The following is a 99,246-nucleotide window of genomic DNA, read 5'->3' as shown; positions in this document are numbered from 1 at the left end:
GTTTGCGGTCGCGTTCGTCGGTGACGGTTCCGTCCGGATCCAGGTGCGCGAGCAGTCGGATGCCGGCGGTGCGGACACCGGCCGGACTCAACTCACGGGCGACCCACGCCAACTGCGCCTCAGCCCGTGCCCGGGTCTGCGCGTCGATCGCGGTGGGAATCTTGTCCATGACGGCGTCGATCTCGCGGACGTGGTCGGCACCGATCGCACCCTCGCCCACCGCGACCGCAGTCGCCGGCAGTATCGGTTCGCGGGTCTGTCCTTGCAGTTCGGTGAATCGTCCGATGCCGGCGGCACTGACGCGTCGGCGTCGGGCGGCACCGTCACCGAGCCGCAACCCCTGCGCCAAATACTGATGCACCGACAGGTATCCGGCTTTGCGGTAGGCGCTGCGGTCGGAGACCTCCACCAGCACTGCGGCGTCGACACCGTCGAGACGACGATGCGTGCGCTCGAGGGTCTCGACGGTTTCCAACAGGGCGTCTTCGGTCACCGCGGACAGCGGTAGGGACGCGAACTTGGTCGCCGCAGCCTCCAACAGGCGGGCGAGGGCGGCCGGGTCGTCCGGCAGCAGCACCTCCGACGTGACCATCGAACCCACCCCCTCCACCTGAACAGTGTCCGAGAACACTCCTGCTGTGCTTCTATGTTCGAATCATACCGCCGACCTCCGACAAGAACTGTGAGAGAAGCCGCAGACCTGTCGGGCAGCCCATGGACGAGCGCTATCGGGGCGAACAGTGGCGCCTGTCGCCGGGCCGCGAGACCGACCGCGAAAGTCTCGTGCGACCGTCCGTCCGCGGTCTGATAGCGGTGGCGGCCGAAACCGACCATCGACCCCCACATCACCGGCTCGGTACCGGTCACCTCCCGAAACAGTCGGACCACGAGCCGGGCGTCGTCCCGCCGCCGCTGGTCCGTGACAGCAGCGAGATACGCATCCACCGAGTCGTCACCGGGGGCCGTCTTCGTCATGGGTCGAGCCTAGATGTCCGTACGTTCGGGCATCATCGGTGGAATGACGCCGACCGTGTACGCCTCGACCGCCTCCGAACTGGACCCGATCACGTTCTACGGTCTGCTGCGACTGCGCGAGGAGGTCTTCGTCGTCGAACAGGACTGCGCCTACCACGAGTTGGACGGCCGGGATGTGGAGCCCACCACTCTCCACCTCTGGTGCGCGGACCCCGTGGACGGAAGTCCGGTCGCCACTGTGCGCGTGCTGCTGGACCCACTTCCCGACGGCGAGACCCGGCACCGGATCGGCCGGGCCTGCGTGCGGCCCGAACTCCGAGGCACCGGGTTGATGCGGGCCCTCCTGGATCGGGCCGTCGCCTACATCGCCGACCGCCCGAGTGTTCTCGACGCTCAGGCCCACCTCGCGGGCCTGTATTCACGGTGGGGATACGTCCCCGACGGACCGGAGTTCGTCGAGGACGGGATTCCGCACGTGCCGATGCGGCGCGACCCCGCGCGGCGGCCGGGCCCGACGAGAAGGTCGACCGCCGAACGGGCCTGAATCGCATGCGGAGTGTTCAGTCGCCTTCGGCTCCGAGGCCGGTGCGCAAACGGTTTGCATCGACCGCATATCCTGGACAGTGCCCTCAAGTCCTCGAAAGCGGAGCGGAGAACACATGCTCACCCGAACCGACCTGCGAGGCAGCACCCCGACGCTGAGCCAACTGCGTCGTGCGCTGCCGCGCGGCGGAACCGACGTCAACGCCGTGCTGCCCACGGTCACTCCCGTCGTCGAAGCGGTCGCTGAGCATGGTGCCACCGCGGCCCTCGACTACACCGAGAAGTTCGACAGGGTCCGCCCGGCGTCAGTCCGCGTCCCGGCGGAGGTGATCGCCAAGGCGCGGGCCGACCTCGACGGCGCGGTCGCCGATGCCCTGGAGGAGTCGATCCGTCGCGCTCGCCTGGTGCACGCAGACCAGCGACGCCAGACCTCGGTCACCCAGGTGGTGCCCGGCGGAACCGTCGCCGAGAAGTGGATCCCGGTGCGTCGCGTGGGTCTGTACGTTCCCGGAGGCAACGCCGTCTACCCGTCCAGCGTGATCATGAACGTGGTCCCGGCTCAGGAGGCGGGTGTCGGCTCACTCGTCGTCGCGTCTCCCGCCCAGGCCGACTTCGGCGGATGGCCGCACCCGACCATCCTCGCCGCGTGCGCCCTGCTCGGGGTCGACGAGGTGTGGGCCGTCGGCGGTGCGCAGGGCATCGCGCTTCTGGCCTACGGCGGTGACGACACCGACGGCCGCGTCCTGGACCCGGTCGATCTCATCACCGGTCCCGGCAACATCTACGTCACCGCGGCCAAGCGCCTCGTGCGCGGCGTGGTCGGCATCGACTCCGAGGCCGGTCCCACCGAGATCGCGATTCTGGCCGACGACTCCGCCGATCCCGCGGTCGTCGCCTCCGATCTCATCAGCCAGGCCGAGCACGACGTCCTCGCGGCGGCGGTGCTCGTCACCGACAGCGAGGCGCTCGCCGATGCGGTCGACGAGGCCGTGGAACTCGCGGCGTCGGCCACGAAGCACTCCGAGCGCGTCAAGACCGCGCTGGCCGGTCCGCAATCCGGGGTGGTCCTGGTGGACGACATCGACGCCGGGCTGGCTGTCGTCGACGCGTACGCGGCCGAGCACCTGGAGATCCAGACGCGTGACGCGCAGGCCGTGGCCGACAGAGTGACCAGCGCCGGCGCGATCTTCGTCGGTACTTATTCGCCGGTGAGCCTCGGTGATTACAGCGCGGGCTCCAACCACGTTCTGCCGACGTCCGGCTCGGCCAAGTACGCCTCCGGCCTGTCGGTGCAGACGTTCCTGCGCGGAGTGCATGTGATCGACTACGACCGCGACGCGCTCGCGGAGATCGCCGACCGCGTCGTGACGCTGGCGAACGCCGAAGACCTTCCCGCGCACGGCGAGGCGGTCCAGGCCAGGTTCGGGGGAGCACGGTGACCGGTCCGGGCCGGTCCGTGGGTCTCGCCGACCTCCCGTTGCGCGACTCGCTGCGCGGGAAGTCGCCGTACGGAGCACCGCAGCTTCAGGTTCCGGTGGTGCTGAACACCAACGAGAACCCGCACCCGCCGAGTCGTGCGCTGATCGACGACGTCGCGAAGGCGGTCGCCGCCGCGGCCGAGGATCTGCACCGATACCCGGATCGGGATGCGGTGGGCCTGCGTTCGGACCTCGCCGCGTACCTCAGCGCGGCCACGGGCGTGGAACTGTCGGTCGACAACGTGTGGGCGGCCAACGGCTCCAACGAGATCCTCCAGCAGATCCTGCAGGCCTTCGGTGGGCCCGGGCGCACGGCGATGGGCTTCGTGCCGTCGTACTCGATGCACCCGATCATCGCCGACGGCACGCAGACGCAGTGGGTCCCCGCTCATCGCGCGGACGACTTCTCTCTGGACGTGGAGCAGGCCGTCGCAGCGATCGCCGAGCACCGGCCCGACATCGTCTTCGTGACCTCGCCGAACAATCCGACCGGCGGGAGCGTCGCGATCGCCGATCTGCGGCGTCTCCTCGACGCGGCCCCCGGCATCGTGATCGTCGACGAGGCCTACGGCGAGTTCTCGTCGCAGCCGAGCGCGGTCTCGCTGATCGACGAGTTCGGCAGCAAGCTGATCGTGTCGCGGACCATGAGCAAGGCGTTCGCCTTCGCGGGCGGCCGGCTCGGCTATCTGGCCGCGGCGCCGGCCATGATCGAGGCGCTGCTTCTGGTGCGCTTGCCGTACCACCTGTCGGTGCTGACGCAGGCCGCCGCGCGGGCGGCCCTGCAGCACTCGTCGGAAACGCTCGGTGCGGTCGCCGCGATCGCCGCCGAACGCGACCGCGTGGCCGCCGCGCTCACGGGTATGGGATACGCGGTGACGCCGTCGGATGCGAACTTCATCCTCTTCGGCGAGTTCGCGGACGCTCCCGCCACCTGGCAGCGCTACCTCGACCGCGGTGTCCTGATCAGGGATGTCGGCATCCCCGGGCACCTGCGTGCGACCATTGGACTACCAGCCGAGAACGACGCCTTCCTGGCCGTCAGCGCGGAACTGGCCGATACCGACCGAAAGCAGCAGTAGCAGCAGTGACAACAGCGCAGCACGAACCCCGGATCGCCCGCGTCGAGCGCACCACGCGCGAGTCGTCGATCACCGTCGAGATCAACCTCGACGGCACCGGCAGGACCGACATCGACACCTCGGTGCCGTTCTTCGACCACATGCTCACCGCGTTCGGTGCGCATGGCAGCTTCGACCTCACCGTGCACGCGAAGGGCGACATCGAGATCGAGGCGCACCACACGGTGGAGGACACCTGCATCGTGCTGGGACAGGCCATCGGGCAGGCTCTCGGCGACAAGAGGGGCATCCGCCGGTTCGGCGACGCCTGGATCCCGATGGATGAGACGCTCGCCCAGGCCATCGTGGACGTCTCGGGCCGACCGTACTGCGTGCACACCGGCGAACCCGATCACATGCTGACCGCCGTGATCGGCGGCTATTCCGGCGGCGACAAGCCGGTCGTGTCGTACGCGACCGTCCTCAACCGTCATGCGTTCGAATCGATCGCGCTCAACGCCCGCATTGCCCTGCACGTCCGCGTGCTGTACGGCCGCGACCAGCACCACATCACCGAGGCCGAGTTCAAGGCCGTCGCGCGAGCACTGCGCGAGGCCGTCGAACCGGATCCGCGGACCTCGGGCATCCCGTCGACGAAGGGCGCCCTGTGAGTTCACCGCGCGTCGCGCTCCTCGACTACGGTTCGGGCAACCTGCGCTCGGCGCAGCGAGCGCTGGAGCGAGCCGGAGCGCAGGTCGAGATCACGTCCGACTTCGAGACCGCGATCGGTGCCGACGGACTGGTGGTGCCCGGCGTCGGTGCGTTCGCGGCCTGCATGGCCGGGTTGAAGGCGGTCCGGGGCGATCGGATCATCGGACGCCGGCTGGCGGGCGGGCGGCCGGTGCTCGGAATCTGCGTGGGGATGCAGATCCTGTTCAGTCACGGCGTCGAGTTCGGCGTCGACACGCAGGGCTGCGGCGAGTGGCCGGGTTCGGTGACCAGACTGCCGGCGGAGGTGCTCCCGCACATGGGCTGGAACACCGTCGACGCACCGGACGACTCGGTGCTCTTCGACGGTATCGACGACGACGCACGCTTCTACTTCGTTCACTCCTACGCCGCGCAGACGTGGGAGATGGATTCGGCGGGTTCGCCGATACAGACGCCGAAACTCACCTGGTCCGAGCACGGTGGACGGTTCCTGTCCGCGGTCGAGAACGGTCCGCTCTCGGCCACGCAGTTCCATCCCGAGAAGTCCGGTGACGTCGGCGCCGAGCTGCTGCGGAACTGGATCGGGGGGATCGCGTAAGTGAAAGAGACAAGCGAAGCGGCACAGCAGTTCTCGTTCGCGAGACTGGTGTTCTATTCGCTCGGTGCGGGCGTGCTGGTGCTCGCGGTGATGCTGCCGATCGTGCTGTCGCTGGCGCGACCGTACCCGACCGCCGCGCTGTGCGTCGCCCTCGCCGCCATCGTGCTGATGGTGGTCGCGATCGCCCTCGTCTCGCGCCGGATGCTGGCCGGCGTGCAGCGGGAGATCGATGCCCGCCGGGCGGAATTGGAACGCAGGCGAACACAGGAGAAGTGACCGGCTCCGGCGGCACCGGACGGTGGACGCTCGCGCCCGGACACCCGCGACACGGCGCCTCCACAGCACCCCCACAAACATGTCGACCCCGCGACACGACAACGTGCGGCCGGCACCGTACACACCGAAAGCGAAACTGAACTGATGGGCATCCTCGAACTCCTCCCGGCCGTCGACGTGGTCGACGGTCAGGCGGTTCGCCTGGTCAAGGGCGAGGCCGGATCGGAGACCTCCTACGGCTCACCGCGCGACGCTGCGCTGGCCTGGCAGCGGGACGGCGCCCAGTGGCTGCATCTCGTAGATCTCGACGCGGCGTTCGGCCGCGGCGACAACCGTGAGCTGCTCGCCCAGGTGGCCGCCGCAGTGGACGTGAAGGTGGAGCTGTCCGGCGGCATCCGCGACGACGCCTCGCTCGCCGCCGCGCTGGCGACCGGGTGCACGCGGGTCAATCTCGGCACCGCCGCCATCGAGAACCCCGCCTGGTGCGCACGCGCGATCGCCGAGTACGGAGACAAGATCGCCGTGGGACTCGACGTGACGCGCAACGGCTCCTCGTACACGGTGCGCGGCCGCGGCTGGGTCACCGAGGGCGGCGACCTGTGGGAGACCCTGGAGCGCCTGAACAACGACGGTTGTGCGCGGTACGTCGTCACCGACGTCAGCAAGGACGGCACGCTGAGCGGACCCAATCTGGAACTGCTGGAACAGGTGGCCCGCGCCACCGACTCGCCCGTCGTGGCCTCGGGCGGCATCTCGCAGATCGACGACCTGCTCGCGATCGCCGAGCTGACCGCGCTGGGCGTGGAGGGCGCCATCGTTGGCAAGGCCCTGTACGCGGGCCGCTTCACACTGCGCGAGGCGCTCGACGCCGTCGCGGGCGCCGGGAGCCGGTGAACCGGCCGTGACCGATGCCGTCGACGCACGCGACTACCCGCAGCTGCTGGCTGCCGGGGAATCGGTGCTCGACGAGGTCACCGGGCTGTTCGTCGACGGGCTGGGCTCGCCGGGCACGCACGCGAAGGGCCGTGGCGACTTCGCCACCGACGTCGATCTCGCGCTGGAGCGCAGCATCGCCGAGAAGCTCGAGCGACGGACGGGCATCGAGGTCCACGGCGAGGAGTTCGGCGGCCCGGCCCCCGACGACGGCGCGATGTGGATTCTCGATCCGATCGACGGGACCTTCAACTATTCGGTGGGGATGCCGATCGCCGCGATGCTGCTGGCGCTCGCCGTCGACGGTGTGCCGGTGCTCGGGCTCACCCGACTCCCGCTGGTCGGCCAGCGCTTCGCCGGTCATATCGGCGGTCCGCTGATCATCGACGGGGAGGCGGCCGAGCCCGTGCCCGACAGCCCGCTGGAATCGGCCGTCATCGGCTTCGGGTCGTTCAACGCGCGAGCGCGCGGCGAGGTCCCGGGCGCCGGGCGCGCTGAGTTGCAGCGCCGCCTCAGCTACCGTGCCGGCCGGCTGCGGATGACCGGCTCCACCGGCACCGACATCGCGTATGCGGCGGCCGGCGTGTTCGGCGGCGCGGTGTCGTTCAGCGCGAAGGCGTGGGACAACGCGGCCGGCGCGGCGCTGATGCGCGCCGCGGGAGGCGTCGTGACCGACCTCGCGGGCGACCCGTGGACCGTCCAGTCCACGTCGCTCGTCGCGGGCAATCGCCTGCTTCATGGACAATTGCTCGAGGTGATCGGCGAGGCGATGCCGGATCAGTTCGCCGACCGGGACCTCGGCAGTCGAGAACGAACCAACAGCAAGGAGACTCACCCGTGAGCGTGGCAGTCCGCGTCATCCCGTGTCTGGACGTCGACGACGGGCGAGTGGTGAAGGGCGTCAATTTCGAGAATCTGCGTGATGCCGGGGACCCGGTGGAACTCGCGGAGCGCTACGACGCCGAGGGCGCCGACGAGTTGACCTTCCTCGACGTCACGGCGTCCAGTGCGGGCCGCGGCACCATGCTCGACGTGGTGCGGCGCACCGCCGACGCGATCTTCATCCCGCTGACCGTCGGCGGCGGCATCCGCACCGTCGACGACGTCGACACCATGCTGCGCGCGGGCGCCGACAAGGTGAGCGTCAACACGGCCGCCATCGCACGGCCCGACGTGCTGAGCGAGATGAGCCGGAGGTTCGGTTCTCAGTGCATCGTGCTGTCGGTGGACGCGCGGACGGTGCCCGAGGGCGGCGAGGCGACGCCGTCTGGTTGGGAGGTCACCACTCACGGCGGTCGCCGGGGCACCGGCATCGACGCCGTCGAATGGGCTCGCCGCGGGCAGGAACTCGGCGTCGGTGAGATCCTGCTGAACTCGATGGACGCCGACGGCACCAAGGCCGGATTCGACATCGCGATGATCCGGGCCGTGCGCGACGCGGTCACCATCCCCATCATCGCCAGCGGCGGTGCGGGCGAGGTCGCCGACTTCGCACCGGCTGTCGAAGCCGGCGCGGACGCCGTTCTGGCCGCTTCGGTGTTCCATTTCGGCGACATGACGATCGGCGAAGTCAAGGACGCGATGCGCGCCGAGCACATCGTGGTGCGCTGAGACCGTCACCGGCCGCACACGTTCGAGAAGAGGGAGAATCATGGCGCTGCCCGCAGAGCTCGCAGCCACGTTGAAGCGAAACGACGACGGTCTGTTCGCCGCGATCGCGCAGGAACGGTCCACCGGCATCGTCTTGATGATGGCCTGGATGGACGACGAAGCCCTGGAGCGGACGCTCGCGACCCGCAAGGCCACCTACTACTCGCGGTCCCGCGGGGAGTACTGGGTCAAGGGCGAGACCAGCGGGCACACCCAGTACGTCCACGACATCCGGATCGACTGCGACGGCGACACCCTGCTGCTGACCGTCGACCAGACGGGTGCGGCCTGCCATACCGGCAATCACAGTTGCTTCGACACCGAGCCGCTGGAGTTCGGGGTGCCTGCCGAACCCGCGCGAACCGACGACCAGGAACGGTGACGCGATGCCGCTGATTCAGATATCCCAGACGCCGGGTCTCTCCGACCGCGTGAAGCGCGAGACGATCGCCGCGGTCACCGAGGCGTACGCCAAAGCGACGGGCAAGAATCCCGACTCGGTGTGGGTGACGATCACCGAAGTGCCGCGCCAGCACTGGGGCGTCGGCGGAGAGCCGCTGGGGTGACGGGCACGATGAGCACCGCAGACAACTCCGCGAGCACGACCCCGCTCGCCACCTTCCTCGATCTGGCGCGCGACCACCGAGTGGTCCCGGTGACCCGCAAGGTCCTCGCCGACTCCGAGACACCGCTGTCGGCGTTCCGGAAGCTGGCAGCCGAGCCGGGGGCCGGCGGCGGTCTCCGCGAAGGCACCTTCCTGCTCGAATCCGCGCCGAACGGCGCCTCGTGGTCGCGCTGGTCGTTCATCGGCGCGGGCACCCGTTCGGCCCTGACCGTCGCCGACGGGCAGGCGCACTGGTGGGGCGACGTCCCCGCGGGAGCTCCGGTGGGCGGCGATCCGGTTGCGGCGCTCGACGAGTCGTTGCGGCTGCTGCAGACCGATCCGCTCGACGGGATGCCGCCGCTGACCGGCGGCTTCGTCGGCTTCATGGCCTACGACTTCGTGCGCCGCCTGGAGCGGCTTCCGGAACAGACGGTCGACGACCTGCGGCTCCCCGACATGTTCTGGCTGCTGGTGGCCGATCTCGCCGCCTTCGACCACCACGAGGGCACGATCACCCTGATCGCGAACGCCGTGAACTGGGACGGCAGCGACGAGCGCGCCGAAGAGGCCTACCACGACGCCGTCGCGCGGCTGGATGCGATGACCCGGGCGCTGGCCGCCCCGGCTCCCTCCACCGTCTCGACCTTCGACAGGCCCGCGCCCGACTACCGCTCGCAGCGCACGCTGGACGACTACCGCGAGATCGTCGAGGGTCTGGTCGGACAGATCGAGGCGGGTGAGGCGTTCCAGGTGGTGCCGTCGATGCGCTTCGAGATCGACACCGACGCCGATCCGCTCGACGTGTACCGCGTCCTGCGCGCGTCGAATCCGAGCCCGTACATGTACCTGCTTCGGATGCCGGGCGTCGACCGGGAGCCGTTCACGATCGTCGGATCCTCGCCCGAGGCACTGGTCACCGTCACCGATCGGGTGGCCACCACACACCCGATCGCGGGCACGCGCTGGCGCGGTGCCACCGAGGCGGAGGACCAGTTGCTCGCGAAGGGCCTGCTCGAGGACGAGAAGGAGAACTCCGAGCATCTGATGCTGGTCGACCTGGGCCGCAACGATCTGGGCCGGGTATGCGAGCCGGGCACTGTCCGCGTCACGGACTACCGCCGAGTGGAGCGCTACAGCCACGTGATGCACCTGGTGTCCACGGTCTCCGGAACTCTTCGCGACGACAAGCAGGCGCTCGATGCGGTGACCGCCTGCTTCCCGGCGGGAACCCTCACCGGGGCACCGAAGGTCCGGGCGATGGAATTGATCGAGGCCAACGAGATCACCCGCCGCGGACTGTACGGGGGCGTCGTCGGATATCTCGATTTCGCAGGCAACGCCGACACCGCGATCGCGATCCGGACGGCACTGATGTCCGGCCGCACTGCCTACGTCCAGGCCGGCGGCGGAGTCGTCGCCGACAGCGACGCCAAGTACGAGTTCAACGAGGCGCGCAACAAGGCGTCGGCGGTGCTCGCCGCAGTAGCCGCCGCCGGCACCATGCGCCCGGTGGCGGGGGAGGAGACCCCATGAGCAATCCGCAGACCCCCGAGCAGCAGACCCCCGAGGAGCCGGCCACGGCTGCGCGGCCCGTCAACCGGCGGTGGCAGGCGATCGCCTCGGTGCTGATCCTGCTGGCCGCACTCGGCCTCTGGGCTGCGTCCCGGATGCAGTGGGCCACGATCCTCGTGGCACCGGATCTGGGACCGGCCCGCGAGTTCACGGTGCACGGCTCGGACTGGAGTCCGTGGCTCACACCGGTGGCGATCGCGATGGCCGCCGCCGTCATCGCGCAGTTCGCGTTGCGCGGCTGGGCCCTGCGCATCGTCGCGATCCTGGTGGCGATCGGCGGCGGCGTCGCCGTCATTCCGGCCATCTCCCTGCTCACCGAGGGCGAGGACAATCTCTACATCGTGCAGATGGTCGACGTCCCGGCGCGAGCCGTGGTGGACGGCATTCCCACCGAGTCCACCCCCGGGTACCTGGTGATCGCCTCGGCGATCTGTGCGGTGCTCGGCGCGGTTGCGATGGCCCGAACGGCCAACCAGGGCGGCATGTCGTCGAAGTACTCGGCGCCCGCCGCCCGCCGCGACGAACTCGAACGGCAGATCTTCACCGAGCGCGAGCGGGCCGCGGCAGCGGGCGAACCAGCCGCTCCCGCGCCCAACGAGCGATTGCTGTGGGACTCGCTCGACGAGGGGATCGACCCCACCGACGACCCGGCGGATCACTCCGCCGACGACGCCGGTCCCACCCGCTGAGGACCGGCGGTCGCGGGCCTGTTCGCGACGTGGATCACGGGTGAAGCGACCCCAGCCTCCCGGTCTCCCGCGGTGGTGCTTACTCTTGATGCACGCAGTGAAAGGGGCCGATAGTCGTGAGCAACCAGTCAGTGCTCGATTCGATCATCGAGGGAGTCAAGGCTGACGTCGCCGCGCGCGAATCGGTCCTCGATCTCGCCGCAGTCAAGAAGGCCGCGGCAGCGGCGCCGGCGCCGCGAGATGCGATGGCGGCGCTGAGTCAGACCGATATCGCGGTCATCGCCGAAGTGAAGCGGTCGAGTCCCTCCAAGGGCCGGCTCGCGAACATCCCCGACCCGGCCGATCTGGCGAAGGCGTACGAGGACGGCGGCGCTCGCATCGTCAGCGTCCTCACCGAGGAACGCCGCTTCGGCGGGTCGCTCGCCGACCTCGACGCGGTGCGTGCGGCGATCGACATCCCGATCCTCCGCAAGGACTTCATCGTCGGGCCGTATCAGATCCACGAGGCGCGCGCACACGGAGCGGACGTCATCCTGCTGATCGTCGCCGCCTTGGAGCAGCAGGTCCTCGCCTCGCTCCTCGACCGCACGGAGTCGCTGGGCATGACGGCCCTCGTCGAGGTGCACACCGAGGAGGAGGCCGACCGCGCGCTGGAGGCCGGGGCCAAGGTCGTCGGCGTCAACGCCCGCAACCTGAAGACTCTGGAAGTGGACCGCGACTGCTTCGCGCGCATCGCCCCCGGGCTCCCGTCGAGCACCATCAAGGTGGCCGAGTCCGGCGTGCGCGGGCCCGCGGACCTGCTGGCTTACGCAGGGGCCGGCGCTGACGCGATCCTGGTCGGCGAAGGCGTCGTGACCAGTGGCGATCCGCGGCTCGCGGTGGCCGACCTGGTGACGGCGGGCTCGCACCCGTCGTGCCCCAAACCGTCGCGCTGACGGCCGGCGAACAGCACTGACGACCCCGCCCCCGCTGTTCTCGGCGGGGCTCGGGGCGAGCGGTAAATCCAGTTGCCGCCGGGATCGAACGATGAGGATACTGAAGACGTGACAGACAATCCCGAAGCCGCCCAGCGCATGTCGACTGGCACGGCGTTCCCCAAGGCCAGCGACGGCGTCTCCGACGTCCACCCGATCGGCCCCGACGATCGAGGCCACTGGGGCGACTTCGGCGGACGCCACGTCCCCGAGGCGCTGATGGCGGTGATCGAGGAGGTCACCGCGACCTACGAGAAGCTGCGCGTCGACACCGACTTCCTCAACGAACTCGACCGGCTGCAACGCGACTACACCGGTCGTCCGTCACCGCTGTACGAGGCCGAGCGGCTGCGTGAGGACGCGGGCGGCGCACGTCTGTTCCTCAAGCGGGAGGATCTGAACCACACCGGCTCGCACAAGATCAACAACGTCCTCGGCCAGGCGCTCCTGGCGAAGAAGATGGGCAAGACCCGCGTCATCGCCGAGACCGGCGCCGGCCAGCACGGAGTGGCGACAGCGACGGCCTGCGCCCTGCTCGGCCTGGAATGCCTGGTCTACATGGGACGCGTCGACACCGAGCGGCAGGGACTCAACGTCGCCCGCATGCGTCTTCTCGGCGCCACCGTGGTCGCCGTCGAGACCGGTTCGGCGACGCTGAAGGACGCGATCAACGAGGCCTTGCGCGACTGGGTGACCAATGCCGACACCACGTACTACTGCTTCGGCACGGCCGCCGGCCCGCATCCGTTCCCGATGATCGTCCGCGACCTCCAGCGGATCATCGGCCTGGAGTCGCGGGTGCAGATCCTTGAGAAGATCGGGCGCCTGCCCGACGCGGTCACCGCCTGCGTCGGCGGTGGATCGAACGCGATCGGCATGTTCCATCCGTTCATCGACGACGAGGGCGTCCGCATGGTCGGATTCGAGGCCGGCGGCGACGGCGTCGAGACCGGACGGCACGCCGCGACCTTCGCGGGCGGATCTCCCGGCGCCTTCCAGGGCGCCTACTCGTACCTCCTGCAGGACGAGGACGGGCAGACCATCGAGTCCCACTCCATCTCGGCGGGACTCGACTACCCCGGCGTCGGTCCGGAGCACGCGCATCTGCAGCAGATCGGACGGGCCGAGTACCGGCCGATCAACGACGATGAGGCCATGGAGGCGCTCGCACTGCTCTCGCGCAAAGAGGGCATCATCCCGGCCATCGAGTCTGCCCACGCCGTCGCCGGTGCTCTCCGCCTCGGCCGGGAACTCGGTGAAGGCGCGGTCATCATCGTGAGCCTCTCGGGCCGCGGCGACAAGGACGTGGAGACAGCGGCCCGCTGGTTCGATCTCTTCGAGAAGCCGCCGTCGGAGACCGAGTACGCCGCCCGCCTCGCCGCAGCCGCAAAGGAGAACGCTCGATGAGCAAGCCCGCCCCCGACTCCCGGCTGGGAGCCACGTTCGCGGCGTGCAAGGCGGACAACCGTCCGGCGCTGATCGGCTACACGCCGGTCGGCTACCCGACCGTGGCCGACTCGTTGACGACGTTGCGGACCATGGTCGAGGCCGGATGCGACATCGTGGAGATCGGCATCCCGTACTCCGACCCGGTCATGGACGGCCCGACCGTCGCGCAGGCGGCACAGAAGGCACTGGAGAACGGCTGCCGTGTCCGCGACGTCTTCGCCGCCGCCGAGACCGTCGCCTCGGCCGGCGCACAGCCCGTGGTCATGACCTACTGGAACCTGGTCCTCAAGTACGGCGTCGACGCCTTCGCCCGCGATCTCGCCGCTGCGGGCGGCGTCGGACTGATCACGCCGAACCTCATCCCCGACGAGGGGGCCGAATGGCACGCGGCGTCGGACGCACACGATCTCGACCGGATCTACCTGGTGGCGCCGTCGTCCACTCCCGAGCGTCTGGCGATGACGCTCGACAACTGCCGCGGCTTCGTCTACGCGGCCTCGACCATGGGCGTCACCGGCGCACGCGACACGGTCTCCAATGCGGCGCCCGAACTGTGCGCGCGGGTCCGCGAGTACTCCGACATCCCGATCGGTGTCGGACTCGGCGTCCGCGACGGCGATCAGGCAGCGGAGATCGGGGCCTACGCCGACGGCGTGATCGTCGGCTCGGCCATCGTCGCGGCCGTGGAGAAGGGCCAGGACGCCGTCGCCGCAGTGGTGTCGGATCTGGCCGCGGGCGTCCGCCGCGCCCGAAGCTGACCGACTCGGAGCGCGTCCACGGGCGTCGAGCCCAGGCGGTCACAGACGGTGAGACGGTTGCACGATACTGTGGCACCCGTGACTGACGGAACCGTCCTCGCTTACATTCCGAGCCCGCCGCAGGGGGTGTGGTACCTCGGCCCCGTGCCGATCCGCGCTTACGCCCTGTTCATCATCGTCGGCATCGTCGTCGCGGTCTGGTGGGGCAGTCGCCGCTGGCGGGCCCGCGGCGGTCAGCCCGGTGAGGTGGTCGACGTCGCACTGTGGGCGGTGCCCTTCGGGCTGATCGGCGGCCGGCTGTATCACGTGCTCACCGACTGGAGCACGTATTTCGGCGCCGGAGGAAAAGGCCTCGGTGCGGTCTTCCGCATCTGGGACGGCGGCCTCGGCATCTGGGGCGCGGTCGCGCTCGGCGCTGTCGGTGCATGGCTCGGAGCCCGGACCATGGGTATCAGGCTTCCGCCGTTCGGGGACGCGATCGCGCCGGCGATCCTGCTCGCGCAGGCCATCGGCCGGCTCGGCAACTACTTCAACCAGGAACTGTTCGGTCGGCCCACCACCGTGCCGTGGGGCCTGGAGATCTACGACCGCTCCGACTCCAGCGGAGTGATCTCGTACAAGCTGATCGACGGCGTCTCCACCGGGAACGTGTACGCGGTGGTGCACCCGACCTTCCTGTACGAACTCCTGTGGAATGTCTTCTTCGTGGTCGTGCTGGTGCTCGTCGACCGGCGGTTCCGCATCGGGCACGGCCGGCTCTTCGCGCTGTACGTCGCGGGCTACTGCGTCGGCCGGTTCGTCGTCGAGCTGATGCGCGACGACTACGCCACGCACATCTTCGGCATCCGCGTGAACGTCTTCACCGCGGCGATCGTGTTCCTGTGCGCGGCCCTCTACTTCGTCATGGCGCCCAAGGGCCGCGAGCAGGGTCTGTCGATGTACTGGCCGCGCAAGGCGGAGGAACTCGCGGCCGAGGGCGCCGTCGGATACGTGCCGCCCGAGATGGACGACGAGGCGGCCGACGAGGATCGGGCGGTCTACGACGACGAGACGCTCCATGACGAGGCCGTCGACGACGAGACGCTCTATGACGATCAGGCGGTCTACGAGGACGAGGTGGTCGACGAGGGCCCGGCGGACTATGACGCCGAGGCCGGGACTCACGACGAGGCCGCATCGGAGGTTCCGGAGGCCGCTGAACCGGAGTTCGAGGTGGCGGCCACCTCCGACGCTCTCTTCGCTCCGGAGGCGGACTCCGCGGAGGCTGCTGTCGGCGCGGACGAGACCGATGAGACCGAGACCGATGCCGCCGAGACCGGTGCCGCCGAGACCGATGAGACCGATGCCGCCGGGTCCCAGCCGGAGGGCACGGTGGTCCCGGGCGTCGAACCGTCGATCGCCGAATCGACTGTGGAGCAGGGGTACACGATCGTTCCCGCGGACGACGAGGAGCTCTCGCGCATCACGATCATCGAGCAGAATCCGGGCGGTTCGGCGGGGTCCATCGAGATCCGCCGCAGTGACGACGCACCCGAGCCCGACGCACCCGAGGCCCGCGGGGTCACTGAGGCCCCCGAGGCGCCCGAAGAGGTCGATCAGACCGCCGATGACACAGCCGACGAGACCGTCGAGACCGACGGGGAACGACCGGCCGAAGGCGACGAACGGAGCGGTCCCGACACCTCGAAGGACAAGTGAGTCGGTCGTCACCGGTGTCCGGCTGAGACCGAGGCGACACGCTGTGGCGCGACCGCTAGCCTTAAGGGGTGACTCGTCGAACAAAAATCGTCTGTACCCTCGGCCCCGCCACCAATACCCTCGAACGCATCACCGAACTCCTCGAGTGCGGCATGGATGTCGCCCGACTGAACTTCAGCCACGGCGCGCACGCCGACCACCGCAGCGTCTACGACAACGTTCGCGGAGCGAGCCTCGCCACCGGTAAGCCCGTCGGCATCCTGGCGGATCTGCAGGGCCCCAAGATCCGGCTCGGCAAGTTCGCCGACAACGGCCGGCCCAACGGCGCCGTGGACTGGAACGACGGCGAGCAGGTGCGGATCACCGTCGACGACGTGATCGGCGACCACGATCGGGTGTCGACCACGTACTCCCAGCTCGCCCAGGACGCCGAGCCGGGAGACCGTCTGCTGGTGGACGACGGGAAGGTCGGCCTGGTGGTCGACCGGGTCGACGGGAACGACGTCGTGTGCACCGTCACCGAGGGCGGCACCGTCAGTAACAACAAGGGCCTGTCGATGCCGGGCATGAAGATCTCGGTGCCCGCCCTGTCGGAGAAGGACATCGCCGATCTGGAGTTCGCCCTGGAACTCGGCGTCGACCTGATCGCCCTGTCCTTCGTGCGCAGCCCCGCTGACATCGAGTTGGTGCGCGAGGTCATGGACCGCGTCGGCCGTCGCGTTCCAGTGGTCGCCAAGCTGGAGAAGCCCGAAGCCATCGAGAACCTCGAGGCCGTGGTGCTGGCGTTCGACGCGATCATGGTCGCCCGCGGCGACCTGGGCGTCGAGATGCCGCTGGAGGAGGTGCCTCTGGTGCAGAAGCGGGCCATCCAGATGGCGCGTGAGAACGCGAAGCCGGTGATCGTCGCGACGCAGATGCTCGACTCGATGATCGAGAACTCCCGGCCCACGCGTGCCGAGGCCTCGGATGTGGCCAATGCCGTGCTGGACGGCGCGGACGCCGTGATGCTTTCCGGCGAGACCTCGGTCGGCAAGTACCCCTTCGAGACGGTGCGCACCATGAGCCGCATCGTGTCGGCGGTCGAGGGCGGCACGCGCGACGTCCCGCCGCTCAAGCACGTCCCGCGCACCCGCCGCGGCATCGTCACCTACGCGGCTCGCGACATCGCGGAGCGACTCAACGCCACCGCCATCATCGCTTTCACCGAGTCGGGTGACACCGTTCGCCGGGTGGCGCGACTGCACTCGCGAGTTCCGCTGATCGCGTTCACCGCGACCGAGGCCACGCACAATCAGATGGCGGTCAGCTGGGGCGTCGACTCGTACCTCGTGCCGCGGATGCAGCACACCGACGACATGATCGACCAGGTCGACGACGTCCTCACCGAGAACGGGCGGCTCAAGAAGGGCGACACGGTCGTCATCATCGCCGGAGCTCCGGCTTCGGTGATCGGGTCGACCAACTTCGTCCACGTTCATCGCATCGGCGAGCAGGACCACTGATCCGCGACCAGCGGTGCGGCGCCGCCCGTCGAGTCGACGGGGCGGCGGGCGGCCCGCATCGCTGGCATAGGGTTGTGGCATGACCAACCCGAACACCGACGCTGCGGCGACGACGTCCGCCGATCTGGCCGAGCTGCTCGAACTCCTCGATCTGGAGCGCGTCGACGACGACCTGTTCATCGGGCAGCACGGCGATCAAGTGATGGCCCGCACCTTCGGCGGGCAGTTGCTCGGGCAGGGCGTGGTGGCGGCCGGCCGGACCCTGGTGAAGGGTGCGCCGCCGGTCCACGCACTGCATGCGCACTTCATCCGCGGTGGCGACGTCACCGAGCCGATCGAGTATCACGTCGACCGTTACCGCGACGGACGGGCCTTCGCGAACCGGCAGGTGACTGCCAAGCAGGGTGACGAGGTGGTCTTCACGATGCTGGTGGCCTTCCAGGACAACTCCGCGGGCCTCGCGCACGCCGTGGAGATCCCCGAAGTGCCGTATCCGGAGGAGTTGCCGCCGCTCGACGAGCATTTCAAGGGGTACGAAGAGACCATCGAGGCGTTCGTGAACGCACTGCACCCGGTGGACATCCGGTTCGCCAACGATCCGGCCTGGGTGATGAAGGGGACCGGCGAGAAGCTGACCCACAACCGCGCCTGGATGAAGGCCGACGGTGTGCTGCCGGACGATCCGCTCATGCATGTCGCGACGATGGCGTACTCGTCGGACACCACGGTCCTCGACTCGATCATCACCACCCACGGACTGTCGTGGGGACACGACCGGCTGTTCGCGGCGACCGTCAACCATTCGATGTGGTTCCATCACGACTTCCGGTTCGACGAGTGGATGCTGTACGCGACGGAGTCCCCGGTCGCGGCCGGCTCGCGCGGGCTGGGCTCGGGCCGATTCTTCAAGCGCGACGGCACGCTCGCGACCTCTGTGGTGCAGGAGGCGCTCATCAAGTACTTCCCGCCGCGCGACTGAGGCCCGAGAATGACTGAGAGCATCCCGAATCCGGAGCCCGCCCTTCCGTCCGGCGGGCAGGCTCCGTCCGAATTGCGCTTCTTCCTGCCTCCGGGCCCGCCGCTGTCGCCCAAACGGTGGCAGCGCCGATGGAAGATCGGCATCCGCGTGGGCAGCGCCGTCGCCGCAGTGGTGCTGATCGCTTTCGCCGCACTCGCCATCGGCTCGGGCGTGGTGTCGAGTTCGCGCTACACCGCCACCGGTGGCGTCGAGGTGGACTGCACCACGCGGAACATGCCGCGGCTCCCCGCCGTGGGCTTCGGCTCCCTCGTGCAGATCTTCGATGCTCAGTCGGGCGAACGCTACGGCCAGTCGACGCTTGACCGATTCCGCGCCCTCCCGAGCGGTATCTGCCTTGCCGGATTCGAGATCCGCGACGTCCGGGTCGCCTCGCTCTACACGGTCGAGATCGGGAGGCTGTACCGCACTCTCGTGTCGGAGGAGGCACTCAAGGACGGTGCGCTGCTCTCGTAGCCGCTCGCACCAGACCGGCGTCGGTCATCTCCAGATCCGACGCGGCACCTCCACCCGGGCCGGCGACGCCCCGATCCCGCACCGAGCGTTTCGCGGACAGGTGCACCGCGTGCACGCCGGTGCCCCGGATGGCAGGGATGGCCTCCGCCGTGACGCCCCCGCCCGCCATCACTTCGACACCGGTGTCGGCGGCCACGAGCGCACGCAGCACATCGAGTCCGTCGCCGGCGCGAGCAGCACCTCCCGAGGTGAGGACGCGATCGACGCCGAGACCGGCGAGCACGGTGAGGGCCGCGATCGGATCGGCGGCGGCGTCGATGGCGCGGTGGAAAGTCACGTCGATGCGCCGGCCGGCCCGCTGCTCGGCGTCACGCGCCGCCGCGAGGAGTCGTCCGGTCGCGCCGGCGTCGACCGTCCCGTCGGCGTGCAGCGCGCCGATCACGACGCCTCGCGCACCGAGCCGGACGGCTGCGGCCACGTCGGCCGCGAGGACATCGACTTCGGCGTCCGAGTAGACGAATCCTCCCGGCCGGGTGCGGATCAGGGCGTGCACGTCGATCCCGACCGCACACACCGCGTCGAGAAGTCCCGCGGACGGCGTCAGTCCGCCGGTGACTCCAAGCGCCGCGCACAGTTCGACGCGATCGGCGCCGTTCGCCCGTGCCGTCGCGGCGCCCTCGGCATCCTGCACCGCGATCTCCACTGCCGGCCGCACGGCGAGCTCAGCCGAGGGGACGCGAGAGCGGGACGTTGACCCAGCTGGGCTTCGCCGGATCGATCTCGATGTACTGCGGCCGCAGCTGCGACGACCACAGACCCGGACCGAGCGGCAGCGACTTCGGGAAGTTGAGCGAGTAGAGGTCCACCCGCAGTCGATCTCCGGGCTTCAGCGCGGCCTGCGTCGCCGACATCGGGATGTCGACGTCGAGGATCTGGCCCGGCCGGACCTTGGCGTAGTGGTCGAGCGAGAGGTACAGGACCGGGTCGGTGAGGTCTCCGTTCGGTGCGTATCCGCTTCGGCTCGGGTCCACCGCGCGCAACGACACCATCAGCTGTCCCATGGACACCACGCGTGACCGGCCGTCGGGGGAGACGACGTTGAGCGTCGCGTGCCAGTAGCCGTCGGGCGCGTTCAGCCGTTGCCGCAGATGGACGACGGGGGTGCCGCTGATCCGGGTCAGAGCGGTCGCGGGCCGGCCGGTGAAGGTCTGCGCCGCCGTCTCCGAGAGCCGGGTGTCGTTGCCGCAGAAGTCGAACAGTGCGGTCACGCCGGCGGTCGACTGAGCGGAGTCGCGGTCGCAGAGTGTCGAGAGTCCGGGCTTGACCTCGCGCGTGGCGCGCTTCGCGGGCCTGCTCGCACTGAGTGACCCGTCGCCTGCGACCGGTGTGTTCACCGAATGCGACGGTGTGCCGCGCAGGTATTGGCGCTGGTACGTGTGTCCGGGCAGCGGGAACGACGGGCCCTGCAGGAACCCGCCGTTCGGTTCCGACGCCAAGGTGGCCTGGGGGTACCGGTCGATGCCGTTGTCGATGCCCTTGAGCCACTTGTCGTACCAGGCTCGCGCGAGGACGTCGAGGCGCGGTGGGTATCCGGGCCGGCCGAAGTTCGAACTCGACGTCACGTGGTAGCCGTCGTCCATGATGAGCTTCTTCTTCGCATCCGGCAGTTGCGAGAGGCCCCGGAGCATCCGGGATTCGGAGTTGGTGAACAGGTCGTTCCACCCGCCGATCGTGAAGGAGGGCGTCGTGATCGCGCCGACATCCGTGTACAGCGAGTCGCGCCGAGCTGTACCGGCCGTCATCATGCTGCGCGTCTGGGGGCTGAAGCCGTTGACGTCACGCGTCACGAGCGCGTCGATCAGCAGGTCGAAGTACGTCAGCGGGTCCTTGACGCGGTCGGCGAGCCACTTCCAGTCGAAGGTTCCGTTCAGCATCGAGGCGATGTTGGGAATCATCTTGGTCCCGTTCACGATCGCCAGCCAGAAGCTCAGGAATCCGACGCCCAGACCGCCGCCGGGCGCGATGATGTCACGCACCAGATCCGCACCGGGGACGACGGGGAAGATCGCGCCCAGCTTGCCTGGCGCGTCGGCGGCGGCCTGCAACTGGTTGATCCCCGAGTACGAGACCCCGGCCATGCCGGTCTTCCCGTTCGACCATCGCTGCTTGGACGCCCAGTCCAGCACCTCGACGGTGTCGCGGCGCTCGCGATCGCCGAAGACCTGCCAGGTGCCCTGCGAGAAGCCGGTGCCGCGCACGTCTACGACGAGCATGTTGTAGCCGCTCTTGATGAGCTTGGGATCGTACGAGAAGGTCTGGATCAGGCCGCCGCGCAGCGCGCCGACCAGTTCGTTGTATCCCGACAGCACCGTGCCCTGGAGATTGATCCCGTTCAGCAGGTCGATCAGCTGCGGGGCCAGGACCGGATAGTTCGTCACCTCGCTCGCGAGCGCCGACACCATCTTGGTGTAGGGCGTCATGTTGACGATGGTCGGCAGCTTCTCTCGCACCGGCGCGCCGGACCGGTCCGTGGGACGGATCAGGTTGCCCCGCAGCACCGTCCCGTCCGACATGCGGATCGGCACGTCCGGGGTCACCCGGTACCCCGAGTACTTCTGGGGGCCGTCCTGCGTGCGTGTCCATCGGGCGCCGAGCGTCCCGAAGACCGCGGCGTCCGACGGGCCGGTGCCTGTCGGCAGCGCCACCAGCGGCAGGGCGATGAGCAGTGCGAGGGCAGCGGTCACGATCCGGCCGCGTAGCGATGACTTCACCTGGTGTTTCCTCCCCGAGCAAGCAGAGTCGAACCGGACACGCCTTCATCGTTCTGTGACCTGACTCTCAGGTAACAATAAGTCGGAGGTGAAGGAAAGGGAAGAGTCGTGTGGGGCGCGTCGCCCGCCACCGCGCCGCGGCATGGGGCGGATGCGCGATCCGGACCAGAGCATGAGTACACTTGCATCTCGCACCACCACCGGCCCCGGTGGCGAAATTGGCAGACGCGCCGCACTCAAAATGCGGTCTCTAACGAGGTGCCGGTTCGAGTCCGGCCCGGGGCACGTATGGATTCTGCGTTCGGCGCAGATGCGTGACCGCCGTCAGCGATCGGAGCGAAGCGATGAACGACCCCGACAAGCCGGCGAGCAGAGTCGTTGTCGCCGAGGATGATTCGCTGATCCGCATGGATCTGATCGAGATGCTGCGCGACGAGGGATACGACGTCGTCGGGGAGGCCCCGAACGGTCAGGTCGCCGTCGATCTGGCCGAGCAGCTCCGTCCCGACGTCGTCATCATGGATGTGAAGATGCCGGTCCGCGACGGCATCGACGCGGCCAGCGAGATCGCGCGCAAGAGGATCGCACCCGTCGTCATGCTGACGGCGTTCAGCCAGCGTGAGTTCGTCGAACGTGCCCGCGACGCCGGCGCGATGGCGTACCTGGTCAAGCCGTTCAACCAGGCCGACCTCGTCCCCGCGATCGAGGTGGCGCTCAGCCGGTATCGTGAGCTCAAGGTGCTCGAGGCTGAGATCGCCGACATGTCAGGCCGTTTCGAGGCCCGGAAACTCATCGAGCGGGCGAAGGGTCTGCTCATGGACAAGCAGGGAATGACCGAGCCGGAGGCCTTCCGCTGGATTCAGCGGAACGCGATGGACAAGCGCGCCACGATGAAGGCGGTCGCCGAGATCGTGGTCGACACGCTCGGCGACGGGACCGACCAGCCGCGGTCGTAGCGGGCTGCCGCGACTGTCCGACCCACGCCCTAGACTCGTCTGCGTGAGTGCAGCGCAGACAACGAACAAGTCGGGTGCGGGGACCAGAGCCGCGGGCAAGGCGGGCGGCAGGCCGACGCTGATGCTTCTGGACGGTCACTCGCTGGCCTACCGGGCGTTCTTCGCGTTGCCCGCCGAGAACTTCAAGACGAACACCGGCCAGAGCACCAACGCGGTCTACGGCTTCACGTCGATGCTGATCAATCTGCTGCGCGACGAGGAGCCGAGCCACATCGCCGCCGCGTTCGACGTCTCCCGGCAGACCTTCCGGTCGGAGATGTTCCCCGAGTACAAGGCGCAGCGGAGTTCGTCGCCCGACGAATTCCGGGGCCAGGTCGACCTCACCAAGGACGTCCTCGACGCGATGGGCATCCCGGTGATGGCGATCGAGGGGTACGAGGCCGACGACATCATCGCCACGCTCGCGACGGCCGCCGACCGCCAGGGGTACCGGGTCCTCGTCGTCACCGGCGACCGCGACTCACTGCAGCTGGTCAACGAGAACATCACCGTGCTGTATCCGAAGCGCGGGGTGTCGGAGCTCACCCGTTTCACCCCCGAAGAGGTGGAGAAGAAGTACGGCCTCACGCCGTCGCAGTATCCGGACTTCGCCGCGCTCCGAGGCGACCCCAGCGACAACCTCCCGGGCATCCCGGGGGTCGGGGAGAAGACGGCGGCCAAATGGATCCGCGAATACGGCTCGTTCGAGGAACTGGTGAACCGGGCCGATGAGGTGCGGGGCAAGGTGGGTGATTCACTGCGCGCCAATCTGGCCGGCGTCATCATGAACCGCAGGCTGACCGAACTGGTCCGCGACATGGAGTTGCCCGCCGGCCCCGACGACCTGGCCCTGCACGGTTGGGACAGGGACCGGATCCACCGGCTCTTCGACGATCTCGAGTTCAAGGTCTTGCGCGACCGGCTGTTCTCCACCCTGACCTCGGTGGAGCCCGAGGCGGAGTCGGGCTTCGACCTGCGCGGGAAGCGACTGGGCTCGGGTGAGGTGGCCGGGTGGCTGGTCGAGCACACCGCGTCGGGGCGCAGCGGACTCGCGGTGACCGGTCGGCGCGCGGTGGTCGGCAGCGACGTCGAGTCGCTCGCTATCGCCGGGTCCGACGGAGAGGCCGCGTTCATCGATCCCACCTCGCTGAGTGTGGACGACGATGCGGCGCTGGCGGATTGGCTGGCCGACGAGACCCGGCCCAAGGCCGTGCACGAGGTGAAGTGGGCCCTGCACGCGCTCCGCGGACGCGGGTGGACGCTGGCCGGAGTCACCTCCGACACCGCTCTCGCCGCGTATCTGGTGCGGCCGGGACAGCGGACCTTCAACCTCGACGACCTCGTGCTCCGGTACCTGCGACGGGAGCTCAAGGCGGACGACGCCCAGACCGACGACGGTCAGCTCTCGCTGCTCGACGACGACGCCGACGCGCAGCGCGCGGCAGATCAACTGATGCTGTCGGCCCAGGCTGTCGCCGAACTCGCCGACACGCTGGACACGGAACTGGAGCGGATCGAGGGCTCGGCGCTGCTGCGAGAGATGGAACTTCCGCTCGCGTTCGTTCTCGCCGAACTGGAGTGCGCGGGCATCGCCGTCGACGTCGAACACCTGGACGCGCTCGAGCGCGGGTTCGCGCAGCGGGTGCGCGACGCGGCCGAGGCGGCGTACGAGGTGATCGGCGAGCAGGTGAACCTCGGGTCGCCCAAACAGCTGCAGGCGATCCTCTTCGACAAGCTCGACATGCCGAAGACGAAGAAGACCAAGACCGGCTACACCACCGACGCGGACGCTCTCACGTCGTTGTACGAGAAGACCGAGCATCCGTTCCTGAAGCATCTGCTCGAGCATCGCGACGCCACCCGGCTGCGGGTGACGGTGGAGGGCCTCCAGAAGACCGTCGCGGACGATCAGCGCATCCACACCACGTTCAATCAGACCGTGGCGGCGACGGGTCGGCTGTCCTCGACGGACCCGAACCTGCAGAACATCCCGGTGCGCACCGATGCGGGCCGCCAGATCCGGCACGCCTTCGTGGTGGCGCCGGGCCCGGTGCCGATCGGGGCCGCGCCCGTGGAGTTCGAGAGCCTGATGACGGCCGATTACTCGCAGATCGAGATGCGGATCATGGCGCACCTCTCGGAGGACGAGGGACTGATCGAGGCCTTCAACACCGGTGAGGACCTGCACAACTTCGTCGGTTCGCGTGCCTTCGGGGTTCCGGTGGACCAGGTGGACCCGCAGATGCGTTCACGGGTCAAGGCGATGTCGTACGGCCTGGCCTACGGGTTGTCGGCATACGGTCTGGCCGCTCAGCTCGGGATCAGCCGCGAAGAGGCGAAGCAGCAGATGGAGCAGTACTTCGATCGCTTCGGCGGCGTCCGCGACTATCTTCACCGCGTCGTCGAGGAGGCGCGCCGGAACGAGTACACGGCCACCCTGTTCGGCCGGCGCCGGTATCTGCCCGACCTCAACTCCGACAACTTCCAGCGTCGTCAGGCCGCCGAGCGGATGGCGCTCAACGCCCCCATTCAGGGCACCGCCGCCGACATCATCAAGGTGGCGATGATCAACGTGCAGAACCGGTTGCGGGCCGAGAAGCTGTCGTCGCGGATGCTGCTGCAGGTGCACGACGAACTGGTGATCGAGGTCGCCCGCGGCGAGCGGGAGACGGTGGAGGCGGTGGTCCGCGCCGAGATGGGCGGAGCGATCGAGCTCTCGGTTCCACTGGAGGTCTCGGTCGGCTACGGCCGGAGTTGGGACGACGCCGCGCACTGACCCGAACAGGGTTGTCGAGTAAGCGCAGGAGCGAAGCGACGGAGCGCATCGAGACGAACACCAGCCGCGGTGACTCCGCGACAACGTGGCGACGGTCAGCCGAAGTATGGGACCTTCTCTTACAGAGACAGTCCCGATGAACAGGAACCCGCGAATGACAGACACGCTCCGCCTCGCAGTCCTCGAGGGCGACGGAATCGGACCCGAGGTGGTGCCGGTTGCCGTGGACGTCGCGACCCGGGCCCTCGCGGCACAGGGGCTGACGGTGGAGACCACCGCGCTGCCGTTCGGTGCCGCCGCCGTCGAGTCCGACGGCGCGCCCGTGCCCGCGAGCACGCTCGACGCGCTGGAGAAGTTCGATCTCTGGGTGGTCGGACCGCATGACAGCGCCTCGTACCCGGCCGAAGTGCGGTATCCGCCGCCGGGCGCGGTGTTGCGCAAGCAGTTCGGTCTGTACGCGAACCTGCGGCCCGCCCGGGCTGTCTCCGGTGTGACGGCGACCGCGCCCGACATCGATGTCCTGGTGGTCCGGGAGAACAGCGAGGGACTGTACGCGGACCGGAACATGACGATCGGCAGCGGCGAGTTCATGCCGACGCCGGACGTCGCGCTCGCGGTGGGCGTGGTCACCCGCGCGGCGTCCGAACGCATCGCGGTCGAGGCGTTCGAAGCGGCACGCCGGCGGCGCGGGCACGTCACCGTGGTGCACAAGGCCAACGTGCTGCGACTGACGACGGGACTGTTCCGGGACGAATGCCTCGCGGTCGCCGAGCGTTACCCGGACGTCCGGGTGGACGAGCAGCACGTCGACGCGATGGCGGCGCTGCTGGTGCGTCGCCCGGCTGACTTCGATGTGATCGTCACCGAGAACCTGTTCGGCGACATCCTGTCGGACCTGGCGGCTGAACTGTCCGGTTCCCTCGGCCTGGCCCCGTCGATCAACGCCTCGGACACGCGCGCCATGGCGCAGGCGGTGCACGGCGCCGCACCGGACATCGCCGGCCGCGGCATCGCCGATCCGGTCGCCATGATCGGTTCGGGCGCCATGCTGCTGCGCTGGCATGCTGCGCGTTCGGGCGACAGCCGAGTGTCGGCGGCGGCCGATGCGATCGACGGCGCGGTGGCCCATGTGCTCGGTGAGGGGATCGCCACGGCCGACCTGGGCGGCGGTGCGTCGACCTCGGAGTTCGGGGCGGCGGTCGCGGCGCAGGTCGGCTGAATCTCGCCCCGGTCGGCCGCGGCGGCCGGCGAACCCGTCATACTCATAGACTCCGGGGGATCACACCGATCCCCGGTCACGACGGAGAGGTGCCGATGCGAGTGCGATCGCTGCGCGTGCGGGTGCTGGCCGGTGTGGCGGCCGCGGCGCTCGCAGTTCCCGTGCTGTCGGGCTGCGTGGTCGACGAGTCGGCGCTCGACACCAAGCCGATCACGGTGAAGGTGGAGAAGCAGCCCGAGATCGCCGCGATGCTGCCCGCGAGCATTCGAGAATCCGGAGTGCTGCGTGTGGGTACCAACCCGCCGTACCAGCCGAACGAGTTCAAGGACCGAGAAGGTCACATCATCGGATTCGACGTCGACCTGATGAACGCCGTGGCCGGCGTCCTCGGGCTGCGGGCCGAGTACAGCGAGTCCGACTTCGACAAGATCATCCCCGCGATGCAGGGCGGCACTTTCGATCTGGGGATGTCGTCGTTCACCGACTCGCTGGAGAGGCAGAAGGAGGTCGACTTCGTCGACTACTTCAGCGCCGGAATCAAATGGGCGCAGAAGGTGGGCAGGGGGATCGACCCGGACAACGCCTGCGGCCTCCGCGTCGGAGTGCAGAGCACCACGGTCGAAGACACCGATGAGATCCCCGCCAAGAGCGCCGCATGCGAGAAGGCGGGCAAGGACCCGATCATCAAAGTCAAGTTCGAGACCCAGGATCAGGTGGTGAACGCCTTGCTCCTGGGCCAGATCGACGCGTTCTCGGCCGATTCTCCGGTGACCGCGTACGCGATCAAGAAGACCGACGGTCAGCTCGAGGAAGTGGGGCCGCTGTACGACGCGGCGCCGTACGGGTGGCCGATCGTCAAGGGCTCTGCGCTCGGACCCGCTCTGCAGGCAGCCCTGCAGTACCTCATCGACAACGGTCAGTACGAGAAGATCGCCACACATTGGGGAGTGGAAGCAGGAATGATTCAGCGATCCGAGATCAACGGAGCGAAGGGCTGAACCGATGACGGCAAGTGACATCCGGGCCGGCGACACGGCGGAGACCCCCGCACCGATCAAGGCCGTCCCCCTCCGGCATCCCGGACAGTGGATCGCCGCTGTGATCATTCTCGGGCTGGTCGGGCTCTTCGTGTACGGCGCGGCCACCAATCCCGCGTACCACTGGTCCACCTACGGCAAGTACCTGTTCGAAGAACGCATCCTGTCGGGTGTCGGATACACGCTGGCGCTGACCGTCCTCGCGATGATCATCGGGGTGATCCTCGGCGTGATCCTGGCGGTGATGCGGATGTCACAGAACAAGGTGCTCAGTTCCGCGGCCTGGGTGTACCTGTGGGTATTCCGTGGCACTCCGATCTTCGTTCAGCTGGTCCTGTGGGGGCTCGTCGGTTCGCTCTACAAGACCGTCCGGGTCGGCATACCCTTCGGCCCGACCGCGTTCGAAATCGACATCCAGGCCTTCAGCCTCAAGTACGTCTTCCTGATCGCCGTGATCGGGCTCGCCCTCAATGAGGCCGCGTATATGGCGGAGATCGTCCGCGCCGGCATCTCCTCCGTGGGCGAAGGACAGATGGAGGCGTCGGTGGCGCTGGGCATGTCGTGGTGGCAGACGATGCGGCGAATCGTGCTGCCACAGGCGATGCGGGTGATCATCCCGCCCACCGGCAACGAGGTCATCAGCATGCTCAAGACCACCAGCCTCGTGGCCGCGGTGCCTTTCAGCCTCGAACTGTACGGCCGCCAACGGGATATCTCGGGCGTCAACTTCCAGCCGATCCCGATGCTGCTCGTGGCGTCGACGTGGTATCTGGTCGTCACCTCGGTGCTGATGATCGGGCAGCACTTCGTCGAGAAGCACTACGAGAAGGGTGCCTCGCGCGAGCTGTCGGAGGGCCAGCTGCAGGCGCTCGCCGCCGCCAACAAGACGGTCGTGGAGGAGGGCAAGTGACGGACACCGGTGTTTCGTCCGACGGCGGCCGGCCGATGGTGCTGGCCGACCGCGTATGCAAGAACTTCGGCGCCCTTCAGGTGCTGAAGGGTGTGTCCATCGAGGTGCAACCCGGCGAGGTCGCATGTCTGATCGGCCCCTCGGGCTCGGGGAAGTCCACCTTTCTGCGGTGCGTCAATCACCTCGAGAAGGTCAACGCCGGACGTCTGGAGGTGGACGGCGAGCTGATCGGTTATCGAGAGCGCGGCGGCCGACTCTACGAGCTCAGCCCGCGCGAGGCGGCCAGGCAGCGCCGCGACATCGGGATGGTGTTTCAGCATTTCAACTTGTTTCCGCACCGGACCGCGCTGGAGAACATCATCGAGGCTCCGGTCCTGGTCGGCGGGAAGTCCAAGAGCGAGGCCACCGAGCGCGCTCTGGACCTGCTGAGCCAGGTGGGCCTGCGGGCCAAAGCCGACGCCTACCCGGCCCAGCTCTCGGGCGGACAGCAGCAGCGCGTCGCCATCGCCCGCGCGCTCGCCATGGATCCGAAGCTGATGCTCTTCGACGAGCCGACTTCGGCTCTCGACCCGGAACTCGTCGGCGACGTGCTGGCGGTCATGCGGACCCTCGCCGCGGAGGGGATGACGATGGTGGTGGTCACCCACGAAATGGGCTTCGCCCGCGAGGTGGCCGACCAGTTGGTCTTCATGGACGGTGGAGTGGTGGTCGAACGCGGGGATCCCCGTGAGCTGCTGTCGAACCCGCAGCAGGCGCGAACCCAGGAGTTCCTCTCCAAGCTGCTGTAGCGGGCCCGCTCACACGGTGGCGATCGGCGTGAGGATCCCGGGCGGATCGGTCCGGGCCGCCTCGGTGAAGCGGTGGCCCCAGAAGCTCGGCTTGCGGTAGGTGCGGGCGATCCAGCTCAGGTCGTCGACCACCAGACCCCCGTAGCCGAGCTCCAGCTGAAACCCCGACGGCGTCCCGACATAGGTCGACGTCATGAGGTCGTTCGAGTGCCGGCCGAGCGTCTGCATCACCGGGACGCGATGCTTCTCGACCAGGTCGATCGCGCGGCCGAGATCGTCCATGTGCTGGTATTCCAGCATCAGGTGGTTCACGCCGATGTGGCCGGGCGCCTCCGCGAGCGCCAGCGAGTGGTGGCGGCCGTTGACGTGGTAGAACCGCACGTCGAAGTGATCCGACACGATTCGGTCGGAGAGCCGGAATCCGAGTACCCCGGAATAGAACTCGTCGGCTTCCGCGAGGTCCGGTACCTGGTAGACGATGTGTCCCAGCCCCTGATCGCCCGTCACGAACCCGCCGCGCATGGTCCGTCCCGCGCGGAACGAGTTGGGGGTGGCGCCCTTGCCCCAGGACAGTTCGTGGCGAAGTCCCCACGGGTCGGTGAACCAGGCCAGTTCGGCGACGCCGCGGTCGCGCAGGACCGGTGCGTCGGCCCACTCCAGGCTCAATCCGCGGCGCGCGAGATGCTCGGCGAACGCGTGCAGATCGGTCTCGTTGGCCAAGCCCCAGCCGGTGTATCGGAGTTCGTCGGTAGCGCCGGGGTGGATGCAGATGCGGAAGTCGACGTCGTCGACAGCGAGCCGGACCGTACCGTCGGGCGTTCGGCTGTGAATCATCGCGCCGACGATCTCGGGTCCGTAGGTCGACCAGTCCGACGAGCGCGGTGAGCCGAAGCCGACGTACGAGAGTTCTTGAATCATTCGAGAGTCCTTCGCTTGGGGAACGTGTTCTCGCGTCTGAAGGTAGACCGCAATAATGAATGGGTCAACCAACAATTATGGTCCATAACGAAATCGGTGAGAGTTGCCGCACTCGATAGGCTGACGGGATGACAGGTAAGGCGCCGCCAGAAGACCTTCTCGGCGATTCGCTGAGCGCACGGCTCGGCTTCCAGTTGGTGAAGGCGGCGATCGGGGTGCGCCGGGCGTATGCGGCGGAGCTGAGACGGCACGGGCTCCTGCCGCATCAACACGCGATCCTCGCGGTGCTCGTCGACGGCGAGGGGCTCTATCAGCGGCAGCTCGCCGAGGCGGTGCGCGTCGATCCGCCCGATCTCGTTCCGTACATCGACGGCTTGGTGAAGGAGGGGCTGGCCGCGCGTTCCCCGGACCCGAAGGATCGGCGTCGGCAGATCGTCACGATCACCCCTGCCGGCACCGAGCGGCTCGGTGAGGCCGACAGGGGCCTGGACGTGGTCGAGTCGGCGTTGTTCCGTCGGCTCTCGTCCTCCGATCGGAGTCGATTGCGCAAGGTATTGGCGGAGATCGATCAGGAGGACTGAATCGGTCGGCGCGCCTCGCGCGCCGCGATTCGTGCTCGTACTTCGGGACGCCGCAGCGGCGGGACGGTTCGCGGAGGCTGCCTGCGGGCCGGAAGTGCGTCGAGGAGTTCAACGGTCGCCGCGGTCACGGCGTCTACCGCCGTCTCGATCGCGTCGTGGTTGGCGTCGGTGACCTTGCGGATTCCGGAGACCTTCCGCACGTACTGCAGCGCGGCTGCCCGGATCTCTTCGTCAGTCGCTGCCGGCTCAAGGCCGCGCAGTTCGGTGATGTTGCGGCACATGAGCCCAGGCTACGCCGCGCCGCCACGTCTCGTGCCCGGAGCGGAGTCGGTCGCGATCTCAGCGTGCGTGCGAGCCTGCTCGGCTCGAGCCGCCCGGCGGGCGGCCCACGCGCCGAGGGTCGCCTCGACGTCGCGCGGCATCGTGATCAGTGGCGGCCCTTCCGGGGTCTGATACCGGGCGTTGACCGCCCGGGTGTTGAAATCCTCCACCTCGCGGCGCGCGGCCCGCTCGCTGGACATCGCATCGAGTTCGGCGTCGAGTTCGGCGTCGTCCTTCCGCAATTGGAGGGACGGCGGCAGTGAGACGAGCCGCTCTCGCTTCAAGTAGCGCTTGATCCACCAATCCGGGTCGTCGTGGTCTGACAGATCGAGAGGTTCGCCGGCTCCGGGCAGATCGTCGAAGTCGCCGCGTCGAGCTTGACGCTGGGTGACCGTCAGCGGGTTGCGTGCGCGCAGTGAGTCGAAATCCATTGGTGCACGCGGGAGGGTGGTCTGGGTGGTTTCGACTCGCTCCGCTCGCTCAACCAGCGGGAGGGCCGGGTTCGCTCGTCGGCGGGAGGGTTGGGTTCGCTCGGTCGGCGGGAGACCCGAGACGGCGGACGGTCGCGCCGTCGAGACTCGACGGCTCTGCGCGCCTCATTCGGGCTTGCGGCAGACGAAGATGGCGGTGCCCGGGAAGTAGGAGCCCCGCAGCGGCGACCACTGGCCCCACTCGTCCTCGAGGTCGTCGGGCCACTCCGGCTCGACGATGTCCTCCAGCAGTAAACCCGCGGCGACGATCTCGCGAACGCGATCACCGATCGTCCGGTGGTGTTCGACGTACGTGACTTCGCCGTCGTCGCCGGTCTCCGAGTATGGGGTTCGCGAGAAGTACGACATACGAACCACGAGACCTTCGGGTCCGGGGTCGTCGAGGAACATCCAGCGAATCGGATGGTTGGTGGCGAACACCCATCGGCCGCCGGGGCGCAGCACCCGCGCGACCTCGCGCATCATGCGGGCCGAGTCGGCGACGAACGGGACGGCGCCGAACGACGAGCAGGCTTTGTCGAACGACTCGTCGGCGAAGGGGAGGTGCTCGGCGCCGGCCTGGACGAGGGGAACCGGTGCGTCGTCGCGCTGCATCGACTCCAGGCCGTGCCGCAGCATGCCGATCGACACGTCGAGACCGATCACGTTGGCGCCCTGGGTTTTCAGCCATCTCGCGCACGGCGCCGAGCCGCATCCGACCTCGAGCACGTCGCGGCCGGCGACGTCGCCGAGAAGCCGGGCCTCCGACTCCCGGTAGCGCTCGGGGCCCCAGACGAACTCGCCTCCCGGTGTGTCGCCGCCGATGAAGTGGCCGTGCTCCTCGTGGTACTCGTCGGCTTCGCCGTCCCACCATGTCCGGTTCGCTCGTTCGCTGACGGCCGAGTCGATCTCACCGAGGACGCGAGGCGGTCGGGAAGTCATGGAGATGGTCCTCTCGTGGCATGGCGTTGGCTCCGAGCCTAGTGACCGCATGCCGGTCACTGAACGCGGAGCACACGTCGACCTCAGCAGCCTCGGCCGGGAATCACCACGTCGACCTTCGCGTCGCCGTCCCACCTGCGGATGGCCGACGCCCGTCCTACGACGGTCGGCCACGACAGCAGTTGCAGCGCGGCCGCGAGCTCGTCGGCAGTCAGTCGCAGCCCGAGCGTCACGTGCGGCGTCCACTGTCCGGGCAGGCTGTGCTGCGCGAGCTCGGTGACCCGTTCGCGGGTGAGCCGGACGATCGTCGCATGGACGGTGAGCAGTTCCGACGACGGCACCACCGCGCGGGCCAGTGTGTACTTGCGGCCGGCGGCGAACACGACCGCGCCGCCGACTCGGAACTCGAAGGGCAGTCGCTGGGCCGTGGAGGCCAGGGCGGAATCGGCGGCGGGCGAGATCGCAGTGCCGGCGAGCAGGGTGCAGTGCGGCCGATTGGTCCGGGCCCGCACCCGGCCCGCGCTCGGCAATCCGGCGGCTTCGAGCGCGTCCCACTGCGCACGAACGGCGGCCTCGGTCTCGGGATCGGGCAGGATCTCGATCGAATGTGCCATCCTCGGCTCCTTCTGTGCGCGCGTCCCGGAGACAGTATTTGTGCAGGTAGGCCCGCAGTAGTACGCTTGCACACGTGTATGCGCGAAGCATGCACTCTGCGCCGACCGGAACGTCACGTCGAGGCGGTGCGCACAATCGAAGGAAACCGGGCGCAGCCTGCGAAGACTGTCCCGTTTACCGTACCTACTAGATACCTGTCCGGAGCAACTCAACATATGTCGTCCCCCACGATTTCCTCGCCGCAAGTAGCCGTCAACGACATCGGCTCGGCCGAGGACTTCCTCGCCGCTGTCGACTCGACGATCAAGTACTTCAATGACGGCGACATCGTCGAAGGCACCATTGTCAAGGTCGATCGCGACGAGGTCCTGCTCGACATCGGCTACAAGACCGAGGGCGTCATTCCCTCGCGCGAGCTGTCGATCAAGCACGACGTCGACCCCAACGAAGTCGTCACCGTCGGCGACGAGGTCGAGGCCCTCGTTCTCACCAAGGAGGACAAGGAAGGCCGCCTGATCCTGTCGAAGAAGCGTGCGCAGTACGAGCGCGCTTGGGGCACGATCGAGGAGCTCAAGGAGAAGGACGAGGCCGTCAAGGGCACCGTCATCGAGGTCGTCAAGGGCGGCCTGATCCTCGACATCGGCCTGCGCGGCTTCCTCCCGGCTTCGCTGGTGGAGATGCGTCGCGTCCGCGACCTGCAGCCGTACATCGGCAAGGAGGTCGAGGCCAAGATCATCGAGCTCGACAAGAACCGCAACAACGTCGTTCTGTCGCGCCGCGCTTGGCTGGAGCAGACCCAGTCGGAGGTCCGCAGCGAGTTCCTCAACCAGCTGCAGAAGGGCCAGGTCCGCAAGGGCGTCGTGTCCTCGATCGTCAACTTCGGTGCGTTCGTCGACCTCGGCGGCGTCGACGGTCTGGTTCACGTCTCCGAACTGTCGTGGAAGCACATCGATCACCCGTCCGAGGTCGTCACCGTCGGCGACGAGGTCACCGTCGAGGTCCTCGACGTCGACATGGACCGCGAGCGCGTGTCGCTGTCGCTGAAGGCCACCCAGGAAGACCCGTGGCGCCAGTTCGCCCGCACCCACGCGATCGGTCAGATCGTTCCGGGCAAGGTCACCAAGCTCGTGCCGTTCGGCGCCTTCGTGCGCGTCGAAGAGGGCATCGAGGGTCTGGTCCACATCTCCGAGCTGGCCGAGCGCCACGTCGAGGTTCCGGACCAGGTCGTCTCCGTCGGCGACGACGCGATGGTCAAGGTCATCGACATCGACCTGGATCGCCGCCGCATCTCGCTGTCGCTGAAGCAGGCCAACGAGGACTACACCGAGGAGTTCGACCCCTCGAAGTACGGTATGGCCGACAGCTACGACGACCAGGGGAACTACATCTTCCCCGAGGGCTTCGACGCCGAGACCAACGAGTGGCTCGAGGGCTACGACAAGCAGCGTGAGGAGTGGGAGGCCCGCTACGCGGAGGCCGAGCGCCGTCACAAGCTGCACACCGCTCAGATCGAGAAGTTCGCCGCGGCTGCCGCCGAGGCGGAGAACGCTCCGAGCGACTACTCGTCGTCGAGTTCGGCTTCGCAGTCGACCTCGTCGAGCAGCGGCCCGGCCCAGACCGGCGGATCGCTCGCCAGCGACGAGCAGCTCGCCGCACTGCGCGAGAAGCTGTCGGGCAACGCCTGATTCACGCGCGGTCGGTCGGAGTGACTGACTGAACAACACCCCGGAACCTCGGTTCCGGGGTGTTGTCGTCTGTCCGGACGAGTCGGGGCGAGCTGGGGCTCGGCCGCTCGCGTACCGTGTGGCCATGCGAGAAGAGCCGACTTCGGACACGATGTCTTTCACCTGGCGCCGGCTCGCCCTGATCGGCGCCCTGGCCGCGACGACGGCGCTGACGATCGTCGTCGGTGTGACCGATCCCCATGCGCCGCTGGTGTATCCGACCCGTTTCCTGATCTGGAATCTATTCCTCGCCTGGCTTCCGCTGCTGATCGCGTGCGCCTTCGTCATCGTGCGAAACAAGCTTGCGCTGATTCCGCTCGGACTCGCGTGGCTGGCCTTCCTGCCCAACGCGCCCTACCTGATCACCGACCTCGTGCATCTGGGCGAAGGCTACGAACTCTGGCGGCACATTCTCCAGTACGGATTCGCGGCATGGACCGGCGTGATGCTCGGCGTCGTCTCGATGCGGCTGGTGCACCGACGCATCGAAGCGGACTGGGGACGGGCCGCGGGCTGGGCCGCCGTCGCCGCATCGGTGATCCTCTGCGCCGTAGGAGTGGTCATCGGTCGGTTCCAGCGCTGGAACTCCTGGGATCTCGTGACCCGGCCGGACGCCGTCGTCGCCCAGACGATGGGATGGGTGAGGTCACCCTTCGCGCACGTGCATTCGTCCGGCGTCGCCGTCGCGGTTGCTGTCTTCCTGGCCGCCGCATACCTGACGATGTGGACCTACGAGTCGATCGGCGACGCCGACCACTGACGGCGGCGCCGCCGACCTGTCCGTCTCCTGCAGTCTCACCCGAGCCGTACTTCGGCGACCGTCCGCAGGTGCGCGACGAGAGCCTGGCCCGACGGGCTGAGCGGACGGTCGGCGGCGACGGTGAGTCCGACGCTGTGCCCGATGGATCCGAGGTCCACGTCGAGCGGGGTGAGGCGGGCGTCGCCGCGTCCGATGAGGCTGGGCAGCACAGCGAGCGTCTCCGTATGGTGCAGCAGCTCCCGTACCGTGAGGAAGCTCGTCGCTTCCACACGGTTCTCCGGCAACGCGGTTCCGCTGCGGGCGAACACCGCTTCGAGTTCCCCGCGCAGGGCGGTCTCGACGCCGGGGAGCACCCACGGGTAACCGCGGGTGTCGGCGAGAGAGAACGGTCCGGCCCCCGCGAGGGGATGGGTGGCGCCGGCGAAGACCTCCACCGACTCCTCGTACAGCGGGATACGCGTGATAGTCGATGTGCTCGGCGATGTCAGACGACCGACGATCATGTCGATCCGACCCGCCTCGAGTTCAGCGAGCAGCGCTTCCGGCGAGCCCTCTCGCACCACGACGGTGAGTCGCGGATGCTTCGCTTTCAACTGCACAATCGCCTGCGGCAGAAGCACATTCGATCCCGCGAGATGCGTCCCGACGATCACGGTGCCGCGATCGGCGTCCGCCAGCTCCACCACATGGCGACCCGCCTGGTTCAGCTGTGCGAGGATCGCCCGCGCGTGCTCGGTGAACGCCGCCCCGAAGATCGTGGGCGTGATTCCCCGCGGGCCGCGCTCATACAGTTCCACTCCCACGATCGCCTCGATGTCGCGCAGGCTTCGCGTGGCGACCGGCTGAGTGACGTGGAGTTCCGCGGCTGCGCCGATCACGCTGCCCTGCCGCGACAGCGCGTCGATCAAGACCAGGTGCCGGATCTTCAGCCGGCCGTCGAGCAGTTTCGGCAGATCGATCGACGGCCGGTCCGCCGCACTCATACCCCGGAGGTGATCGTGATCAGCAGGTCGCCGTTCTCCACCTGCGCCACCCCCGGCACCGCGATCCTGCCGACCACGCCGCCCACCGGCGTGGTGATCGCCGCCTCCATCTTCATCGCCTCGATATGGGCGATCGTGTCGCCCGCGGCCACCTCGTCGCCTTCGGACACCTCCAGGGTGACCACGCCGGCGAACGGGGCGGGCACCTGACCGGGAACCGACGGATCGGCCTTCTCGGCCCGCGGCCGTGCGTCTTCGATCGAGCGGTCGCGCACCTGGACCGGCCGCAGCTGGCCGTTGATCCAGCACATCACCGTACGCATCCCGCGTTCGTCGGCTTCGGAGATCGACTCGAGGCCGAGAAGGAGCGTGACACCGGGTCCGAGTTCCACGACGTGTTCGGTGCCGGGAACCAGACCGTAGAAGAACTCGCGGGTGCCGATCACCGAGGTGTCGCCGAAGGTCTCGCGGTGCTCGATGAATTCCCTGGACGGACCGGGGAACAGCAGCCGTGACAGTGTGGTCCGGCGCGTCTGCGAGTCGGCTGCGAGCCCGGCGCGGTCGTCGTCGGTCAGTTCGGCGAGCGGCGGTGCCACGGCCGGCGTGTCGCCGAGCGCCCGGGTGCGGAGCGGTTCGGGCCAACCCGCGGCCGGAGTGCCCAGCTCGCCGCGGAAGAATCCGGTGACCGACTCGGGGAGGTCGACCACCGTCGGATCGGCGGCGAACTGTTCGGCACTGACGCCCGAACCGACGAGAGCGAGGGCGAGGTCGCCGACGACCTTCGACGACGGCGTCACCTTGATGAGGCGGCCGAAGGCCCGGTCGACACCGGAGTAGGCGCGTTCGATCTCCTCGAACCGGTCCGCGAGCCCCAGAGCGGTGGCCTGCGCACGCAGATTCGACAGCTGACCGCCCGGGATCTCATGGGTGTACACGCGGCCGGTCGGAGCGGGGATGCCGGCCTCGAACGGGTGATAGAGCCCGCGCATCGACTCCCAGTAGGGCTCGAGCTCGCAGACCGCGTCGAGGTCGATGCCGGTGTCGCGGTCGGTGTGGGCGGTCGCCGCGACCACCGCCGACATCGACGGTTGACTGGTACCGCCCGACATCGGGGCCGCGGCCACATCGACCGCGTCCGCGCCGGCGTTCCACGCCGCGAGGTACGTCGCCAGCTGGCCGCCCGCGGTGTCGTGCGTGTGGACGTGAACGGGAAGGTCGAAACGCGACCGGAGGGCCGTCACGAGCGTGGTGGCGGCCGGGGCGCGCAGCAGCCCGGCCATGTCTTTGACGGCGATGATGTGCGCGCCGGCGTCGACGACGCGCTCGGCCAGCCGGAGATAGTAGTCGAGGGTGTAGAGATCCTCCGCCGGGTCCGTCAGGTCACCGGTGTAACAGAGGGCGACCTCCGCGACCGCAGTGCCGGTCGCGCGCACGGCGTCGATCGCCGGACGCATCTGGTCGACGTCGTTCAGCGCGTCGAAGATGCGGAAGATGTCGACGCCGGTGGCGGCGGCCTCGGCCACGAAGGCATCGGTCACCTCGGTGGGATAAGGGGTGTAGCCGACGGTGTTGCGTCCCCGCAACAGCATCTGCAGGCAGATGTTCGGCACCGCCTCGCGCAGTCGTGCCAGGCGGTCCCACGGATCCTCGTGCAGAAAACGCAGGGCGACGTCGTAGGTCGCACCGCCCCAGGCCTCGATCGACAGCAGTTCCGGGATGCTCGAGGAGACGTGGCCGGCGACAGCGGTCAGGTCCTTGGTGCGGACGCGTGTGGCGAGCAGCGACTGGTGCGCGTCGCGGAAGGTGGTGTCGGTGATCGCCAGCGCCTTCTGCGCACGGAGATCGGCGGCGAAGCGTTCGGGGCCGAGGGCGGCGAGCCGCTGGCGGGAGCCCTCCGGCACGGATCGCTCGGATGCCGGCCGCGGCAGCTTGGAGGCCGGGTCCACGCCCGCCGGAGCCTTGCCGTTGGGGGAGTTGACCGTGATGTCGGCCAGGTAGTTCAGCATGCGTGTGCCGCGGTCGGCCGGAGCGTTGCCGTGCAGCAGCTCCGGATGCGCGGCGATGAAGCCGGTGTCGACGGCGCCGGACTGGAACGTCGGATCGTCGAGCACTGCGCGGAGGAATGGGATGTTCGTCGTCACCCCTCGGATGCGGAACTCCATCAGCGCGCGGCGGGCGCGGGCGAGCGCGATGTCGCGAGTGGACCCGCGGCAGGTGAGCTTGACCAGCATGGAGTCGAAGTAGGCGCCGACCTCCGCGCCGACCGTGGTCCCGCCGTCCAGGCGGACGCCGGCGCCGCCGGGCGACCGGTACGCCGTGATGCGTCCGGTGTCGGGCCGGAATTCGTTCGCGGGGTCCTCGGTGGTGATCCGGTACTGCATGGCGGCACCGTGCAGCGCGATCGTGTCCTGCGACAGTCCGAGACCGGCCAGAGTGGCTCCGGCGGCGAGCTGCAACTGGGTCTGGACGAGATCGACGTCGGTCACCTCTTCGGTGACGGTGTGTTCCACCTGGATGCGGGGATTCATCTCGATGAACACGTAGTCGCCGCTGCGGTCCAGGAGGAACTCGACCGTCCCGGCACAGGTGTAGCCGATGTGGCGTGCGTAGCGCACGGCGTCGGCGCACATGCGCTCGCGCAGGTCCGCGGGCAGGTCCGGCGCGGGTGCCTGCTCGATGACCTTCTGATGGCGACGCTGGACGGAGCAGTCGCGCTCATAGAGATGGACGACGTCGCCGGTGGCGTCGCCGAGGACCTGGACCTCGATGTGCCGCGGCCCGCTCACCGCCTGCTCGATGTACACCGCACCGTCGCCGAACGCCGACTCCGCTTCGCGGGAGGCCTCTTCGAGCGCCGCGCGCAGGAGTGCGGGATCGTCGACGAGGCGCATGCCGCGACCACCGCCGCCCGAGACGGCCTTGACGAAGACCGGGAAGGTCATCGACTCGCCGGCGTCCAGCAGCGTCTGCACGTCGGTGGAGGGTTCGGTCGACGCCAGGACCGGGAGCCCGGCGGCGCGGGCTTCGGCGATCGCTCGAGACTTGTTGCCCGTCAGCTGAAGGACTTCGGCAGTCGGACCCACGAAGGTGATCCCGGCCGCGGCGCACGCCCGTGCGAGTTCGGGGTTCTCGGAGAGGAATCCGTATCCGGGGTAGACGGCGTCGGCACCGGATTCCTTCGCGACACGGATGATCTCGTCCACATCGAGGTAGGCCCGAACGGGATGCCCGGGCTCGCCGATCCGGTACGCCTCGTCTGCCTTGAACCGGTGGGGAGAGTTCCGGTCCTCGTGCGGGTACACCGCGACGGTGGTGATGCCCAGCTCGACGGCCGCGCGGAGGGCGCGGATCGCGATCTCGCCTCGGTTGGCGACAAGGATCTTGCGGAACATGACGGGGGTCCTCATTTCGGGGTGTGGGTCGGTGCGGTCAGGGCGAAGAGACGATGCACGGCCGACGACAGTTCGGTGTCGCGATCGGCCAGGTCGACGAAGACGTCGAAGTGGTTCCGTCCGGGAACGGTCAGGAGCGGGCCGGCACTTCCGCGGGCCCAGTGCCGGTGGAAGTCCCGACTCTGCCGGCGGAAGCCGTCGGCCTCGTGCTCGGCCATGGCGATCACCGCCGGAGCGGGATCGTCGGGCAGCGGTGCGAGGGCCGGGCTGAGGTCGGCAGCGGACTGCTCGGTCAGGAAGAGCCACTCGTTCGCCTCGGCGTGGATCAGCGGCCGCAGATCATAGAGTCCGCTGATCAGCAGGCCGGCGTGCACTGCGCGATCGGGCAGCCCGAGGTCGGCCTGCCAACCGCCGATCATGGTGGTCGCGGCGAGGTGAGCACCCGCCGAACTGCCGCAGACCACGATCCTGTTGCGATCGAGGCCGTGCGCGGGTCCGTCGCGATGCACCCATGCGACGGCCGCCCTGACTTGACGGACCATTTCGGGCAGGGAGGTCGCCGGAGCCAGTCCGTAGTCGACAGCGACAGTGGCGATACCGTGGTCGGCCAGCGTGCGCGCCATGAACGCGGTGTCCAGGCGTGACAGCGAGCGCCAGTATCCGCCGTGGATCACCAGGAATACCGGACGGGGAGCGTCGGCGATCCCCCACACGTCGAGCACCTCGTCGCTGTGCTCGTCGTAGGCGACGCCGCGGGCGCCGGGCAGATCCCGGACTGCGCGCTCGGACCGCGTTCGGTAATCGTCCATCACCCTGGCGAAGGTTTCCGGGGACACGGTTCCGCGGGCGCTGTATGCGGCGGCGATCTCGGGGTCGAACAACGGGGCTCCTTCGAACGGCAACGAATCGTCTTCAGGGTCTGGCACGCAACTCATACCCGTCTAATGCCGAACACGTACCCGACTATGCCATTTTTGCTATGACGACCGGCACTCCGGTCGGCGGTTGTGACCATCTCCGTTATGACTATTTCGGTATGTGAGTGATTCCGCTAGGTATTTGAACCACATGGCGATGCGGATCACAGTGGATTCATGACCGCACCCCACCCCGAATGGATTCGCAACTACGTCGACGGCGCATTCCTCGACCCCGATCCGGCGTCGGCGTTCGACGCGGTCGACCCCGCCACCGGCACCGCGTACGCCAGGGTTCACGAGGCCGGAGCCGAGATCGTCGACCGTGCCGTCGGTTCGGCGCGACGTGCGCTGGCCGCCGGCTGGGCCGACCGGCCGGTCGCAGATCGGGCCCGGATCCTCCGTCGTGCCGCCGACCTGATCGAACAGCGCTTCGACGACTTCGTCGCCGCAGAGCTCGCCGACACCGGCAAGCCGGTGACACAGGCGCGTGCCCTCGACGTCGCCCGCGCTCCGATGAACTTCCGCGCGTACGCCGACCTGGTGTCGAGCGCCGGCGAGCAGTCGTACCTGACCGACACCGCCGACGGTCGCCGAGCCCTGAACTACACGGTCCGCAAACCGCTCGGCGTGATCGCGATCATCGTCCCCTGGAACCTCCCGCTCCTGCTCCTCACCTGGAAAGTCGCACCGGCGCTCGCCTGCGGGAACGCGGTGGTGGTGAAGCCGAGCGAGGACACTCCCGCCACCGCCTCGCTGCTGGCCGAAGTGCTCGCGGAAGCCGGTCTGCCGCGCGGTGTGTACAACGTGGTCCACGGTTTCGGCGCCGATTCGGCCGGGGCGTTCCTGACCGAGCATCCCGGAATCGACGGTGTCACCTTCACCGGATCGTCGGCCACCGGCAGTCACGTCATGCGGACGGTGGCGCCGCGGGTGCGGCCGGTCTCGCTGGAGCTCGGCGGCAAGAACGCGGCGATCGTCTTCGATGACGCGGACGTCGACGAGGCGGTCAAGGGACTGAGCCGGTCGATCTTCACCAACACCGGCCAGGTGTGTCTGTGCACCGAGCGCGTATACGTTCAGCGGCGGATCTTCGACGAGGTGGTGGCCGGCCTGGCGACCGAGGCCGCCTCGCTGCGGCTGGGAGATCCGTTCGACGAGGCGACGACGACCGGCCCGCTCATCTCAGAGAAGCACCGGAGGAAGGTCCTGAGCTACTTCGACCTCGCCCGCGCGGAAGGCGCCGATGTGGTGTGCGGGGGCCGGGTCCCGGACGTGGGAGAGCACCTCGACGGGGGTTCGTGGATCGCGCCGACGCTGTGGACGGGCGTCGACAACAGCAGTCGCGTGATGCGCGAGGAGATCTTCGGCCCGGTGGCCGGTCTGGTCCCGTTCGACACCGAGGAGGAGGCGATCGCACTCGCCAACGACACCGAGTACGGGCTCGCGTCGGTTGTCTGGACCGACGATCTGCGTCGCGGTCACCGCGTCGCCGCGCGGATGAACGTCGGGCTCTCGTGGGTCAACACCTGGTACCTGCGTGATCTGCGAGCCCCGTTCGGCGGCGTCGGGCTCTCCGGCATCGGCCGCGAGGGCGGAGAATCCTCGCTGCACTTCTACACCGAACCGACCAACGTCTGCCTGCAACTGTGACCACCACACCTCCGTCCGAAGCGAAAGGACCGCATATGCACACCACCGACGACGAGGCGGCCGCGCTGGCCGGCCGTCTCGACCACGCCCAGACCGGATGTCGAGAGACCCCGAGCATCGAACGTGATCCCGCGATCGGTATCGCCTTCGACGTCGACCTCGCATATCGGGTGCAGGAAGAACTGATCGGGCTGCGAACGGCGCGCGGCGAGAGCGTGGTCGGAGTGAAACTCGGGTTCACCAGCAAGGCCAAGATGGCGCAGATGGGCGTCTCCGACGTCATCGTGGGCCGGCTCACCGACGCGATGACCGTCGCGAACGGCGGCACGGTGGACCTCGGGAAGTTCATCCACCCGAAGGCGGAGCCGGAGGTGGCGTATCTGCTCTCGCGCGATGTGCGCCTCGACGACCCGAACGAGGACATCCTCGACGCGGTCTCGGCGATCGCTCCGGCGGTGGAGGTCATCGACTCGCGTTATCCGGACTTCGCCTTCACCTACGCCGACGTGGTGGCCGACAACACCTCGGCGGCCGGATATGCGATCGGGGAGTGGTCGCCGCTGTGCGACGCGGCGGACCTTGACGTGACCCTGCGCGTCGGCGCCGACTCGGTGCACGGTTCCACCGCCGCGATCCTCGGCGATCCGGCTCAGGCCCTGCTCGCGCTCCTCGACATGTGCCGGCGGCGGCGCATTCCGCTCGAGGCCGGCCACGTGATACTCGCCGGCGCGGCGACCGCCGCGCTGCCGCTCACCGCCTCCACGCCCGACGGCACGGACGTGCAGTGCACCGTCGAAGGACTCGGAACGGTCTCCTTCACGGCAGTCGGAGAGGCGGCCCGCCGATGAGCGCCGCCGGCGCCGAGGCGCTCGTCGTCAGCGGAAAAGCCACCCCTCGAGGACGATTCCCGCACGTGAAGACGGTCGGCGATCTGATCTTCGTCTCCGGCACCAGCTCGCGCCGTCCGGACAACACGTTCGTCGGCGTCGAGGTCGACGAGATGGGCACCGCCTCCCTCGACATCGAGGCGCAGACGCGAGCGGTGATCGAGAACATCCGCGACATCCTCGCCGAGGTCGGCGCCGGACTCGACGACCTCTGTCAGGTCACGGCCTACCTCGTGTCGATGAACGATTTCGGCGCCTACAACCGCGTCTACGGCGAGTACTTCGACGAGAACGGTCCCACGCGGACCACCGTCGCGGTGCACCAGCTCCCGCATCCGCACCTGCTCATCGAGATCCAGGCGATCGCACATCGCCGGCGGCCGTGACTCGGCCACCCACTCACAACCCCAGGAGTTCCCATGACGACTATTCCGCCCGTCATCGATTTCCAGCGCTGGATCGACGACAACCGCCATCTGCTCAAGCCGCCGGTGAACAACCAGATGATGGCGCTCGGAGACGACTTCATCATTCAGGTGGTCGGCGGCCCCAACGAGCGCTACGACTACCACTACGAGCCGTACGAGGAGTGGTTCTACCAGCTCCGCGGCGACATCCACGTCAACCTGATGACCGAGGACGGGCCGCGACGGGTCGATGTCCGGGAAGGGGAGACGTGGCTGATGCCTGCGAACATTCCGCATTCGCCGCAGCGGCCCGACCCCGATTCGATCGGTCTGGTGATCGAGCGGGTCCGCAAGGAGGGCACGCTGGAGAAGTTCCAGTGGTATTGCCTGGAATGCCACACCAAGCTGCACGAGGTGGAGTTGCAGGTGCGCGACCTCGTCGAGGACATGCCTCCGGTCTTCGACTCCTTCGGTTCCGATGAGCAGGCCAGGACCTGCCGTGAATGCGGCGCCCTCCATCCGGGGAAGGGCTGAAGTGAGCGACATCATCGACGTCCACACCCACTATGTGCCGAAGGGATGGCCCGACCTGCGCGACGTCGCCGGTCCCGAAGCACCGTGGCTGCGTGTGGAGTCCGAACGCGAGGCGATGATGATGACCGGCGACGTCGAGTTCCGCCGGATCCAGTCCGACGCCTGGGATCCGGAGGTGCGCCTGCGCGATATGGACGCGGACGGGGTGGCGACCCAGGTGGTCTCGCCGACGCCGGTGTTCTTCAATTACGCGAGGACCGGTGAACAGGCCGCGCGGATCTCCGCGGTGTTCAACGATCTGGCACTCGAGATCGTCGACGCGGCCGGCGAACGGATGATCCCGTTCTGTCAGGTGCCGCTGCAGGATCCCGATCTCGCATGCGAGGAACTCGACCGGTGCCTCGCCAACGGGCACCGCGGCGTCGAGATCGGCAACCACGTCGGTGATCGTGATCTGGACGACGAAGGCGTCGTCACCTTTCTGCAGCACTGCGCCGACCGCGACGTCCCCGTCTTCGTTCACCCGTGGGACATGGCGGGATCGCCGCGACTGGACCGCTGGATGGCGCAATGGCTGGTGGGGATGCCCGCCGAGTCGCATCTGTCGATTCTGGCGATGATCCTCGGCGGCACCTTCGACCGAGTGGACGAGCGACTCAAGATCGCCTTCGCGCACGGCGGCGGCTCGTTCGCCTTCTGGCTCGGTCGGATGGAGAACGCCTGGCATCGGCGCCACGATGTCATCGGCACCTCCGAATATCCGCCGTCGCACTATCTCGGACGGTTCTACGTCGATTCGGTGGTCTTCGACGAACGCGCGTTGCGGCTGCTGGTCGACACGATCGGGCGCGACCGGGTGCTGGTGGGCAGCGACTACCCCTATCCGCTCGGAGAGCGGCCGGTCGGCGAAGTGGTGCGAAAGAGCGAATTCCTGGATTCGACCACCCGATCGCTGATCACACACGGGAACGCCGAGCGTTTCCTGGGACTCTGAGTCTCCCCGCACCGGAGCCGGGCGGTGTCCGGCCGCCGGGTGGTGCGCCGACGGCCCGCTCCATCCCTATGCCCGCCGGGGCATCGGTACCGCGGGGAAAGGCATTTCTCACGCGCCGCCGTATGCCGTCTTCTGAATGTGACCCCGATTACTGATCGTTCGTCGGCGTCGTCACCTCACACCCATGAAAGGCCGATATCGATGTTCACCCGATCCTCCGACAAGGCACTGAGCGATCAGCAGGCGCGACGCCGGGTCGCCTCGGCGATGCTCGTCGGCACCACTCTCGAGTGGTACGACTTCTTCCTCTACGGCACAGCTGCCGCATTGATCTTCAACAAACAGTTCTTCCCGTCGTTGAGTCCCGCCGCAGGCACGCTCGCGGCCTTCAGCACGTTCGCCGTCGGCTTCGTCGCGCGTCCGCTCGGTGGCCTCGTCTTCGGTCACTTCGGCGACCGGGTCGGACGGCGGAACACGCTCATCGTCTCGCTCCTGATGATGGGTGCGGCCTCGACGCTGATCGGCGTGGTGCCCAACTACGGGTCCATCGGAGTGTGGGCGCCGGTACTGCTGGTGCTGCTTCGCGTGGTCCAGGGACTCGGTCTCGGCGGCGAGGGTGCCGGCGCCACGCTGATGTCGATGGAGCACGCGCCCGCAGGCAAGCGGAACCTCTACGCGGGTTTCCCGCAGATGGGCACTCCCGCCGGACTGGTCCTGGCGAACGTCGTCTTCCTGACCACCAATGCGGTGATGCCGTCCGGAGCCTTCGACGCGTGGGGCTGGCGGATCCCGTTCCTGCTCAGCGCGGTGCTTGTGGTGATCGGTCTGGTGATCCGCCTGCACGTCGAGGAGTCGCCCTCGTTCAGCCGGGTCGTCAGTCACCGGGCCGTCGAGCGGTTCCCGCTGCGAGAGGCGATGCGCGTGGGTGTCGGGCGGATGGCACTGACGCTCGGCGTGATGATCGCGAACTCGGCGGTGGCCTACGTGTTCATGGTCTTCACCCTCTCGTACGGCACCGAGCACCTCGACTACAGCCGTTCCTTCCTCATCGTCTGCGTCTCGGTCGCGGCCGTGATCTGGTTCGCGACCATCCCGTTCTGGACTCGGATCGCCGACCGCAGCGGCCGGCGCTCCATGTTCGTCGGAGGGTCGGTCGCGCTGCTGATCTGGTGTCTGGTCTTCCTGCCGATGCTCGGCACGGGCAGTGCGGTGATCACCGCCGCGGCGTTCCTCGGGATGGGCGTCATCGTGCCGATCACGCACAGCGTCCAGGGCGCGATCATCGCCGACACCTTCCCGGCCGCCGTCCGCTACTCGGGAACTTCGCTGATCCTGCAGGTCGGCGCGATTCTGGGCGGGGGACTGGCACCGATCATCTCTTCGGCGCTGGTCGGGGAGTCCGGTGGCGCCGCCGGCGTCACCGCGTATCTCGCCGTTGTCTGCCTGCTCAGCCTGGTGTGCGCGGTGGTTCTGTTCGCTCGGGTGCCGGAGCCGGAACCCGCTGCGGCGGCCGCCGCCGAAGGCGCGACCGTGTGACGACTCGCGACACTCCGGCGACGAGGCGGGGCGGCCGATTCGATCGGCCGCCCCGCCTCGTCAACGCAGCGTGCGTCGACGGTCGAGGGTGGACGCGATCCCGGTCGCTGCGGCGCGGACCGCGTCGGTGTGCGCCTCGGGCCGGTACCGCGTGAGCGGGCCGGTCACGCTGACTGCGGCCACCACGGTGTTGTTCGCGACGTCCAGGATCGGCGCCGCGACGCACGCGATTCCGGGAGCCGACTCCTCGTACTCGAAGGCCGCTCCGGATTCGCGGATGGCATCGAGTTGGCGCGCCAGGATGCCCGGCGCGACGATCGTTCGCGGGGTGCGGCGGGGGAGCGGTCCGGCGAGGACGCTCTGCTGCAGAGCGGGATCCGAGTGCGCCAAGAGTGCCTTGCCGATCCCCGTGCAGTGCAACGGCATCCGGCCGCCTGTGCGCGAGGGCGCGCTGGCCTGACGGTGACCGCCGATCTTCGCCACGTAGACCACCTCGTGGCCGTCGAGGACACCCAGGTGCACGGTCTCCCGGGTTCGCCCGTAGAGGTCCTGGAGGAAGGGCATCGCGATCTCCAGCAGACTGCGTTCCACCGACGCGAGCATCCCGAGTTCGAACAGGCCGCCGGACAGTCGGTACCCGTCGTCGGTCCGGTCGAGGAGCCGGACCCCGACGAGTTCACCGGCCAGCCGATGCACCGTCGCCTTGTGCAGACCGGTGCGGCGCACCAGTTCGGCGAGGCTCAGTTCGTTGTCGTCGACAGTGAAGGCCCGGAGGATGGTCACCACTTTGCCGACGACGGTGGCGCGGTCCACGGCGTGCTCGCCGTCGCCCGGATCCGACGGTTTCGAGGGCGTCGTTCTGGCCATGCGGACGACACTACCGCCTCCGTCTCGCTCAGCGAGACGACGCTCTTCTCTTCGGGCGGCACAGCGGTGAGCATGGTCACCATGACCGAGACCACCGAACGCGAGCCGGCGCAGAATCCGGTCGCCGAAGACCAGGCCGCGCAGCGGCTGCTCACCGCCCTCCAGACCAGACAGGCGTGCACTCCGGTGCGCGACCTGATCGGACCCACGGATCTGGCCGCGGCCTACCGCGTCCAGGAACGGCTGACCGCGGGCCGGGTGTCCGGCGGTGCGACGATCGTCGGCCGCAAGATCGGCCTCACCTCTGCGGCCGTTCAAGACCAGATGGGCGTCGACCAGCCCGACTTCGGCGTCCTCTTCGACGACATGGCGTACGGCGACGGCGAGGTGGTTCCGATCGACCGGCTGCTGCAGCCCAAGGCCGAGGCGGAGGTCGCTTTCGTCTTGAAGAAGGATCTCGCCGACGGTCCGCTCGACATCGAACAGATCCGCGATGCGATCGACTACGGCGTCGCCGCACTGGAGGTCTGCGACAGCCGCATCGACGGCTGGGACATCGCATTCGCCGACACGGTCGCCGACAACGCCTCCTCGGGGGTCTACGTCCTCGGCACCGACCGCAGGACGCTCGACGAGTTCCGTCCCGTCGACGTCGGCATGTCGATGCTCGTCAACGGCGAGGAGGTCTCGACCGGTGAGGGCGCGGCCTGCCTCGGAGACCCGCTCAACGCCGTCGCCTGGTTGGCCCGGGCCGCCCGCGACTTCGGCGAACCCCTGCGCGCGGGTCAGGTGATCCTGTCCGGAGCGCTCGGCCCCATGCGCCCGATTCAACCCGGAGACGAGGTGACCGTCGTGATCGACGGCCTCGGATCGGTGAAAGCCCGTTTCAGTGAAGGGAACTCCCATGAGTAAGACGTCAGGCGGCAAGACGAAGGTCGCCATCATCGGCTCCGGCAACATCGGGACCGATCTGATGATCAAGGTGCTGCGGACCGCCAAGCACCTCGAGATGGGTGCGATGGTCGGCATCGATCCCGACTCCGACGGCCTGGCCCGCGCCCAGCGCCTCGGCGTGCCCACCACGCACGAAGGCGTCGAGGGTCTCGTCGCGATGCCGAACTTCGACGAGATCGAGATCGTCTTCGACGCCACCTCGGCCAAAGCCCACGAGCACAATGCGTCGATCCTGCAGCCGCTGGGCAAGCGGTTGATCGACCTGACGCCGGCGGCCATCGGACCGTACGTGGTGCCGGCGGTGAACATCGGCGACCATCTCGATGCGCAGAACGTCAACATGGTGACCTGCGGCGGGCAGGCGACCATCCCGATCGTCGCCGCGGTGTCCCGCGTGGCGCCGGTCGCCTACGCCGAGATCGTCGCGTCCATCGCGTCCAAGTCGGCCGGACCCGGCACCCGCGCCAACATCGACGAGTTCACCGAGACCACGTCGGCGGCCATCGAGCAGGTCGGCGGGGCCCGCAACGGCAAGGCCATCATCATCCTGAACCCGGCCGAGCCGCCGCTGATCATGCGCGACACCGTGTATGCGCTGGTCGATGCGCCGGACCTGGACACTCAGGAGCGGATCCGCAATTCTGTCGAGAAGATGGTCGCGGACGTCTCCGCATACGTCCCGGGGTACCGACTGAAGCAGAAGGTGCAGATCAACCCGATCGCCGAGGGGTCGCCGGTTCAGACGCTGATGACCCAGGAGCCGGAGTCGGCTCCCACCCACCAGGTGTCGGTCTTCCTCGAAGTCGAGGGTGCCGCGCACTATCTGCCGGCCTATGCCGGGAACCTCGACATCATGACGTCCGCGGGCCTGCAGTACGCGGAGCGGATCGCAGCGCTGAAGGAGTCCAACGCATGAGCACCCCCATCTTCGTCCAGGACGTCACGCTGCGTGACGGCATGCATGCCATCCGCCATCAGATCAGCACCGACGACGTCAAGCGCATCGTCTCTGCGCTCGACGAGGCCGGCGTCGACGCCATCGAGGTGGCGCACGGCGACGGTCTGGCGGGCGGCTCGGTGAACTACGGGCCCGGTTCCAACACCGACTGGGAGTGGATCGAGGCCGCGGCGAGTGTTCTGAAGAACGCACGGCTCACCACTCTGCTGCTGCCGGGCGTGGGCACTGTCGAGGAACTGAAGCACGCATGGGATCTCGGCGTCCGGTCGGTCCGCATCGCGACGCACTGCACCGAGGCCGACGTCTCCGCACAGCACATCGCCGCGGCGCGGGAGATCGGCATGGACGTCTCGGGCTTCCTGATGCTCTCGCACATGTCGACCCCCGAGAAGCTGGCGGAGCAGGCCAAGCTGATGGAGAGCTACGGCGCGCACTGCGTGTACATCACCGATTCGGGCGGACGCCTGACGATGAACGACGTGGTCGCGCGAGTGAAGGCCTACCGGGCCGTGCTGAATCCGGAGACCGAGATCGGCATCCACGCTCACGAGAACCTCTCGCTGTCGGTCGCCAACTCGGTGGTCGCGGTCGAGAACGGCGTCTACCGCGTCGACGCCTCGCTGGCCGGCCACGGTGCCGGAGCGGGCAACTGCCCGATCGAGCCCTTCGTCGCCGTCGCGAATCTGTCGGGCTTCGAGCACCGCTGCGACCTGAACAAGCTGGAGGACGCGGCCGACGACATCGTCCGGCCACTGCAGGACCGCCCGGTCCGCGTCGACCGCGAGACGCTGACGCTCGGTTACGCCGGCGTGTACTCGTCGTTCCTGCGTCACGCCGAGGCCGCGGCCAAACGGTACGACCTCGACGTGCGCGACATCCTCACCGTGTGCGGTGAACGGCGTCTGGTCGGTGGCCAGGAGGACATGATCGTCGACATCGCCCTCACTCTGGTGGCGGAGCGCGACGGCGAGGTCGCCTAGCATCTCGCTCAATTCGACGAAGCCCGCGCGGTCACCGACTGCGCGGGCTTCGTCGTGCCGAGCGGATACCGGCCCCTGTCTGGCGTCGTCGGCGCTGATTCGACGGGCGATCGGAGTCTGACGTCCGCCACGCGAACCGCTACGCCGACGGCGCTACCGGACACACGTGCACGCGGACCGGACGCGCCGGATCGGCGCTGGCGTGCAGGCGTTCGTCCTCGGACGACGACAGCCGCGGGAACCCGCCGTCGGCGAGTGCGTCCGCGAGCGAATCCGCGGATCCGAGGTCGGCGACCGTCACCCGGATATCGATCACCGGTGGCGCCGACTGCCCGACGACGGCGGTCGGGCCGACGTGCTCGACCGCCGTCGCTCCGGCCCCGACCAGCGCCCATACGCGGTTCACGACGCGGCGTCCCAATACGGCCCACCAAGGGTCGTACTCCTGTGGCCGTGTCGGCAGCTCGGCACAGACGCGGCCGGCAACGTTGTCGCGCAACGGAATCAATCGCTCGTTCCAGACGCGCAGAGCCTGAGCCGCGAGCTCGTCCGGGGTCCCCGAGTTATCGAGCCAGATGTCGGCGACGTCTCGACGCTGGTCGTCCGTCGCCTGCGCCGCGATTCGGGACCGCGCGTCTTCGGGATCCATGCCGCGCAGGTTCACCAGGCGGTCCAGCCGGACGTCCGCATCCGCGTGCACCACGGCGACCACGTGATAGAACGGCGCCATGTTCCCTTCGACGAGGAGCGGGACGTCGTGAAGGATGATCGCGTCGGCGGGCGCCGCGTCGGTGAGCTCCTGGGTCCGCGCGCCGATCAATGGATGCGTGATCGAGTTCAGGAGCTTGCGACTGTCGTCGTCGACGAATGCACGCGCCGCGAGGGCCGGACGGTCGAGAGCGCCGTCGGCGTCGAGGATCTCCGGTCCGAAGGCGTCGACGAGCTGAGCCAGACCCGGCGTGCCGGGCTCCACCACCTCGCGGGCGATGCGGTCGGCGTCGACGTGATACGCGCCGTGTTCGATGAAGGTCTTGGCAACCGTCGATTTGCCGGCGCCGATGCCGCCGGTGAGTCCCACTCTGATCACGAGTCCCAGTGTGTCAGACCATCGGTCACCGCAACGTACGGCGTGATGGTTGAATCGGCGATATGCCGCCACTGTCGCATCGGAGTGTTCTGCCCGTCGTCGTAGTTCTCCTGATGATCGTCGAGGTGGTCGTGGTCGGCGTCGTGTTGTGGCCGCGCGGAGACGACGATCTCGAGTACGGGCCGGGACCGATTGCGCTGCAGTCCATGCCGTCGGCGCCGGGTGAACGGTGGAAGCTGACTGCGGAAGACGTCCTGGGAGCTGACGAACCCGCCGATGAACGTGCGTCGATCTCGATCAAGGCGCAGTCGGATGATGTGGTGGTGGTCGTCGGCGCTGCCGAGCCGCACGCGCGTACGACGACGTTGGCGGCGGTCGACGTGCAGTCGGGGAAGGTGCTGTGGAGTCGACGCGAGGCGGGTCACTGGGCCGACTGCGCCGTCGGAGACGGCCCGACGCTGGCATGTACGAAGAACGTCCGATTGAGCGGCGACGTCGTGGCTCGCGTCTCCTTCTTCGACCTGGCCTCGGGTGCCGAGCGCGTCGTGCAGACCGTCCGCGTCCACGGGACGCCCAGCATCGTGTCGGTCGATGACGGATTCGTCGTTGCGGTGCCCAGGGATTCAGGCGTCGGACTCCGCGAGGAGGGCCCGGTCCCCGACAGGGGTGCTGCCACCGTGGACCGGAGACCGTTGATCACGCGATTCGAGCCGACGGGGCAGCGTTCGTGGTCGGTCAACGGGTCGACCGGAGAGCGCACCGTGCGGTCGGTGATCGGCTCCAGGGTGATCGTGATGGAGTCCGACGACGGTGCCGTCTCCTTCTACCGGGCCGACACCGGCACCCTGGTCCACCGTGAACCGACGTCGATGGCCCCGAGCTGTGGCGCGCCGGACGAGGTCACCGGAATGATGGTGTGCACGTCGATCGTCGGGCAGCCGTCGAGACCGAACTACTTGCTCTATGAAGGTGGATTCGCGGTCGACCCGGCGGGCGGGAGTCCGGTGACCGTGACGTACGACGAGACCGGGCGGCGGACCGGTCGATTAATCGGGTGGCGGCTGGCCGAGGGCGCAGATTTTCCGCGCGAGCGACCGCTCGTCGACCCCGAGTCGATCCCCGTCGTCTCCGGGCGCAAGGTCGGCGTCGTCACCGCTGACACTGGCGCGCTGCGCTGGACCCGAGCGGTCACAGGCGACGGCATCGCAAAGGTCCGCGCCCTCGACGAACGACACGTGGCGGTCGGAACGAGCGAGTTCGGGCCCGGCGATGCGTACTCGGAGACCTGGCGGCTCATCGATGCCGCCACCGGCGAGTCCGGTGGAACCGTCACGTCGAACTTCGGGGCATGGCTGTTCGGGTTCGACGGTCGGCGACTGCTGTTCGCCGGCGACCCGGCTGAGCACCAGCGGCCCAATGCTCCACGACTGACGGCGTTCGACGGCGAGAACGGAAGCAGGCGGTGGACCATCGACCCGGCAGACCGGGATGCCGGTTGGCAGCAAGTCGGGCGCGTTCTCTACTCGGTCGGCTCGACCGGCTACGGACCCGGCTGGATCGCCCGCTACGCCTCCTGACCGGTGTCGCGCAATCGTGAACCGATCCGCCACGCGACCGGCGGGGCCGCGCCTCACCCGTAGAACGTCGCCGGATCCAGTGCGGACAGCGGCGTCCACGGGCCGATGCGGTCGTCCGCAGGCACCTCGCCGTCGAGAGCGTCGCCGAAGCCTCGCAGCGACAACGCCAGCCGGGGATCCTCGTCGACCAGGCGAATCGTCTCGTAGAGCAGCGCGAGGACGTGCACGCAGCGCGGTGACCGCGCGCGACACGAGCAGTCGACCACTGCGAGTTCCGGCGGTCGCGGGCCGAGTGCGGCGTGGACCTCGTCGGTCAACGCGGATGGGCCGGGTGTGGCACCGACCAGGTCAGCGACCGCACGCGCCGCGTCCCGTCCCATCGGAGCGAACTCGAGATACGCGACGGACGCCGCATCGCCTGCGACGACGGTGCCGCGGATCAGACGTCCCTCCACGTGCACGTCGTTCATCGCATTGCGCGCCATGCGCCTCGCTCTCGGCAGGGCGGGCTCCGGCCTGGTGACGTGGGTCGGCTCCGCGATCCGGAGGAAGTCCCGGCCCCAGACGGTGAATCCGAACTCTGTGCTACTGGTACTCATGCGGCCTCCTCTCGGTTCCGGCGCAGGACTTCGATCAGCCGTTCGTCGGAGAGCTCGGTGAGAACCGCGAGCGCGCCGGCGTCGGCGTCGAGGTCCAGCGCGGCCTTCTTCCGGTGCATCGTGGCAATGTGCTCCTCCAGCGTTCCGGCCGTGGTCAGCGTGGTGACGGTGACGATGCGATCCTGGCCGATCCGGTGCACCCGGTCGGTCGCCTGAGCTTCGACCGCGGGGTTCCACCATCGATCGAAGTGAACGACGTCGGCCGCGCGGGTGAGGGTGAGACCGGTGCCGGCGGCCTTGAGGCTCGCGACGAGAACGCCGCAACCCGCGCCCGACTGATACTCGTCGACGATCCGGTCGCGTTCAGTCCGCGTGAGCCCGCCGTGCAGGAAGGGAACCCGCGTTCCGAGGAGGTCGCCGAAATGAGCGGCGAGCAGTTCACCGGTCTGGCGGTACTGCGTGAACACGACGGTTGGCGAACCGTTCTCGACGTTGGTACCGACGATCTCCGCGGCGACGTCGAGCTTTCCCGAACGACCCTCCACACGACCGGTGACCGGTCCGGAAGCGATCAGACCCGGATGATTGCAGACCTGCTTGAGCCGGGTCAGGGCCGCCAGGATCGCGCCGCGTCGCGCCATCCCGGCTCCGAATCCCTCTGCCTCGGCGCGGTCGAGGATCGCGTCGTAGATCCTGCCCTGTTCCTCGGTGAGGTCGCACTGCACGTCCGTCTCGATCTTGGGTCCGAGGTTAGCGGCGACCTCGCTCTTGGTGCGTCGCAGAATGTGTCCCGAGATCGCATCGTGCAGACGGTGCTTGGCCGTGGCCGAGCCGTTCTGGATCGGCAGCGTGTAGCGGCGGCGGAAGAGCGCGCGGTTGCCGAAGGCGCTGGGCGCGACCAGGTTCAGCACCGACCAGAGTTCGTCGAGATTGTTCTCGATCGGCGTCCCGGTGAGCGCGATCCGTGCGTCGGCGGTGATCGCCCGCGCGGCGCGCGAGACCTGGGTCCGGCTGTTCTTGAGCGCCTGCGCTTCGTCGAATACGGCGGTGGCCCATCTCACTGCGGCGAGTGCGCCGGTGTGACGGCGAAGGGTGGGATACCCGGTCACGACAACGGTGCGGTCGCCGGGCGGTGGCAGTTCGCCACCGCGGAAGTCGGTGGCCTCCAGACCGGGAGTCCAGCGGCGTATCTCGCGAATCCAGTTCGTCACGAGGCCGGTGGGACACACCACCAGCGCCGGCCCGTGGCCGGCGCGGGCCAGGTGAGCGATGGTCTGCAACGTCTTGCCCAGCCCCATCTCGTCGGCGAGGATGCCGCAGCCCTCCGCGCATACCTCGGCGAGCCAGGTGACGCCGCGCAGCTGGTAGGCGCGCAGGTCCGCGGTGAGCAGGGGCCGGAGCGACTCGGCCGCGGCGAGGGTGTCGACGAAGACCGCACGAGCGTAGGCGGCCGAGGTCGCGGCGTCACCGGTCGCGTTCAGGACCGCGTGCGCGGCGGGAGGCAACTCGACGTCCGCGTCCGGGTCGGCAGCGATGCGCGACCAGGCCTGCGCCGACGGGGTCTGGCAGGCGGGCAGGCGGTCGGCGTCGACGATCCGGCAGGCGACGTTCGAGGGGACGAGGCCTGCCGTGGGCCCGTGCCCGGAGGGCAGCGGAATGCGAAGGGTATGCGTTCGCCCTGCGGACACCGAAGGCGCCCACAGTGCGAACGCATGCCGGTCGGTCAGATAGGTGGCGTGCAGGGGTACGTTCTGCCTGGTCAGAATGTCTCCTCCGAGAACCTGTGGGGATGGCGTACGATGTACGGAACTGATACCGTACGCCTTACGGAGAGGATTGTCGAGGATGGCGGACGAGACCGAGAACGTGCGGCGCACCGTCGAACTGCTGTGGCGGGCACCGAGTGATGTTCAGGTCCGGCCGGGACCGCGGCAGCGCACCACCGTTGAGGCGGTGGTGCGGGCGGCGGTGGCGATCGCCGATGCGAACGGGCTGGCGCAGCTGTCGATGCGGGTGCTCGCCGCGGACGTCGGACTCAAGCCGATGGGGCTCTACACGTATGTGCCGAACCGGGAGATTCTGCTGGCTCTGATGGTCGACGCGGTGGCGGTCGAAGACACCGCGATCGACACGAGCGCGACTATCGACGCAGTGCTGCGGGCGGTTGCCGATCAGTACCGTGACGAGATCCTCCGGCATCCGTGGCTGCTCGACGTCCCTGCGTGGCGCCCGGTCCCGGGACCGGGCTCCTCGCATAGATACGAGGTCCAGCTCTCCGCCGTCGCGGCGGCCGGGGCCAGGTCGGGGAAGCACTTCGGCGATGTGGAGCTGGACGCGGTGATCGCTTCGCTGCGAGCCTTCGCCATCGGCAATGCCCGCTCGCGGATCGACCAGATGGTGACGTACGCGAACTCGGGAATGACCGACGAACAGTGGTGGGAGACGGCCGGGCCATTGCTCGCCGATGCGATGCCCGAGGGGCGGTATCCGATCTCGTCCCGGGTCGGCACCGCCGTGGGCGAGGAGTTCGCCGGCCCGGGAAACGCCGACCACGCATACGAGTTCGGCCTCACCCGACTGATCGCCGGCATCATCCGCGGATGAGTGCGGGTGCGCGATCGGTCGGATGAGGCCGGTGCCGGGACGGGCTACTTCCAGCCGTACCCGTCGCCCTGAATCTCGGCGCAGAAGCCGATCCGGCGCGCCGGATCGGTCTGCACCTCGTAGGTGAACGCCTTCTGCTTCTCGGAATCGGTGCAGTTCGGCACGTTCGCGGACTCGGCCCGCTCGGTGATCTTGTATCGGGCGGTCAGGCTCGACGAGGGCGTCGAACAGGCGACGGTCTTGAGGTCGGCGCCGATCGAGATGGTCGATTCCTCGTAGCACGTGCCCACCCGGTAGTTCGGGATCAGGCACATCACCTTGTCTGCTGCGCCGGTGCCGTATTCGTACACGTAGTAGTTGTAGTGGCCGGCTTCGCATGCCGCCTGGGAGTCCAGTTTGGCGCCGACGATGTACGAGACCGAGCTCGTGTCGGCGCAGTCGATGGCGGCGGTCGTCACATCGGTGGTCGATCCGTCCACCGTGATGCACGAACCGATGGGGCTCGAGTCGACGCTCGTCCCGCTGTCCTTGTCCTTCAGGATCGTCGCAGCTACGGCTCCGGCGATCACCACTGCGAGGAGGATGACGGCGACGATGACGACGCGTCGGATCCCGTTCTTCTTCGGCGGCGGCGGCGGATAGCCCGGCGTGCCGGGGACGGGAGCGAACCCGCCGACGGGCGCTTGCGGCTGCGGGTAAGGCTGTCCGTACTGAGGATACGGTTGAGGCTGAGGTTCGGGCTGCGGATACGGCGCAGGTTGTCGGCCGGCCGGCTCGGGCTGGTGGGGCGGGGTGGGAGGCGTCATCGACGGCGGACTTCCTGTGAGGCAGATGAGAACCGTAGGGGAGTCTGTCACACGTTCGCCCGATACCGGCGATCAGGCTCGATCGAGCCATTCGAGTGGTGTACCCGCCTGCGCGTCGAGCCACGACTGCACATCTCCCGAGGTCGTCGCGCCGATCAGCGCCGTCGTCGCGATCCGCACGGCGTCTTCGGCCTGTGCGGTGGTCAGGAACCCGGCGGCATGCGCGTCGAACAATTCGTCCACGTCGATCAGCGCGAGCGGTTCGCCCGGAACGTCTACGAGATCCAGATACCAGTCGACCGCGTGCCAGCGGCTCGCCTCGTCGGGACCGGAGAACTCGCCGATATCGAGATACAGGCGTTGCCCCGGGCGGTGGCCGGCCACGAAGTGGAAGATGTTGGCGCGCAGTCCGAGAGACGGCAGCAGCCAGCTCTCCAGATGAGTGAAGCGCGGATGGTCGGCGGTGCGCGACATGTACAGCCCGAAGTCGGTGACGCGGTAGTCGAGCACCTCGCGCACGACGCCCTTGTTATCGGTGTTCGTCATCGCGGGGACGTCGAAGACCTCGCGCTTGGGCGGATGCAGATCGGCCATGCGCCCAGCTTGTCACAGCGACGGACGGCCGGCGGTGCGGAACGGCGTCATCGTGCGATGAGCACCATCGGGCCGAGGAACTCGCACGCGGTCAGCGCCAACCCCACGTCTAGCCGGTCGTGGTCCGGCCCGACGGTCGCCAGCGCCTTGTCGATGCGGTACTTGACGCTGTTCCGGTGGAGGCTGAGCCGTTCGGCGGTCCGCACGTGACTGTCGCCCGTCGCGAGAAAGACGGCCAGGGTCTCCCGCAGCGACGCGGCCGACGGGCTGTCTTCCGCTAGGTCGCCGAGGACTTCGCGGACCCACGGCCGCGTGTGCTCGATGTCGCGTTCCAGCATCGCCGCCAGCGCGATCCCGCGATCCCCGAAGCCGGTCACCTGGCCGGTCGGGCTGTCCGGCAGATGCGCGACGGTGAATGCGGCGCGCGACTGCTCGTGACTCCGGCAGAATCCGGCGGTCCCCGGCGCAGCGTCGCCGAACGCCATCCGCACACCCTCCGGCAGTGAGGCGGTCCGCAGGGCGGCGACGGCGTCCACGCCGCGCGCACGGTCCGCCAGGGGCACCCACGCCCAGAGGGTGGAGGCGTCGACCGGAGCGATGAGCGCCGGTGCCGCCGACCCGATTCCGGCGAAGACTCGGCGCGCCACCCGATCGAGGTCCGCCAGTTCCAGGGACGCGCGTTCGGTGAGCCACAGGATGATCGCGCGATGCACCCGATCGAGGCGGTAACCGGTCTCGCGTTCGAATGTGGCCGCGCCGGCTTCGGGAGCCGCGAGGAGATTGTGCACCGTCGAGGACAGAACGGTGCCCTGCGTCCCGATCCACCTGCGCCGTTCGTCCTCGTACACTTCGAACACCGCGGCGGTGATCCAGTCGATGTAGCGATACAGCACGGTCGAGACGTACTCGGTCAGCTCGACGGTCTCGGCCGCACCCAGGTGCTGGTCGGCGATGAGTCGGTAGCAGCGCTGCTGAACCAGGTTCTGGCCCATGTGGTAGGCCCGGACCAGCGCGTTCGACGGAATGTCGCGCTGAGCCAGACGCAGCGCGTATTCGACGGCCGCGGTCGGCGGCTGCAGATGAGCCAGCGGAATGTCGTTGGTCAGGATGTGGACGATGTTGGTCACGTTGGCGTGGACACTGGCCTCGAGCATCTCGACCAGCACCGGATCGGTGTCGAGCGGTGCGATCCCGCGCGCCAGTGCCTCGGCGACGACGTCCGAGAGTGCCAGGTGTCCGGCGCCGAGCGCTCGGCCGACCTCCGCGGCCCGGGCACGGACGATCTCGGTCACCGTCGTCGCCCGTCGCCCGCCCGTCGCAGATGCCGCAACGCCGACCCGGCCGCGTGATAGCCGCACAGACCGTGGACGCCGGGGCCGGGCGGTGTGGACTGCGAGCACAGGAACACCCCGTCCACACCGGTCGAGTACGGATCCAACGCTGCCCTGGGACGAAACAGGAGCTGCAGGCCGTCATTGGCCCCGCCCATGATGTCGCCTTCGGCGTAATTACGGTTGTACGCGGCCATCTGGGGGACCGTCGTGGTCTTCATGTCCACAATGGTGTCGCGGAATCCGGGCGCGAACCGCTCGATCTGCGAGATCACTTGCTGCGTCGCGTCGCCGGAGTAACCGGCCGGAACGTGCGCGTACGACCAGATCGGATTGATCCCCGCCGAACTGCGCGTCGGATCGGCGATGTATTGCTGTCCGACCAGGACGAACGGCCGGTCGGGCAGGACTCCCCGGTCACGGAGCTTCTCGGCGCGCCTGATCTCCTCGAAGGTCCCGCCCAGATGGACCGTGCCCGCACGTCCGCAGTCCTTATCGCGCCACGGGATGTCGCCGCGAATCGCGAAATCGACCTTGAACGCGGCGGCACCGACCCGGTACCTGCGGTAAGCGCGCCGGATACGCGGCGGCATCCGGTCTCCGTAGAGCCGTTCGGCCTGTGCGGGAGAGAGGTCTAGCAGCACGACATCGGCGGCGGGGATCTGATCGCGGGACGTGATGGTGACACCGGTCTCGATCGTGCCGCCGTGATCGGCCAGGGCGGCCGCGACCGCGGCGATGATGGAGCCGGAGCCGCCTTCGGCCACCGGCCAGCCGTATCGGTGCCCGCTCGCAGCGATCATCAAGCCCAGCGAGGCGGTCAGCGGTCGGTCGAAGTCGGTGTACACGTGGGCGGCGATGCCGCCGTAGAGTGCACGCCCGGCGGGGGTGCGAAACAGCCTGGCCATCACTGACACCGGGAGCAGCGCCCGCGGGCCGAAGGCCGCGAGTTCGAACGGGTGGACGGGTGCATGGGCGATCGGCCGCAGCAGATCGTGTCCGAGATCGTCGAAGTTCCTGGCGAGATCCCCGAGGGCGGCGCGCCAACGGCGCCCGTCGGCGCCCAGCCCGTCCGCGGTCTCGGTGATCGACCGGAACAGCAGCGCGGTCTCACCGGAGTCGAGGGGATGGGCGCAGTCGATCTCGGGCCGGCGCCATCGTAAGCCGTAGCGGCCGAGATCGATCTCCCTCCAGAACGGCGAACCCACCCCCATCGGATGAAACGCCGAGCACAGGTCGTGGATCACACCCGGCACCAGCGACTCCGCCGAGCGAGCACCCCCGCCGACGGTGTCCGCGGCTTCGAGAACCTGGACCTTCACGCCGTTGCGTGCGAGCTGCAGCCCGGCGGCGAGCCCGTTGGGCCCGCCGCCGACGATGACCGCGGTGGACATCAGACGGTCTCCGCCGCAGGCGTATCCGTCTCCGCCGGCGTGTCCGTCTTCGCGACTGTCTCCGTCTCCGTCGAAGTGCGGGGTCCGGCTTGATGATTCACGGTCTCAGCCTGGTCGACGCTGGTATAGGCGTCAATGCCCGGATGCGGGCTCGCGAACTCGCGACGCCAGGTCACCTCCACCGGGATCGGGCCGTGCGGCAGCCACGGCTGTTCGTTCACCGCGTCGCGGACCCGCCACCGGCCGCGCTCCACGACACCGAGTGCGGCGTCGATGATCAGATAGTCCTGGGTTCCACGGTGGATGGGCTGGGACTCGGCCCACACCACGGTGAACTCGCCCGGTGCGAATCCACAGCGACGTTGCAGGGCGGCGATCATCTTGGTGTCGTGGAGATGGCCGTCACCGAAGTTGAACGCGACCAGCGAGTTGCAGGAGAACTCGGCTTCGCGCAGGTCGTAGGTGTTCATCCGGTCGTCGCCGAGATGCCGCTGCATCAGCGACAGCAGGCCGCGGCCCTGGCTGTGCATCGATCGCCAGGCGAGCATCTGGTGCATCACCACGTCGGCGACCTCGTCCGGGAACGTCGCCGTGAGCTGCGTCTTCGTGTTGAGCGAGGAGCGCACCACGTGGCGGTTGAGCTTCTCCTCGGCGCCGGGCGCGAAGGCCCAGGTGGCCGCCGCCCAGTTGCCTGCGTACTGCCGCATCGACGGGAGGAAGGAGACGAGGTCGGGGCGCAGATTGCCGAGGACCGGGAATACCAGCAGCGCCACCGCGATCAGCACGATCAGCCAGGGTGAGCCGGTGTCGGACAGGGCGTAGCCGTCCCATGCCGGAAAGCCGAGGAACAGGAAGACCGCGCTGTAGGCGAAGAGGATGTTCCACTCGAGCGGGACCGCCAGCGGGAACGTCGAGAAGATGAACAGATGGAAGCAGACCATCAGGACCACGGCCGCCGCGGTGAGTGTCCGATCGGCTGAGAACAGCAGGACCAGGGGAGTGGCGATCTCGACGACGGTGCCGAGTACGTGGCCGAGCAACCCGGCGATCTTCGACGGACGCAGGTCGTCGGGGAACGAGCGATAGTTGAGGCGTTTGACCGACTTCAGGGCGAGCCACGGCGTGTTCGACATCATCGGCCCGATCACCATGGAGAAGTGCTTGCCCATCTTCGAGACGCCGGCACCGACCCACACCACCACGATGAGCAGTTTGAGCGCGAGGATCATGTCGACGAAGGGCAGGAAGGCGAAGAAGGCCACCGCAGGCAGATACTGCTCTGATCGCGCCGCGATGAACGGCACCTTGTCCCGCAGCCCCAGGATCACCATCATCGCGAGGTAGGGATAGAGCACGGCCGGATCCACGAGACCGTGATTGCCCGGCACCAGAGCGTCGAGCCGGCTCCCGTGCACGGTGGGCAGGAACAGTGCCACGACGAGGTTCACGACGATCGCCGCGTAGAGCGCGACGTCGAAGAGGGTTCGGGAGTCACCCTTGGTGAAGGGAACTCTGTCCGGCCACGGTGGCAGCCGGATGGTCCGGGGCCGGAGCCAGAACAGCGCGCCGCCGGTCATCGGCTTGAAGTGCCCGGCCAGCGGTCCCCACGAGCCGCCGACGCCCAGCGTCTCGACGAGGAGTGTCCAGAGGACCAGCTTCTGATACACCACCGGCTGGTTCCACCACTCCGAGACGGCCAGCGGCGAGTGGCCCGAGCTCAGCGTGGCGATCGTGACGCCGACACCGATGTAGAGGATGAGGACTTTGGCGAGGTAGATGAGGTGAACCGCCTTCTGCGTACCGAAGCCGTACTCGGCCCAGTGCGTGCTGAGCACGCGCAGGCGGTCCAGCAGCGGTCGCCGGCGGAAGGTCGCCGGATCGACCGGCGGGAAGTCGGGTTGCGTGAGACCCATGGTTGGTCACTCCAATCGTGTAGGGAGAGAGCGGAGAGCAGGTGTCGCCGGACAGGGGGTATCGCGCCGCGGCGTGCGCGGCGTGCGGGAAGTCGGGGTGCGAGAGCGTCAGCCGGAGACGAGCCCGCGACGGAGGGCGGGCTTGTCGATCTTGCCGACCGGGTTGCGGGGGAGTTCGGTGACGATGTGGACGGCGTCGGGGAGTTTGACCCGCGCCAGCCGCCGGGCGAGGTGCGCGGTGATCTCATGGGAGTCCACGGTGGCGCCGGGATGGCGGACGACGTAGGCGACAGGCACTTCTCCGTACAGGCTGTCCGGTGCGCCGACGACGGCGCACTCGAGGACGTCCGGGTGCGTCGCGAGCGCCGCCTCGATCTCCTTCGGATACAGGTTCTCGCCGCCGCGGATGATCATGTCCTTGATGCGGTCGACCACGGTGAGGTAGCCGTCGGCGTCGAGGCGTCCGACGTCACCGGTGTGCAGCCGCCCGTCGACGAGGACGTCAGCGGTCGCGCCGGGCCGGCCGAGGTAGCCGAGCATCACCGCCGGACCGCTGATCACGATCTCGCCCGTCTCGCCTGCGGGCAGCTCGCGGCCCTCGGCGTCCACGACGGCGATCGTCTGGCCCGGCAGGGCGGGTCCCACCGTGCCGAGCCGGCGTTCGCCGCGCAGCGGATTGCAGGCGCTGGCGCATGTGGCTTCGGTGAGTCCGTAGCCCTCGAGGATCGGGAACGCGAACCGCGACTGGACCAGCGTGAGGAGCTCTCGCGAGATCGGAGCCGCACCGCAGATCGCGACTCGGATCGAGGACATGTCGGCGTCGGCGGAGTCGGAGGAGGACGCGAGGAGCGCGTAGACGGTGGGGACACCGGAGAAGTACGTGGGCCGCAGGCGACGCACGTCGTCGAAGAACCTGCTCACGGAGAACCGTCCGGTGATGCTGACCTGAGCGCCTGCGAGGAACGGTGAGAGGACGGACACGCAGATCGCGTTCACGTGGAAGAGCGGCAGGATGAGGAGGGCGTGATCGGCGGCCGTCAGTTCCAGCAACCGCACCATCGACGTCGCTATGAAGTGCAGGTTGGCGTGGGTCAGCTGCACGCCCTTGGGGCGCCCGGTGGACCCGGATGTGTAGATCAGCAGGGCCACCGCATCACGCGGCGGGGCCGCAGGCGCGATCCACCCGGAACTCGGTTCGAGGGCGAGGTCCTCCACGTCGAGGACGGGCCGGTCGCCGACGGCACGGTCGGCGACCACGACTCTCGCGCCGGCATCGTCGAGCTGATGGGTGGACTCCTCGTCGGTGAACGCCGGATTGACCGGCGTCGCGGTCGCGCCGAGCCGCCACGCGGCGGCCATCACCACGATCAGTTCCGCACGATTCGGCAGCATCGCGGCCACGACGTCGCCCGCGACGACGCCGCGTGCGGCGAGTTGTTCTGCGCAAGCGTCGACCCGAGTCGCGAACGCCGCATACGAGTATTCGTGGCGGTCGTCTCGAATGCACGGTGCCTCGCCTCGAACGGCATTGTCCCAGGGGAAGTACGACGCGGTCGGAGTCACGGTGGGTCACCTTTCATTGATGTTGTGAGAGACAACACTAGAAAGGTGTTCGTGGGCGGGCTACGGCCTGCGAAGCCAGAATTCGCGGCGGTGATTGTGCACTGAGCACAAGGCCCGCGGCGTCACTCCCGGATGATGTTGGAACCGTCGACTCGCACCGAGACCTTGCTGAGCGGCCGGTCGGCGGGACCGTTCGCGACGGTGCCGTCGAGGTGGAACTTACTGCCGTGGCACGGGCAGTCGATGGTGCCGTCGCTGACTCCGGAGAGGGTGCAGCCCGCATGCGTGCACGTAGCGGTGAACGCTTGGTAGTCGCCCGCTCTCGGCTGGGTGATCACCACGTCACCGGCGATCACCCCACCGCCGACGGGGACGTCGGAGACGGTGGCCAGCGTGCCGGCCGGGGCTCCGGACGGCGGGGTCACGCCCGCGGGAGCGGACTCGCGCGAACCGCACGCGCTCAGCGCGACGCCGAGAGTCAGGGCTCCGGCGGTGGCACCCGCGCCCGCGACAAAGGTCCGGCGCGAGACGCCCGCGGGGCTGGTTGAGGTCGGGGTGTCGGAAGACATGGCTGGTCGGTCCCTTCGGTAGCGAGTCGATGCGGATTCATCATCGCGCAGCCCGAGTGCCGGTGCGGTCAGACGCCGCGGATGGTTCCGTCGTCGTCGACGGAGAAGGCCGGGTTCCATACGAAGTCCCACCGGAAGCCGTCCGGGTCGGCGACGCATGCGCTGGTGCCGCCCCACTCCTGAGCCGTCGGCGGGTTGATCGCTGACGCGCCGGCGGCGACGGCCGCGTCGAACATGCGCCGCACGGTGGCGGCGTCGCCGACGTTGTGTCCGAGCGACATCGGCGGGGCGAGCTCGCCGTGACCCACAGCGCCGTACTCGCCGGGCATGGAGGAGACGTTCCACAGTGCGAGCATCAAGCCGGGGCCGATCTGCAGGAACGTGATCTCGCCGGGGATCGAGTTCAGGACGCGGAAGCCGAGTCCATCGGCATAGAACGTCGTCGACCGCTCGACGTCGCGGACGCCGAGAGTGATCGCGCTGACGGGAGGTGGAACGGCGGGAACTGTCATGGCGACCTCCGAGGACCGATTGGCTGTACGGCGATTCTGCACCAGGGGTCGGACATCGACTACCCCTCCAGGGCGCCCTCGTTTCGATCCGGCCCATGTCAGACCACGCGTCTACCCTGGTGTCATGGCATTCCCAGCGGAGAAACCGGTGATCGCGCACTCGGAGTTCCGGCCGATCGGAGAGATCGAGCGTACCGACGCGAAGTTCGAGGTCGTCAGCGAATACGAGCCGGCGGGCGACCAGCCGACCGCGATCGCAGACCTGGAGCGACGGCTCAAGGCCGGTGAACGCGACATCGTCCTGCTCGGTGCCACCGGCACGGGCAAGTCGGCGACCACCGCGTGGCTCATCGAGCGCGTGCAGCGGCCCACCCTGGTAATGGCGCCCAACAAGACGCTTGCCGCTCAGCTCGCGAACGAGTTGCGAGAGATGTTGCCGCACAACGCCGTCGAGTACTTCGTCTCGTACTACGACTACTACCAGCCCGAGGCGTACATCGCGCAGACGGACACCTACATCGAGAAGGACAGCTCGATCAACGACGACGTGGAGCGGCTCCGGCACGCGGCCACGTCGAGTCTGCTGTCGCGCCGAGACGTGGTGGTGGTCGCGTCCGTGTCCTGCATCTACGGCCTGGGGACGCCGCAGTCGTACCTCGACCGCTCGGTGGAACTGTCTGTCGGCGACTCGATCGACCGCGACGCGCTGCTGCGGCTGCTGGTCGACGTCCAGTACACGCGGAACGACGTCGCGTTCACCCGTGGCGGGTTCCGCGTACGGGGCGATACCGTCGAGATCATCCCCTCGTATGAGGAACTCGCGGTCCGGATCGAGTTCTTCGGCGACGAGGTCGACGCGCTCTATTATCTGCATCCGCTGACCGGTGAGGTGGTGCGCAAGGTCGACTCGCTGAGGATCTTTCCCGCGACCCACTACGTCGCCGGTCCGGAACGGATGGCGGTCGCGATGGCGAGCATCGAGAAGGAACTCGAGGAGCGGCTCGCCGACCTCGAGGCCAAGGGCAAGCTGCTCGAAGCGCAACGACTGCGGATGCGGACCACGTACGACCTCGAGATGATGCGTCAGGTCGGCTTCTGCTCGGGTATCGAGAACTACTCGCGCCATATCGACGGCCGCGGACCGGGGACCGCCCCGGCGACCCTGCTCGACTACTTCCCGGACGACTTCCTCCTGGTGATCGACGAGTCTCATGTGACTGTCCCGCAGATCGGCGCGATGTATGAGGGCGACATGTCCCGCAAGCGCAATCTGGTCGAATACGGGTTCCGTCTGCCGTCCGCCGTCGACAACCGTCCGCTCACGTGGGACGAGTTCGTCGACCGAGTCGGACAGACCGTGTATCTGTCCGCCACGCCGGGACCCTACGAGCTCGGCCAGTCCGGAGGCGAGTTCGTCGAGCAGGTCATCCGACCGACCGGCCTGCTCGATCCGCAGATCGTGGTGAAGCCGACCAAGGGACAGATCGACGATCTGGTGCACGAGATCCGCGAACGCACCGACCGCCAGGAACGGGTGCTGGTCACCACCCTCACCAAGAAGATGGCCGAAGACCTCACCGACTACCTGCTCGAACTCGGCATCCGGGTGCGCTACCTGCATTCGGAGGTCGACACCCTCAGGCGCGTGGAGTTGCTCAGACAGCTGCGCACCGGTGAATACGACGTGCTCGTCGGCATCAACCTGCTCCGTGAGGGCCTCGACCTTCCGGAGGTCTCGTTGGTCGCGATTCTCGACGCGGACAAGGAGGGCTTCCTACGCAGCACCACATCGCTGATCCAGACCATCGGTCGCGCCGCCCGAAACGTCTCGGGCGAGGTCCACATGTACGCCGACAAGATCACCGATTCGATGGCGAATGCGATCGAGGAGACCGACCGGCGTCGTGCCAAGCAGATCGCCTACAACGAGGAGAAGGGGGTCGACCCGCAGCCGCTGCGGAAGAAGATCGCCGACATCCTCGACCAGGTGTACGCGGAGGCCGAGGACGCGGTGGAGATCGGCGGCTCAGGACGCAACGCCAGTCGAGGGCGACGCGCGCAGGGCGAAGTGTCGAAGGTCGCAACCTCGGGGGTCATCGAGAATCGGGACACATCGGCCATGCCCCGCGCGGAACTGGCCGATCTGGTGCAACAACTCACCGAGCAGATGATGAATGCGGCCCGTGATCTGCAGTTCGAGTTGGCGGCACGCCTGCGTGACGAGATCGCAGATCTCAAGAAGGAACTGCGCGGAATGGACGCCGCAGGGATCAAGTGACGCAGATCCGCGGTGAGTCAAGGTATGTTCATGACCGGTAAGGCATTCCGAGGCCGGATGCGGAGATCGTTCACATATCGGCCCCACGTCGCTTCTGGAGGGAAAGACAGGCATGAGCGGTTACACCACAGTCGTGGTCGGCACGGACGGCTCGGAGTCGTCGATGAAGGCAGTCGAGCGTGCTGGAGCGATCGCCGGGGACGCAACCGTCGTCATCGCGTGCGCGTACTTCCCGAACGACGGGAAGGCGGCCGCCGCCGCGTCGGACACGCTGCGTGACGAGGCGTACCAGGTGATGGGATCGTCGCCGACCGAGGAGATCCTCCGCACCGCGAAGGAGCGGGCCGTCAAGGCCGGTGCCACCAAGGTGGTCCAGCGTGCGGTGCAGGGCGCCCCGGTCGACGCGCTTCTGCAGCTCGTCGTCGACGTGCAGGCGGATCTGCTGGTGGTCGGCAACAAGGGCCTGAACTCGATCGCCGGCCGCCTGCTGGGTTCGGTCCCGGCCGACGTCGCGCGCAAGGCCGCCTGCGATGTCCTGATCGTCCACACCACGTAGACCGGCACGACGCGGGGCGATTCGTATCGACCGCCACGGTCAACCGGAGCCCGGCCGAACCGCCTCACGCGGCTCGGCCGGGCTCCGTTCTCGTCATTCGTGCGGGAGGTCGTCCGGGAGGTCGGCGAGGTCGGGCGGCAGGGCGCGCGCGTGTACCACCACCAGACGCTGGGTGGCTCGGGTGAGCGCCACGTACAGGTCGTTGTATCCGCGCGGCGACTCCGCGATCAGGTCGGCGGGCTCGAGCAGGATCACGTTGTCGAACTCCAGACCCTTCGCCGCGGTGATCGCGTGCACCGTGGCCCGATCGCCGGGCGACGCGAGTGCGCGGACGTCCTCGGCGGTGCCGTCCGAGGCGATGATCGTGGTGAGGCCGGGCCAGCGGGAGCCCTCCGCGAGCGCGACTGCCGCGGCGGCGGCATCGTCGGATCGGATCGCGTATGGCTCGATCCCGTTGGAGCGCAACGACTCCGGCGGTGCTTGATCCGGATTGATCCAGTTCAGAACACGGTTGGCGTACCGCGTGATCTCCGACGGAGTGCGATAGTTGACGGTCAGTTCGTGCAATCGCCAGCGGTCGGCGACGTAGGGTTCGAAGACCTCGCGCCACGAATCGGCGCCCGCGGCATCGCCCGTCTGGGCGGTGTCGCCGATGACGGTCATCCAGCGATTGGGGATCCGCCGCATCACCATTCGCCACGCCATCGAGGAGAGTTCCTGCGCCTCGTCGACGATGACGTGCCCGAAGGTCCAGGTCCGGTCGTCGTGGGCCCGCTCGGCGGTGGTCCGGCTCGTGGTGTGCACCTGCCGTTCGGCCAGTTGCTCGGCGTCGATCAGGTCGTACGCCATCAGGATCTCGGGGTCGAGGTCGTCCTCCAGATCCTGCGGTGCCGAACCGGTCAGGATGTCGAGGGCGTCCTGGGCTTCGGCGAGCCGTTGCCGCCACTGCGCGCGTTGGACCTGTTCGGCCTCGTCGGTACGGTATCCGATCAGTTCCGCGAGTTCGTCGAGCAGCGGGACGTCGGCGGGAGAGAAGTCGGCGCCGTCGCGCAGGGGATGCGCATCGCGACGGAGTGCGTCGCGTTCCTCGTCGGTCCAACCGCGCGTCGACTTCCGCAGGAGTGCGGGGTCGTCGTAGAGCTCGCGGAGAACCCCTTGCGGTGTCAAGGCAGGCCAGAACTCGCCGAGCGCCTGGACGACGTGGGGATCGGACTCCAGCTCCCGGCGGATGTCCTCCAGATCGGCGCTGGTGAGCAGTTGGCTGCCGTCCAGCGGGTCCGCTCCCACCTGGCGGGCGTGCACCTCTGCGAGTTCGTCGAGCGCCGCCCGCAGGAATGCGCGCTGCGCGAGATTGTGGGCCCGTCGCGTGGACCGCGCGTGCGCCCGCGCAGCCTTGACCACCTCGGCGTCGATCGGCAGCTCATAGCCGTCGAACGGGACGGTGACACCGCGGCCGGGGAGCGCCTGTTTGGCGCGGACCGCGGCGCGGAGCACGTTCAGCATCCGCTGGTCGCCTTTCAGCGCGGTTGCGGTGCGGGAGTCTCTGGCCCGCGCGCGCACATCGGGGAACAGGTCTCCGATGGTGGAGAGCAGGACTCCCGTCTCGCCGAGCGAGGGAAGAACCTGGCCGATGTACTGAAGGAAATCGGCGTTCGGCCCGATGATGAGCACACCGCTGCGCGAGAGCATATCGCGGTAGGTGTACAGCAGGTATGCGGCGCGGTGCAGCGCTACCGCGGTCTTACCGGTGCCCGGCCCGCCCTGGACCACCGTGACGCCGCGATGCGTGGAGCGGATGATCTCGTCCTGCTCGCGCTGGATCGTCTCGACGATGTCGGTCATCTCGCCCGTGCGAGCGGCGTTGAGAGCGTCCACCAGGGCCGCCTCGTTGACGACGTTGCCGCCGAGCTCGGCGCCGTCGGAGCTCGTCTCGATGCGGCCGGATGCGAGGTACTCGTCGGACACGGATCGGACCGCACGCGACCGCGTCCGGATGTGCCTGCGGCGTTCCACGTCTTCCGGTGACGCGGGGGTCGCGAGATAGAAGGGCCGGGCCAGTGGGGCGCGCCAGTCGAGGAGCAGCGTCGTGTCCTGCTCGTCGTCGTCGAGGATTCCGATCCGGCCGATGCGCCGGACGGTGTCGGTGTCGGTGCCGTCGGTCATGTCGAGCCGACCGAAGTACAGGTTGTGTTCGGCGGCGTCGATCTTGACCAGGTCCTCCTGGTACATCCGTTCGTACGACTCGCGTTCGGAGAGCGCCTGCGGTGTGCCCGCCGACTCGCGGAGAGTCTCGCTCAGCCTGCGCTTGGCGTTGGCACGCATGCGGTCGAGCCGGCCGTACACCGCATCCAGATGGACTTGCTCCTGCGCGAGTCGCGGATCGGATGCGGTGTCGGCCGGCGTGGGGTCGGAGGGCACGGAACGGGGGTGTGGCGCTGTCACAGTCGTTCCATGTTACCGGGATCTGCCCAGAAGGGGCCGGGAGTCAGCTCGCGAGCTGGCGGCGCCACCGGCGGGCGCGGACAGCGGTCTCCTCGCCGACCCTCGTCGCGACGTCGCGTGCGTGTTCGGCGAACTCGGGTGCGCGATCGACGATCTCCTGGGTGGTGTCGGCGAGCTGCGCGCGGGCGGTGCCCGCGAGCTGTGAGGCGCGGTCCCGGATCTCGTCCACGGGCACGCGGTCTACCACTTCCTGTGCGCGTTCGGCCGCATCGTGCGCGAGCGCACTCGCGCGGTCGGTGAACCGTTCCGGTTCCACCTCGGCCGCGGCGTGCAGCGGCTTCGCAGCCCGGTCCGCCAGCTGGTGTGCCTGCACCTGCGCCTGCTCGAGCGTCCGCCGGGCGCGCCAGCCCAGGGACGGGCGTCCCTCGGTGTCGGCGGCGGCGATCAGGACTCCGCCGAGCAGTCCCACATCCTTCACGAACAACGACTGCTTCAGCGCACGCCGGGCCGGGTCCGTCTCGTTCCAGAAGTCGCTGGCCAGGACCATGGTCGGAACGATGGTTCCGGCGAGGACGGACGACGCCAGCCGCGGTGCGCGGCCGGTGGCGAGGGCGACGCCCGCGGCGATCTGTACGGCTCCGGCGACCTGAACGACGGTCTCGGCGCGAACCGTGGAATCGACCAGCGGCTCGGATGCCTGGGCGCGGCGCGACGGTGAGGTGAGCGCGTCGGCGCCGGAGGCGATGAACGCGGTGCCGAGCAGAGGTCGTGCGATCTTGCGTAACAGCATGGTCGTCCTTTCATCGGGGGACTGTGATCCGGACGCCCGGCCGGCCCGATCCTCGATGCGGTCGGCAGTGGCCGAGCGACGTCCCTCCTCCGAGGCTACCGATCCGGGCCCGGCTCACCAGCCGCGTTCGCGCCACTCGCTCAGATGCGGACGCTCGGCGCCGAGAGTGGTGTCCTTGCCGTGCCCGGGGTAGACGACGGTGTCGTCCCCGAATCGGTCGAAGAGTTTCTCGGTGACGCCGTCGAGCAGGATCTCGAAGTCGCCCGGCTGCCAGGTCTTGCCCACGCCGCCCGGGAACAGGGTGTCGCCGGTGAACAGGTGCACGCGTCCGGAGCGTTCGGTGAGGACCAGCGTGACGGATCCGGCGGTGTGGCCGCTGATGGCGATCACCTCGAGCGACAGGTCTCCGACCTCGATGGTCTCGCCGCCGGTGAGCGTGCGGTCGGGGTCGAGCGGGAGCTCGTCGGCGTCGGCCTCCCCGACGACGATCGGCACCTGAAGCACCCGATGGACCTCCTCGAGGCCCTGCCAGTGGTCGAAGTGTCCGTGCGTGGTGAGGATCTGCGTCACCTCGCCGGGGAGCGCGTCGAGCAGCGCGAGGATGGTCTCCGGATCGTTCGCCGCATCGATCAGCAGGCTCTTCCCGGTCGCGGAGTCGGTGACGATGTAGACGTTGTTGTCCATCGGTCCCACCGACATCTTGACGATCGTCGCGTTGTCGAGCGCCCGGCGCTGCGCATGCGCGCCGTGGTGATCGGGATCGGGGGACACGTTGCCCGTGTAGTCGTCGGTCAGTTCTACCTCGATGCTCATATTCCCAGGTTAACGTCCTCGGCCGTGATGCCCAGCCGGAATTGTCGGAGGGTCCGCGTACGCTTGCAGCCGGATAATTCTGCGACGTGAACGTAAGGAACTTTCTGTGGTTGATCGCCTGATCGTCCGGGGTGCACGGGAGCACAATCTGCGCGGGATCGATGTCGACCTGCCGCGCGATTCGCTGATCGTGTTCACCGGCCTGTCCGGTTCCGGGAAGTCGTCGCTCGCGTTCGACACGATCTTCGCCGAGGGGCAGCGACGCTATGTCGAGTCCCTGTCGGCGTATGCGCGGCAGTTCCTCGGGCAGATGGACAAGCCCGACGTCGACTTCATCGAGGGGCTCTCGCCCGCGGTGTCGATCGATCAGAAGTCGACCAACCGGAACCCGCGCTCGACGGTCGGCACCATCACCGAGGTCTACGACTACCTGCGCTTGCTCTACGCGCGCGCCGGTACCGCGCACTGTCCGGTGTGCGGCGAGAAGATCGCCCGCCAGACGCCGCAGCAGATCGTCGATCAGGTGCTGGCGATGGCCGAGGGCGTGCGCTTTCAGGTCCTCGCCCCCGTGGTGCGCAGCCGCAAGGGCGAGTTCGTGGATCTGTTCGCCGAACTGCAGGTCCAGGGTTTCGCGCGCGCGATGGTCGACGGAGCCGTTCACCAGCTGTCGGATCCGCCGAAGCTCAAGAAGCAGGAGAAGCACGACATCGACGTGGTGGTCGACCGCCTGGTCGTGAAGCCGTCGGCCCGCCAGCGTCTGACCGACTCGGTGGAGACGGCGCTGCGGCTGGCGGACGGCATCGTGGTGCTGGACTTCGTGGACGTCGACGAATCCGACCCGAACCGGCAGCGGCGCTTCTCGGAGCGGATGGCCTGCCCGAACTCCCACCCGATCGCGATCGACGATCTCGAGCCGCGCGCGTTCTCGTTCAACTCGCCGTTCGGCGCCTGTCCCGAGTGCGACGGTCTGGGCGTCCGCAAGGAGGTCGACGAATCGCTCGTGGTGCCGGATCCCGACCTCACCCTGCGGGAGGGTGCGATCGCCCCCTGGTCGACCGGTCATAACGCCGACTACTTCCTCCGGCTGATCGAGGGTCTGGGCGACCAGATGGGGTTCGACGTCGACACCCCGTGGGAGTCGTTGCCGCGTACCGCGCGCAGAGCACTGCTGAACGGCTCCGATCATCAGGTCCATGTGAAGTTCCGCAACCGGTATGGACGGACGCGGTCGTACTACACCGAGTTCGAGGGCGTCATGGCGTTCCTGTCGCGGCGTGCGGAGACCACCGAGTCCGAGCAGATGAAGGACCGCTACGAGGGCTATATGCGCGACGTGCCGTGCCCGGCCTGCAACGGCGCCCGGCTGCGGCCGGAGATCCTGGCGGTCACGCTCGACCACCCGGTGTACGGTCCCAAGTCGATCGCCGACGTCACGTCGCTGTCGGTCGCCGAGTGCGCCGACTACCTGAACGGTCTGGAACTCGGCGAGCGCGAGGCCGCCATCGCCGGACGGGTCCTCAAGGAGGTGCAGGCGCGCATCACATTCCTGCTCGATGTCGGCCTCGAGTACCTCTCGCTCTCGCGGGCGGCGGGTTCGCTCTCCGGCGGCGAGGCTCAGCGCATCCGCCTCGCGACGCAGATCGGAGCCGGGCTCGCGGGAGTGCTGTACGTGCTCGACGAACCGTCCATCGGTCTGCACCAGCGGGACAACCGGCGGCTGATCGACACTCTCGTCCGGCTGCGCGACCTGGGCAACACGCTGATCGTCGTCGAGCACGACGAGGACACCATCCGGGCCGCCGACTGGATCGTCGACATCGGCCCGCGTGCGGGCGAGCACGGTGGGCGAGTGGTGCACAGCGGCAGCTACCCGGACCTGCTGGCGAATCCGGAGTCGATCACCGGCGCGTATCTGTCCGGCCGCGAAGTGCTGCCGGTTCCGTCGATCCGGCGTCCGATCGACAAGAAGCGCATGCTGACCGTCGTCGGTGCCAGCGAGAACAACCTCAAGAACATCGACGTGTCGTTCCCGCTGGGGGTCCTGACCGCGGTCACCGGCGTCTCGGGGTCGGGCAAGTCGACTCTCGTGAACGACATCCTCGCCACGGTGCTCGCGAACAAGCTGAACGGTGCGCGGCAGGTGCCCGGCCATCACAAGCGGATCAAGGGACTCGATCACCTCGACAAACTGGTCCAGGTGGACCAGTCGCCGATCGGCCGCACACCGCGATCGAATCCGGCCACGTACACGGGCGTCTTCGACAAGATCCGGACGTTGTTCGCGGCGACCACCGAGGCGAAGGTGCGCGGCTACCAGCCCGGGCGGTTCTCGTTCAACGTGAAGGGCGGCCGGTGCGAGGCGTGCATGGGCGAGGGCACCATCAAGATCGAGATGAACTTCCTGCCCGACGTCTATGTGCCCTGCGAGGTGTGCCACGGCGCGCGGTACAACCGCGAGACGCTCGAGGTGCACTACAAGGGCAAGACGATCGCCGAGGTCCTCGACATGCCGATCGAGGAGGCCGCGGACTTCTTCGAGCCGGTCACCTCGATCCACCGGTATCTCAAGACGCTGGTCGACGTGGGTCTCGGGTATGTGAGGCTCGGTCAGCCCGCACCCACCCTGTCCGGAGGCGAGGCACAGCGGGTGAAGCTGGCTGCCGAACTCCAGAAGCGGTCGACCGGCCGCACGGTGTACATTCTCGACGAGCCGACCACCGGCCTGCACTTCGAGGACATCCGCAAGCTGCTGCTGGTGATCAACGGGCTCGTCGACAAGGGCAACACGGTCATCGTCATCGAGCACAACCTCGACGTGATCAAGACCGCCGACTGGATCATCGATATGGGACCCGAGGGCGGCAGCGGCGGCGGCACCGTGGTCGCCGAGGGCACACCTGAGCAGGTGGCAGAGGTCGCCCGGAGCCACACCGGCGCCTTCATCAGGGAGTTGCTCGCGTCGTGATCGCGGCGGGCGGAGACGACTGGCTGACCACGCGATTGCGTGCGGCGGGCTGCGTCTTCGCCGAAGAGGAGGCCGCGGTTCTCCGGCGCTGGGCGGACGGCGAGGCAGAACTCGAGCAGTGGGCGCGTCGGCGGGCGGCCGGTGAGCCGCTGGAGCACGTCGTCGGACACGTCGAGTTCGCCGGTCTGGATCTGGCTGTCGGGCCGGGAGCCTTCGTGCCACGACAGCGGTCGCGGCTGCTCGCGCGGGTAGCCGTCGAGCTGCTCGGAGCCCGGCCCGCGCCGGTGTTCGTCGAGGCGTTCTGCGGAGTCGCGCCGATCGCGTCGTACGTCGCGGCCCGGTGCCGGTCCGCGCAGGTGGCCGCGACCGACGCGGATCCGGTCGCGGTCGGGTTCGCTTCCCGCAATCTCACCTCGGGCGCGGTGTACCGGGGCGCGGGGCTGTCGGGACTGCCTGCGGAGCTGCGCCGGGAGGTCGACGCGATCGCGGCGGTCCCGCCGTATGTGCCGGCCCAGGCTCTGGAGCTGCTTCCGCATGAGGCCACCGATCACGAGCCGCGCTCGGCGCTGATCGGCGGGGGCGCCGACGGTCTGGGGCACGCGTCGGATCTGCTGCGCGAGGCGACCGAGTGGCTGGCGCCGGGCGGCGCTGTCGCGATCGAGATGAACGCCCGCCAGGCGCCCGCGGCCGACGAGACCGCTCGCGCTGTCGGCCTGCACCCGCGAGTGGTGCCCGGCGAGGACGGGCAGACGGTGGTCGTGGTGGCGGCCGGGCCGCGGCGTTAGAGCCCCATCGACCGCCGGAGTTCCTCGAGCTTCTTCTTGGCGGCTTCTTCGCGTTTCGCCAACGCGTCGTCGAGCGCTTCGGCCTCCGCAGACATCTCCGACAGCTCCTGGCTCCCGATGGCCGTCGCAGTGCGTTGCTCGATCTTGTCGCGCACGTGATCGAAGGTCGGCACACCCGCTGGCGTGTATCCGGTGACCTCTTCGTACGAGGGTGCTTGCACCGGCGGCACGGAGTCGGGCGGCACGATCTCGGCGTCGAGGGGTTCGTCGTCGCCGGAATGCGTCATCGCTCCAGCCTACGCCGGACGTCTGCGACCCGGACGCTCTGAGACCCGGGCGCCTGAGGCCCGGGCGGCGTGATCAGCCCTTGACCGGTCCGGTGTACTTCTCGCCGGGCCCCTCGCCGGGCGCATCGGGGTACGACGACGCCTCGCGGAATGCGAGTTGCAGCGCCTTGAGCCCGTCCTGGATCGGCTTGCGATGCAGGCCGAGATCAGGGGCGGCGGCGGTGACGAGGCCGGCCAGTGCGTTGATCAGCGCGCGGGCGTCGGGCAGATCCTTGAACTCCTCGTCTCCGCCCGCATCGGGGCCGATCTTCTCGGCCGCGGCGCTCATCAGCATGATCGCCGCGCGGGTGGTGACCTCGACTGCGGGAATGGTGGCGAGCTCGCGAACGTTGTCCTGGTTCGCGTCGTCTCCGCCGGCACCTCCCGGGGCGACGTGGACGTTCGCGTCGTCGGAGGAGGTGTCGCCGGTCGAATAGGAGTTATCGTTCACGCCTGTTAGACTGTCACAGCATGACCGCCTCGGTTCGCGCCGGGGTAGCAAGAGGATTCTTCGAGTCCCACCGTGCGACGCTGTCCCAGACGAGTAGTTTCACGGTTCCGGTCACACCATCGCCAGTCGATGAACCGAGGTCACTCGGCTCTCGGCGGGCATTATGGTGTTCTCGGCCTCGAATCTCCTCACGCTTGCCAGTCGTATTGGCCGGCCACATGGAAAACATTGATCGAGGAGGCCACATCAGCACTGAAACCCGCATCAACGAGCGCATCCGCGTCCCCGAGGTCCGTCTCGTCGGACCCGGCGGTGAGCAGGTGGGCATTGTGCGTGTTGAAGATGCGCTTCGCCTGGCTTACGAAGCCGACTTGGACCTGGTGGAGGTTGCGCCCGACGCGCGCCCGCCGGTGTGCAAGATCATGGACTACGGCAAGTTCAAGTACGAGGCGGCGCAGAAGAAGCGCGAGTCCCGCCGTAACCAGCAGATGACCGTCATCAAGGAGCAGAAGCTCCGCCCGAAGATCGACGACCACGATTACGAGACCAAGAAGGGTCACGTCATCCGGTTCCTCGAAGCGGGTTCGAAGGTGAAGGTGACGATCATGTTCCGCGGTCGCGAGCAGTCCCGTCCCGAGTTGGGCTATCGCCTGCTGCAGCGCTTGGGAGACGACGTTGCGGAGTACGGCTTCGTCGAGACCTCGGCCAAGCAGGACGGACGCAATATGACCATGGTCCTCGCCCCGCACAAGGGCGCGAAGACCAGGGCCAAGGCCCAGCAGGGATCCTGAACCCACCACACTGAAGTAGCAGTGGACCCGAACCGCCCGGATCGCTCCGGGCGGGACTCGGGTCCGCCCGAATGAAGGAAACCAATGCCGAAGAGCAAGACGCACAAGGGCACCGCGAAGCGATTCAAGGTGACCGGCAGCGGCAAGATCGTCCGCCAGAAGGCAGGCAAGCGCCACCTCCTGGAGCACAAGTCCTCGCGCGTCACGCGTCGCCTGGACGGCATCACCGTGGTGAGCGAGAACGATGCCCCGCGCATCAAGCGCCTGCTGAACCGCTGACTTTCCGCTTAAGACTTTAGAAGGACACTGACTAATGGCACGTGTGAAAAGGGCTGTCAACGCCCAGAAGAAGCGCCGCTCCGTTCTCGAGGCGTCGAAGGGCTACCGCGGACAGCGGTCGCGCCTGTACCGCAAGGCCAAGGAGCAGCAGCTCCACTCGCTGACCTACGCGTACCGGGACCGCAAGGCGCGCAAGGGCGATTTCCGCAAGCTCTGGATCACCCGCATCAACGCGGCGGCTCGTGCGAACGACATCACCTACAACCGCTTCATCCAGGGCCTCAAGCTCGCCGGCGTCGAGGTGGACCGCAAGGTGCTCGCCGACATCGCCGTCACCGACCCGGCCGCGTTCACCGGTCTGGTCGAGGTGGCTCGTGCCGCGCTGCCCGCGGACGTCAACGCTCCCGCTGCCTGATCTCCGCTGAGATCGCAGTGACGCGTTCCCGGCCCGCGACGGACGTTCTCACCGAACGTTCGTCGCGGGTCGTTTCGTTGGCGAAGCTGCATCGCGCGTCGGTGCGCCGCAGCGAGGGCCGATTCCTCGTCGAGGGATTCAATTCCGTCGACGCGGCGCTGAGCACGGGCCGTGCGTTGCAGGTACTGGTGCGCGACGACGACGCCGATCGGCACGCCGATCTGGTTCACCGCGCGCTCGACGCGGGCGTTCGTGTGCACCGCCTCTCTCACCGCGCGGCGGACAAACTGTCCGAGACGTCGACGGCTCCCGGGATCTTCGCGGTGTGCGAGTTGCTGACGGCGGCGCTCGGCGACGTCCTCGCGCGCTCACCAAAGCTTCTGGTCATCGCGGTCGAGCCGCGCGAGCCGGGAAACCTCGGCACCCTGACTCGGTGTGCGGACGCCATGGGTGCCGACGCGGTGGTCCTGCTGGGAGAGTCCGTCGACCCGCACAACGGCAAGAGCGTCCGGGCGGGTGCGGGGAGTCTCTTCCACATCCCGACGGTCCGCGAACCGGATGTCGCTGGTGCGCTGGCCGCCGTCGCCGCGGCGGGCATCACGACGCTGGCAACGGAGATGGACGGCGAACTGAGCCTCGACGACGCCGACGAGGTACTCGCGCGGCCGCACGCGTGGCTGTTCGGGAACGAGGCTCACGGACTGCCCGGGCAGGTACTCGACGGCGCCGACCGCCGCGTTCGGATTCCGCTGCGTGGGCGCGCGGAGAGCCTCAACCTCGCCGCCGCGAGCGCGATCTGCCTGTACGCCAGCTCCCGCGTGCTGAACCGCGGACGTTGATCTGTTGACCTTCCCAGGGGTCCTGGCCGGGTGAGGTTCTCCGGAAAATCTTGCGGCAGTACGATTCCGGAATGCACGTCCTCTTCAGCTACGGCACCTTGATGGATCCCGCTGTGCAGGAGGGCGTCTTCGGCGCCCCGATACCGACGGAGCCCGATGCCCTGCCGGGCTTCGAGATAGGCACGGTGACGATCACCGATCCCGAGGTCATCGCATTGAGCGGTACCGCGACCCACCTGATTCTGCGCCCGGGGGCACCCGAGGCGGAAGTGCCCGGCGCCCGACTGGAGCTCGATGACGCCGGTCTGCGTGCGGCGGACGAGTACGAGGTCGACGACTATCGCCGCGTCGAGGTGACGCTGAGCTCCGGCATCCGTGCGTGGGTGTATCTGGCACACGAGGATGCGGCAGTCTTGGAGGGATAGGCTTCACTCACCTAAGTTAGGTGAGGCTACTATCGGACTCGGTGGTGCGGAAACCTAATCGAAGGGGTGTGAGGTGTCAGTTTCTCCGGAGGTCGCCGACCGAACCGACGCCGTGATCGCAGGCTTCGCCGAACCGCGGCTGGCGGCCGAGCGGCTGTCGGTCGGATACGACGGCACGACGATCATCGACGGCCTCGACGTGACGATCCCGACCGGCCGGGTCACCACCATCGTCGGTCCCAACGGCTGTGGCAAATCGACTCTGCTGCGCACGCTCTCGCGGCTGCTGTCGCCGTCGGCGGGAGTGGTGATCCTCGACGGAAAGAACATCGCGACGCAGAAGCCGAAGCAGGTGGCGCGTACCCTCGGTCTACTCCCGCAGAACCCGATCGCGCCCGACGGCCTCACCGTCGCCGATCTCGTCTCCCGCGGCAGGCACCCGCATCAGTCCTGGTATCGGCAGTGGTCGCGGGAGGACGAGGTCGCCGTCGCCGAGGCGATGGAGCTGACCTCGACCACCGAACTGGCCGACCGCGCGGTCGACTCCCTGTCCGGCGGCCAGCGCCAGCGCGTGTGGATCGCTATGACGCTGGCGCAGCAGACCGATCTGGTGCTGCTGGACGAGCCGACCACCTACCTGGATCTGGCGCACGCCGTCGATGTCCTCGACCTGGTCGACGAACTGCGCACCGAGCACGGCAAGACGGTGGTCATGGTGCTGCACGATCTGAACCTCGCGGCCCGCTACAGCGATTCGCTCGTGGTCATGCGCTCGGGCGAGATCGTCGCCGAGGGATCGCCGAACGACGTGCTGACCCCGGAACTACTCGCGGCGGCCTTCGGTCTCGAATCACAGATCGTCACCGATCCGATCGGCGGCACACCGATGGTGGTGCCGATCGGCCGGCGCGGCAGGCACGCCGGCTGATCACGCAGCGAGCTTCACCTCGTGCGGCGTGGTGATCTGATCCTCCGTACGCGTCGCGTCGCCCTGCTGTCCGGTCTTGTTGAGACCCCAGCAGTACTGACTCGAACCGGTGACCGCACACGTCACGCTGTACGAGGTGACGACCTGGCGGACGTCGCTCACGCCTGACACGTGCTGGGGGCTGTACTGCTGCGAGGTGGACCCATCACCGACTTGACCGTAGAGGTTGTTGCCCCAGCAGCTGACATCGCCGTCCGCCACCGCGCAGAATGTGCCGATGTCGACGGAGATCCCGCTGACGCCCGTGAGACCCTCCACCTTCGCCGGTGAGCTCTTCTTGGCCTCGGAGTCCTTGCCGAGCTGCTGATTCTTGTTGCTTCCCCAGCAGTACGGAGCGCCCTCGGCGATAGCGCAGGTGTTCCAGAACGGGGTGTTGTCGACGGTGCCGCCACCGACGGACACCGCGGACACGTCTTTGAGAGAGGTGACTTTGGTGGGGGTGCTGTGATCGTCGGTGCTTCCGTCGCCCAGTTGGCCGTCCCAGTTGCGCCCCCAGCAGTACAGCTCATCGGATGCGACGGCGCAGACCGACCCGGCCCGCGAGGACACCGACGTGACGTTCGAGAGTCCGGCCACCTTCGTGGGCGTCTTCAGACTGTCGGTGGTCGATCCGCTGCCCAGCTGCCCTCCCGAGTAGAAGCCCCAGCAGTACAGATCACCGTCGGAGACCGCGCACGTCGAGGAGTTGGACGTCGAGACCGTGGTCACCTTGCCCAGCCCGGGCACCTTGAAGGGGGTGGTCTTCTTGCTCATCGTTCCGGCGTCGCCGGCCTGCCAGAAGAGGTTGTCTCCCCAGCAGTACAGCGATTCGTCCGCTACCGCGCAGGTGGTGACCGCGGAGTTCGATCCGGTGGAGTCGAAGGCGCCCATCGAGACCGCGGTGACGTTCGAGAGCCCGGCCACCTTGGTCGGCGTCTTGCGTTCGGATGTGGTGCCGTCTCCCAGCTGGCCGCTGGAGTTGTCGCCCCAGCAGTAGAGGCTGCCGGAGCCGATCATGCACTCGCTGCCGTACGCCCCGGCGATCTGCGGGGTGGCGTAGACCTCGGCGGCGGGCTCGTCGGACGACGGCCACCACAGAGGCGAGGTCGCGGCCACCGCGACGACGGCGACCGCGGCGACGGCGGCCACGATCCAGCCGATACGCCGCCGCTTCTTCGGCGGCTGCGGCGGTGCTCCTGCGAATCCGTAGGGGCCGGGTCCCGCCTGCTGTCCGCCGGGGAAGGGGCCGGGTCCTGAGAACTGCTGTCCCGGGTACGGCTGGCCCGGGTAGGGAGGTGCCGCCTGATAGGGCGCCTGCCCGGCGTACTGCGGGGCGGGCTGGGGGCCGCTGTCGCCGTACGGCATCGGCGGCTGTCCCGGATGCTGCGGTCCCGGCCACGGGGTCGGCGCGGGCGTGGGCGCCGGTGTCGGTGTCGGTGTCGGTGTCGGCGCCGGGGTGGGTCCGCTCGGACCGGGCGGCGCCACCGGCGCCACCATCGTGTGCTGTCCGGCTGCGGTCTGGCGCAGAGCCGCGTCGAGCGCGGCGGCGAAGGCGCGGCAGTCGGGGAATCGCGCTGCGGGATCCTTTGCCATCGCGCGAATCAGGACGGGGGTGAGCGCGTCGAGGTCGGGACGCACCGCGCCGAGCGGAGGCGGCGGCTGCTGCACGTGGGCCATCATCAGCGCCGTCGAGTTCTCGGCGGCGAACGGCGGCCGCCCGGCCAGGAGCTCGTACGCGGTGCACGCGAGCGAGTACTGGTCCGACGCAGGTCCGGCGTGGGCGCCGCCGATCACCTCGGGAGCCGTGTAGGTGACAGTGCCGATGATCGAGTTCACCGCCGTCAGCTGCGGCGAATCGGCGAGCTTGGCGATGCCGAAGTCGAGAAGGACCGCCCGGTGCAGGGAGCGGTCCGACGACCGGGTGACGACGATGTTCGCGGGCTTGATGTCCCGGTGCACCACTGACCGCGAATGGGCGTAGTCGAGTCCGTCTGCCACCTGCACGATCGCCTGGACCACCTCGGCGGGAGTCAGCCGCGCAGAGGCGAGATTGGGTCCGTCGATGTAACTCATCGTGAACCACGGTTGGTCGTCGGCGATCCCGTAGTTGTGAATCGTGACGATCGACGGATGATCGAGTGCCGCCATCGTCCGCGCCTCATTGCTGAAACGCTGCTGGAAATCGGGGTTCGACGCCCCTCCGACGGAGATCACCTTCATCGCCTCACGGCGGCTGAGTTGCTCGTTCTCGACGACGTACACGTCGCCCATGCCACCCGAACCCAGCAGTTCGACCACGCGATAACCGGCGATGGTCGTTCCCGGCGCTTTCGACAACTGGCTGCCTTCCTCTGCTCGGCCCCCAACAGTGCGACCTGCTGAAATCGATGTGTTGATGACGGTAGACCATGGGCGGGCCGATACGCGCGACACCGTCTCCCGAGCGAACGACGACGTCGACGCCGGGGCGGGCCCGCGACGGCGGCCGACGGCGGCCTGAGGGGAGGGGCGCGGGTCGTTTCGACTACCCTTGACCCGAGTTCTTTCAGGCCTCTACGCAATAGGAGATGCGAGCCCGGTGGCTGACGATTCTGCTGTCAACGAATTCCCGACCAGCGCCGAGCTGGACGCGGCCGTCGCGGACGCCGTCGCCGCGTTCGACGCCGCCGGCGATCTGGAGGCGTTGGCCAAGGCCAAAGCCGCGTACTTCGGTGACCGGTCGCCCATCGCTCTCGCGCGACGGGCACTGGCCACGCTGCCGAAGGATCAGCGGTCGACGGCGGGCAAGCTCGTCAATGAGGTCCGCGGCAGGGTCCAGGCGGCACTCGACGCCCGCACCGAGACGTTGACCGCCGAACGCGACGCCGCGGTACTGGTCGCCGAGACCATCGACGTCACGCTTCCATCGGGCCGCCGCAGCCGCGGTGCCCGTCATCCGATCACGGTGATCGGCGACCAGATCGCCGACGTCTTCGTCGGCATGGGCTGGGAGATCGCCGAGGGCCCCGAGGTGGAGACCGAGCACCACAACTTCGACGCTCTCAACTTCCTGCCCGACCACCCGGCGCGCTCGATGCAGGACACGTTCTACATCGCGCCCGAGGGATCGCGGCAGGTGCTGCGCACCCACACCTCGCCGGTGCAGGTCCGCTCGATGCTCAGCCGCGAAGTGCCGATCTACGTCGCCTGCCCCGGCCGCACCTTCCGGACCGACGAACTCGATGCGACCCACACCCCGGTCTTCCACCAGATCGAAGGGCTGGCCGTCGACAAGGGCCTGACGATGGCCAATCTGCGCGGCACGCTCGAGGTGCTGGCGAAGGCGCTCTTCGGTCCCGAGACCACCACTCGGATGCGCGCCAGCTACTTCCCCTTCACCGAACCCTCCGCCGAGGTCGACGTGTGGTTCCCGGGAAAGAAGGGCGGCGCCGGATGGGTGGAGTGGGGCGGTTGCGGCATGGTGAACCCGAACGTCCTCCGGTCCAGCGGCATCGACCCGGACGTGTACACCGGTTTCGCCTTCGGAATGGGACTCGAGCGGACCCTCCAGTTCCGAAACGACCTGCCCGACATGCGCGACATGGTCGAAGGCGACGTGCGCTTCACCCTCCCGTTCGGTCCGGCCCTCTAGCAGAATCTTCGCAGCGATCACACGAAAGTAGTTGGTGAACAAGTGCGTCTCCCACAGTCCTGGCTGACCGAGGTCCTCCGCGAAGGCTCCCCGGATTGGACCGCCTCGACCGAGGAGATCGACGCGGGTTTCGTACGCGTCGGTTTCGAGATCGAGGACATCGAGCCCTTCCCGGAGATCACCGGTCCGCTCGTCATCGGCCGTGTCGAGGCCATCGAGGAGCTCACCGAGTTCAAGAAGCCGATCCGCTTCTGCCAGGTGGCGGTCGGGGAGGAGACGCCTCGCGACATCGTCTGCGGTGCACGCAATTTCGCTGTCGGCGACCTGGTGGTCGTGGCGTTGCCCGGCGTAGTGCTGCCGGGCGACTTCGCGATCGCCACGCGCAAGACGTACGGCAAGACCTCCGACGGGATGATCTGCTCGGTCACCGAACTCGGGATCGGGAACGACCACTCCGGCATCCTGGTGCTCGCACCGGGGACCGCGGAGCCCGGTGCCGACGCCCGCGAGGTCCTCGGCCTGGCCGACACGGCGATCGAGGTCAACGTCACGCCCGACCGCGGCTACGCCTTCTCCATGCGCGGACTCGGCCGCGAGTTGGCCAGTGCTTTCGAAGTGCCCTACGTCGATCACGGTCTGGCCGGGGAGCCGCTGGCGGCCGATGTCGATCGGGAGTCATGGCCGGTCGCGATCGACGCCGACAGTGACGCCACCCGCTACACCGCCCGCGTCGTCACCGGTGTCGACGCCACGGCGTCGTCGCCGTGGTGGATCGCCAAACGACTGATGGTGGCGGGTATCCGGCCGATCTCCGCGATCGTCGATGTCACGAACTACGTGATGATCGAACTGGGTCAGCCACTGCACGCCTTCGACGCGGACAAGATCCGCGGCACGGTCAGCGTCCGCTCCGCACGAGCGGGGGAGACCCTGGAGACCCTCGACGGCGTCACGCGCAAGCTGGACCCCGAGGATGTGGTGATCGCCGACGACTCCGGCCCGATCGCCCTCGCGGGGGTGATGGGTGGAGCCGCGACCGAGGTCTCCGACGAGACCACGAACATCCTTCTGGAGTCGGCCAACTTCGACCAGGTGCGGGTGTTCCGTACGGGCAAGCGCCACAAGCTGTCGTCGGAGGCGGCGAAGCGCTACGAACGGCTCGTGGATCCGGAGATCACCGCGGTGGCCTCCGACCGGGCCGCCGCGCTGATCGCCGAACTGGCGGGCGGCCGCGTCGCCGGTCCGCTGTCGGACGTCCGTACCGCGACCGTTCCCTCCGCCGCCATCCAGATCGACCCGGGACTTCCCGATGCGACCGCCGGTGTCGAGTACCCGGCTGGGACCACCGCCGCGCGTCTGCGCGAGGTGGGATGCGTCGTCGACGGTGACTCGCCGTTGCTGGTGACCCCGCCGTCGTGGCGACCCGACCTGCGCCAGCGTGCCGACCTCGTCGAGGAGGTGCTGCGACTCGAGGGTCTCGAGGACATCCCGGCCGTGGTGCCGCGAGCCACCGGTGGTCGCGGGCTGAGCCCCGCTCAGCGCCGTCGCCGTGCCATCGGCGTCGGCCTGGCCACCGATGGGTACGTCGAAGTCCTGCCTTACCCGTTCCTTCCCGCAGACGTCTTCGATACATGGGATCTGCCCGCCGACGACGTCCGCCGCCGGACCGTCTCCGTGCTCAATCCGCTCGAGTCCGACCGGCCGGAGCTGAACACCACTCTGCTGCCCGGACTGATGGAGATGGCGGCGCGCAACATCGCCCGCGGCCGCCGTGATCTCGCGCTGTACACGATCGGTCAGGTCGTCATCGGCGGTCAGCAGGGACCGACCGTGCCCCCGCTGGATGTGACGCGCCGGCCCACCGAGGCCGAGCAGACGGCGCTCGACGCATCCCTGCCCGACCAGCCCTTGCACGTGGCCGTCCTGCTCACCGGATTGCGCGAGCCGGCGGGTCCGCTCGGGCCGGGCCGCACCGCGGACGCCTACGACGCGTTCGAGGCGGCTCGGCAGATCGGCCGGGCCGCGGGGGTGGAGCTCGAACTCGTGGCCGACGACCATCAGCCGTGGCACCCCGGCCGCTGCGCTCGGCTCGAGGTCGACGGCGTCGTCGTCGGTCATGCCGGGGAACTGCATCCGGCGGTGCTGGAACGCACCGGTCTGCCCGCGCGGCTGTGCGCGGTGGAGATCGACGTGGACGCGCTGCCGCTGCGCCAGAACCTGCCGTCGCCGAAGGTGTCGCCGTTCCCCGCCGTGCTGCAGGATGTGAACGTCGTGGTGGCCGCGGACGTGGCCGCCCAGGACGTGCAGGATGCGCTGGTCGCCGGCGCGGGAGAACTGCTCGAATCCATCTCGCTCTTCGACGTCTACGTCGGTGCTCAAGTCGGCGAAGGCAACAAGTCCCTGACCTTCGCGCTCACCTTCCGCGCCGCCGACCGCACGCTCACCGAGGATGAGGGGACCGAGGCCAAGATGGCTGCGGTAGCGCATGCGGGCGAGGTCGTGGGCGCCCGCTTGCGCTGACGCGGAGCACGACTAGGTGAATTATTTTGCGCTGTAGTGCATAATGATTTCATGACTATCAAGGTTGCTGTCGCCGGTGCGAGCGGCTATGCGGGCGGTGAGATCCTCCGACTGCTGTGCGGGCATCCGCGCCTGGGTTCGGGTGAACTGGAGATCGGCGCACTGACGGCGGGCGGAAACGCCGGCACGCGGCTGGGTGAGCATCACCGCCACCTGTTCCCGCTCGCCGACCGCGTGCTCGAGGAGACGACGCCGGAGGTTCTGGCGGGTCACGACGTGGTCTTCCTCGGGCTGCCGCACGGACAGTCGGCTGCGATCGCCGATGCCCTGCCTCCCAGCACCCTGATCGTCGACTGCGGCGCCGACTTCCGGCTCGAGGACCCCTCGGAGTGGACGGCCTATTACGGCGGTGACCACGCGGGCACCTGGCCGTACGGCATGCCGGAACTGCCGGGCAACCGGGACGTGATCGCCGGAGCGAGCCGGATCGCGGTGCCCGGGTGCTATCCGACGGTGTCGATTCTGACTCTGCTGCCCGCGTTGGCCGCGGGCCTGGTGGAACCGGCGGTCACCATCGTCGCGATGTCGGGCACCTCGGGTGCCGGCCGGGCGCCGAAGGTGAATCTGCTGGCGTCCGAGGTGATCGGATCGGTCCGCGCTTACGGTGTCGGCGGTGTGCACCGGCACACTCCGGAGATCACGCAGGCTCTTTCGCGGGCAGCATCGCTCCCGGTGTCGGTCTCCTTCACTCCGGTGCTGGTGCCCACGTCGCGAGGCATCCTCGCGACGTGCACCGCGCGCACCGACGCGTCGATCGATGATTTCCGGTCGGCCTATGAGAAGGCATACGAGAACGAGGCCTTCGTGCATCTCCTGCCGCAGGGAGAGTTCCCGGAGACCGGGTCCGTGGTCGGAACCAACATGGTCTCGATCGGTCTGTCCGTCGACGAGCGGTCCGGCACCTTCGTCGCCGTCGGCGCCGTCGACAACCTGACCAAGGGCACCGGCGGTGCGGCCGTCCAGTCGATGAACCTGGCCCTGGGTTGGGGCGAAGGCGAGGGCCTGGCGACCGTGGGAGTGGCACCGTGACCGAAGCAGAGACAGGCTCGAACAGCGTGAAGGACCCGACCGTGACAGACACCCAGACCGTCCCCGTGCCGGACATCGATCTCCTGGTCGGCTCGCGGATGACCCGCCGCCAGGGCGTCACGGCGCCGCTGGGCTTCCGGGCGGCGGGAATCGCGGCGGGGATCAAGGCCAACGGGAAGCCCGACCTCGCGCTGGTGTTCAACGAGGGCCCCGACCTGGCGGCGTCGGCGGTGTTCACTCGCAATCAGGTCAAGGCCGCACCGGTGCTGTGGTCGCAGAAGGTGATCGAGAACCGGTCTCTGCGCGCCGTGATCCTCAATTCCGGTGGAGCGAACGCATGTACCGGGCCCGAGGGCTTTCAGGACACGCACGCCACCGCGGAAGCGGTCGCGTCGACGCTGTCGAGCTGGGGTACCGAGACCGGGCCCGTCGAGGTGGCCGTCTGCTCGACCGGCCTGATCGGCGAGCGGCTGCCGATGGACAAGGTGCTCGCCGGAGTCACCGAGATCGTGCACGAGATGGGCGGCGGACTCGAAGGCGGGACCGACGCCGCCTACGCGATCATGACCACCGACACCGTCCCGAAGCAGGTGGCCTTGCACCACACCGGCGGCTGGAACGTCGGCGGCATGGCGAAGGGTGCGGGCATGCTCGCCCCGTCGCTCGCGACCATGCTGGTGGTGCTGACCACCGACGCCAAGGTGAGCGCGGAGTCGGTCGACCTCGCGCTGCGCCGCGCCACCGCGCGCACCTTCGACCGTCTCGACGTCGACGGCTCCATCTCCACCAACGACACAGTGCTGCTGCTCTCGTCCGGCGCCAGCCAGATCGAGGTCTCCCAGGCCGAGCTCGACGCCGCGGTCTTCGCCGTGTGCGACGATCTGGCCGGTCAGCTGCAGAACGACGCCGAGGGCGTCACCAAGCGGATCGCGATCACCGTGACCGGCGCGGCGACCGAGGACGACGCGCTGGTGATCGCGCGGTCGGTGGCGCGCGACTCGCTCGTCAAGACCGCGCTCTTCGGCTCCGATCCGAACTGGGGCCGCGTCCTCGCCGCCATCGGCGCCGCGCCCGTGACCATCGATCCAGATCGGATCACGGTGTCGTTCAACGGTTCTCCGATCTGCCGCAACGGCACCGGAGTACCCGGGGCCCGCGATGTCGACCTCTCCGGCGATCGCATCGAGGTCGTCGCCGACCTCGGCCTCGGGAACGCCGAGGCGACCATTCGCACCACCGACCTGTCGCACGCTTACGTGGAAGAGAATTCGGCCTACTCGTCATGACGAACACTGACACCTCACCGCTGAGCACCGCCACACCGCTGCAGAAGGCCGGCGTCATCGCCGAATCGCTGCCCGCACTGCAGGCGCTCCACGGCAAGCGCGTCGTCGTCAAGTACGGCGGAAACGCGATGGTCGACGCCGACCTGAAGACGGCGTTCGCCGCCGACATGGTCCTCCTGCGCGCGTGCGGCATCCATCCGGTGGTGGTGCACGGCGGCGGTCCGCAGATCTCCGCGATGCTCGCACGCCTCGGTCTCGAAGGCGAGTTCCGCGGCGGCTTCCGCGTCACCACGCCCGAGGTCATGGACGTCGTCCGGATGGTCCTGTTCGGCCAGGTGGGCCGTGAACTCGTCGGCCTGATCAACGCGCACGGACCGTACGCCGTCGGCATCACCGGCGAGGACGCCCACCTGTTCACGGCGACGCGCCGGACGGTGATGGTCGACGGAGAGCCCACCGATATCGGGCTGGTCGGCGACATCGCGGCGGTCAACACCTCCGCGGTCGACGACCTGATCGCGGCCGGCCGGATCCCGGTGATCTCGACCATCGCGCCGGATGCCGACGGCCAGGTGCACAACATCAACGCCGACACCGCCGCGGGCGCCGTCGCTGCAGCGCTCGGTGCCGAGCATCTGGTGATGTTGACCGATGTGGAGGGTCTCTACACCGACTGGCCGGACCGCTCGTCGCTGGTCTCGACGATCACCGCGGGTGAGGTCGCGACACTTCTGCCCTCCCTCGACTCCGGCATGGTGCCGAAGATGGAGGCCTGCATGCGCGCCGTTCAGGAGGGGATCGGTGCCGCACACGTCATCGACGGCCGTGAAGCGCATTCCGTGCTGGCCGCCCTGCTCACCGCGTCGACGTCGGGAACCACCGTCGTCGCCGACGATCCCGATGGAGGACGGCAGTGACCGCACCCCTGCAGCAGCGGTGGTCCGCTGCGCTGATGAACAACTACGGCACCCCGCCGGTCGCGCTGGTGCGCGGCGACGGCGCGGTCGTGTACGACGCCGACGGCCGGGAGTACCTCGACCTGCTCGGCGGCATCGCGGTGAACGCGCTCGGCCATGCGAACCCGGCCATCGTCGAGGCGGTGACCGCTCAACTCTCGACTCTCGGCCACGTGTCGAATCTGTACATCTCGCAGCCGGTCGTGGAACTGGGCGAGCGGCTCTGCGCGGCCGTCGGCCACGGGGCCCGCGCCTTCCTGTGCAATTCCGGCACGGAGGCCAACGAGGCGGCCTTCAAGCTCGCCCGCAGGACCGGCAGACCGCAGATCATCGCGGCCGAGGGGGGATTTCACGGCCGCACCATGGGTGCGCTCGCGATGACCGGGCAGCCGGCCAAGCGCGCCCCCTTCGAACCGATGCCCGCCGGCGTCGACTTCGTTCCCTACGGCGATGCGCAGGCGCTCCGCGCCGCCGTGTCCGAGCGGACCGCAGCGGTGATCCTGGAGCCGATCCAAGGCGAGAACGGCGTGGTGGTCCCGCCCCCGGACTACCTCGCTCAGGCACGGGCGATCACCGCCGAGCACGGTGCGCTGCTGATGCTCGACGAGGTACAGACCGGTATCGGCCGCACGGGCTGGATGTTCGCGCACCAGCGCGCGGGAATCGTGCCCGACGTCATGACCCTCGCCAAGGGCCTGGGCGGCGGCATGCCGATCGGTGCCGTGGTGGCGACGGGGCTGGCGGCGGCGCTGTTCGAGCCCGGCCAGCACGGCACCACCTTCGGAGGCAATCCCGCGTGCGCCGCCGCCGCGCTCGCCGTCCTGCGTTACATCGACGACCACGACCTCCTCTCGCACGTCGAGCGCGTCGGGAAATCGCTCGCCGACGGCATCGAGGAGCTCGGCCATCCGCAGATCGCGGGTGTGCGCGGCGACGGTCTGCTTCTCGGCGTCGTGCTGAACTCCGGCATCTCGGCGAGCGTCGAGAAGTCCGCGCGGGCGGCCGGGTACCTGATCAACGCACCCGCGCCCGACGTGCTGCGGCTGGCGCCTCCGCTCATCCTCACCGACGAGCAGGCGGCCGGATTCGTCGCCGACCTGCCGGACATCCTCGACGCTGCGATCGACGCACAGAATGGGAATGCGTGACATGACAGAGAACACTCGGCACTTCTTGCGCGACGACGATCTGACACCCGCCGAGCAGGCGGAGGTGCTCGAGCTGGCGGCGCGGATGAAGCGCGACCGCTTCGGGTTCCGTCCGCTGGAGGGCCCTCGCGCTGTCGGAGTCATCTTCGACAAGAACTCCACGCGGACCCGGTTCTCCTTCGAAGTCGGCATCAGCCAGCTCGGCGGGCACGCCGTCGTGGTCGACGGCGCGAACACGCAGATGGGCCGTGACGAGTCGTTCGCAGACACCGGCCGGGTGCTGTCGCGGTTCGTCGACGCGATCGTGTGGCGCACCTTCGGTCAGGACCGCCTCGAGGCGGTGGCGGAGTACGCGACCGTTCCCGTCGTCAACGCTCTGTCCGACAGCTTCCACCCGTGCCAGGTGCTCGCCGATCTGCAGACGATCATCGAGCGGAAGGGTCGGGCCGCGGGCCTGACGCTGACCTACTTCGGAGACGCCGCCAACAACATGGCCCATTCCCTGATGCTCGGCGGCGTCACCGCGGGCATGCATGTCCGGGTCAGCGGACCGACGGCCTTCCAACCGGATCCGGCCGTGGTCGAAGCGGCGCGGCGGCGCGCGGCCGAGACCGGCGGCAGCGTCGAACTGATCGGTGACCCGATCGCTGCGGCGACCGGCGCCGACGTCCTCGTCACCGACACGTGGGTCTCGATGGGGCATGAGGGCGACGGGCTCGACCGGGTCGGTCCCTTCCGTCCATACCAGATCAACTCGGAGCTGCTCGGGTACGCCGCGGACGAGGCGATCGTGCTGCACTGCCTGCCCGCGCACCGGGGCGAGGAGATCACCGACGAGGTGATCGACGGTCCGGCGAGCGTCGTCTTCGACGAGGCGGAGAATCGCCTGCACGCCCAGAAGGCGTTGCTGGCCTGGTTGATGGACCGCTAGTGGACCGCGCGGACCCCGACCGAACCGCTGCCCGCCGGGCCGAGTCGGCGAGGCTCGCCGCCACGCGGGCCGGCCGGCACGCCCGGATCGTCGAGATCCTGGCGACCGAACAGATCCGGAGCCAGGGCGAACTGCAGCAGAAGCTGGCCGAGCTGGGGATCGAGGCCACCCAGGCGACGCTGTCGCGCGATCTCGACGAACTCGGCGCGGTGAAGCTGCGCGCCGCCGACGGCGGCGCGGGGGTCTATACCGTCCCCGAGGACGGCAGTCCGGTCCGCGGCGTGTCCGGCGGAACCGACCGGGTCTCGCGACTGGTGTCCGAACTGCTGGTGTCGACCGACTCGTCCGGCGACGTCGCGGTGCTCCGCACACCGCCCGGCGCCGCCGGTTATCTCGCCAGCGCGCTCGACCGCGCGCGACTGCCCGGAGTCGTCGGCACCATCGCCGGCGACGACACCATCTTCGTCCTGGCCCGACGGCCGCTCACGGGCGCCGATCTGGCCGCGCGGATCGAGGGACTGGTCTCCAGATCGTAGGCTGAGCGAACGCGCTCACCGACCACCGAACCGAAACACACCCACGCGAGGAGTACTGCCCTCATGTCGACATCCGACACCACATCGTCCGAGAACAGCCACGAGGGCACCAACGAGGGGGCTCTGTGGGGCGGCCGGTTCGCCGACGGCCCGGCCGCGGCGATGGCCGCGCTGAGCAAGTCGACGCATTTCGACTGGGCGTTGGCCCCGTACGACATCCAGGCGTCGAAGGCGCACGCCCGCGTCCTCGCGACGGCGGGTCTACTGACGGACTCGGACGCCGAGGCCATGCAGGCCGGACTCGATCGTCTGGCCGCGGACGTCGCCGCGGGCGTGTTCGTGCCCGCGGAGTCGGACGAAGACGTACACGGCGCGCTCGAACGCGGGCTGATCGAACGGGTCGGCCCCGAACTCGGTGGCAGGCTGCGCGCGGGCCGGTCCCGCAACGACCAAGTCGCGACCCTGTTCCGGATGTGGCTGCGGGCAGCGATGCGGCGGGTGGGCGCGGGCGTGCTCGACCTCGCGCAGGCGCTCGTCGACCAGGCCGCCGCCAACCCGGGTGTGGTGATGCCGGGTAAGACGCACCTGCAGGCGGCCCAGCCGGTGCTCCTCGGCCATACTCTCCTCGCGCACGCCCAGCCCCTGCTGCGCGACGTCGCGCGTCTGGTGGACGCCGATCGGCGCGTCGCCGTCTCGCCCTACGGGTCGGGTGCGCTCGCCGGCTCGTCGCTCGGGCTGAACCCGGAGGCTATCGCCGCCGACCTCGGCTTCGCCAGTGCGGCCGAGAACTCCATCGACGCGACCAGCTCCCGCGACTTCGCCGCCGAGGCGGCCTTCGTCTTCGCGATGGTCGCGGTCGACATGTCCCGCCTGGGGGAGGACGTGATCCTCTGGAGCACCCCGGAGTTCGGCTATGTGACGTTGGCCGACGCGTGGTCGACGGGCAGCTCGATCATGCCGCAGAAGAAGAATCCCGACGTCGCCGAGTTGGCACGCGGCAAGGCCGGTCGAGTGATCGGCAACCTCACCGGTCTGCTCTCCACGCTGAAGGCCCAGCCGTTGGCGTACAACCGCGACTTGCAGGAGGACAAGGAACCGGTCTTCGACTCCGTCGCGCAGCTGGAACTGCTGCTGCCGGCGATGGCGGGACTCGTCGGCACCCTGACCTTCCATCCGGACCGGATGGCCGAACTCGCGCCGGCCGGTTTCACCCTCGCGACCGATATCGCGGAATGGCTTGTCCGCCAAGGTGTTCCCTTCCGGGTCGCGCATGAGGTGGCGGGCGCCTGCGTCCGTGAGGCCGAGAGCCGCGGGGTCGGACTCGACGAACTCGACGATGAGACGATGGCCCGCATCAATCCGGCGCTGACGCCGCAGGTGCGCGAGGTGCTGACGGTCTCGGGCTCGATCGAGTCACGCAATGCCTTCGGCGGTACCGCCTCGTCGCAGGTGGAGCGCCAGATCTCGGTGGCCAACGCCACGATCGCCGACCTCCGGACGGCGCTCGCCTGACTCCGGCGCGGCGTGTCCGGGCAGGTAACCGGCATCACCGTACGCGCCGACTCGCGGGTACTTCACAGTCGGTGACGGCCGTGACGGATTCGGCGACTAGTACACTGCACGTGCTCGCACACGCCGAATCAGTCGGCGGCCGCGGCATCGGAAGTGGTGAGGGGAGTTACCGCGGTGAAGGGTCTGCCAAATGTCGCCGGCACGGTCGGACGGATCGTCGCGACCGCACAGAACGGTCTCGAAGTCATTCGGATGGGGGGCCTGGATACCGGCACCGAGCCGACACCCTACAAGGTGGTCGAGACCGAGAAGATGTACCGCCTCCGCCGGTACTTTCCAGACGACGCCGGCGACGGCTTCGCCCACATCATCCTGATCCCGCCGATGATGGTGTCGGCCAACGTCTACGACGTGACGCAGGAGAACGGCGCAGTCTCGGTTCTGTACCGGCACAAGGTGATTCCCTGGGTGGTCGACTTCGGTTCGCCCGACCACGAAGAGGGCGGGATGGAGCGCACGCTCACCGACCACGTGGTGGCGATCAGCCGGGTGATCGATCTGGTCCGGCGGGTCGTCGGCCAGGACGTTCACCTCGGCGGATACTCGCAGGGCGGCATGTTCGCCTATCAGACGGCGGCCTACCGGCGCTCAGAGGGACTTGCCAGCGTGGTCACCTTCGGCAGTCCGGTCGACGTACTGGCGGCCCTTCCGCTGGGCCTGCCCGCACAGCTCGTGGTTCCCGGTGCGGAGTTCGTCGCCGACAATGTCTTCAACCGACTGTGGATCCCGAGTTGGTTGGCACGCACCGGGTTCCAGCTGGCCGATCCGGTCAAGACGGCCCGCAGCCGGATCGACTTCCTGCGCAAACTCCACGATCGCGACGCCCTGCTGCCGCGCGAGGACCAGCGACGATTCATCGAGCAGGAGGGCTGGGTCGCGTGGTCGGGTCCGGCCGTGGCCGAACTGCTCCGCCAGTTCGTGGTTCACAACCGCATGATGTCGGGTGGCTTCGTCATCGACGGCGAAGTGGTGTCGATGACCGAGATCACCTGCCCGGTCCTCGCCTTCGTCGGTGAGACCGACGACATCGGTCAGCCACTGGCCGTGCGCGGCATCGTCCGCGCCGCGCCCGACGCCGAGGTGTACGAGACCGCCGCGCCGGTCGGGCACTTCGGTCTCGTCGTCGGATCGAACGCCGGACGTCTCACCTGGCCGACGGTCGGCGAGTGGATCCAATGGCGCGAGGGCAACGGAGAGCAGCCGGCGGCGGTGACGCCGATGAGCAGGACTCGCAGCGAGTCCGGAAGCGGGATCAGTTGGAGCAACCGGCTGACCTACGGTGTCGGACAGGTCGCCGGTGCGGGCACCGCGGTCTCCAAGGAGCTTCTCGAGGCGGTCAATTCGCTCCAGCGCACCACCCGGGCCGTGGCGACCGAGTCGGTGCGCACCGTTCCGCGGCTGTTCCGGCTCGGCCAGATCCAGCCGTCGACCCGCGTCTCGCTCGGCAAGCTGATGAGCGAGAACGCGAAGCGCACGCCCCACGACGAGGTCTTTCTGTTCGAGGACCGGGTGCTGACGCACACTCAGGTCAACGCGCGGATCGACAACGTGGTCGCCGGCCTCATCGAGTGCGGCATCCGGCCGGGGGTGCACGTCGGCCTCATGATGGACCCGCGCCCGTCCGCCCTGGTGACGATCGCCGCGCTGTCGCGACTGGGCGCCGTGGCGGTGCTGCTCTCGTCGAGCGACGCGCTGCCGGAGATGCTCACCCTGGCGGAGACGCGGATCATCGTCTCCGATCCGGTTCACCTCGACCGTGCGGCCGCCGTGTGCGACCGGGTGCTGGTGCTGGGTGGAGGCAGCAGCGACGCCCGTGCCATCGAGCGCGCTGACGGTGAGCACATCGTCGACATGGAGAAGATCGACCCGGAACGCGTCCGTATGCCGGTCTGGTACCGCCCGGACCCCGGACTGGCGGGCGACCTCGCGTTCATCCTGTTCACCGAGACGCAGGGCCGGCTCAATCGGTGGTCGGTCACCAACCATCGCTTCGCCATGTCCGCATTCGGTGCTGCCGCCGCGGCCGGACTGTCGAACCGGGACACGGTCTACTGCCTGCCGCCACTTCACCATGCCTCGGGTCTGCTGACCACGCTGGGAGCCACCGCCGCCGGGCGGTCGCGCATCGCGCTGTCCACGGGGATCGATCCCGAGCGATTCACCCGTGAAGTGCGCCGTTACGGCGTCACCGTGGTCTCGTACACCTGGAACATGCTGGCCGACATCGTCGACGCGCCGGAGTTCGATCCCGGTCAGCTCGGCAGCGTCCGCCTGTTCATGGGTTCCGGACTGTCGGCGGGGGTGTGGACTCGGTTGCGCGAGACGTTGCCGAATGCGCGGGTGCTCGAGTTCTTCGCCACCGCGGACGGATCCGCGATCCTGGCGAATGTCGACGACAGCAAGATCGGAGCGATGGGCCGTGCCCTGCCCGAGACCAACCCGGTGCGCGTCGCCGCCTACGACCCGGTGGCCGAGCGCATGGAGATCGACCGCGACACCGGCTTCGTCCGGGAAGCGGGGCCGGGCGAGGTCGGCATGCTGGTCGCGCACGCCGGCCAGCGCTTCGAGGCGGCGGGTCTGGTCCTGCGCGACGTGTTCCGCCCGCACGATCGCTGGGAGGTCGGGGGGAGTCTGTTCCAATCCGACGCCGACGGCGACCTCTGGTACATGGGATCGGCGCAGGCGGTGATCCGGAGCCGGTCGGGCCCGATCTATCCGGTGCCCATCCAACATGCGCTCTCGTTGATCCCGGACATCAAACTCGCCGCGGTGTACGCGGTCGGCGAGCCGGGCGAGCAGCTCGCCGTCGCCGCCGTCACGCTGCGCGGCGGCGCGACGTCGCTCACTCCGACCCAGATCCGCGTCGGCCTGGGCGAGCTTCCCGCGGCCGAGCGCCCGCACCTGGTGTGGGTCGCCGACTCCATCCCGCTGTCGGAGTCGTTCCGGGCCATGACCAGCCGGATCGCGGCGCGCGGTCTGCCGAAGCCCGGACCGCGGGTCTGGTATCGGGACCAGGACGGTCGCTATCGCCGCTACACGGCGTCCGCGGCCGCGACCATCGACTGGACGGCGCTCCCCGCCGGAGACGATGGTGGCGCCGAGTAGCCTGAAGGCGGTAGGCGCCGCTCGCGACAGGCGATGAGCGGCGCGATCGACGAGACGAAGTGGGAGCTGATGGCAACACGTGCCGAGGGCATCGATCCGGTGGTTCGCGACCGACTGGTGTGCCCCCAGGATCTGGGTGAATTGATCGATGCGGGCGACGAACTCTACAACCCGCGTCTGCGCGTCGCCTATGCCATCGACGCCCACGGGATCCCCGACATGCTGATCGACGACGCGCGTGCGGTCTCAGATGAGGAGCACGCCCGCTTCACCGGAAAGGAAGCGTGAACCGCCGGTGGCCGAGAACATCCTCGACGACCTGATCTGGCGCGGACTCATCGGGCAGAGTACCGACGAGGGAGCGTTGCGCGAGACCTTGGAGAAGCCGATCTCGCTGTACGCCGGCTTCGATCCGACCGCGTCCAGCCTGCACGCCGGACACCTGGTCCCGCTGCTGACTCTGCGCCGGTTCCAGCTCGCCGGTCACCGTCCCGTGGTGCTGGCGGGCGGCGCCACCGGACTCATCGGTGATCCGCGCGACGTCGGCGAGCGGACGATGAACTCCGTGGACACGGTCGCGGGGTGGGCGGACAAGATCGTCGGCCAGCTCCAGCGGTTCGTGACCATCGACGACTCCGACACAGGTGCCGTTCTGGTCAACAACAACGACTGGACCGCCCCGATGTCGACCATCGAGTTCCTGCGCGACATCGGCAAGCACTTCTCCGTCAACGTCATGCTCGCGCGTGACACGGTGAAGCGGCGCCTCGAATCCGACGGAATCAGCTACACCGAATTCAGCTACCTGCTTCTGCAGTCCAACGACTACCTGCAGCTGTACCGCAAGTACGGCTGCGTGCTCCAGATCGGCGGATCCGACCAGTGGGGCAACATCATCGGCGGCGTCGACCTGATCCGGAAGGTCGACGGTGGTACGGCCCATGCGCTGACGGTGCCGCTGGTGACCTCGGCCGACGGGAAGAAGTTCGGCAAGTCGACCGGGGGCGGCAGCGTGTGGCTCGATCCCGAGCTCACCAGTCCGTACGCCTGGTACCAGTACTTCGTGAACACGGCTGACGCCGATGTCGTGAAGTTCCTCAAGTGGTTCACCTTCCTGAGCCGGGAGGAGATCGAGGAGCTCGAGAAGCTCACGGCCGAGAAGCCATTCCTCCGCGAGGCGCAGAAGCGCCTCGCTCGAGAGCTGACGACCCTCATCCACGGTGCAGACCAGACGGCCGCCGCGGAGCTGGCGAGTCGCGCACTGTTCGGGCGCGCCGAACTCAACGAGCTCGATGAGCCCACCCTCGCCGCCGCGCTGGGGGAGACGGGCCTCGCCGAGTTCGACGCCGGTGCCACGCCCTCTATCGTCGAGCTCCTCGTCGCGTCCGGACTCGCCGACAGCAACAAGGCCGCTCGCCGGGCCGTCGACGAGGGCGGTGCCTACGTGAACAACGTCAAGGTCACCGACGCGGACTGGACGCCGGGTTCGAATGACCTGTTGTTCGGCAAGTGGCTCGTCCTGCGCCGCGGTAAGAAGACCTTCGCCGGCGCCAAGATCGGCGCTTGACCGCACAGTCGGACCGCTGACCTGGCGATTTGGGACTCAGCCTCAACGGTGTGTAACTTATTGCAGGTCAGCGCGTCGGTGCTGGCGAGCGAAATGCCCTTCCGGTCGGTGAGTTGATCTTGCCGGGGCGGTGGGGGTAGAGTAGCGGTCCTGCGCCTGGCAGACTTCCCGTTCTTCTTCGGAGAGCGAGAATGTCGCGGTTGCAGGGAAGATTCCAGTCTGGTAGGCTGGAAAGGTCGCCTCGGAGACGGGGTGGCGGATAATTGCAGATGTCTGCTGGTGTTCGGCCCTTGTTTGTGGGGGTTGGTTCTGGTGGGTGTGTGTTCTTTGAGAACTCGATAGTGTGTTTTGGATTTCTTGTGCCACTATTTTTTTGTTTTGTGGC

The 99,246-nt window shown here is 68.4% G+C and carries 91 protein-coding genes and 1 tRNA gene; 63 read left to right on the top strand and 29 right to left on the bottom strand.

Annotation, left to right across the window (positions count from 1 at the left end):
• Positions 1–592, bottom strand: a 592-nt coding sequence (locus ABFX36_RS13480; protein WP_346076746.1) for a DUF222 domain-containing protein, incomplete at its 3' end; no start/stop codon positions are given.
• Between the two features lie 396 nt (positions 593–988).
• Between ABFX36_RS13480 and ABFX36_RS13475 the strand changes: the two genes are divergently transcribed.
• From ABFX36_RS13475 to ABFX36_RS13380, 20 genes are all read left to right on the top strand, one after another.
• Positions 989–1,519 carry a GNAT family N-acetyltransferase gene (locus tag ABFX36_RS13475; RefSeq protein ID WP_006895373.1) on the top strand — a complete coding sequence of 177 codons (531 nt, stop codon included), beginning with the start codon at positions 989–991 and terminating at the stop codon, positions 1,517–1,519.
• A 115-nt stretch (positions 1,520–1,634) separates the two neighbouring features.
• On the top strand, positions 1,635–2,957 hold the full coding sequence (hisD, locus tag ABFX36_RS13470) for a histidinol dehydrogenase (protein WP_006895374.1): 1,323 nt from the start codon (positions 1,635–1,637) through the stop codon (positions 2,955–2,957).
• Complete coding sequence (locus ABFX36_RS13465; RefSeq protein WP_006895375.1) at positions 2,954–4,075, top strand: histidinol-phosphate transaminase; 1,122 nt, start codon at positions 2,954–2,956, stop codon at positions 4,073–4,075. Before hisD ends, ABFX36_RS13465 begins: the two co-directional genes overlap by 4 nt.
• Positions 4,076–4,080: 5 nt before the next feature.
• Positions 4,081–4,725, top strand: coding sequence for an imidazoleglycerol-phosphate dehydratase HisB (gene hisB / locus ABFX36_RS13460; RefSeq protein ID WP_006895376.1), 645 nt, complete (start codon positions 4,081–4,083; stop codon positions 4,723–4,725).
• Entirely contained in the window at positions 4,722–5,363 is a 642-nt protein-coding gene (hisH, locus tag ABFX36_RS13455) for an imidazole glycerol phosphate synthase subunit HisH (RefSeq protein ID WP_006895377.1), read from the top strand. The genes hisB and hisH overlap by 4 nt, the downstream gene beginning before the upstream one ends.
• Complete coding sequence (locus ABFX36_RS13450; RefSeq protein ID WP_006895378.1) at positions 5,364–5,639, top strand: hypothetical protein; 276 nt, start codon at positions 5,364–5,366, stop codon at positions 5,637–5,639. It begins immediately after the preceding gene.
• A gap of 144 nt (positions 5,640–5,783) precedes the next feature.
• Positions 5,784–6,533 (top strand): bifunctional 1-(5-phosphoribosyl)-5-((5-phosphoribosylamino)methylideneamino)imidazole-4-carboxamide isomerase/phosphoribosylanthranilate isomerase PriA, encoded by a 750-nt coding sequence (priA, locus tag ABFX36_RS13445; protein ID WP_006895379.1) that lies wholly within the window; start codon positions 5,784–5,786, stop codon positions 6,531–6,533.
• Between the two features lie 7 nt (positions 6,534–6,540).
• Positions 6,541–7,413, top strand: coding sequence for an inositol monophosphatase family protein (locus ABFX36_RS13440; RefSeq protein WP_006895380.1), 873 nt, complete (start codon positions 6,541–6,543; stop codon positions 7,411–7,413).
• On the top strand, positions 7,410–8,183 hold the full coding sequence (gene hisF / locus ABFX36_RS13435) for an imidazole glycerol phosphate synthase subunit HisF (protein WP_006895381.1): 774 nt from the start codon (positions 7,410–7,412) through the stop codon (positions 8,181–8,183). The genes ABFX36_RS13440 and hisF overlap by 4 nt, the downstream gene beginning before the upstream one ends.
• Positions 8,184–8,223: 40 nt before the next feature.
• Entirely contained in the window at positions 8,224–8,604 is a 381-nt protein-coding gene (gene hisI, locus ABFX36_RS13430; RefSeq protein ID WP_006895382.1) for a phosphoribosyl-AMP cyclohydrolase, read from the top strand.
• A 4-nt stretch (positions 8,605–8,608) separates the two neighbouring features.
• Positions 8,609–8,788, top strand: coding sequence for a tautomerase family protein (locus ABFX36_RS13425; protein ID WP_006895384.1), 180 nt, complete (start codon positions 8,609–8,611; stop codon positions 8,786–8,788).
• Positions 8,789–8,796: 8 nt separating this feature from the next.
• Positions 8,797–10,359: an anthranilate synthase component I gene (locus tag ABFX36_RS13420; protein ID WP_085950740.1), complete on the top strand. Its 1,563-nt coding sequence runs from the start codon at positions 8,797–8,799 to the stop codon at positions 10,357–10,359.
• Entirely contained in the window at positions 10,356–11,087 is a 732-nt protein-coding gene (locus ABFX36_RS13415; protein ID WP_006895387.1) for a TIGR02234 family membrane protein, read from the top strand. Before ABFX36_RS13420 ends, ABFX36_RS13415 begins: the two co-directional genes overlap by 4 nt.
• Before the next feature lie 116 nt (positions 11,088–11,203).
• Complete coding sequence (gene trpC, locus ABFX36_RS13410) at positions 11,204–12,022, top strand: indole-3-glycerol phosphate synthase TrpC (RefSeq protein ID WP_006895389.1); 819 nt, start codon at positions 11,204–11,206, stop codon at positions 12,020–12,022.
• A 138-nt stretch (positions 12,023–12,160) separates the two neighbouring features.
• Positions 12,161–13,468: a tryptophan synthase subunit beta gene (gene trpB / locus ABFX36_RS13405; RefSeq protein WP_260868701.1), complete on the top strand. Its 1,308-nt coding sequence runs from the start codon at positions 12,161–12,163 to the stop codon at positions 13,466–13,468.
• Positions 13,465–14,268, top strand: coding sequence for a tryptophan synthase subunit alpha (trpA, locus tag ABFX36_RS13400; protein WP_006895391.1), 804 nt, complete (start codon positions 13,465–13,467; stop codon positions 14,266–14,268). The genes trpB and trpA overlap by 4 nt, the downstream gene beginning before the upstream one ends.
• A gap of 78 nt (positions 14,269–14,346) precedes the next feature.
• On the top strand, positions 14,347–15,966 hold the full coding sequence (gene lgt, locus ABFX36_RS13395; RefSeq protein WP_346076734.1) for a prolipoprotein diacylglyceryl transferase: 1,620 nt from the start codon (positions 14,347–14,349) through the stop codon (positions 15,964–15,966).
• A 68-nt stretch (positions 15,967–16,034) separates the two neighbouring features.
• Positions 16,035–17,468, top strand: coding sequence for a pyruvate kinase (gene pyk, locus ABFX36_RS13390; RefSeq protein ID WP_006895393.1), 1,434 nt, complete (start codon positions 16,035–16,037; stop codon positions 17,466–17,468).
• Positions 17,469–17,547: 79 nt separating this feature from the next.
• Positions 17,548–18,447, top strand: coding sequence for an acyl-CoA thioesterase (locus ABFX36_RS13385; protein WP_006895394.1), 900 nt, complete (start codon positions 17,548–17,550; stop codon positions 18,445–18,447).
• A gap of 9 nt (positions 18,448–18,456) precedes the next feature.
• Entirely contained in the window at positions 18,457–18,960 is a 504-nt protein-coding gene (locus tag ABFX36_RS13380) for a hypothetical protein (protein ID WP_006895397.1), read from the top strand.
• On the opposite strand, the gene ABFX36_RS13375 is transcribed toward ABFX36_RS13380, so the two are convergent.
• Both ABFX36_RS13375 and ABFX36_RS13370 read right to left on the bottom strand, forming a co-directional pair.
• The gene (locus ABFX36_RS13375; RefSeq protein ID WP_006895399.1) at positions 18,935–19,675 is read right to left on the bottom strand and encodes a copper homeostasis protein CutC; all 741 of its coding nucleotides are present in this window, start codon (positions 19,673–19,675) and stop codon (positions 18,935–18,937) included. The two genes, ABFX36_RS13380 and ABFX36_RS13375, sit on opposite strands and share 26 nt — an antisense overlap.
• A 7-nt stretch (positions 19,676–19,682) precedes the next feature.
• Positions 19,683–21,731 (bottom strand): CocE/NonD family hydrolase, encoded by a 2,049-nt coding sequence (locus tag ABFX36_RS13370; RefSeq protein ID WP_006895401.1) that lies wholly within the window; start codon positions 21,729–21,731, stop codon positions 19,683–19,685.
• 203 nt (positions 21,732–21,934) lie between these two features.
• On the opposite strand from ABFX36_RS13370, the gene ABFX36_RS13365 reads away from it, so the two are divergent.
• The 7 genes from ABFX36_RS13365 to ABFX36_RS13335 all read left to right on the top strand — a co-directional run bounded on the left by ABFX36_RS13365 (position 21,935) and on the right by ABFX36_RS13335 (position 29,456).
• Positions 21,935–22,016 (top strand) — tRNA-Leu (locus tag ABFX36_RS13365).
• A 59-nt stretch (positions 22,017–22,075) separates the two neighbouring features.
• Positions 22,076–22,687 (top strand): ANTAR domain-containing response regulator, encoded by a 612-nt coding sequence (locus ABFX36_RS13360; protein ID WP_006895403.1) that lies wholly within the window; start codon positions 22,076–22,078, stop codon positions 22,685–22,687.
• Between the two features lie 121 nt (positions 22,688–22,808).
• Complete coding sequence (gene polA, locus ABFX36_RS13355) at positions 22,809–25,502, top strand: DNA polymerase I (protein ID WP_101841563.1); 2,694 nt, start codon at positions 22,809–22,811, stop codon at positions 25,500–25,502.
• A 154-nt stretch (positions 25,503–25,656) separates the two neighbouring features.
• Positions 25,657–26,721: an isocitrate/isopropylmalate dehydrogenase family protein gene (locus ABFX36_RS13350; protein WP_006895406.1), complete on the top strand. Its 1,065-nt coding sequence runs from the start codon at positions 25,657–25,659 to the stop codon at positions 26,719–26,721.
• 95 nt (positions 26,722–26,816) lie between these two features.
• Positions 26,817–27,719, top strand: coding sequence for an ABC transporter substrate-binding protein (locus ABFX36_RS13345; RefSeq protein WP_006895407.1), 903 nt, complete (start codon positions 26,817–26,819; stop codon positions 27,717–27,719).
• A 4-nt stretch (positions 27,720–27,723) separates the two neighbouring features.
• Complete coding sequence (locus ABFX36_RS13340) at positions 27,724–28,668, top strand: amino acid ABC transporter permease (RefSeq protein ID WP_006895408.1); 945 nt, start codon at positions 27,724–27,726, stop codon at positions 28,666–28,668.
• 35 nt (positions 28,669–28,703) lie between these two features.
• Positions 28,704–29,456, top strand: coding sequence for an amino acid ABC transporter ATP-binding protein (locus tag ABFX36_RS13335; RefSeq protein WP_006895409.1), 753 nt, complete (start codon positions 28,704–28,706; stop codon positions 29,454–29,456).
• A gap of 9 nt (positions 29,457–29,465) precedes the next feature.
• Here the strand turns inward: ABFX36_RS13335 and ABFX36_RS13330 are convergent, their stop codons facing one another.
• Positions 29,466–30,374, bottom strand: a complete 909-nt coding sequence (locus ABFX36_RS13330) for a VOC family protein (RefSeq protein WP_006895410.1) — start codon at positions 30,372–30,374, stop codon at positions 29,466–29,468.
• A 128-nt stretch (positions 30,375–30,502) separates the two neighbouring features.
• On the opposite strand from ABFX36_RS13330, the gene ABFX36_RS13325 reads away from it, so the two are divergent.
• Complete coding sequence (locus ABFX36_RS13325) at positions 30,503–30,955, top strand: MarR family winged helix-turn-helix transcriptional regulator (RefSeq protein ID WP_006895411.1); 453 nt, start codon at positions 30,503–30,505, stop codon at positions 30,953–30,955.
• Here ABFX36_RS13325 and ABFX36_RS13320 read toward each other — a convergent pair.
• From ABFX36_RS13320 to ABFX36_RS13305, 4 genes are all read right to left on the bottom strand, one after another.
• Positions 30,943–31,236 carry a DUF2277 domain-containing protein gene (locus tag ABFX36_RS13320; protein WP_006895412.1) on the bottom strand — a complete coding sequence of 98 codons (294 nt, stop codon included), beginning with the start codon at positions 31,234–31,236 and terminating at the stop codon, positions 30,943–30,945. The two genes, ABFX36_RS13325 and ABFX36_RS13320, sit on opposite strands and share 13 nt — an antisense overlap.
• A 9-nt stretch (positions 31,237–31,245) precedes the next feature.
• Positions 31,246–31,707, bottom strand: coding sequence for a DnaJ family domain-containing protein (locus tag ABFX36_RS13315; RefSeq protein ID WP_006895413.1), 462 nt, complete (start codon positions 31,705–31,707; stop codon positions 31,246–31,248).
• 165 nt (positions 31,708–31,872) lie between these two features.
• Positions 31,873–32,688, bottom strand: coding sequence for a class I SAM-dependent methyltransferase (locus ABFX36_RS13310; RefSeq protein ID WP_006895414.1), 816 nt, complete (start codon positions 32,686–32,688; stop codon positions 31,873–31,875).
• 83 nt (positions 32,689–32,771) lie between these two features.
• Entirely contained in the window at positions 32,772–33,302 is a 531-nt protein-coding gene (locus ABFX36_RS13305) for a 2'-5' RNA ligase family protein (protein ID WP_006895415.1), read from the bottom strand.
• 216 nt (positions 33,303–33,518) lie between these two features.
• On the opposite strand from ABFX36_RS13305, the gene rpsA reads away from it, so the two are divergent.
• Positions 33,519–34,988, top strand: coding sequence for a 30S ribosomal protein S1 (gene rpsA / locus ABFX36_RS13300; RefSeq protein ID WP_006895416.1), 1,470 nt, complete (start codon positions 33,519–33,521; stop codon positions 34,986–34,988).
• Between the two features lie 124 nt (positions 34,989–35,112).
• Positions 35,113–35,787, top strand: coding sequence for a DUF1361 domain-containing protein (locus ABFX36_RS13295; protein ID WP_412475175.1), 675 nt, complete (start codon positions 35,113–35,115; stop codon positions 35,785–35,787).
• A 35-nt stretch (positions 35,788–35,822) separates the two neighbouring features.
• On the opposite strand, the gene ABFX36_RS13290 is transcribed toward ABFX36_RS13295, so the two are convergent.
• Genes ABFX36_RS13290 through ABFX36_RS13280 form a run of 3 tightly spaced genes read right to left on the bottom strand, consistent with a single transcriptional unit; the run spans position 35,823 to position 41,088 of the window.
• On the bottom strand, positions 35,823–36,770 hold the full coding sequence (locus ABFX36_RS13290; protein ID WP_346076727.1) for a LysR substrate-binding domain-containing protein: 948 nt from the start codon (positions 36,768–36,770) through the stop codon (positions 35,823–35,825).
• Positions 36,767–40,162 (bottom strand): pyruvate carboxylase, encoded by a 3,396-nt coding sequence (locus tag ABFX36_RS13285; protein WP_346076725.1) that lies wholly within the window; start codon positions 40,160–40,162, stop codon positions 36,767–36,769. The genes ABFX36_RS13290 and ABFX36_RS13285 overlap by 4 nt, the downstream gene beginning before the upstream one ends.
• Before the next feature lie 11 nt (positions 40,163–40,173).
• The gene (locus ABFX36_RS13280; RefSeq protein ID WP_231649987.1) at positions 40,174–41,088 is read right to left on the bottom strand and encodes an alpha/beta hydrolase; all 915 of its coding nucleotides are present in this window, start codon (positions 41,086–41,088) and stop codon (positions 40,174–40,176) included.
• Positions 41,089–41,256: 168 nt separating this feature from the next.
• Here ABFX36_RS13280 and ABFX36_RS13275 point away from each other — a divergent pair, with 168 nt between their 5' ends.
• The 6 genes from ABFX36_RS13275 (at position 41,257) to ABFX36_RS13250 (ending at position 47,090) form a co-directional block, all read left to right on the top strand.
• Positions 41,257–42,732, top strand: coding sequence for a 2-hydroxymuconic semialdehyde dehydrogenase (locus ABFX36_RS13275; protein WP_006895421.1), 1,476 nt, complete (start codon positions 41,257–41,259; stop codon positions 42,730–42,732).
• 35 nt (positions 42,733–42,767) lie between these two features.
• The gene (locus ABFX36_RS13270; RefSeq protein WP_346076722.1) at positions 42,768–43,580 is read left to right on the top strand and encodes a 2-keto-4-pentenoate hydratase; all 813 of its coding nucleotides are present in this window, start codon (positions 42,768–42,770) and stop codon (positions 43,578–43,580) included.
• Positions 43,577–44,005 carry a RidA family protein gene (locus tag ABFX36_RS13265; RefSeq protein ID WP_006895424.1) on the top strand — a complete coding sequence of 143 codons (429 nt, stop codon included), beginning with the start codon at positions 43,577–43,579 and terminating at the stop codon, positions 44,003–44,005. The genes ABFX36_RS13270 and ABFX36_RS13265 overlap by 4 nt, the downstream gene beginning before the upstream one ends.
• A 33-nt stretch (positions 44,006–44,038) precedes the next feature.
• Positions 44,039–44,560: a 3-hydroxyanthranilate 3,4-dioxygenase gene (locus ABFX36_RS13260; protein ID WP_006895426.1), complete on the top strand. Its 522-nt coding sequence runs from the start codon at positions 44,039–44,041 to the stop codon at positions 44,558–44,560.
• Position 44,561: 1 nt separating this feature from the next.
• A complete protein-coding gene (locus ABFX36_RS13255; RefSeq protein ID WP_062367746.1) occupies positions 44,562–45,554 on the top strand; it encodes an amidohydrolase family protein in 993 nt (330 codons plus the stop codon).
• A gap of 201 nt (positions 45,555–45,755) precedes the next feature.
• Entirely contained in the window at positions 45,756–47,090 is a 1,335-nt protein-coding gene (locus ABFX36_RS13250; RefSeq protein WP_006895429.1) for an MFS transporter, read from the top strand.
• A 60-nt stretch (positions 47,091–47,150) separates the two neighbouring features.
• Here ABFX36_RS13250 and ABFX36_RS13245 read toward each other — a convergent pair whose 3' ends face one another.
• Positions 47,151–47,957, bottom strand: coding sequence for an IclR family transcriptional regulator (locus ABFX36_RS13245; RefSeq protein ID WP_045536798.1), 807 nt, complete (start codon positions 47,955–47,957; stop codon positions 47,151–47,153).
• Positions 47,958–48,029: 72 nt separating this feature from the next.
• Here ABFX36_RS13245 and ABFX36_RS13240 point away from each other — a divergent pair, with 72 nt between their 5' ends.
• Genes ABFX36_RS13240 through dmpG form a run of 3 tightly spaced genes read left to right on the top strand, consistent with a single transcriptional unit; the run spans position 48,030 to position 50,849 of the window.
• Entirely contained in the window at positions 48,030–48,869 is an 840-nt protein-coding gene (locus tag ABFX36_RS13240) for a 2-keto-4-pentenoate hydratase (RefSeq protein ID WP_375003992.1), read from the top strand.
• Positions 48,862–49,827 (top strand): acetaldehyde dehydrogenase (acetylating), encoded by a 966-nt coding sequence (locus tag ABFX36_RS13235; protein WP_006895433.1) that lies wholly within the window; start codon positions 48,862–48,864, stop codon positions 49,825–49,827. The genes ABFX36_RS13240 and ABFX36_RS13235 overlap by 8 nt, the downstream gene beginning before the upstream one ends.
• Complete coding sequence (gene dmpG / locus ABFX36_RS13230; protein ID WP_006895434.1) at positions 49,824–50,849, top strand: 4-hydroxy-2-oxovalerate aldolase; 1,026 nt, start codon at positions 49,824–49,826, stop codon at positions 50,847–50,849. The genes ABFX36_RS13235 and dmpG overlap by 4 nt, the downstream gene beginning before the upstream one ends.
• Positions 50,850–50,988: 139 nt before the next feature.
• Here the strand turns inward: dmpG and coaE are convergent, their stop codons facing one another.
• Positions 50,989–51,936, bottom strand: coding sequence for a dephospho-CoA kinase (gene coaE / locus ABFX36_RS13225; RefSeq protein ID WP_197462943.1), 948 nt, complete (start codon positions 51,934–51,936; stop codon positions 50,989–50,991).
• Positions 51,937–51,998: 62 nt separating this feature from the next.
• Here coaE and ABFX36_RS13220 point away from each other — a divergent pair, with 62 nt between their 5' ends.
• A complete protein-coding gene (locus ABFX36_RS13220; protein ID WP_062367748.1) occupies positions 51,999–53,513 on the top strand; it encodes an outer membrane protein assembly factor BamB family protein in 1,515 nt (504 codons plus the stop codon).
• 53 nt (positions 53,514–53,566) lie between these two features.
• Here the strand turns inward: ABFX36_RS13220 and ABFX36_RS13215 are convergent, their stop codons facing one another.
• Together ABFX36_RS13215 and ABFX36_RS13210 are read right to left on the bottom strand one after the other, a co-directional pair.
• Complete coding sequence (locus ABFX36_RS13215; RefSeq protein ID WP_006895437.1) at positions 53,567–54,112, bottom strand: SWIM zinc finger family protein; 546 nt, start codon at positions 54,110–54,112, stop codon at positions 53,567–53,569.
• Entirely contained in the window at positions 54,109–55,800 is a 1,692-nt protein-coding gene (locus ABFX36_RS13210) for a DEAD/DEAH box helicase (RefSeq protein ID WP_346076714.1), read from the bottom strand. Before ABFX36_RS13210 ends, ABFX36_RS13215 begins: the two co-directional genes overlap by 4 nt.
• A gap of 157 nt (positions 55,801–55,957) precedes the next feature.
• Between ABFX36_RS13210 and ABFX36_RS13205 the strand changes: the two genes are divergently transcribed.
• Positions 55,958–56,716: a TetR/AcrR family transcriptional regulator C-terminal domain-containing protein gene (locus ABFX36_RS13205; RefSeq protein WP_062367750.1), complete on the top strand. Its 759-nt coding sequence runs from the start codon at positions 55,958–55,960 to the stop codon at positions 56,714–56,716.
• 44 nt (positions 56,717–56,760) lie between these two features.
• Here the strand turns inward: ABFX36_RS13205 and ABFX36_RS13200 are convergent, their stop codons facing one another.
• From ABFX36_RS13200 to ABFX36_RS13165, 8 genes are all read right to left on the bottom strand, one after another.
• Positions 56,761–57,522, bottom strand: coding sequence for an LppU/SCO3897 family protein (locus ABFX36_RS13200; protein WP_062367751.1), 762 nt, complete (start codon positions 57,520–57,522; stop codon positions 56,761–56,763).
• Between the two features lie 72 nt (positions 57,523–57,594).
• On the bottom strand, positions 57,595–58,116 hold the full coding sequence (locus tag ABFX36_RS13195; RefSeq protein ID WP_062367752.1) for a ribonuclease FAU-1 family protein: 522 nt from the start codon (positions 58,114–58,116) through the stop codon (positions 57,595–57,597).
• Between the two features lie 47 nt (positions 58,117–58,163).
• Positions 58,164–59,408: a PucR family transcriptional regulator gene (locus tag ABFX36_RS13190; protein WP_062367753.1), complete on the bottom strand. Its 1,245-nt coding sequence runs from the start codon at positions 59,406–59,408 to the stop codon at positions 58,164–58,166.
• Positions 59,405–60,841, bottom strand: coding sequence for a phytoene desaturase family protein (locus ABFX36_RS13185; protein ID WP_062367754.1), 1,437 nt, complete (start codon positions 60,839–60,841; stop codon positions 59,405–59,407). Before ABFX36_RS13185 ends, ABFX36_RS13190 begins: the two co-directional genes overlap by 4 nt.
• Complete coding sequence (locus ABFX36_RS13180) at positions 60,841–62,754, bottom strand: DUF3556 domain-containing protein (RefSeq protein WP_062367755.1); 1,914 nt, start codon at positions 62,752–62,754, stop codon at positions 60,841–60,843. Before ABFX36_RS13180 ends, ABFX36_RS13185 begins: the two co-directional genes overlap by 1 nt.
• A gap of 108 nt (positions 62,755–62,862) precedes the next feature.
• On the bottom strand, positions 62,863–64,317 hold the full coding sequence (locus ABFX36_RS13175; RefSeq protein WP_062367756.1) for a class I adenylate-forming enzyme family protein: 1,455 nt from the start codon (positions 64,315–64,317) through the stop codon (positions 62,863–62,865).
• A gap of 122 nt (positions 64,318–64,439) precedes the next feature.
• The gene (locus tag ABFX36_RS13170) at positions 64,440–64,886 is read right to left on the bottom strand and encodes a QcrA and Rieske domain-containing protein (protein ID WP_062367757.1); all 447 of its coding nucleotides are present in this window, start codon (positions 64,884–64,886) and stop codon (positions 64,440–64,442) included.
• A 68-nt stretch (positions 64,887–64,954) separates the two neighbouring features.
• Positions 64,955–65,398 carry a VOC family protein gene (locus tag ABFX36_RS13165; RefSeq protein WP_062367758.1) on the bottom strand — a complete coding sequence of 148 codons (444 nt, stop codon included), beginning with the start codon at positions 65,396–65,398 and terminating at the stop codon, positions 64,955–64,957.
• 124 nt (positions 65,399–65,522) lie between these two features.
• Between ABFX36_RS13165 and uvrB the strand changes: the two genes are divergently transcribed.
• Positions 65,523–67,676, top strand: coding sequence for an excinuclease ABC subunit UvrB (gene uvrB / locus ABFX36_RS13160; protein WP_039867008.1), 2,154 nt, complete (start codon positions 65,523–65,525; stop codon positions 67,674–67,676).
• A gap of 112 nt (positions 67,677–67,788) precedes the next feature.
• Positions 67,789–68,232, top strand: coding sequence for a universal stress protein (locus tag ABFX36_RS13155; RefSeq protein WP_006895453.1), 444 nt, complete (start codon positions 67,789–67,791; stop codon positions 68,230–68,232).
• Positions 68,233–68,325: 93 nt separating this feature from the next.
• On the opposite strand, the gene ABFX36_RS13150 is transcribed toward ABFX36_RS13155, so the two are convergent.
• From ABFX36_RS13150 to ABFX36_RS13140, 3 genes are all read right to left on the bottom strand, one after another.
• Complete coding sequence (locus tag ABFX36_RS13150) at positions 68,326–70,650, bottom strand: HelD family protein (RefSeq protein ID WP_039867009.1); 2,325 nt, start codon at positions 70,648–70,650, stop codon at positions 68,326–68,328.
• Between the two features lie 67 nt (positions 70,651–70,717).
• On the bottom strand, positions 70,718–71,464 hold the full coding sequence (locus ABFX36_RS13145) for a DoxX family protein (RefSeq protein WP_006895455.1): 747 nt from the start codon (positions 71,462–71,464) through the stop codon (positions 70,718–70,720).
• Positions 71,465–71,578: 114 nt separating this feature from the next.
• Positions 71,579–72,277 carry an MBL fold metallo-hydrolase gene (locus ABFX36_RS13140; protein WP_006895456.1) on the bottom strand — a complete coding sequence of 233 codons (699 nt, stop codon included), beginning with the start codon at positions 72,275–72,277 and terminating at the stop codon, positions 71,579–71,581.
• Between the two features lie 106 nt (positions 72,278–72,383).
• On the opposite strand from ABFX36_RS13140, the gene uvrA reads away from it, so the two are divergent.
• Both uvrA and ABFX36_RS13130 read left to right on the top strand, forming a co-directional pair.
• The gene (uvrA, locus tag ABFX36_RS13135) at positions 72,384–75,242 is read left to right on the top strand and encodes an excinuclease ABC subunit UvrA (protein WP_346076706.1); all 2,859 of its coding nucleotides are present in this window, start codon (positions 72,384–72,386) and stop codon (positions 75,240–75,242) included.
• Positions 75,239–76,027 carry a class I SAM-dependent methyltransferase gene (locus ABFX36_RS13130; protein ID WP_346076704.1) on the top strand — a complete coding sequence of 263 codons (789 nt, stop codon included), beginning with the start codon at positions 75,239–75,241 and terminating at the stop codon, positions 76,025–76,027. Before uvrA ends, ABFX36_RS13130 begins: the two co-directional genes overlap by 4 nt.
• On the opposite strand, the gene ABFX36_RS13125 is transcribed toward ABFX36_RS13130, so the two are convergent.
• Together ABFX36_RS13125 and ABFX36_RS13120 are read right to left on the bottom strand one after the other, a co-directional pair.
• Positions 76,024–76,314, bottom strand: coding sequence for a hypothetical protein (locus ABFX36_RS13125; protein ID WP_346076702.1), 291 nt, complete (start codon positions 76,312–76,314; stop codon positions 76,024–76,026). The two genes, ABFX36_RS13130 and ABFX36_RS13125, sit on opposite strands and share 4 nt — an antisense overlap.
• A gap of 73 nt (positions 76,315–76,387) precedes the next feature.
• Positions 76,388–76,804, bottom strand: a complete 417-nt coding sequence (locus ABFX36_RS13120; protein ID WP_346076700.1) for a DUF1844 domain-containing protein — start codon at positions 76,802–76,804, stop codon at positions 76,388–76,390.
• A 218-nt stretch (positions 76,805–77,022) separates the two neighbouring features.
• Between ABFX36_RS13120 and infC the strand changes: the two genes are divergently transcribed.
• The 6 genes from infC (at position 77,023) to ABFX36_RS13090 (ending at position 80,481) form a co-directional block, all read left to right on the top strand.
• Positions 77,023–77,595: a translation initiation factor IF-3 gene (infC, locus tag ABFX36_RS13115; protein ID WP_006895461.1), complete on the top strand. Its 573-nt coding sequence runs from the start codon at positions 77,023–77,025 to the stop codon at positions 77,593–77,595.
• Positions 77,596–77,679: 84 nt separating this feature from the next.
• Positions 77,680–77,874 (top strand): 50S ribosomal protein L35, encoded by a 195-nt coding sequence (rpmI, locus tag ABFX36_RS13110; protein WP_006895462.1) that lies wholly within the window; start codon positions 77,680–77,682, stop codon positions 77,872–77,874.
• A 34-nt stretch (positions 77,875–77,908) separates the two neighbouring features.
• Positions 77,909–78,289 (top strand): 50S ribosomal protein L20, encoded by a 381-nt coding sequence (rplT, locus tag ABFX36_RS13105; protein ID WP_006895463.1) that lies wholly within the window; start codon positions 77,909–77,911, stop codon positions 78,287–78,289.
• Positions 78,290–78,300: 11 nt separating this feature from the next.
• Entirely contained in the window at positions 78,301–79,128 is an 828-nt protein-coding gene (locus ABFX36_RS13100) for a TrmH family RNA methyltransferase (RefSeq protein ID WP_428832060.1), read from the top strand.
• A 71-nt stretch (positions 79,129–79,199) separates the two neighbouring features.
• Complete coding sequence (locus ABFX36_RS13095) at positions 79,200–79,553, top strand: gamma-glutamylcyclotransferase family protein (protein WP_346076694.1); 354 nt, start codon at positions 79,200–79,202, stop codon at positions 79,551–79,553.
• A 73-nt stretch (positions 79,554–79,626) separates the two neighbouring features.
• Positions 79,627–80,481, top strand: a complete 855-nt coding sequence (locus tag ABFX36_RS13090) for an ABC transporter ATP-binding protein (protein WP_428832059.1) — start codon at positions 79,627–79,629, stop codon at positions 80,479–80,481.
• Here the strand turns inward: ABFX36_RS13090 and ABFX36_RS13085 are convergent, their stop codons facing one another.
• Complete coding sequence (locus ABFX36_RS13085; RefSeq protein WP_346076692.1) at positions 80,482–82,857, bottom strand: protein kinase domain-containing protein; 2,376 nt, start codon at positions 82,855–82,857, stop codon at positions 80,482–80,484.
• 241 nt (positions 82,858–83,098) lie between these two features.
• On the opposite strand from ABFX36_RS13085, the gene pheS reads away from it, so the two are divergent.
• The 12 genes from pheS to tyrS all read left to right on the top strand — a co-directional run bounded on the left by pheS (position 83,099) and on the right by tyrS (position 98,861).
• Complete coding sequence (gene pheS / locus ABFX36_RS13080) at positions 83,099–84,151, top strand: phenylalanine--tRNA ligase subunit alpha (protein WP_006895468.1); 1,053 nt, start codon at positions 83,099–83,101, stop codon at positions 84,149–84,151.
• A gap of 42 nt (positions 84,152–84,193) precedes the next feature.
• Positions 84,194–86,671, top strand: a complete 2,478-nt coding sequence (gene pheT / locus ABFX36_RS13075) for a phenylalanine--tRNA ligase subunit beta (RefSeq protein WP_346076690.1) — start codon at positions 84,194–84,196, stop codon at positions 86,669–86,671.
• Positions 86,672–86,722: 51 nt separating this feature from the next.
• Positions 86,723–87,760, top strand: a complete 1,038-nt coding sequence (argC, locus tag ABFX36_RS13070) for an N-acetyl-gamma-glutamyl-phosphate reductase (RefSeq protein WP_006895470.1) — start codon at positions 86,723–86,725, stop codon at positions 87,758–87,760.
• A 98-nt stretch (positions 87,761–87,858) separates the two neighbouring features.
• Positions 87,859–89,046: a bifunctional glutamate N-acetyltransferase/amino-acid acetyltransferase ArgJ gene (gene argJ / locus ABFX36_RS13065; protein WP_231650268.1), complete on the top strand. Its 1,188-nt coding sequence runs from the start codon at positions 87,859–87,861 to the stop codon at positions 89,044–89,046.
• Positions 89,043–89,963: an acetylglutamate kinase gene (gene argB, locus ABFX36_RS13060; protein ID WP_006895472.1), complete on the top strand. Its 921-nt coding sequence runs from the start codon at positions 89,043–89,045 to the stop codon at positions 89,961–89,963. The genes argJ and argB overlap by 4 nt, the downstream gene beginning before the upstream one ends.
• On the top strand, positions 89,960–91,150 hold the full coding sequence (locus ABFX36_RS13055) for an acetylornithine transaminase (protein WP_346076686.1): 1,191 nt from the start codon (positions 89,960–89,962) through the stop codon (positions 91,148–91,150). The genes argB and ABFX36_RS13055 overlap by 4 nt, the downstream gene beginning before the upstream one ends.
• A 1-nt stretch (position 91,151) precedes the next feature.
• Positions 91,152–92,081 (top strand): ornithine carbamoyltransferase, encoded by a 930-nt coding sequence (gene argF, locus ABFX36_RS13050; protein ID WP_045539029.1) that lies wholly within the window; start codon positions 91,152–91,154, stop codon positions 92,079–92,081.
• The gene (locus ABFX36_RS13045; protein WP_006895475.1) at positions 92,081–92,617 is read left to right on the top strand and encodes an arginine repressor; all 537 of its coding nucleotides are present in this window, start codon (positions 92,081–92,083) and stop codon (positions 92,615–92,617) included. Before argF ends, ABFX36_RS13045 begins: the two co-directional genes overlap by 1 nt.
• A 63-nt stretch (positions 92,618–92,680) precedes the next feature.
• A complete protein-coding gene (gene argH / locus ABFX36_RS13040; RefSeq protein ID WP_006895476.1) occupies positions 92,681–94,129 on the top strand; it encodes an argininosuccinate lyase in 1,449 nt (482 codons plus the stop codon).
• Between the two features lie 174 nt (positions 94,130–94,303).
• Entirely contained in the window at positions 94,304–97,294 is a 2,991-nt protein-coding gene (locus ABFX36_RS13035; RefSeq protein ID WP_006895477.1) for an AMP-binding protein, read from the top strand.
• 69 nt (positions 97,295–97,363) lie between these two features.
• Positions 97,364–97,582 carry a Trm112 family protein gene (locus ABFX36_RS13030; RefSeq protein WP_039867034.1) on the top strand — a complete coding sequence of 73 codons (219 nt, stop codon included), beginning with the start codon at positions 97,364–97,366 and terminating at the stop codon, positions 97,580–97,582.
• 7 nt (positions 97,583–97,589) lie between these two features.
• Positions 97,590–98,861, top strand: coding sequence for a tyrosine--tRNA ligase (tyrS, locus tag ABFX36_RS13025; protein WP_006895479.1), 1,272 nt, complete (start codon positions 97,590–97,592; stop codon positions 98,859–98,861).
• The last annotated feature ends 385 nt before the right edge of the window (positions 98,862–99,246 follow it).

This window comes from Gordonia cholesterolivorans, from assembly GCF_039531975.1.
In the GTDB taxonomy this organism is placed as follows: Bacteria; Actinomycetota; Actinomycetes; order Mycobacteriales; family Mycobacteriaceae; genus Gordonia; species Gordonia sihwensis.
This window is presented reverse-complemented; position numbering and strand designations above follow the sequence as displayed.

Coding starts and splice junctions, on each gene's coding strand:
- ABFX36_RS13350 (WP_006895406.1), top strand. CDS start 25,657: ATGACAGACACGCTCCGCCTCGCAGTCCTCGAGGGCGACGGAATCGGA.
- trpB (WP_260868701.1), top strand. CDS start 12,161: ATGTCGACTGGCACGGCGTTCCCCAAGGCCAGCGACGGCGTCTCCGAC.
- ABFX36_RS13345 (WP_006895407.1), top strand. CDS start 26,817: ATGCGAGTGCGATCGCTGCGCGTGCGGGTGCTGGCCGGTGTGGCGGCC.
- ABFX36_RS13295 (WP_412475175.1), top strand. CDS start 35,113: ATGCGAGAAGAGCCGACTTCGGACACGATGTCTTTCACCTGGCGCCGG.
- rpmI (WP_006895462.1), top strand. CDS start 77,680: ATGCCGAAGAGCAAGACGCACAAGGGCACCGCGAAGCGATTCAAGGTG.
- ABFX36_RS13305 (WP_006895415.1), bottom strand. CDS start 33,302: ATGGCACATTCGATCGAGATCCTGCCCGATCCCGAGACCGAGGCCGCC.
- ABFX36_RS13330 (WP_006895410.1), bottom strand. CDS start 30,374: ATGATTCAAGAACTCTCGTACGTCGGCTTCGGCTCACCGCGCTCGTCG.
- ABFX36_RS13095 (WP_346076694.1), top strand. CDS start 79,200: ATGCACGTCCTCTTCAGCTACGGCACCTTGATGGATCCCGCTGTGCAG.
- ABFX36_RS13240 (WP_375003992.1), top strand. CDS start 48,030: ATGGTCACCATGACCGAGACCACCGAACGCGAGCCGGCGCAGAATCCG.
- ABFX36_RS13270 (WP_346076722.1), top strand. CDS start 42,768: ATGCACACCACCGACGACGAGGCGGCCGCGCTGGCCGGCCGTCTCGAC.
- ABFX36_RS13250 (WP_006895429.1), top strand. CDS start 45,756: ATGTTCACCCGATCCTCCGACAAGGCACTGAGCGATCAGCAGGCGCGA.
- ABFX36_RS13380 (WP_006895397.1), top strand. CDS start 18,457: ATGACTGAGAGCATCCCGAATCCGGAGCCCGCCCTTCCGTCCGGCGGG.
- argJ (WP_231650268.1), top strand. CDS start 87,859: ATGACCCGCCGCCAGGGCGTCACGGCGCCGCTGGGCTTCCGGGCGGCG.
- ABFX36_RS13385 (WP_006895394.1), top strand. CDS start 17,548: ATGACCAACCCGAACACCGACGCTGCGGCGACGACGTCCGCCGATCTG.
- ABFX36_RS13245 (WP_045536798.1), bottom strand. CDS start 47,957: ATGGCCAGAACGACGCCCTCGAAACCGTCGGATCCGGGCGACGGCGAG.
- rplT (WP_006895463.1), top strand. CDS start 77,909: ATGGCACGTGTGAAAAGGGCTGTCAACGCCCAGAAGAAGCGCCGCTCC.
- ABFX36_RS13145 (WP_006895455.1), bottom strand. CDS start 71,464: ATGCTGTTACGCAAGATCGCACGACCTCTGCTCGGCACCGCGTTCATC.
- ABFX36_RS13125 (WP_346076702.1), bottom strand. CDS start 76,314: ATGACGCATTCCGGCGACGACGAACCCCTCGACGCCGAGATCGTGCCG.
- ABFX36_RS13285 (WP_346076725.1), bottom strand. CDS start 40,162: ATGTTCCGCAAGATCCTTGTCGCCAACCGAGGCGAGATCGCGATCCGC.
- ABFX36_RS13320 (WP_006895412.1), bottom strand. CDS start 31,236: ATGTGCCGCAACATCACCGAACTGCGCGGCCTTGAGCCGGCAGCGACT.
- infC (WP_006895461.1), top strand. CDS start 77,023: ATGGAAAACATTGATCGAGGAGGCCACATCAGCACTGAAACCCGCATC.
- argC (WP_006895470.1), top strand. CDS start 86,723: ATGACTATCAAGGTTGCTGTCGCCGGTGCGAGCGGCTATGCGGGCGGT.
- ABFX36_RS13475 (WP_006895373.1), top strand. CDS start 989: ATGTCCGTACGTTCGGGCATCATCGGTGGAATGACGCCGACCGTGTAC.
- ABFX36_RS13235 (WP_006895433.1), top strand. CDS start 48,862: ATGAGTAAGACGTCAGGCGGCAAGACGAAGGTCGCCATCATCGGCTCC.
- ABFX36_RS13140 (WP_006895456.1), bottom strand. CDS start 72,277: ATGAGCATCGAGGTAGAACTGACCGACGACTACACGGGCAACGTGTCC.
- ABFX36_RS13265 (WP_006895424.1), top strand. CDS start 43,577: ATGAGCGCCGCCGGCGCCGAGGCGCTCGTCGTCAGCGGAAAAGCCACC.
- ABFX36_RS13185 (WP_062367754.1), bottom strand. CDS start 60,841: ATGTCCACCGCGGTCATCGTCGGCGGCGGGCCCAACGGGCTCGCCGCC.
- ABFX36_RS13215 (WP_006895437.1), bottom strand. CDS start 54,112: ATGAGTACCAGTAGCACAGAGTTCGGATTCACCGTCTGGGGCCGGGAC.
- ABFX36_RS13420 (WP_085950740.1), top strand. CDS start 8,797: ATGAGCACCGCAGACAACTCCGCGAGCACGACCCCGCTCGCCACCTTC.
- trpA (WP_006895391.1), top strand. CDS start 13,465: ATGAGCAAGCCCGCCCCCGACTCCCGGCTGGGAGCCACGTTCGCGGCG.
- ABFX36_RS13360 (WP_006895403.1), top strand. CDS start 22,076: ATGAACGACCCCGACAAGCCGGCGAGCAGAGTCGTTGTCGCCGAGGAT.
- ABFX36_RS13415 (WP_006895387.1), top strand. CDS start 10,356: ATGAGCAATCCGCAGACCCCCGAGCAGCAGACCCCCGAGGAGCCGGCC.
- uvrB (WP_039867008.1), top strand. CDS start 65,523: ATGGCATTCCCAGCGGAGAAACCGGTGATCGCGCACTCGGAGTTCCGG.
- ABFX36_RS13275 (WP_006895421.1), top strand. CDS start 41,257: ATGACCGCACCCCACCCCGAATGGATTCGCAACTACGTCGACGGCGCA.
- dmpG (WP_006895434.1), top strand. CDS start 49,824: ATGAGCACCCCCATCTTCGTCCAGGACGTCACGCTGCGTGACGGCATG.
- argH (WP_006895476.1), top strand. CDS start 92,681: ATGTCGACATCCGACACCACATCGTCCGAGAACAGCCACGAGGGCACC.
- ABFX36_RS13195 (WP_062367752.1), bottom strand. CDS start 58,116: ATGGCCGATCTGCATCCGCCCAAGCGCGAGGTCTTCGACGTCCCCGCG.
- ABFX36_RS13170 (WP_062367757.1), bottom strand. CDS start 64,886: ATGTCTTCCGACACCCCGACCTCAACCAGCCCCGCGGGCGTCTCGCGC.
- ABFX36_RS13220 (WP_062367748.1), top strand. CDS start 51,999: ATGCCGCCACTGTCGCATCGGAGTGTTCTGCCCGTCGTCGTAGTTCTC.
- ABFX36_RS13335 (WP_006895409.1), top strand. CDS start 28,704: ATGGTGCTGGCCGACCGCGTATGCAAGAACTTCGGCGCCCTTCAGGTG.
- ABFX36_RS13290 (WP_346076727.1), bottom strand. CDS start 36,770: ATGAGTGCGGCGGACCGGCCGTCGATCGATCTGCCGAAACTGCTCGAC.
- ABFX36_RS13310 (WP_006895414.1), bottom strand. CDS start 32,688: ATGACTTCCCGACCGCCTCGCGTCCTCGGTGAGATCGACTCGGCCGTC.
- polA (WP_101841563.1), top strand. CDS start 22,809: ATGCTTCTGGACGGTCACTCGCTGGCCTACCGGGCGTTCTTCGCGTTG.
- argF (WP_045539029.1), top strand. CDS start 91,152: ATGACAGAGAACACTCGGCACTTCTTGCGCGACGACGATCTGACACCC.
- ABFX36_RS13030 (WP_039867034.1), top strand. CDS start 97,364: ATGGCAACACGTGCCGAGGGCATCGATCCGGTGGTTCGCGACCGACTG.
- ABFX36_RS13425 (WP_006895384.1), top strand. CDS start 8,609: ATGCCGCTGATTCAGATATCCCAGACGCCGGGTCTCTCCGACCGCGTG.
- ABFX36_RS13180 (WP_062367755.1), bottom strand. CDS start 62,754: ATGGGTCTCACGCAACCCGACTTCCCGCCGGTCGATCCGGCGACCTTC.
- ABFX36_RS13165 (WP_062367758.1), bottom strand. CDS start 65,398: ATGACAGTTCCCGCCGTTCCACCTCCCGTCAGCGCGATCACTCTCGGC.
- ABFX36_RS13260 (WP_006895426.1), top strand. CDS start 44,039: ATGACGACTATTCCGCCCGTCATCGATTTCCAGCGCTGGATCGACGAC.
- ABFX36_RS13200 (WP_062367751.1), bottom strand. CDS start 57,522: ATGACGCCTCCCACCCCGCCCCACCAGCCCGAGCCGGCCGGCCGACAA.
- ABFX36_RS13155 (WP_006895453.1), top strand. CDS start 67,789: ATGAGCGGTTACACCACAGTCGTGGTCGGCACGGACGGCTCGGAGTCG.
- ABFX36_RS13340 (WP_006895408.1), top strand. CDS start 27,724: ATGACGGCAAGTGACATCCGGGCCGGCGACACGGCGGAGACCCCCGCA.
- hisD (WP_006895374.1), top strand. CDS start 1,635: ATGCTCACCCGAACCGACCTGCGAGGCAGCACCCCGACGCTGAGCCAA.
- ABFX36_RS13325 (WP_006895411.1), top strand. CDS start 30,503: ATGACAGGTAAGGCGCCGCCAGAAGACCTTCTCGGCGATTCGCTGAGC.
- ABFX36_RS13205 (WP_062367750.1), top strand. CDS start 55,958: ATGGCGGACGAGACCGAGAACGTGCGGCGCACCGTCGAACTGCTGTGG.
- hisI (WP_006895382.1), top strand. CDS start 8,224: ATGGCGCTGCCCGCAGAGCTCGCAGCCACGTTGAAGCGAAACGACGAC.
- ABFX36_RS13315 (WP_006895413.1), bottom strand. CDS start 31,707: ATGGATTTCGACTCACTGCGCGCACGCAACCCGCTGACGGTCACCCAG.
- argB (WP_006895472.1), top strand. CDS start 89,043: ATGACGAACACTGACACCTCACCGCTGAGCACCGCCACACCGCTGCAG.
- priA (WP_006895379.1), top strand. CDS start 5,784: ATGGGCATCCTCGAACTCCTCCCGGCCGTCGACGTGGTCGACGGTCAG.
- rpsA (WP_006895416.1), top strand. CDS start 33,519: ATGTCGTCCCCCACGATTTCCTCGCCGCAAGTAGCCGTCAACGACATC.